This window comes from Planktothrix tepida PCC 9214, assembly GCF_900009145.1.
Lineage (GTDB): Bacteria > Cyanobacteriota > Cyanobacteriia > Cyanobacteriales > Microcoleaceae > Planktothrix > Planktothrix tepida.
This window is the reverse complement of the sequence record NZ_LN889813.1, coordinates 749731-865073: the sequence shown is the minus strand read 5'-3', so window position 1 is coordinate 865073 and position 115343 is coordinate 749731. Positions and strand designations below refer to the sequence as shown.

Here is a 115343-nt window from a genome sequence, read left to right as displayed (position 1 = left end):
TAAAACTTGCCCCGGATGGCGCAAGAAAGTTTCTAACAGTTGAAATTCCTTGGCAGAAAGAGTAATGGGTGTTTCTCCTAAACAAACTTGACGGGCATATAAATCGAGTGTCACTTGACCCACCTTTAAGGCTTTATCTTCTTTATTCCCGGATGTAGGATGATGTCGTAAGCGGGCACGAACACGGGCTAAAAGTTCTGCAAACCGGAAAGGTTTGGTCACATAGTCATCCGCACCGCCTTCTAACCCTGCTACTTTATCAGTAACATCATCACGAGCGGTCAAGATAATAATGGGAATTTGCTCTCCTTGTCCGCGCAATTGTTCCAAAACTTGAAAACCATCTTGATCAGGAAGCCCTAAATCAAGGATCAACAAATCAAACTCATGGGCGAGGGCTTTTTCTACCGCTTCTCGTCCATCACACGCTAGGGAGGTTGTGAACCCATTCGCTCGCAGTCCCTTTTCCAGAAAGGCAGCTATGCGGGGTTCATCTTCAGCAATAAGAATTCGACTCACTCGATAACACCTATGAATGAGAGGATCTGTTCACCCGCAAGAAATAAGAACTTGATTGAGATCCTGTACAAAGTTGGAATTCAGTTTTCCACAATCGTTAAAATCAGTAAAGATGCCGTGTGACAGTTGATCATCCTGACCTTGCACCCCTATCCTTAGTGCCAATGTGTGATAGAACAGCAAGGACTGTCAATTATTCTTGCCGGGTTTTGATGTTTAATTGTAATGAATTGTGGCTCCCGTGACAAGTCATCACGGAAGTTAAGGGGACAAACTTAAGAAATTATTGCATTTCTCAAGTCACTCAGAATTACCCTTATGATCACAATAGCAAGAGGTTAGATTCTCCTCTGCTCTCCTGTTACCCTGCCTTTGATCCTAGATGGGGTGGATCACTCCCTCTGTCCCATCTAGCAAGGCTTCCTAACCCGCTTTTTCTCAATAAAAAACTTTGATTTTTAAGCTGTACAATCTTCTCAAAAGATGATTGTTTATGATTGTTTTTGCTCAACTCCAAACCCCACTAATAAGACCGTATTTAACGGTTCATGATTCAGGGGTCGTTGATAATTAATAATCCGACGAATTCTTAACTCTGGATTAATTAAAGTAATAGAATCAACGGACACAACCCGTGTGTAGGTTGTTTTCATCAATAATTCACGGGTTTCGGTATCATAGCGAAAGTGCGCGACCATCGGTTTCGCTTCTTCATAAGCTTTATCCCGTAAATAATCTCCCTCAATAATTGGGAAATCTAATTTTTGGGGTACAAACAGAATATTCAAGGCTTGGGAAACTTCATCCCCTTTTTCCGAAACCGTTTGGAAGGCCAGTCGATATCCAGGGAGAGTTTCTAATTCTAAGTTTGTTGATAAACGTTGATTATCTTCTAAGACTTTGGCTTTAGCGTCATTGTCCAGAGGATGAATCACAAATTCAGTATGCGATCGCTCAACCTCCTGATGACTCAAGTAATGGTAAGTGCGTTCCGTTGTCCATTCACCCACGCAATGATCAAAAAATTCTTGGAATTGTGCAATCGACATCGTGAATATCACTCCTCTTAACTCATTTATGCAACAGTTTTTAACATTTTTTAGGAAAACTCCCCCATAATTCTAAAATCTATACTAATTATCCTGTTGATGAACTCCTGTGATTGACCTGGAATGTTTGCCCTATAGCGTTGGCCATGCAGAGGAAGGTTTATGTCTGCTGGTGCGGATGGGATCTCATCGCATTTTACTCGATTGTGGGATTCAGGACATTTCACCCCTATTAGCTTCCTCAGATCAACCTCCGGCTGACTTCGTTCTCTGTTCCCATGCTCATGCAGATCATGCTCAAGGTTTACTCGCTTTCCATCAGGCATTTCCTCAAATTCCGATTTATGGAAGTGAAGTAACAACCCAACTGTTACCCCTTAACTGGCCTGACTGGGAACCGGATGTTAATCATCCCCTCTGTCAGCCTTTACCTTGGCATTCTGCCCGGGAACTCAAGCCGGGACTCAGTGTTACCTTATTTCCCGCAGGTCACTTACCCGGAGCTTCGGTAATGCTGATTAATTATGTGACAACCGAACGCAGTTATAAACTGATTTACACCGGAGATTTTTTTCTTTCAAATTCTCGCCTGGTGGAAGGCTTACCTTTAGGGGAGTTGCGAGGGCTCAAGCCCGATGTTTTAATCTTAGAAGGCAGTTATGGCACCGCACGTCATCCCCATCGCCGTCAACTGGAAAACCAACTTGCAGAACGGTTATATCGGGCGATAGAAGCTGAATATTGCCTGCTCTTACCAACACCGAGTTTAGGCTTAGGCCAAGAACTGCTGATGTTGCTTCGCAGTCACCATTATTTTACAGGTCGGGATCTCGATATTTGGGTTGATGGAACCGTTGCGACCGGATGCGATGTTTATTTACAACTCCTGTCCCAGTTTCCCTCCAGTGTCCAGAATTTTGCTCAACATCAGCCTTTATTTTGGGATGAGCGCATTCGTCCGAGGGTGCGACGACTGACTCCACAATACCGCTCTCAACTCAGTCAGTCTCCCTGTATTATTCTCACCGATGAGTATGCCGATTGGAATTCCTATTGGGCAAACTCCACCCTGCCTTGGATGTTATTTTTGCCTCAAAAACCCGGTAGACCCTTAGAGATTCTCCCCATTCCTGAATTTGTAGAGACGCGCTCAGGACAATCTGCACCCCAGGTTGAAACCTATTTTATCTCAGAGCATTGTGATGGCCCTGGTACAACCCAACTCATCCATAACCTTCGACCCCAACACATTATTTTTGTGCATGGTTCTCCCACCTATTTGGCTGATCTGACCAATTTAGAAGAACTGCGAAACCGCTATCAACTCCATACCCCAGATGCCGGAACCCTGGTAGAGTTGCCCATCGGGGAAACGTTCTTACAACCCCCCTTAACGGAAACCCAATATGAAGGGGAAATTACAGAATTTGAAACTCAAATTCATATTACCTTACCCCCAACTTTAACCACCGACCCCCGGTGGCCAGCCTTTGCGGATACCGGGTTAGTAGAAGCGCGATGGCAAGGTGAGGAATTAGTGCTGCGTGGCATTTCTCAACGGGAGTTTCTCAGCCAAGGGAGTGATCGGCCCATTCCTGTCGATCTCGATTGTTGTGGCAATTGCCAATACTATCGAGGACAACGGTGTTGGAATCAAACTTCCGCTCTCTTCGGCTTTAAAGTTACTCCAGATGGATATTGCCCAATGTTTGAATTGATTGAGCGTCTCGTTGAATAAAGCGTGAACAATTCTCTTATTCTGGGCTAGACTCAGAGGTAGGTTTGTGAATTTGTTCTGCTTCCGGGCAGTCATCCGAAATAGGAAGATCAAAATCACACTTGGGAACGGAGGCTAACTTTTGGCTAATGGCTCCGATACTTTCGATGCGGATCATTTCTTCCCAAGAACATAATTCATCCTCTTCATCGGTCTCATAGCGCAGCGTGACTAGATCTCCTTCAATATCTGTAATTCGAGCTTTCTCAATCCAACGTTGTTGATCCCGTAAGAAGATCGAGACTTCCCGACTGTCACAACAAAGCTGATAAATCTTGCGATGTAGCATTTTTTACTTTTCCTGAGAAGTTCGCTGGCTCGTGTGAATGTCCCTAGTTAACCGAGTATTGACAGTTGAGCAGGATGCCGAAGCCCCTTGAGTTGTACTCGATTCCTAGAACATCCATTTTGACTAAACAATTGTCCTCTATTTTAACCCCAAGGTTAAATTTAGCCTAAAAAATTTAGTTTGTACTTATGCCTTGAGAGTGAGGACATTTTCAGTATACAGCCTAAATCTAGGTTGAGTTGGCTCAAGGAGGGAATTTCAGCAACTTTTCTTTAGATAACGCTTCAGCAAATGCCGAACTCAACTTCGGTGATCGCCAGCGCTGAAAAGCTTATAATAAACCTGGTAAACTTTTCTGAGAAAAGTTATAGCGTTATGTTGAAATCGTGCACTGCAATCATTGAGTATTTAACGAACTGTCCGCTACGATACAAGGTCAAGAGTATTGTTATTGATTAAACTAAACAGCAATCTAAATTTTTAAAGAAAGGAGAGGACAGCATTCTCATGGTTTATGCAGAGTATTTAAATCAACCTTCTATTTTTGAATTAGCTCGTTCTGGAGATTTAAGGGCAATCAGCTATTTAATTAATACCTATCTTAAGCCGGAAGGTATCTCGGCAAGAGTAGCCCCCCCCGATCGCAAAGGCTGTTTACCCGTCTTGGTTGAATTTCAACAAGAACCGATAGCCGACAGCATTGTTAAGTTTATCTGTCACTTGCTGTGGAAACTCAACGCTCCCAACTTAGAAGGAGTGAAAATTGCGGCTCGCTATCAAGGGGATGGGGAAATTCTCTGGAAACAATCGGTGCGGCTGGTTACCCCAGCTAATCGAGTTCATCGAGAACAAACTCGGTGGTTGAACCTTGATGGCATTAAATTTAAAACCCTACGGTTAATGTTTCTGGTGGGTTCAGCCGTTTCTTCCTTTGTATTAGGCTGTTGGGTGAGTTACTACGAAGTTACCGCCGAAAGGCTACCCCTGAATAATCCGGCTCAAGAAAATGTGGTGATGGTGGCACCGCCTTCTAAACGTTCTGATAGTGTCCAAGCTGCTTTAGAAGTGGTTCCTGTGGTTCAACACCAACAGGTACAAAATCCCCAAGACCCAACAGTTACTTTAGTGTTTGGGGGGGATGTTACCCTGAGTGATCATTTTGAAACTATTATTGGCACAAATTATTCCTTACCCTTTGCCCAACTTCCCGAATATCGGGATGCAGATTTAGCGATGGTGAATTTAGAAAATCCCCTCACCCGTTCTACCCTTCGCCGTCCAAATAAACAGTTTAATTTCAAAGCTGATCCGCAAGCGGTTAAGGTATTAACAGAAGGTGGCATTGATATTGTTAATCTAGCCAATAATCACACCATGGACTATGAGGAATCCGGGCTAGTGGAAACCCTGGAAACGTTAGACCGGGCGGGTATTCAGGCAGTGGGAGCCGGTCGAGATCTTAAAGAAGCTCGTCGCCCTACTATTATCGAAGTCAAGGGTCAACGAATTGCCTATTTAGGCTATTATGATGCTGATTTTCATGCAGCAGCTGAGGGTGTGGCGGGAACGAATCCACGTTATGATGATCGGGTGGCAGCCGATATTAAAGCCATTCGAGATCAGGTGGATTGGGTCGTGGTTAACTACCATTGGGGGGTAGAACTGAATGATTATCCAGGGGACTGGCAAATTGATTTAGCTCGATTCACCATTGATCAAGGGGCGGATGTCGTTATTGGTCATCATCCCCATGTTTTGCAGGGTGCAGAAATTTATAAAGGTCGGCCGATTGTTTACTCCTTGGGTAATTTTATTTTTGGGGGAAATAGTCGGACAGACTATGAAACGGCTGTTTTAAGAGTTGCTTTAAATGATCATCGTAAAATGAAGGTAGAATTTTTACCCGTAGAGGTGACTCAATATCAAGCTAAGGTGATATCGGGAGAAAAAGGGGAGGATATTATCAAGCGGGTGGAACGACTTTCGCAAATTTTTGATCAACCGATGCAGTCCGTTGTTGTTTTGGACGCGCCCCCGCGTGATATTAAATCGGTCAATGCTCCCTTAACACCAACAGAGGAACCGACTTTACCATTAGTGACGGAATCTCCAGCCCCCGATTCCTCTCCGGTGACGGCAGTACCCACTCCTGAATCGGTTCAGAATCAGGACTCTCAACCGTCCGCGATCAAAACACTCCAGGAGCCTTTATCGGATGAGTCAGTTTCTGTCTCAGAAGAGAAAAGCCCCTTACCCCCTAAGTTGGAGGTGAAAACGGAGAGTCAAGATGACCTCAAACCTTATATTGAGGAACCTTTTATTAAAGATCCTTTTATTTCTCTGCCTTCGTTTCCCCAAGCTCCTGCTCCAAGCTCTCAAAGTTACAAGAGTCCCAATTCTCCGATTTCGTTTCAGATTACGATTCCTCATCGGAATTCTGAACCGACTTTGCTGGAATCAACCCAGTCTCCCGTTGCGGTATTACCGAAAGCCAAGGAATCTCATGCTGAGATTAAACTGCCTTTGCAGTCTGAGCCCTATCGAGCCATCGGGTAATATTTGGGCTGCCATCGGTTAAGTTTATGTATCACTTATTAATTTTTAACTATCACTGTGTTTGCGATCGCACTGAAGTCCCATCAACAATATAAAACCTACGTCCTCTCGGATCAGGCTACCCAGTCTAGCCTAGAAGTTGTCCCAGAACGAGGAGGAATTATTACCCGTTGGCAAGTCGGGGGTCAGGATTTACTGTATTTAGATACGGAACGATTTGCTAATCCTGATTTAACGGTACGGGGGGGAATTCCGATTTTATTCCCCATTTGTGGCAATTTACCCGATGATACCTACACCTATCAAGGTCAACGGTATACCCTCAAACAACATGGCTTTGCTCGGAATTTGCCGTGGACGGTGGTACAACAAGCAACGGATGGCGGTGCGTCAATCACGTTGGTATTAAAAAGTAATGCTCAAACTCGGTCGGTTTATCCTTTTGATTTTGAAGTGGAGTTTACCTACACCCTCAAAGGGAATTCTTTACAGATTTTCCAACGCTATACCAACCTTTGCGGAACAATAGATAGTTTACCTCCGCAAACTATGCCCTTTTCCACGGGGTTACATCCTTATTTTTTAGCGTTGGATAAGGAGAAATTAGCTTTTGAAATTCCGGCGATGCAGTATCGAGATCAACAAACTGAAAAAACTCAGGTGTTTACAGGGCGGTTTGATGCGGAAGCGGAGGAAATTGATGTGTTGTTTAGTCCCTTAACGGGGTTAGCGACAACGACGATTGATCATGCTCAGAAGTCGAAAATTATCCTTAGCTATAGTTCGGCTTATTCCAGTGTGGTGTATTGGACACTCAAGGGCAAGGATTACTATTGTTTGGAACCTTGGACAGCCCCCCGTAATGCCCTGAATACGGGAAAATTATTGACCTATCTCAAGCCGGGAGCTAGTTGTGAGATGCTCGTTCACCTCAGCGCAACTTTTTTTTGAATCCCCCCTTGTCAACCCAAAAATGTTGTGCTACTATTAGAAACTGTGCGTGAGAAAAGAAAAAACACGCGGGTCGCTAACTCAACGGTAGAGTACTCGGCTTTTAACCGATTAGTTCCGGGTTCGAATCCCGGGCGACCCATATCATTAATCAATGCAGTTCTAAGCAGTGAAGATTAGGATTTTCTAAAAGCTCTTGTATTGCTTCTTGTCCAGAACGGAGCAGACTTTCGACTTGACGGGTTGGTGTATTTCCACATCTTAACCAAACCACTTTCGGGGGAGAACCATACAGTCGGCTTCTTTCCGCAAAATCTGCATCCTGAGTTACAATGCAGAACTCATTCAATTTAGCAAAATCCCAAATTTCTGTATCTGTCTTCTCTGCGAGTTCAAAAAACTGTACATGACTAGCATCAGGGAAAATATCAGCCAAGCGAGTCACTAATTTTCGGCTTAGGTTTTGATCAAAGAGTAGTTTCAAGTATTACTGACCAAAGCAACTAAACGATGATCCCGATCAGCGGCAAATTCTAAACAGGCTCTAATATCAGTTTCTGTTAGTTCTGGGAAATCATCAATAATCTCAGCCACCGACATTCCAGCAGCTAACCATCCTAGAACATCATAAACCGTAATCCGCATCCGACGAATACAAGGCTTACCACCCCGCTTATCTGGCTCAAGGGTGATGAGATCGTGATAACTCATAGATAATAACTGATGTTCAACCTTCGCAGTATATCATTTTTTAATGTTCTCGTTGTAAATTACATTGACGATGTACTAAACGAGCATTATCTGGAATCGTCTTACCGCCTCGCCAGTAATGTTTTTCATGATCGAGAGCAGCATCATTAATTAAAGTAATGCGCTGATTACAAATTTGGCAAGTTGGGTCTTGTTGATAAATTTCTTGTTTCAACTGGCGGGAAAATACTCGTTGCGAGTCATTAGGATCTGTAACCTTCATCACTTCAGCTAATCGTTGTTTCCACGTTGAAAATGAGTAATCAATTCTTTGAATCTCTCCGGTTGAAGCTTTAACACTATCAACCCATTTTTCATCTGTACTAATTAAATCTAAATATTCTTCATAAATTAGATCAGAAGCACGGGTTAAAGCACCTAAATCATAATCCGCGAATGAAACAGTAAGAACTTGAAAAATAGAAGCATTAAGCTGTGTTGACCAACTTCCTTTTTCTGTTCTTAATCGAAAAGCTTGATTTCCGAAAATAGTATAAGCTGCTTTCATAGATTTTTTAAAAGTATCTCTAAATTCGTTAAGTTTGTCTACGCCTGGATTTCGATAAGCTTGTAGAAACTCATTTAAAAAATTCTTCATTCCTTTTCGAGCATTTCTATAATTCATTTGTAAGAAAGCCAAGTATCGTAAAACTAAACCTCGGTCTTTCATGCGTTTATCCAAATTTTTTTGATTAACACAAGCTAAAAATTCATCTAATTGAGCGAGTTCTCGGATTAAGTTATTTAATTGACCTCGATAAAGACAGTTCCTAATTTCCATATCATTCAAAACAATGCCACCCGTATTCAAACGTTCAAAAATTAAAAATTTTAGGTTTTTGTCTGTATCATTGGGCAGTTCAAAGGCTCTCATGGTACAATCTTCTAAATGGTTTTGATATGCTTGAGGAAGTTGGTTAAACTTATGCCCATTAAATTGCCGTAATATTTCTAATCCTCGAAGCTCGTATTCATTATCAAAAAAATTAAAAATAGATGTTAACCGTTGTAACCCATCAATAACTTCACGGGCTCCTTCTTCATTAAATGCTAAATAAATAACTGGTACAGGTAAACCAATTAAAAATGATTCAATTAATCGAGACGCTTTTTTAAAATCCCAAACATATTGACGTTGCCATTCAGGATCAACAATTAACCGTCCTTTTTTATACCATTTATGATATTCTGACAAACTGCGATCGCTTTTATCTAAAGATACACTTTGAGGTTCTACAACAATATCTCCTTCCTCATTGCCCTCAACATCAACTTCTTCAGATTGACGAGATGGTATTATAGATTCAATCCCATTAATTAATTGTTTCACTCTTTCCCATTGACCAAGCGTAACTGCATAGTTTGTTGATTGAGGTTGGCGAATCACCATCAATTCTTTTAAAATATCGTCTTCTTTAACTTGGTTTCTGAGAATCGGATTATTAACCAATTTATTTGTAAACTGAATAATTGCAAAGGTTAGGTTTTTATCTTTAATTCTTCTTTCCTGATCAATCCAGTAATCTTCATCAGGAAAATTATTAATCGCTTGAGGGAGTTCAAGGATTTTTGCTATAGCATAAATTCCTGAATCTTGGCCTGATATCCAAATTAATACACCATCACCAACAGACATTTGATTAGCAAATCGATTGACTAACCAAGGCATTTGTTCTAAATCTTGGATAGCATCAAGGATTCTGTAATACTTAGGGTTACTTTGAAATAGCCAATAAGCCATTGACTGCTCCTCTTATTTTTTATATTTTTATATTTTATATTAATCGGAGTCAGCCGTTTAGGGCTTAATATGATGATGAGCGATCGCAGAATTCCCATCAACCCCTAAAATTAAGAGGCATTACTTGACAAAATTCAAATTTTGTGCATAGCCAATGCAATTGAACAAGATTAATAGTTGTGAGCTTTTCGGGGCTTAACTGAGAGTGATTTTGAAGTTCCTGACCTGTAGCCATGAGATTGAAGCCCTGAAGGGCTTACTACAATTTTGTTCATAAAATTTGATAAATTTCTGATCCGATCCACCGGAAATGACCAAATTGTCTTAAGATTATTTTAATTAAGACGGTCTCGGAATAAATTTAGACAACGACTTAGGAGGAGATTTTATGGCGCTCGTACCCATGCGGCTTTTGCTGGATCATGCGGCTGAAAACGATTATGGACTTCCTGCATACAATGTGAATAACATGGAGCAGATCCAAGCAATTATGCAGGCAGCTGAAGAAACCAATAGCCCTGTGATTCTGCAAGCTTCTCGCGGTGCTCGTCAATATGCAGGTGAAAGCTTCCTGCGTCACCTGATTTTAGCAGCAGTGGAAACCTATCCCCACATCCCCATTGCCATGCACCAAGATCACGGCAACTCTCCCGCCACCTGCTATTCTGCGATGCGTCATGGCTTCACTAGCGTCATGATGGATGGTTCTCTCGAAGCTGATGGCAAAACCCCTGCCAGCTTTGAATATAACGTGGCTGTCACCTCGGAAGTGGTGAAAGTGGCTCACTCCATTGGTGTTAGCGTTGAAGGTGAACTGGGTTGTTTAGGTTCCCTGGAAACCATGCAAGGTGACAAAGAAGATGGTCACGGTGCAGAAGGTAAGTTAACGATGGAACAACTGTTAACTGACCCTGACCAAGCTGTTGAGTTCGTGGAAGCCACCCAAGTTGATGCTTTAGCGATCGCTATCGGAACCAGTCACGGTGCTTACAAGTTTACTCGTAAACCCACGGGTGAAATTCTGGCTATTAGCCGCATTGAAGAAATTCACCGTCGCTTACCCAATACTCACTTAGTGATGCACGGGTCTTCTTCTGTTCCTGAAGATCTCTTAGCGATGATCAATGAATACGGTGGTAAAATCCCTGAAACCTATGGGGTTCCTGTAGAAGAAATCCAAAAAGGAATTAAGAGCGGTGTCCGTAAAGTTAATATTGATACCGACAACCGTTTAGCCATTACCGCCGCCTTCCGTGAAGCTGCATTCAAAGATCCTTCTAACTTTGATCCTCGTCACTTCCTCAAACCTTCTATCAAATACATGAAGAAAGTTTGTGCGGATCGTTATAACCAATTCGGTTCTGCGGGTAATGCAGATAAAATCAAAGTTCAAACTTTAGATGAATTTGCAGCTAAATACGCCAAAGGTGAATTGAGTGCTTCTACTAAAGCGGCTGTTGCTGTTTAATTAAACTCTCAAGTTTAGCGTTAAATCGTCTAAGTTGATTAATTGAAAGCCTGGTTTCTTAAATTAAGAAGCCAGGTTTTTATCGTAGTAAGCCCTTCNAGTGATGTTATTACCTTATTATATTGCTTCGATGAATATTGAGCATCAATATTTTGAAGCAACGGGAGGTTATAAAGCTTTTGAGGGTATTTGTTTAGTCGATACCTTTTCTGATCAACAGGTGCAACAGTTATCTTTATTTACGCCTGAAAATACCGCTAGGGTTCAACGTCAGAGAAGTTCACCGATTTTTGTGATTATTGGAAATCCTCCTTATAATGCGTCTCAAGTAAATGAAAATGATAATAATAAAAATCGAAGATATACGAATAAAGATAAAACCGGAATTGATGATCGAGTTGCTGCAACTTATTCTAAAGATTCAAAAGCAACGAATAAAAATGCGCTTTCTGATCCTTATGTTAAAGCATTTCGTTGGGCATCTGATAGAATTGGAGATGAGGGAATTATTGCTTTAGTTACAAATAATAGTTTTATTAATGAAATTGCTTTTGATGGGATGCGATGTAATTTAGAAAAAGATTTTGATGTAATTTATATTTTAGATTTAGGAGGAAATGTCAGAAAAAACAGTAAATTATCAGGCACAACGCATAATGTTTTTGGAATTCAAGTTGGAGTGAGTATTAATTTATTAATTAGAAAAAAAGAAAAGCGATCACAATCTACCCAAATTTATTATGCAAGAGTTGATGAGTTTTGGCGCAAAGAAGAAAAGTATAACTATTTAAACCAATGTCAGAAATGGGATGGTGTACAATGGAATCTTATGGAGCCTGATAAAAAATATACCTGGTTAACTGAAAGCTTGAACTATGATTTTGATGATTTTATATCAATTGGTAATAAAGAAAGTAAATTATCAAAAACGCAAGAAATTCATGCTATCTTTAAACTTTATAGTAGAGGAGTAGCTACTTGTCGAGATTGCTGGGTATATAATTTTGATGCGATTAATCTTGGAGAGAATGTTAAACGCACTATATTAACTTATAATGAACAAATGTTCAGTTGGACACAGAGTATTGAGCATTCTCTAAAAATAGACGATTTTGTAACTAAGGATGAAACTAAAATTAGTTGGTCTGAAGGATTAAAAATTTACTTAAAGAGAGGATTTAAAATAGAGTATAAACCTGATTATATTAATCAATCACTTTACCGACCATTTACTAAAAATTATCTATATTTTGATAAAACCTTAAACGAGCGTCGTTATCAATTTCCTTATCTACTTCCAACGCCTGAAACAGAAAATCTAATTATTTCTATTGCTGGAGTTGGAAATAGAAAAGAATTTGGTTGTTTTATTAGTAAATTTATTATTGCTTTAGACTTGGCTTTTGAAAAAGCTCAATGTTTCCCCTTCTACACCTATGACGAAGACGGAACAAACCGAAAAGAAAATATCACCGACTGGTCACTTGAACAATTTAGAAATTATTACCAAGTTCAGACGATTACAAAATGGGATATCTTCTATTATACTTATGGATTATTGCATCATCCCACCTATCGAGAACGCTACGCTGCCAACCTCAAACGAGAACTTCCTCGCATTCCCTACGCGCCAGATTTTCGCGGTTTTGTTGATGCTGGACAACAATTAGCAGACCTCCATCTCAACTATGAACAACAACCCGAATATAGCCTTAAATTCATTGAAAATGATCAAGTTCCGTTAAATTGGCGAGTTGAAAAAATGAAACTCAGTAAAGATAAAACCCAAATTATTTATAATGAGTTTCTGACATTAAGCGGTATTCCTCCTGAAGTGTTTGAATATCGGTTAGGAAATCGTTCGGCGTTAGATTGGATTATTGATCAATATCAAGTTAAAATTTATAAACGCAGTGGAATTGTTAATGATCCGAACCGTTTAGACGATGAACAATATATTATTAGGTTAATTGGTCAAGTGATAACGGTTAGTTTGGAAACTGTTAAAATTGTTAATCATTTGCCCGATTTGGGATTATCCTAAGAGAAGAAGCCATGAAGGGCTTACTACGATACTGCGTTCTTGGGAACAGTTGGCAGTTACCCAGTCCCAGAAATCGTTGGGTCTTTTGATCGCTTCGGATACTATCTTGATATGTTGTCTCACAATTGTTTGTAGATTGGACTTCCTAAGAATAGTAGACAGATGTTAAGGTAACGAAACCCAAGATTATTTTTATTGTTTTTAATCCCATAATCTCTGAATAGGATAAGCATCAAACTTGATATCTCTGCTAATTAAAATTAGGGATCTATTGATGGCTTGAGCGATTAACATTCGATCAAAAGGATCTCGATGATGTAAGGGTAGATTACAAATTTGTAACGTATCAATAAACATAATAGGGAGCAAAAGAATATCTGAATTTTCAAGCTTATCTTCAATGGTTTTATAACTTTGTTGTAATGACAATTTACCCAAATTTAACTTAATCGCAATTTCCCAAAGACTGGCAATACTCAGATAAACATGATCCGCTATATCAATCATCTCTCTTAGGCTATCAGGTAAATTAGGATCATTTTCCGATAACCAAATAAAAGTATGAGTATCTAACAGAAAAGAATTCATTCCATATATTCCTTAAAATCTTCTAAAGGTTCATCAAAATCATCAGATAGAGGTAAAACAAAAGTCCCTTGTAATATTCCTGAGCGACGTTTTTTAACAGGGGGCTGCTCTGAGGGAGTCTTTTGGGAGTAGTTTTCCATAAGATAGTTAGCATAATGTAGAAGCTCTTGTTTTAGAGATTCTGGCATTATCCCAACCATTTGTAGGATTTCCGTATCAATATTCATAATAGCTGTTGTGATTTATTCCCATCGTTTTTTAGACTAACCAACTAGACTAGACAAAAATTTATATATCCCCCTATTATAACTTATAGCGGAAGCCCTGAAGGGCTGACTACGACACCGAACTTAACGTATAATCAAAAACTTAAGTGCAATGCTCAGGGATTAAGATTTTACACCATGAATATCCTGCAACTCAATGTACGCGAAACGGTGATTGTGGCGATTTTAGTTCTGTATCTGGGGAAATATTTAACCGAAAAGATTAAATTCCTTCGAGATTTTAATATCCCCGATGCGGTTTCGGGAGGTGTCCTCGCCTCCTTATTTTTTGGTCTTTGTTTTGCGGTTTTCCAGCATCAAATAGAATTCGATCTCAATGTCCGTGATGGTTTATTGATTGTTTTTTTTACAACTATTGGGCTTTCGGCCAAACTCAAAACCCTGGTAAAAGGGGGGAAATCGCTATTAATTTTGTTAGTCATGGCGATCAGTTATCTAATTGTACAAAATATCACGGGGGTTGCGATCGCAGCCTTAACGGGGTTAAAATTGCCCATTGGTTTGCTGGCGGGGTCGATTTCTCTGAGTGGAGGACATGGGACGGTGATCGCCTGGTCGCCTCTATTTAAGGATAGTTATGGAATTGCTAATGCTACGGAAATAGGCATTGCCAGTGCGACCTTTGGTTTAGTCTTTGGAGGAATTGTTGGTGGGCCCATCGCCAAATTTTTAATTAACAAAAACCAACTCCAAACCAATAACCCAAATCAAGATCTGAGCATCGGTATTAAGAACGATCAGAAGAATGTTATAATTGATTACAATACTATGCTCAATTCTATATTAGTCATTAATCTTGCTATTGGTTTGGGACTAGAAATCAATGCGATCGCTACCGCTATCGGTTTAAAATTACCTTTGTTTGTGGGTTGTTTATTAGCTGGAATTATTTTAACTAATACTGTGCCTTTGGTCTTTAAAGGCTTTACTTGGCCGTCTGATACTCCTTCTCTGGCTTTAATTTCTGATGTGAGTGTGGGGTTATTTTTAGCGATGTCTTTAATGAGTTTACAGTTGTGGACATTGGTAGACTTAGCTGGGCCAATCGCTTTATTATTGTTCGTACAGTTATTCATAATTACGGTTTACACGGTCTTTTTAGTGTTTCCTGTTATGGGTAAAAGCTATGATGCGGCGGTGATTTCGGCAGGATATTCGGGACTCGCATTAGGGGCGACTCCAACCGCAATGGCTAATATGACCGCCGTAACTGAACATTTTGGAGCTTCACCTCAAGCCTTTATTATTGTTCCCTTAGTCGGAGCTTTTTTTATGGATATTGCGAATGCTCTTGTGATTCCAAATTTCCTCAATTTTTTATAGTTTTATCAATAATCGGTATTCCATTCTTCACCTCTAGGTAACTGAATTACGAATTACGAATATTGAATATCCGTCTCCCTTGAGTTTTCAAGAATAATAAAACCGGAAATTGATAAGCTTCTGCCATTAACCAAAGTAGAATAAACAGATGAACGAGAAAAGCTAAAATTGTCCAGATTAGCGGAAACCAACTCCAAGCATTACCCGAAACGGGAGGAAAAATTAAAGCAGATAAACCAATTAAACTTGGAGGAAATAAAACAAAACTAAGAGCAATAATCCAATAAATCCAACTGAGTTCGAGATTGCCTAAATGTTCACCTTTCCAGGTTTTTCCTGTCCAACGCCAGGTTAAAGCTGGTTCTCGATCTGCGAGTTTTAAACTTTGTGTTTCTAGGTTAATCGTAAAGATATGATGGCAGACATCACACCCTAAAGCTTCCATCAAGGTGAGATTAGAAATCTGACCACAACGACAAATTGGACAAGTATAAGTTCCTTCATAACTTAACGAGATTTTTCGGCTGTGACTGTTGAACATTGATCCCTGTGGCATAAAATTACAAAACTTTGCAAAAATCTTAACTATCTTTTTAGATTAAAATGAGATAATTGTTTAATAATAAGAACAGGTCTATTTTATAGAATGTTCCCCAAAGAATACAAGATGTCTTCAGGAAGAGTTAAAAGGAAACTTGGGGTTTGATGCCAATTCCAGCCTAATTCCTCGATCCCTGTTTCAGATCAAGTTCAAGGGTTTGGAGATTTGTATCAGAAGCTACAGTTAAGTAGTCTCTCAAACTTTTATATCTCAATTATATTGTAATCAATTAGGATAAAAGCCAGTGCGATTTCAATCCTACGATCCAGGTGAATTCTACGATGAACTTTTTGTAGCTAAAGGACAACCTCGTCCCTACGCAGCAGCGTTAATTGATCGGATTAATTCTCTATCCCCTGGAGATTTAGAAATCCGACAGGAAGCGGCTAAAACTGCGATGATGAAATTAGGGGCGACATTTAATGTCTATAGTGATAGTCAAGGGACAGAACGTATTTTACCCTTTGACTTAATTCCCCGTATTGTTTCCGCTTCAGAATGGGCTTGGTTAGAACAGGGATTAAAGCAACGAATTCATGCGCTGAACTTATTTATAGATGATATTTATGGAGAACAGAAAATTATCAAAGACGGGTTTATCCCTGAAGAGTTAATCTATTCTTCTAAGGGATTCCTGAAACCTTGTATGGGTTTGAAAGTACCTAAAGGAATTTGGTGTCATATTACCGGAACGGATTTAGTTAGGGATAAAGAGGGAAAATGGTACGTTCTCGAAGATAATTTACGCTGTCCTTCTGGGGTTTCTTATGTCTTAGAAAATCGTCGGGTGATGAAAACCACATTCCCACAAGTTTTTGCTAAATTAGGAATTCAACCCGTTGATGAATATCCCAGTCATTTATTAGATGCTTTGTTGAATTTAGTGGGGACTCATATTAGCAATCCCACCGTTGTTGTCTTAACGCCGGGGATGTATAATTCTGCCTACTTTGAACACTCTTTTCTCGCCCAACAAATGGGGGTAGAATTAGTGGAAGGACGGGATTTAGTGGTGAGTGATGGTTATGTGCAAATGCGAACCACAAAAGGATTACAACGGGTGGATGTGATTTATCGTAGAATTGACGATACGTTTATTGATCCGTTAGCTTTTAATCCTGAATCCATGTTAGGGGTTCCAGGGTTAACGGAAGTGTATCGAAATGGTCGAGTTGCGCTGGCGAATGCGTTAGGAACGGGGATTGCTGATGATAAAGTGATTTATGCTTATGTTCCCCAAATGATTCAATATTATTTAGGAGAAGAACAAATTTTATCGAATGTTCCGACATATTTATGTTGGGAACCCAAACAACTTGAATATGTTTTAGAAAACCTCGATCAATTAGTTGTTAAAGCCGCAAATGAAGCGGGAGGTTATGGGATGTTAGTGGGAACCCAATCAACGGAAGCAGAACGCCTAGAATTTGGAGAAAAAATTAAAGCAAATCCTCGAAATTATATCGCTCAACCGACGTTATCTTTATCACGAGTTCCGACTTTATTAGGAGATACTTTTGAAGGGTGTCACGTTGATTTAAGACCCTATGTTTTATATGGTGAAGATATCTATGTTCATCCAGGGGGATTAACCCGTGTGGCGATGAAAAAAGGGTCATTAGTTGTTAATTCTTCTCAAGGAGGGGGGAGTAAGGATACTTGGGTTTTGTGTGAATAAAAATAGTCAGTAGAGACGCGCCAATAGCCTATCGGCATGGCTCCGCCCAGGCACGTCTGTACACAGTCAACCGTCAACCGTCAACCGTCAAGAATTTTAAATATGTTAAGCCGTGTTGCAGATTCTATTTATTGGTTAAATCGTTATGTAGAACGGGCGGAAAATATTGCTCGTTTTATTGATGTGAATCAAAATTTGTTATTAGATTCTCCCTCTGGTGTTCAACAACAGTGGAAACCGATTGTTGTGACAACGGGGGATTTAGAACTGTTTAAAGAACGCTATGGAGAAGCGACAGAAGAAAATGTCATCCGATTTTTAACTTTTGATAGTAATTACCCGAATTCTATTTTATCTTGTTTACGGGCGGCTCGTGAAAATGCTCGTTCTGTTCGGGAAATTATCTCCTCAGAAATGTGGGAACAAGTTAACGAATTTTATCTGATGGTTCGAGATGCGGCGATGGGAGAAAGTTACTATCAACTCTCGGATTTCTTCTATCAAGTTAAAATGCGCGGACATCAATTTGCAGGGGTTATGGATGCTACCATGTCTCATAATGAAGGCTGGCATTTTGGCAATATGGGTAGACTATTAGAACGGGCGGATAAAACCTCTCGAATTTTGGATGTGAAGTATTATATTTTATTACCTTCAGTTAATGATGTCGGAACAACCATTGATGAAATTCAGTGGATTTCTTTGTTAAAATCTGCCAGTGCTTATGAAATGTATCGCAAACGCAAACAACACCGGATTACACCGTCTAGGGTTGTGGAATTTCTGATTTTAGATCGAGAATTTCCGCGATCAATTGAATATTGTTTATTACAGGCAGAGCGATCGCTACAATGTATTACAGGAACTAGCCCTGGCACTTGGCAAAACCCCGCAGAACGAGAGTTAGGAAGGCTACGTTCTGAGCTTGATTATATCACAATTGAAGAAATTATGCAAGAGGGAATTCATGAATTTTTAGATGATTTACAAGATCGAATGAATCGCGTCGGCGAACGAATTTTTGAAGCCTTTTTTGCGCTTAAACCGGTTGCAAGTCCCCTGATATTGAGTCAAACTCAAGCGAGTTCATGATCTATAATATTACTCACCTTACCCATTACACTTACAGTCAACCTGTTACTTTAGATCCCCATCTGATTCAGTTACGCCCTCGTTCTGATGCGTTTCAAACGGTACAAGAATTTTCTGTAGACATTTTTCCTCAACCTCAAGGGATATCACATTGCTTGGAATTAGATGGAAATAATGTCATTAAGATTTGGTTTTCTCAACCCACTCAAGAATTAAAAATTAAGGTTAACTCCCAAGTGGAAACCCACTGTACTAACCCCTTTCATTATTTATTAGAACCTTGGGCACTGGAGTTGCCTATTGTAGATTATCCGGCTCCTATATTGAGTCATTTACAACCCTATTTACAACAACTTCCTGATCCTATTATTACCCAACTTGCTCAAGAAATTTGGCATAAAACCCAAGGACAAACCCTCACTTTTTTAAGTGAATTAAATCAAAAAATTCATGAGACTTGTCAACATATTATTCGCCCCAAAGGTCGTCCCTTACCACCTGGGATCACTTGGACACAACAGTTTGGTTCCTGTCGAGATTTAACGGTTGTGTTTATGGAAGCGTGTCGGATGATGAATTTAGCGACTCGTTTTGTTAGTGGGTATCAAGAAGGGAATTTAAACCGAGAAAAACGGGATTTACACGCTTGGGCTGAAGTTTATTTACCCGGTGCGGGATGGCGAGGCTATGATCCGACTCAAGGATTAGCCATTAGCGATCGCCATATTCCCTTAGTCGCCACAGCCATTCCCCGCCACGCCGCCCCCATTAAAGGGACATTTCGAGGAATTGGTGCCACCTCCCAGATGGAATTTCACGTTTCAATTGCCAAAATTGACAGTTAAAAGCAATCTTCCCCTTGTCCCCTTGTCCCCCTCTCCCCTGCTCCCCCTGCTCTCCTCTCCCCCCCTACTCTATAAAATTCGTAAGTTGCCATCACCGAGCATGGTAAAATACCTTAAAATTCGCCCACATAATTTTTAGAGAGGTATATTAATTCATGGAAGCAGCACTGCTTTTAGCAAAGCTACCCGAAGCTTACTCCATTTTTAGCCCTGTCGTTGACATTCTGCCTGTTATCCCCGTCTTTTTCCTGTTGTTGGCTTTTGTTTGGCAAGCCTCTGTGGGATTCAAATAAAAAAAACAGTTTAAGCTATCAGCGTTAAGCTGGAAAATTGCGGAGGTTTACTCAATCGAGGGTTTAACTTCCCCGTCTTTCTAACTCAACGTTGATAGCCATCTTAGGTAAATATTACTTCCTGCTACCAATGGTTTTTTGAAATGCAGGTCTTTCCGTTAACCGTTTAATGTATTCTAAAACAGCCGGATAGGGGCTTAAATCCAACTTCAACATAATCGGAATATAAGCCAAAATCGAACCCACTGCAATATCGGCGACATTCAATTCATTCCCCATTAAAAAGGGTTGTTTCGACAGAATTTCATTCAAAGGATTGAGTAAACGGGGGGTTTCTTTTTCCCGATTTGCTTCTATAAAAATTCCCGTTCCTAAAGTTGCATTTCCAAATAATACCCATTGATAAATTTCGGCTCTTTCTTCGGGAGAATGAGGCAGTTTACCGTGTTTTTCGGCTAAATATAATAAAATTGCTCCCGACTCCCACAGTTTAAAATCGTCCTCAACAATTGCGGGAACTTTACCAATGGGATTGATCGCCATGAATTCCGGTTGCAGATGTTCTCCGGCTTGCATATCTAATAGAATAAATTCGTAGGGAACCCCGATTTCTTCTAAATACCATTGCACAATTGAAGCCCGACTACGAGCACCACCATAGAGTTTTAACATTGATGTTTATCCTTTTTTAAGATGAGAAGTCTTTTAAAAAGTTTATCATTAAATTATCAAGATGAGGGAAGGAAAAGGAAGCGTGTTTGATAATATCTGCAAATTTATCGCGGAGAATTTTTCTGAGGATTTAGCCAGTTGGTTATTGGGTTCTCCCATTCAGTTAACACAACTGAGTCCAACGGAGTTATCCTTAGAACCGATTCGTGCAGATTCTTTAATTTTACTACAATCCGATGAGTTAGTTTTACATACAGAATTTCAAACTTAACCGGATACCATAATGCCCTTTCGGATGTTAGATTATCGAGTAAGGGTCTATCGACGGTTTCCCCAAAAGCTAATGCGTCAGGTGGTGATTTATTTACAACGAACTAATTCCCCCTTAGTTCAACAAAATACCTTTAAACTCGAAAAAACCTCCCATGAATTTGAGGTAATTCGTCTCTGGGAACAGCCCACAGAGGAATTTTTAAGAGTTTCTGGGTTATTACCCTTTGCGGTATTAAGTCAAACTAATGATCCCGCCCAGGTATTAACTCAAGTCTCTCAAATTGCTGAACAAATTGCAGATCGGCGCGTTCAAAGTAATCTGATCGCCGCATCTTCAATTCTCGCCGGATTAGTGTTAGAAACCAATGTCATTCAACGGATTATTAGGAGTGATATTATGCAAGAATCAACGATGTATCAAGAAATTTTACGACAAGGTAAAGAACAAGGTCGGGCTGAAGGTCGGGCTGAAGGGCTTACCGAAGGTCGGGCTGAAGGGCTTACCGAAGGTCGGGCTGAAGCACTACGACAAGTTGCGATTTTATTACTGAGAATGGGGATGAGTTTAGAACAAATTTCTCAAACAACAGAGTTAACGGTTGAACAAATTCAAGCGTTACAACAGAGTCAACAACAGGACAATCAAAATAATTAAAGATTGAGGTGATATCCTTTACCCTTGGCTAGTGTTAAAGGATATCACCCTAACTTAAATCTCAACAAACTAAAGAACTTGGTGAGTATAAGCGTGTTGTTTTACATTATCTTCAGTGCGAATAATACGCTCAGAATTTAACACCCGTTTCCGTTCTAAGGAGTAATTAAATTCTTTAAAATTTGCTCCTAAAGGAATATGAAGTTTAGCTTGAGGGCGATTTTTATAGGTGCGAGTTGCAGCGATCGCGCGATCGTTAAAATTTTCACAAAAATGGGCATCTGTTCCCAATTCTGCGGGAATTTTAGCTTCTCCATTACTTAAAATAGAACCCAATGTTACAGCATAAGCAATTGAATAGGATGTAGGAACTCCTTTCAAAATAGCTTCCAAAGCCGCTGAGGGAATGGGTTCAACGACTTGAACTTGATGAACTTCCCCATCTTCTTTAATAAAACAGGTTGCTAAACCAATGACGACATAATCATCAGTGGAGATATCAGGGGCGTTAGGATATGCTGTTGCAGTTGTCATAGAAATTAAAGGGTTCAGAATTCCAAAACTAATTTAATTCGCTGGTTGCATTGTACCAAGTTTCTATAAAAGCCCTAGGGGACAAGAATTAGATGGTTAAAGTGTCTAAACCCTTACGGGACTTAAACAACAGAGAGATTGTAAAAGTCCGAGAGCTTCATATTTTGCTAAAACTTTTAACTAAACTTTATATTGGAGAGCAGGAGTCACTAGAGACAAGCAATGGTGTGTCTTTGCTGGAGTGAGGATCAAAGCAATCATTAATGTCCTAGCGACCCGGTGCAACTGCTATAGATTAGAGCTATTTTATTTAAGGGAGAATTTGAAAATCGTTACTGCTGAGACTATTAGCAGAAACATTAATTAAGGTTGCTAAAAGTTGGTTAGTGTTAGTGACCCGAATTAGGGTATTATTCGGATCAGAAACTAAAGTTAATTGTGCAAAAGTTAATCCTCCCATTAACCCAATCAAATCTTCACCTTTGGTAAAATCATTAATCGTATCACTCCCTAAATTGTTGGCGAGGATAAAGCGATCGCGTCCTGTTCCTCCAATTAAGGTATCATCTCCTTTATCTCCATATAACCAGTCATCTCCATCATTTCCCCGCAGAATATCGGTTCCTTGACCGCCAAATAAAGTATCAGTTCCGATATCTCCCGTGAGGTCATCATTATCCAAATTTCCATATAACAAATCATCACCACTCCGACCATCTAAAACATCATTATTTTGTCCGCCATAAAGGCTATCATTGCCTTCATTTCCCACAACCGCATCATTACCCAAATTTCCATTTAACCAATCATTTCCTAAATTTCCCGATAGAAAATCATTACCGGAAAGTCCTAAAATTAAGTCATCTCCTGCATCTCCTAATATTGTATCACTTTCTTCTGTTCCTAATAACAACTGAAAGGTATTATTATTCAAAGTAACCGTTGTGTTTGCCATATTAATTTAGGGGTTAAAGTTAATAAATCCTTAAGCGTTGTTTCCGGCGATAGGTTTATGATACTCATGCCAATGTTGAGCAATATCAATCCGACGACAGATCCAAACCCGGTCATGATTTTGAATATAATCTAAAAAGCGAGCTAATGCTGCTGCCCGTCCAGGTCTACCCACTAAACGACAATGTAATCCAATACTCATCATTTTAGGTGCGGTTTCTCCTTCAGCATATAACAAATCAAAGGCATCTTTTAAATAGGTAAAAAATTGTTCCCCACTGTTAAAGCCTTGATTTGTAGCAAACCGCATATCATTATTATCCAGGGTATAAGGAATGACTAAATGGGGTTTTCCATAGTCATAAACCCAATAAGGTAAATCATCGGCATAACTATCAGCATCATACAAAAATCCGCCTTCCTCTACGACTAATTTTCGAGTATGGGAACTGGTGCGTCCGGTATACCAACCGAGGGGTCGAGTTCCCGTAACTTCGGTATGAATGGCGATCGCTTTTTGTAAATGTTCCCGTTCCATTTCTTCATTAAAATATTTATAATCAATCCAGCGATACCCATGACTAGCAATTTCCCAGTTTGCTTCTAACATCGCTGCAACAACTTCTCGGTTGCGTTCTAAAGCCATTGCCACCCCATAAACGGTCAGGGGGATATGACGTTGGGTAAACAGCCGATACAGTCGCCAAAATCCGGATCTACTGCCATATTCATAGATAGATTCCATGTTCAAATGGCGCAATCCTTGAAAGGGTTCAGCCCCAATAATTTCTGATAAAAAAGCTTCTGAAGCTTGATCTCCGTGTAGAATACAATTCTCGCCGCCTTCTTCATAATTAATCACAAATTGTACAGCAATTCGGGCTTGATTCGGCCATTTTGGATCGGGGGTATGGCGACCATAACCGATCATATTTCTTGGATAGTGTTTAGACATATTAATATTAATACAAAAAATATTGTTAATTTTATATAGGTCGTAAAATCTTTTCGATCTGAGTTTTTAATTTAGGTAAATTTGGTTCAATAACAGACCAAAAATATTCTTTAATTTTTCAAAATTATTTCTCATAAAGAAATTGCCTCTGTATTTAAAAATAGTATAATTTATTTTATCATAAATTTGATAAATTTTCAAGTCATTTTACTGTTTTAAATAAGAGCGATCGCAAATACAACAAATCTGCTTACTCAAGCTGCCGGGGATCTTCTGAGGGAGGATGCCAGCCAGCCTGAGCCCATAGCGTCCGGGCTTCTTGGATAGAACGTTCTCCTCTATAGCGTTCGTCGTTGAGGTCAAGACGCTCACAAGTGGCTCGACCGATGGGAGTTGTGCCGACAATCTCCGTACCCTCCGCATTCCAGATGAAGTGGTCAGGCCAGTGCTGTTGACGGGGATTAAATAAAGGCAGAATTGCTGAGGTTTCCACATCCCGACCCACAATGAAGTTATAACGACGCTGGTTACAACGGCTACAAGCTAAAGCCAGGTTATCAGAATTGTCAGAGCCACCTAGAGAGCGCGGCTGGATGTGATCGATGGTGAAACGAGAGGTGCTGATTTTCTCAGGAGAGTGACAATATTCGCACAGGTAGCCTGCACGTTTCCGCACGAGTTGCCTTGTCAATTCATTAATAGTCATTGCTCGGCAACTAAGAGGGAATTGAGGTAGGTAAAGATACGGTCAAGTTCCCCGATGGCGTTGAGTTCTGCCTCTTCTTCTAGGGTTAGTGAACCTGTCTTGTTTTTTTCTAGCAAATCTTCGAGGTTAGATTGTAACTCGTCGGTAAATTTGAAGAGTCGAAGGCTATCAACCTTCTCAACTTTAATGCCTGTTTCCAGTAAGGACTGTGGGCTAATCATTACTTGGATCATAATTTTGCTGCTCCAGTACAAAGCACTAGCTTAACTCTAGCAAATTCTGATAATCCGCGATCGCAAATACAATAATATTAAAACAATTAATTGATAGATGTTGGGGTGTAGCGAGAGAGAACGCTCGCACTGCTTTAAGTGATAAAATCATAACTGCTATATTTTACTCTTTATTGTTAAAAAGGTAAGTATTGAACTTGGTTCACTAAATCTTCTGGTTCACTGGCTTTGGCAATTATTTCTAAGTCCCGCACACATTCTCCAACGGTGACAGACTGTTGATGTGCGTAAATAACCCCACTAAACTTTAGCCCCTCTTGCTGGCGACGGTTAGCTATTACTAAAAAATCATCATCTTGGGTAAAGATAACGCGATCAAGTTCTGTGGCGCGTTCGCGTAGCGTCCCGTAGGGAATCAAGTAAAATTGGGTCAGGCGTGCCAGTTCGTCCATCTTCTTGTACTGTGAGAACGTCTATACCGCGCAATTTTAAACCGTTAGTAATTGCTCGACGAATGTGTTCATCCATGTAAAGGGCTAAGGTCATTTAATGAGTCCCTGGGTGCGAAGTTTTTTAACTAAAGCCGATTCACCTGCTTGTTGACGTAACGTTTCAACATTCTCAAATCGTCGCTGTATATCAGCATCTAATTCTTCTTTATTATCCCAATAGTAAGCTAAGGTAGAATAAATTTGACTCATGCTTAAATAGGGATGTTGAAATTTAATTTCTTCGGGACTCCAGCCAAAAGCCAGATGACCGGAAACTAATTCAATTACTTTCATCGTTGTTCCAGCAATGTAGGGAACGTCGTTTTCATTCAGTTCTATATACTTGTGTTGTGTCGTAGTCAATTTCATAAAGTTTGCCTCGTTACTGAATTTAATTATAGCATATTTTCGGCAATTTCTTTTGGAGTGCGATCGCGCTCAATAATTGATATTAATATAAAAATGGGCGATCGCAAATACAATCATATTAAAACAATTAATTGGTAGATGTTGGCTTGTCAATTCATTAATAGTCAGAGGCTCGTTCTTTAGGTAATGTAATCCCTAAGCGTTTTTGTAACGCCTCGATGACTTCTTCAGTAGACTGCTGACCAAGGTGTTTAATTTTTAAGAGGTCTTCTTGAGTATAATCTAGTAAGTCCCTTACTGAGTTGATTTGAGCACGTTTGAGGCAGTTGTAAGACCGAACTGATAACTGTAATTCTTCAATCGGGATTTGACTGGTTGGATCGATATCATCATTTTGATCGCTTTTAATCGATTCCGGGGTGATATTTTTTGACGTAGCTGACTTAGAGGCTCGTTCTTGAGGCAATGTAATCCCTAAGCGTTTTTGTAACGCCTCGATGACTTCTTCCGCAGACTGCTGACCAAAGTTTTTAATTTCTAAGAGGTCTTCTTGAGTATAATCTCGTAAGTCTGCCACTGAACTGATTTGAGCGCGTTTGAGACAGTTGTAAGCCCGAACGGATAACCCTAATTCTTCAATCGAGATTTGATCGATATCATCATTTTGATCGCTTTTAATCGATTCCAGTGTGATATCTTTTAACGGTATAAACAAATCTAATAAAATTGTCGCAGCTTGGCTCAAGGCTTCTTGGGGGGTGTAACTCCCATTTGTCCAAATTTCCAGAATCAGGCGATCTTTTTCTTCATTCCCACCAAACCGCGCTTCCTCAACGATATAATTCACTTTTCGCACAGGCATAAACACCGCATCGATTTGCAGAAAATCTACAGCCGTTGCATCATGACTGCTTTCAATCGCGCGATATCCGGTTCCCTTCTCAACTTGGAATTCCCTTTCCAAGGTTGCCCCAGGAGCCAGGGTAGCGATATATTGGTTTTTGTCTACGACCTCAACCTTTGAAGGTAACTCAAAGTGACCTGCCGTTACCGTCGCTGGGCCTTGAATTTCTAAGCGACCGATTTGTTTTTGGTGGGTATAGCTTTTGAGTACAACTTCTTTCAAGTTTAGGAGAATTTCTAAAACATCTTCCCGAACCCCTTGAATCGTTGCAAACTCATGATTAACACCAGCAACCCGTACTGATGTAATGGCTGCTCCTTCTAAGTTAGAGAGTAAAACCCGTTTAAGAGCATTACCAACTGTCGTCCCTTGACCCCGTTCTAAAGGCTCTAAGACGAATTTTCCGTACTGAGTCCGGTGTGCATCAGTGTTCGATTCAATACACTCAATCTTAAATCCTGCCACCGATGGACTTGGAGTCGGACTTGGAGTCGGACTCGGAGTCGGAGTTGGGCTTGGAGTCGGACTCGGTGTTGGAGTTGGGCTTGGAGTTGGGGTTGGACTTGGTGTTGGACTTGGTGTTGGACTTGGTGTTGGACTTGGTGTTGGACTCGGTGTTGGACTTGGTGTTGCACGTGGAGTCGGACTCGGTGTTGGACGTGATATTTGTTCGGGGTTAGGATGATTTTTGGAATTATCCAATATTTCTCTAACATCTTCTATTGTTTCATCTATTGTTTCACTGACCGTTTTAATCACTTCACCGATGAAAGAGGGTTGACCCGAATTTCTATCACTAAAATCTGGTAGTGGAATATAAACATCTGGCTTTTGAGTCACCCGAACAATTTTAATTTCAGCTAAATCGCTAATATTCTCTGGGATAGCTGTAGCATAAATTTCATAACTTCCATCAGAGGATGCTGAAGGAACAAAATCACCATTCTGATTAATTGTTCCCCCTGTTGCATCCCATTCAATATAATTAGGTTCGATAAAATCTCCCTGCTGATCAAATCCAGTAACTTCAAATTGAAAATGTTGATCAGATTTAATTTCCACTTGTTCTGGCTGAATTCTTAACCTTCTTAAAACAGGAATAACCTGGATATTAACAGAATCACTAATTTGAGCAAAATTAATACAAGAGTTCCCCACCCAATCTAATAAACGAATAGTTCTTTTAATCGCTTGTTTAATCAACCAAGCTTGCACAGCCATTTCAAAATTAAAGAGTTCTGAAGACGAATTTTGCTCAGAAGCGGGTGAGATATTATCAGTTGTTTCAGATTGATCTTCAATCTCTGTTTCCGCAGAATTAGACGATAATACACTTTGAATGTTATCACTCAGAGAAAATAACCGTTCTGCCCAGTAAATACTCCGAGATATTAATTTTGTATAAATGCCAAAGGCTAATATTTTTGAGCGAATATCATACGGAGATAATGGAGAAACTTTAGCTTTTACTTGATATGAGCCTTTATCGTTATTCTTGGCTGTAAATTTCCCATTCTGATCAATTCTTCCCCCTTTTTCTTCCCAAACAATATTTCCGGTTTCAATCTCATTTCCATATTGATCAAACCCAACGACATTAAAAGTTATACTTTCATTAGGTTTAAGAGAAATATTCCGATTAGGATTAATCTGAATTCGTCTTAAAACAGGTAATATATGAACAGTTGCACTAACTTGAAGTAACCCTACTTTGGCGGTTACAGTAACTAGATCTTTTTCATAACCTCCTTTAAAAATTCCCTCTGGGTTAATTCGACCTCCGGCGGTACATTTCCATTCAATATTATTCACCCACATCCAATTTCCAATCTGATCTAAACCCATGACTTGAAACGTGATCGGTTCATTCGGTTCAGCAGAAATAGTCTGCGGTGAAATAATCAGATCAGTTAAAATAGAAGGAACAATAATTTTAGCTGTTGCGCTAATTGTTTGACCGGGTATTGAAGCGGTAACAGTGAATTGTCCTTTACTATTATTCCCAACGGTATAATTTCCATTGTCCTTAATTTTGCCTCCTGTAGCAGTCCAATTGACTCTTTCAATTGAAATAGGATTTCCTCTTTGATCTAAACCCTCAACTGTAAATTTATGGCTTTGACCAGGACACATTTCTATCAATGATGGAGAAATGATCAAAGAGGTTAATCTTGGATGTTCAATAACTTCTACTTGGACAGATCGACTAATGGTTTCAACTTTTGCGGTAATAGTAACTGTTGTTTCAAAGCGACTCGCAATAAATATTCCATTATTAGGAAGTTGTATATTATCAGCCGTCCAAGTAACTTGTCCAATGGAAAAAGGTTGATTATATTGATCAAAGCCTTCCGCACTAAATTGTTGAGTATCACCACAATATAAAGTTGTGATTGAAGGATTAATTGTTAACAATTTTAGTTTAGGTCGTTCACGAATTGTAATTAAAACTTCACAACTAACTGAGTTAACCTGTGCTTTAATTTTAAAGTTAGAACCTGATAGATTTCCAGCTTGGAATAGTCCATTTTTAATTGTTCCTCCTGTAGCAGTCCAACGGACTTGTGCGATGGAAAAAGGTTGATTATATTGATCAAAACCTTTAACATTAAATTGCTGAGATTTACCACAATATAAAGTTGTTGTTGAAGGATTAATTTTTAAGGATGTTAGTTTAGGTCGTTCACGAATTGTAACTGACGCTTGACAACTAACGGTGTTAACTTTCGCTTGAACTGTAAAGTTAGAAGCTGATAAATTTCCAGCCGTAAATAATCCGTTTTTAATGGTTCCTCCTGTAGCAGTCCAATTAATTTGATCAAGTTTAATGGGTTGATTATATTGATCAAAACCTTCAACTTTAAATTGTTGAGATTTACCACAATATAAAGTTGTTGTTGTAGGATTAATGGTTAATGATGTTAGTTTAGGTCGTTCACGAATTGTAACTGACGCTTGACAACTAACCGTGTTAACTTTAGCTTGAACTGTAAAGTTAGAATTTGATGTATTTCCGGCTTGGAATAGTCCATCTTCGACCTCTCCCCCTGTAGCAGTCCAAGTTATGTTTTCAATTTTAATCGGTTTATTATATTGATCAAAGCCTTGAATAGTAAACTCTTGATAGTCACCACAATATAACGTTATTTTTGAAGGATTAATTGTTAACGATCTGAGTTTAGGAGACTCACCTTCTAAAACCTCTAAAACTTTTCCTATTTGCAAATCCAAAAGTTTGATCCAATCCCGACTTCCACTAACAAATAATTTGCCATTAGAACTAACAGCAATAGAACCAATAAATCCAGCATGACCTGTAATTTTACGAGATTGATTGGGGTATTGATTAGGGCTTTGAATATAAATAATTCCATTATGGGTTCCTATCACTTGAATATTACCATTAGGAGTAATATCAAAATCCGTCAGGGTTTGAAATTTTCCCGTAATAGTCTTAACACATTTTAAAGTATTGACGGGGAATTGAGATTGAGATTCATTATTACTCTTTCCAAAAAAGAAACTCAAAACATCGGTTACAAAAGGAATATTAAAATTTTCATTTTTACCTTGAGTTTTGGGATCTTTTTGCCAAATTTTAAGAGTTCCATCTCGACTCCCTGTAACTAAAGATCGATCATCAGAACTAATGGCGACATTTTGAATCCAATCTGAATGTCCTTCAAGAGTTCTTAATAATTGTTTTTGGGTCAAATCCCATACTTTTATCGTTTTATCGGTGCTTCCACTGATTAAAACTTGACTATCGGAACTGATTGCTAAAGAAGATATCCATCCGGTATGACCGTTAAAAGTATGGACGAGTTCTCTTTTTTCTAAATTCCAGACTTTAATGGTTTTATCTGCACTTCCACTAATTAACCGTTGATTATCTGGGGTAATTTTAACGACATTAACCCAACTTGTATGACCTGTAAAAATATGCAAAAGAGTTTTAGTTTTTAAACTCCATAACTTAACGATTTTGTCAATACTACTACTGACTAAATATTGACCATCAGAACTAATCGCAAGGGATAAAACCCAATGGGAATGAGCATCAAGGGTATCAATTAATTTTCCTGTTTCTAAATTCCAAATTCTGATAGTTTTCCAACCACCACCGATGATAATTTTATGTTCTGAACTAATTGCTACAGAGGAAATTGTATCTTCAGGTACAATATTAGGCGATCTCAAATAAACATTTTCAGTTAAATAAGGATTATCACCATACAACACCCAATAAGCGGATTGTTTAACCTGTTCTGAAGGGTCGGTTAATGCTTGTTGCGCTAGTAAATCCAAGCCTGGATCAAATTTCAGACAGTCTGAAAGTGCTTTAAGTCGTTGTTGAACGTCTGGACTGGTGAATTGACGCTGGAGATTCTGGATAGCCTGCTGTTGAGAGGGTTCAGTCATGGTGCTACCTATTACAGGTTATAGATTCATTTTAAATCCATAACTGCATCAAATAACAGAGGTTTTAGTCCAAACCTGCCAAAAAAGTCCTCCCATTCCCTTGTTCCAAGGCTCTGCCTTGGGACACCATTAGGGATGGCTCCGCCTCCGGTATTCTGGTGGCAAAAGCTGAGGCTAATGCTGAAGCTATGTAAGCTAGTATTCAAGAAGTTAAAATAAATTGGAACTTACTATGATGAATCAACCTAAAATTCCTAATGCTGAAGTCAGATTGCATTCTGCTACTAAAATGCGAGATTTATGCAAACGGATTGATACAAATCTTTTAGATTTAGATGAACTCATCTCACAGTTAGAAACGGATATTCGCAAAAGTTCTTTAACCGCTTATCGTTTAGGAAAGTCACAGAAAACTATTAAATAATCAGGACTATTAGTAAAAATACATCACCTAAGTTTGACCCTTTAGCTTTACTCACAACTTTAAACTTTAGGCTTAGATGGTGGTGTAATCTTAAATTTATTTAATAGATCATCAATTTCTAATAATAATTCAAAATCTTCTTGAGGTAATAAATCGTTATTATTATGTTGTTCTAAAAAACTAAACGCCTGTCGAAATTGTTTCGATGTTGCTAGAATAGGAGAATCAAAATGACAAGGAATAATCCGGTTAAAATCCCATTCAGACACTTGATTTGCCCAGATTAACGTTTCTTCGGGGGCACGATTTAAAATTAAAGTTTGTAAAATGGGGGCGACAAATAACCGTCCATTTCCTCTCAATGCTTCAAAAGATTGTTGCCAATTCGGTTTCCATTTAAACGGATAAATCCCAAAATAAGCTTTTTTAGAACGGTCGGGTGCTTGCCAAGATTCTCGAAACGCATCCCCTAATTCTACCGTATCTAATACACTGGGACGAAAATAAAAGGAAAATAACGAGATTCTGTGCCATCCTCGGCGACGGGTGATTTCATTATTTTCTACTTTATGAAAGGTATCATCTTTAGCATGAAAGAGTAACGGATAGGGATCAAGTTGTACAATAGCGGGAGGGGTATCAGGAATGGAAACAATGGTATCGGTTACTAATAGGGTATGGGAACGTTTATGGAAAAAAGCTACTTCTGCAAACCGCCCAACTCCTAATGCTAACGGCCCTAAAATACGATAGTCAAATTCATCGGAAAAGGGTGTTTTTTGGCTATCTAAAGGTAGAATATGAGTCCGTTTTAACGGTAAACCTAACCAACTTAGAGGTAAATTAATCGGAAAACTCCACTGTCCGGGGGCTACAAAAACTTGAGCTTGGGGAAATTTTCGAGCAAAGGGGCCAACAAAAACTTTATGTTCAATTCCTGAAATTGTGGGCAGAATAATATATTTTATATCCCCATGTTCTATGATTAATTGTCTCATTAAACAGAGGCATTCTGGGGTCGGAGCAACGGGAGCATAAACCAACAAACCCCCCTGGTCAAGTTTCACCACCGTCATCCGAATGGGAACCACCACATACAGAATTCCCTGTACCTGTTCAAATGTCCAAATAGTATTGGGAACAACTTCCGTGCGGAGGGTTCGCCGTTGACCGTAGGGATAAATGGGGACAACGGGCCAAAAGGGCCATGAAAACTCCCGAAACGAAAGATTTTGAACAGGTTCTTCTTGGGTTTTCCGACTGTACTCCACTGTTTTCCTAACTCCTGTTTTTTGTAGAGAGCCTTTAAAGATAGACAAAGATAGACAAAGATAGACAAAGATAGACAAAGATAGACGCGCCGTGGCTCGTCTCTACTTTAGGATATCGGAATTTGTTCTAAACTTTCATATTCATCTAAAATCCCGTTTGGGGGTTCCTCTCGATGCACTAAAATTCCGCGTATTCCTAGAGCTTTTGCGCCTTGATAATCAGCTTTTAAACTATCACCAATATGCCAAGCTTCTTCCGGTGAACAGTCATGTTTATTTAAAGCAATTTGGAAGATTTGAGAACTGGGTTTTGCGGCTCCTGCTTCGGTTGAAATGGTCACAGATTTAAAAAAATCAGCTAAATTTAAGGCTTCTAAAACGGGATATAATCGGGAATCAAAGTTGGATAATACCCCTAATTCTATTCCTTGTTCTTGCCAATATTTTAATTGAGGGGGAACATCAGCATAAACAAACCAAGGTTTTTCCGTTTCAAAATAACTGTATAAGGCTTGAAAAAATACAGAAAAGTCTGTAAAATTATCATAGAGTCCAACGGTTTTAAAGGTTTGTTCAGCGATCGCTTTCCACCACTCAAATTCTAATTGCGGAATTTCACCGGGCTCTGCTCCTGGAAACGCCATACTCGGAGAAGCTAAAAAACATTGAAAAAAGACTTGATCTAAAATTTCGGCTTCAGCTTTTACCCCAAATTCATCAGCAATGATTCGGTACGCTTCCCCCACACTATGACGCACTCCGAACAATGTACCAACAGCATCTAAAAAAATAACACGGGGTTTTTCGGGTGCAGAATGTTCCAGGTTAATCATGGTCAACTTTCTAATGATTTAACGGTTAAATCAGAAACCGGGTTACTACAAAATAGATTTTAACAGAAAAACCCGGTTTCTCAATTTTTATTCCCCCGTTCCTATTTTTTGATCCATTGAGATTAATAAATCCTGCAACGGGCGCGTGATCCAATTAACCGCAACTCGAATCTGATGATCTAAGGTCGGGAAACGATATAAATAAATTAATCGTCGGGCTAAATGGGCAAATTGACCTTCTAATTGAATCCCTAAACCTGTTAAGGTGGCGTTATCTGTTCCTAATGTCATCATTTCCCCTAAGCCAGTATAACGGAAGGGTAATAAAGGTCTTTGTGTTAATAACGCCCAAAGATTCCACCCGGTATAATCTGCTTGTTGAAAAGCGGCTTGGGCTGTGGTTGGAATTGTTTGACCGTCCGCATCTTTACAATCTGCTAAATCTCCTAATGCAAAAATTTCAGGATGATCAATCACTTGTAAGGTTGAGGTTGTAACAATTTGACCCCGTTGGTTTTGTTTTAAAGGAAGCTCTCGGACGACAGGAGAAACTTTTGTTCCCACTGTCCACAATACAATATCAACCGGAATCTCATCAATTTGACCTCGATATTCTAGGGAAATTCTATCTGCTTCAATGGCGGCGACAGTGGTTTCTAAATCGATCCAAACTTGCCGTTCTGATAAAGCATTTCTAGCGGCTTCTCGATTAAATTCGGGGGAGGTTTTTAAGATTTCCTCTGATTGTTCAATAATTCTAATCCGGGCTTTTGTTCCTAAGCGATCAGCCAATTTACAAGCTAATTCTACGCCACTATAACCTCCGCCAACAATTGCCACCCGAATTTTATCTTGATTTGAGGTTTCTAGCCGTCGCAACTGTTCTTCTAAACGGTAAGCATCCGCAATGGTTCGGAAAGGAATCGCATAATCTTTGACACCCGCCACTAAATCTAAAGGCGTTTCGCTTCCCATTGCCAATACTAAATAATCATAAGGAATTGAAGTGTTGTTTTCCAGTTTAACTTGTTTATCGTCAATGTCAATTTTGCTAACAACTCCCTGACAAAACCGCACATTTGTATCTTTTAACAGATCTTCAAAAGCAGGGGAAATTTCCCAGGCTTGTAGTTCATTCGTCAGCAGTTCATACAGCAGAGGTAAAAATAAGAAATGGTCATTCTGATCCACCAGAACAATTTCCGGTTCCTGGGATTTTTCCCAAGGAAGTTGACTCAAACGTAAGGCGGTGTAGAGTCCACCAAAGCCTCCACCAAGGATACAGATGCGGGTTTGCTGTTCAGTCATATTAGAATCTATGGTTTCTCGGAGTCGGGCCGTTTCTTTAAACTAGGATAGCAATTTTAATCAGAAAATGTTAAGTATTGCTACAAGGACGAAAATGAATTCCCTTTGTTTGGTAAAACATCTTAGCTATAACGATTAATTTCCATTGGCTACAGTTTAAAAAACTTTAGGAGATGATTCCATGATGCTTTTAGCCGCCGCTACTAACACTCCCGTTACTCACGCTTGGAGTCCCACCATCGCGATTGTAATGATTTTGTCCAATATTGTAGCGATCGCCATTGGTAAATTCTCAATTCAGCACCCCAATGCTGGCCCTCAATTACCCTCTTCTAATCTGTTTGGTGGGTTTGGCTTACCTGCGGTTTTAGCAACTACAAGTTTTGGTCATATTTTAGGGGCGGGTGTGATTTTAGGATTATCCAGTTTGGGAGTCATTTAACCCATTTTAGATGTAGGGTGCATCCCCATGCACCTGATAAATTCTACTTTTAATGATAACAGAAATACTCCTCCCCAGCCCCGCTATTTTCTAGGGGCTATTTTATTATGATTGATGATAATCCTGTCCTGACCCATATTGCCAAGCTTCCAACCAACGATAATAATAATATTGAGAAGCCGGAGGTAATTTTTGGAACAGAGGTTCTAGGGTTTTGGCAACTGGATATAAACCCGTATAAAGCCCTAAATTCCAGTAGTGAATTGTCCAATTAATTAAAGAGGTTAACCCCACTTGTGGAATAATTTTAAAAATCAAACCGGGATGATTAATCGCCGTTTTAGATAAGGTTTTAGTTAACGCTAAAAACTGTACCACATCTTGCAAAAAGGGTTTTAAAATTGGTTCTCCCAATTCTTCCATTTCTTGGAATACCGTTGCTAATAACTGATTAATTTGTTCTGGGTTAAGGGTTTGTTTAACCCCCACACTCATCGACCGTTGAAATAACCAAGTAACGGATAAACTAGGTTGATAGGGTTGTAATAAAGATAAGGCATTTTGGCTTAATTGATCAGTTGTTAACGCTTGATCAATACCATTCGTTAACCGTTGTAAATGACGTACCATCGCCCCAAAGCCTCCAAAACTTAACGGAGATTGATTTCCGCTACTATCTCCAATGGCAAAAACACGATTCAAAGGCATTTTTAACGGGCTATTTTTATAACAAGGAAAAAACCCAAATAACGCTCGTTTAAAGGTTAATTGATGAAGTTCAATCTGTTGATATTCAGGTAAGAGTTTAAAATAATCTTCAAACAAAGATTCTAAACTGAATCGTTGGGGGTCAGCATCTAAATAGGTAAATAAATAAGTCGTTCTTCCGTCTCTCGCGGGAAACGCTTCCCAGAAATATTGACATTGATTTTGTAAAGGAGTAAAAGAGGCAAAAATATCACCTGTTTCATTATTAGGATAACCCGTTGCACAGGTTCCCACCACTAAACAAACTGCATCAGGTTTTTGTCCTTGTCTGGCTTGTCGAACTAAAGGGGAAAAATTACCCATTGCATCAATTAATAAACGGGTTTTTAGAATGATTGACCTCTCCCCTAACCCCTCTCCTGCAAGGCGAGGGGAATGAATTTCGGTTACATTTACCGCCACGCCATCAGGATGAATAATAGCCGATTCATAAGCCGTATTTTCTAATAAGATTCCTCCGGCTTCTAAAAACCGATTTTTGAGAGTTTCTAATAAATAAACTGGATCAACTCCAATATTAAGAACATCTTTCACCCAAATCTCAATATTATTCGGAAAGCTTAAACGGGCTGGGTTATATTCTGTTGCGATCGCTGTTTTTAATTCTACCTCAGACAGTAAATTTAAGTCAATAAAAACCTCTAATTCCTTGCGAGAAATATTCCATTCTTGTTCCCGTCCTTGCAATTTTCCACGTTCTAATACCGCTACTCGCCACCCTTTCATCGCTAAGGTTGTACCGATTAAAATTCCCAGAGTCCCCCCACCAATAACAACATCATAATCCACCGTTTCCAAGCGTTGAGATTCCTCTTTAACGGTATTAGGAAGGGGAAGACTATTATTTTTTAAACCCGTCCATAGTTCATCTGCTTTCCGTAAACCGTTCAAAGGGTTTCCAGGGATTTGAGATAAAATTTCTTCAGTGAGAGACATAGCAGTTAGAATAAACTATTCTTAATAGGATAATCGATTTTACATTTTGATCAACTCTCAGTAACGAAAAGACGTAAAAAATCTTTGATCTCATCCAGAACAGGGTGATTAAAATTCCAGATATCTTGTTTATTTTCCATAATATAGTTAAAATTTGTCATGCTGCATTTTCGTTCTGCTTGATATCGATCTCGACGGGAACAAGTATCAAATCTAAGATAAAGACTAATCCAAAATTTATCATAGTCTTTATCACTAATCGATTTATTATTACTTTTTAAACAAGTTCGCCAACTGTCTAAACAATCTGCATAAAGAGATTCTTGGGTTTTAATCAGTTTTAAAACAGTTTCTAACTCTCCTTGACCTTCTACATTAGTAAAATAGCAAGCGATTTTAATAGAATCATAGTCAGGAATATTGACCGTTATAAATTGTGATATATCAGAAAATTCATGATTTAAAGGAAAAACCTGCCCTAAACATTGATTAATAAATTGTAAACGGTCTTGCTTAGAATAGTGATCAATATCGATCACAATTCCAATTTTACTAATTTGTCTTTTCTGGATATCAGCTAACAAGGACTTTAAAGCCTCTACTAGCCTTTTTTCACTTAATCCTTCTAAACACTCATAGTCATCAATACAAATAGGAGCATCAATCTCAATATCATAATTTAGCTTTTTAATTAGAGCTTGAAGAAAAAATTTATCATTTTTACTTTCCACAATTAAAAGATTACTCACCTCTAACTCCTTTTCCATGTTCTAAAGCATATTTTAGAGTTTCTACATCCCTTTTAATCCCTATAATATTGTTGGTTTTAGGATGTCTGGCTAGTTCAAAATAAGCACTCATTTCCTCATCTGTTTCTAAGCCTACATCTCCAAAAGCTTGAATCATTTCTAAACTGTGGGTAGTGGCAAAAATTTGAGTATCTAGTGCTTGTGATAGCCGAAATAAGGTTCTCCAGAATTCTCGTTGATTAGTATAATGTATCCCATTTTCTATTTCATCAATTAATAAAATTTTATGATTATTATTAATTAATTTTAAAATCATAGTTGTAGCCCGAATAATAGCATCTCCATAAAGTGAAATCGGTAAACGACGTTTATTGATGCTTCTTAAATATAAAGTAGGTTCACCAATCAAAAAACTATCGACTTCTTGAATTGATGAATCAAGAATTTGTAATAATTTTAAAACTTCACCATCTTTTTCATCTAAACGAGCTTTATCATAAGCTTCAGCTAACTCTTGATTCGACATTCTTAAACCAGAGGGGATAATGGGTATATCAATGGAGTCTGAACCATTCACTGAAATTATTCCGTTAGAGCTTGAAATTACCGAAGATTCAGATATTTTCTCTTGATTTTGAATGACTTTAATATTAAGTGATGTTACTGATTCATTTTGAGAAATAAAGTCAATCAATTTTTTTATATCTTGTTGATCTTCAGAGTTAATTGTATCCGAAATAGAAAGCTCTATCGTTTTCAAATTTTCTGAATCTCCACCACTAATTTTTATTTGCCCTTGATGGCTTTGATCTAAAAAAAAATTATCCCAAGTCCGTTCAGGTCTTGATTTTGAAATCTCTGAAGATTCTCTCCTAATTTTCTTCAGTTCAATTATACTTTTAGGGCGAGGAAAGTTATGCAGCAGTAAAGCTTCTAAAAAAGCTGTTTTTCCTGCGTTATTTTTACCTCCAATTAAATTCACTCGTTTAAACCCTAAAATTTTAGTATCTTCAAAACATCTAAAATTTTGAATTTCTATATGTTCAAGCATATTAATCAAATTGTGCTGTAAAAATAGCCCTAATCTACTTTAACTTTAGCACATTGAGTCTAGAAGTTGTCTAGCTCGTTTTACTATTTAGCACGACTAGCAGCTAAACGCGCATAATCCAGATTTTTTTGATACTGAATAACCCGTTGTTGTGCTTTCCCATAATTAACATCAGAAGTCGAAACCGCTTTCATATTTTCAATGGCTTTTTCCCATTGACTAGCTACAAATTCCCATTCATCTTTTGATTTAGAAGTTTGTGTTAATAACGCTGCGGTATTCGCTTCATTTAACCCTTGTTGAAAATAAGTTTCTGGTGGTTTTAAGGATGGAGTTAGAGGTTGGTAATTAGACTCTAAACGACTTTGATCTTGTTGAATTTGTTCTTGAGCAATTCCATCACGGTTTAAATAAGCCTCAGTTTGGGTTGCGCTATTTTTATTAACAATATTTTCAGTTTTTCTCCCTTCAGGAAGATAAGAAACAACCCAAGAACGTACCGTTTTAATATTTTCTATGTTTTTAGAATACAGAGGAATGGATACCGCCGCAATTAAACCAATACATCCCATTAAAATCACATTTTTTTTCAATTGAGGATTATGGCGAATCAGATATTCAATTTGATAGAGATACAAAATGCAAATAATCTGTAATAATCCTGCTGATTCTACCCATTGCTGATGCTCTCGAAAACGACACGCTTGAACTTGAAAGTTGTCTATAATGTAAGAATAGCAATTCTCAATTGGATAAAAGGGAATTAAAATGCCTAAAACAATGAGTATAGATAACAAGAAGACAATTAAAGCATAAATTCCTTCCCATAAACTTCTATAATGGGGTGTCCAAGGGGAAAAATACCGCAATGATCGATTAAAAATCCAGTGGTGCGCGTAGGAATAAATGACTCCAGAGATTAAAAATGCGATTCCCAATGATTGTAAAAATGGTCGAGGATCAATTTCAATATCTGAAGTTAATCCCCCTATCAATGCTCCCCAAAATAGGGTAATTTTAGCAACAGAGATAATCCAAACGATTAGCAGAATGGTTCTCAACCAAGAATTGGGATAGGGAAACCAAACTGGCCATTTTAACCCCTGAAAAAAAGTGAAGGTGGATTTTTTTTGATGGGGTTTAGTTTTTTGCTCTAAACTAATACATTCAGTCCAAATCGGTTCCTCTAGTGCTAGTTCTTTACCTTGAATAACAACTGATTTAATATAAGGACAGTTTAATTTTTGCATGATCCTCTCAACAACTGCAACAGATTCTTGTTGTGGAGAAACAGGGGTAGATTCTAAGCTAATTTCCAGATAATCTTGCTTGAATTCTGCAAAAGCAATAATTTCTTGTTCTGTCATTAAATAAGTGATTAGTCTAGCAATCTCTTGCGGATCACCTTGTTTGGCTAGGTCAAATGATGGTTTATTTGTCATAATTTGTGTTTGAGGTAGATGGAAAGCAGCAGAGAGGGGGGGTGATGTGGAGAATGGAAGCGGGTAGAAATATTGATCAAGGGTTCAGCAGAAGCGATCGCTCAAAGTTCCCAATATCAGAATAGAGGATAAAATCATAAAAATAAACCGTAAATTTACTGAATTTTATCTGTAATATGTAGGGTGCGTAAGCTGCATCGCACGCACCCTATATTAATTCAATACAACAGGCCATTGTAACCTTTAGTCATCGCAGCACACGCACCATCTATTGATTCAATACAATAATAATCATCCTGCTTAAAACATACCCTACAAGGATATTATTAAAATGAAACGCACATTAACCATTCTTAAACATTATTTACAAACAAAATATTTTAGACAATTCAACAGCCGAGAACAATTATTAACTTGGCAAAATCAACAGGTTCAGAAGTTTTTCAATAAGGTTTTGCCAAAATCTCCCTTTTATCAACAGTATTATCAAGGTTTAGAAATTTCTGATTGGCAAAATTTTCCGATGATTGATAAAGCAAAAATGATGGAAAACTTTGATCAACTTAATACCGTTGGAATTTCAGCCTCAGAAGCCTTTGAAATAGCGTTAAAAGCTGAACAAACACGGGATTTTAACTCTAATTTATACGGCTATACCGTTGGATTATCAACGGGAACCAGTGGAAATCGAGGATTATTTTTAGTTAGTTCTCAGGAACAATGGATTTGGGCTGGAACCATTTTAGCTAAATTATTACCCAATTTTATTTTATACCCTGAAAAAATTGCATTTTTTCTGAGGGCAAATAGTCGATTATATGAAACGGTAAAAAGTCGGCATTTGCAGTTCCAATTCTTTGATTTATTAGACCCAATTACCAACCATATTCAACGATTAAATCATTATCAACCCACACTTTTAGTTGCACCTGCTTCTTTATTAAGATTATTAGCGGAATCTCAAGCACAAGGCTGTTTAAAAATATCACCAAAAAAAATAGTTTCTGTTGCAGAAGTGCTTGATCCTTTAGATGCTGATTATATGAGCGGTGTTTTTAATCAAATGATTCATCAAGTTTATCAATGTACAGAAGGATTTTTAGGTTATACCTGTGATTATGGAACTTTACATCTCAATGAGGATATTGTTGCTATTCAGAAAGACTATTTAGATGATAATCAATCTCGATTTATGCCGATTATAACCGATTTTAGACGCAAAACGCAACCGATAATCCGTTATAAACTGAATGATATTTTAGTCGAACGTAAAACACCCTGTCAATGTGGATCAATATTAATGGCAATTGAACGAATTGAAGGACGACAGGATGATATTTTTTATCTACCTCATCAGTCTACAAATGAATGGGTAAGAATTTTTCCTGATTTTATTCGGAGGACAATTATTATGGTTTCTGCGGATATTGAAGATTATCAAGTCATGCAGTTAAGTTTTAATCGGATAGAAGTTGCTTTGAAAGTTAGAAATCGAGAAAAAGATGTGATTCAAGAAGAGGTTAAGAAATCGTTAAAATCACTTTTTGAACGTCTGCACTGTGAGATGCCTGAAATTGTATTTCTTGATGAATTTCCGGCTATTCCAATAGGTCAAAAACGCCGAAGAGTTTGGCAACTTCAGAAACCGGGTTTCTAAAACTTTAATTTATCTGCTAATTCCCTTAAATACTGTTGTCGCCATTGAGCATCTTTTTTGCGATTTGTTGGGATTTCTAAGATTCTAATTCCTGTTTCGGGAAGCGGATTTAAACGTTGTTGTAGTTGTTCCCAAGATTTAATTTGTTCATACTCAACATTATAAGTAGTGGCTAATTGAGCAAAATTAATATTTTGAGGGGTGGCAAAATAATCTTCAAAGGGAGGATTAAATTGAGAAATGGGTAACATTTCAAAAATCCCACCGCCATTATTATTAATTAAAATAATCGTTAAATGACCGATGAATTTGTTGCTGATTAAAAATCCATTGGTGTCATGGAGTAAAGCTAAATCTCCGGTTAATAAAATACTACTTTGCTGATGATGGGCTATTCCTAACGCAGTGGATAAAGTCCCATCAATCCCATTTGCACCCCGATTAAAAAAGGGTTGAATATTTAAAGAATTAGGAGCCCAAAAGAATTCTACATCTCGGACTGGCATACTATTAGCAATAAAAATGGGGGTGTTTTGAGGTAGAATTTGAGGCAGCAACCAAGCAACTTTAGGTTCTATTAATAAGTTAATAGGTTCTAATTGTTGATCAATGGTAGTTCTCGCTTGAGCTTCTAACTCACACCAAAGATGACAATAGAATTGAGATTCAGTCAAATTTAAGGTGTCTGGAGCTTCCCGGCGATAAATTTGTTCTGATAACTGTTCAATTGATATTCTTAAATGGGTTGTTTTTCCATGCAACCCATCTAAATTCTGATAGCTAGGGTCAAGGATAAAATAATCGGGTTGTTGTTGTTCTAACCAGTTTCTCAGGGTTTTACTGGTGGGTAAATCTCCAATTTGAATCACAACTTGAGGCGCAAGTTTTTCGGCTAAGGTAGAATTTCTTAAGATTAAATCATAGGTTGAAATTAAATAGGGATTTAGGTTAGAATAATTCCTAACGGGAGATAATCCTTCGGCTAATACGGGGTAGTTTAACTGTTGAGAAAGGTGGGTGATAGCTTGACAATAAACTTCTGAATTTTGAGGTTGTGCCACCCCAGCAATAATAATTCCTTGGGAATAATTATACCAGAGTTTAAAATAATCAGAAGCATGAAAACTCGATAAAACAGGAGCTTTGATCAGATTAATTTTGGTAAAAAAATCATCAGGAAATACACTTTTTAAAGCTGTGGCTTCCGCTTGAGAAACGGGATGTAACGGGTCACGAAAAGGTATATTCAGATGGACAACGCCAGGGATGGGAAGTTGCGATCGCTCCCAAGCATAAATTAAGGTTTGTCGCAAATAACGTAACAATCCTAAATCTAAACTCGGAACCGTTAATTCTGTTTGAAAGTTAGGATAATTCCCATATAATTTAACTTGATCAATAGTTTGACCTGCATGACAATCTCGTAATTCCGGGGGACGATCTGCTGTTAGAATTAATAAAGGTACTCGGCTTTCTTTTGCTTCGATAATAGCCGGATAAAAATTAGCACTGGCGGTTCCTGACGTACACACTAAAACCGTCGGTAAACCCGATCTTTTTGCAATTCCTAACGCAAAAAAACAGGCAGACCGTTCATCTAAAATCGGAATCGTTTCTATGCTAGAATGTTGAGCAAAAGCAAGGGTTAAAGGAGTAGAACGGGAACCGGGACAAAGAATGGCTGTTTTTAATCCTAATTGAGCGAGGGTTTCCACTAATATGGATGCCCAAACTGTGTTAATATTACGAAAGTCAATCATTTTATCTCAAGTATTTTTAAGTTTAATTTAATAAAGGAACTCAACCATGTCTTTTGTCGGTTTACATATTCATAGTGATTATAGTTTACTAGATGGTGCATCTCAATTACCTCAATTAATTGATCGAGCATTAGAGTTAGGAATGCCTGCGATCGCTGTCACCGATCATGGTGTCATGTATGGGGCAATTGAGTTAATTAAAATTTGTCGAAATAAGAATATTAAACCCATTATTGGCAATGAGATGTATGTAGTTAATGGGGATGTTAATATTCAAGATTCTCGACGGAAAAAATATCATCAAGTCGTCTTGGCAAAAAATACCCAAGGGTATAAAAATTTAGTTAAATTAACAACCATTTCACACCTGCAAGGATTTCAAGGAAAAGGCATTTTTGCACGTCCCTGTATTAATAAAGAGCTATTAGAACAATATCATGAAGGGTTAATTGTTACCAGTGCTTGTTTAGGCGGAGAAATTCCCCAGGCAATTTTACAAGGACGGTATGATGTGGCGCGAAAAGTTGCTCAATGGTATAAAGATGTATTTGGAGAGGATTTTTATTTGGAAATTCAAGATCATGGCTCTCCAGAAGATCGGATGGTTAATGTTGAGATTGTTAATATTAGTCAAGAATTAAATATTAAAATTGTGGCTACAAATGATTCCCATTTTATCTCCTGTAACGATGTGGAAGCCCATGATGCCTTACTTTGTATTAATACCCAGAAGTTAATTAATGAAGATAAACGAATGCGCTATAGCGGTACAGAATATTTAAAATCTGCTGAAGAAATGGCGCAACTATTTCGAGATCATTTATCCGATGACATTATTCAAGAAGCGATTAATAATACCGTAGAAGTTGCCAATAAAGTTGAACCCTATAAGGGTATTTTAGGCGAACCTCGTATTCCTGACTATCCCATTCCTGCCGATCATACAGCCGATACATACTTAGAAGAAGTGACTTGGAAAGGGTTATTAGAACGGATGAATGCTAAAACTCGAAGCGAGATTAAACCTATTTATAAAGAGCGCTTAGAATATGAACTTAAAATGATGCAACAGATGGGGTTTTCGACTTACTTTTTAGTCGTTTGGGATTATATTAAATTTGCCAGAGATAACAATATTCCCGTAGGGCCAGGACGAGGTTCAGCCGCCGGATCATTAGTAGCTTATGCCTTAAAAATTACCAATATTGATCCGGTCTTTCACGGTTTATTATTTGAACGATTTTTGAATCCTGAACGAAAATCGATGCCTGATATTGATACGGATTTCTGTATTGAACGGCGAGACGAAATGATTAAATATGTGACTGATAAATATGGCGAAGATAAGGTGGCTCAAATTATTACCTTTAACCGCATGACCTCTAAAGCCGTGTTAAAAGATGTCGCCAGGGTGTTAGGAATTTCTTATAAAAAATCGGATCAAATGGCAAAATTAATTCCGGTTTCGCGGGGAAAACCGACCCGTTTAAAAGTTATGATTTCCGATCAAAGTCCCGCTCCAGAATTCAAAGAAGCTTATGATAATGAAGATGTTGCCATTCATAATGATGCAGGCGATGAAGTCGGAAGTATTAAAGTTAAACAATGGCTAGATATGGCAATTCGTATCGAAGGAACCAACAAAACCTTCGGAGTTCATGCGGCGGGTGTGGTGATTTCTAAACAACCTTTAGACGAAATTGTTCCCCTCCAACGTAATAATGATGGGGCGGTCATTACTCAATATTATATGGAGGATTTAGAAGCGGTTGGATTATTAAAAATGGATTTTTTGGGTTTAAAAAATTTAACCATGATTCAAAAAGCCGTTGATTATATTGAAGAAAAATATCAGCATAAAATTGATCCTGAAAAACTACCTTCTGATGTAGAAAAGAGAGCGCAAGATGCTTATAAAACCCATAAAAAGTTACCCGAAGATGTATTGAAAACTTATAAATTATTAGAAAAAGGGGATTTAGATGGAATTTTTCAGTTAGAATCTTCTGGGATGATGGATATTGTTAAAAAACTCAAACCTTCCTGTTTAGATGATATTTCTTCTATTTTAGCCCTCTATCGTCCGGGGCCATTAGATGCAGGTTTAATTCCCCAATTTATTGATCGTAAACATGGACGGGATGAAATTCGCTATGATCACCCGATGTTAGAACCGATTTTAAAAGAAACCTATGGAATTTTATGCTTTCAAGAACAAATCATGAAATTAGCTCAAGATTTAGCGGGCTATTCTTTAGGTCAAGCGGACTTATTACGCCGCGCGATGGGGAAGAAAAAAGCGGAAGAAATGCAGAAGCAACGGGAAACCTTTATTGATGGGGCAACGAAAAATGGAGTTCGCCAAGAAATTGCCGAAAAATTGTTTGAACAGATGCTTCAATTCGCTGAATATTGTTTGAGTTATGATACAGAAATTTTAACTGTTGAATATGGGTTAATGCCCATCGGTAAAATTGTTGAGGAAAAAATAGAATGCACCGTTTATACTGTTAATAATCAGGGTTATATCTATACTCAACCTATCGCCCAATGGCACCATCGAGGAGAACAAGAAGTTTTTGAATATTGCCTAGAAGATGGTTCAGTTATTCGAGCAACAAAAGATCATAAATTTATGACCACTCATGGTCAAATGTTACCCATTGATGAAATTTTTGAAAAAGATTTAGAATTAAAACAGATTAACTTAAATTAAAATGAATATAAAAATTTTAAACTATAGCAAGTCTAAATGGATTGTACCCTCATAATCATGGCTGATTATTAATCCTAAGAAATGAACGCAAATCCCTGTGTAGGGGCGAGGCACGTCCCATTGGTGTCAACTTAAGGAAAAGATAGGAGGCGATCACAACGGTTAATGCTAGATGTTATTAGTTATTTAACCTCACAATCGTAATCCTGCTTTTATACAATTCCTTTATACTTGCTATATAATAAATTAAGCCAACCTCAAATGAGGAGAAGTAAGAATGTCAATTACCGCAGAACAACTAGAGGCTTTAATGCCCGATGGAACTCAGGTTGAAAGTGAATATATAGAAATGGAAAGTACCTTACATTATCTCCAGTTGGCATTATTAGTATCTTGCTTAGATTGGTTGTGGAGAGACACAACAAATTATTTTATCGGGGCAAATTTAACGATTTATTTTAGTCGTCAACAACTAAGAAATCGAGACTTTCGAGGGCCGGATTTTTTCTTGGTGAGAAATACTGATAAACGTCCGAGGAAATCTTGGGTGGTTTGGGAAGAAGAAGGGAAATATCCCGATTTAATTATTGAACTGCTTTCCGACTCAACGGCAGAAACCGATAAAACTACTAAAAAAAATTTATATCAAGATCGCTTTAGAACCCAGGAATATTTTTGGTTTTCTCCCGATGATTTAGAATTAGCAGGGTTTAAATTAGTCGGACAGGAATATGAAGAAATTATTCCGAATGCTACCGGATTATTGGAAAGTGAAGTGTTAGGATTATGTCTGGGAATTTATCAAGAAAAACTTCGATATTTTACCCCAGAAGGTGATGTTATTCCGACTCCTGAAGAAGCTGCATTAAAAGCTCAAAATCGGGCTGAATGTTTAGCCGAACAATTACGATCTTTAGGCGTCGAACCTATGGAATAAAAGCATTTTCAAAAGTCTTGTCGAGACGCGCCATGACACGTCTCTACGGGGATTGAAAAATTCTCAAAAAATGGTTAACCCTTGAGTAATGACCCCCTAACCTGCTATGGTAATTATTTGTAACCTTAATTTTCTTAGCAACATCCCTTATAAAATTTCCTATGGTTAGTTTTTTACTCGAAGTGGGTACAGAAGAATTACCAGCAACCTTTGTGGAAACCGCCATTCAACAATGGCAACAAAAAATTTCCGTCAGTCTCAAAGAACAGTTTTTAACCTTTGAGTCCGTTCATGTCTGGGGAACACCACGACGGTTAGCTGTATTAATTGAAGGACTTCCTAGCCACCAACCTGACCGGGAAGAAGAAATTAAAGGCCCCCCAGCATCGACCGCTTTCAAAGACGGCAAACCGACTCCGGCGGCGGAAGGATTCATTAAAAAACAGGGTGTGACTTTAGAAGATCTAGAGATTCGTCCCACTTCTAAAGGGGATTTTGTCTTTGTTTTAAAAAAAATTCCGGGTCGATTAACAGCAGATATTTTAGCAAAATTAACCCTAGAATGGATTAGCAAATTAGAAGGAAAACGATTTATGCGTTGGGGGGATGGAGATTTAAAATTTCCCCGTCCGATTCGCTGGTTAATTACGTTATTGGATGACCAGATTTTACCCGTTACATTAGTTAGTGGTTCCGAAGAAATTAAAAGCGATCGCATTTCCCAAGGACATCGAGTTTTACATCCAGAACCGATTACCATTTCTGAGGCTAAAACCTATGCTGAATCTATTAGGAAAGGGTTTATTGAAGTTGACCCCCAAGAACGGATTCAGACGATTCAAAAAGAAGTTAAAATAGCAGCGAATAGTGTGGGAGGACAGGCAGAAATTACCGAAGATTTATTAGCAGAAGTTGTTAATTTAGTGGAATGGCCGACGGCTGTTGTCGGAACATTTGATCAGGAATTTTTGAATTTACCTGCTGAAGTCATTAAAACGGTCATGGTAACCCATCAACGGTATTTTCCGGTATTAACAACAGAAACTCAAAATTCATTGCTGTTAAAACCCTATTTTATCACGATTTCTAATGGTGATCCCGCTAAATCAGATTTAATTGCAGCCGGAAATGAACGGGTCATTCGGGCGAGGTTAGCGGATGGTCAATTTTTCTATAAGTCGGATTTAAAAACGCCCTTAGAAAGCTATTTACCTGCCTTAGAAGCAGTGACATTTCAAGAGAATTTAGGTTCAGTTCGAGATAAAGTTAATCGCATTGGTAAAATTGCTAACTGGATTGCAGATCAACTGAATGTGAATGAATCAGATCGCAATTTAATTCAACGGGCAGCATTATTATGTAAAGCGGATTTAGTCACCCAAATGGTGTATGAGTTCCCCGAATTGCAAGGGGTAATGGGAGAAAAATATGCGCGTGAAGGGGGAGAACCGGAAGCGGTAGCAACGGCGATTTTTGAACATTATTTACCTCGCAGTGCGACTGATAATTTACCCCAAACTTTAGTCGGTCGAGTGGTGGGTTTAGCGGACAAACTTGATACCTTAGTTAGTATTTTTGGTTTGGGAATGTTACCCACAGGTTCCTCTGATCCTTTTGCCTTACGTCGTGCGGCAAATGCGGTAATTAATATTATTTGGTCGGCAGATTTATCGTTGAATTTATATCAACTTTTGAAACAAATTTCAGCCGATTTTGTCAATACATTTCCTAATGCCATGCTAGGATTAACTCATCAATTAGATGATTTTTTCCTGCAACGGATTAGAACCTTATTACAGGATGAAAAAGCCATTGATTATGATTTAGTCAATGCGGTTTTAGGAGACAATGATCTCGAATATAAAGAACGGGCGTTACAGGATTTATTGGATGTCCGAGATCGAGCGTTATTCCTACAAACTATCCGTAATGATGGCACATTAGATCAAATTTATGAAACCGTTAATCGTTCCACTCGGTTAGCCAAACACGGAGATTTAGGCACCCTAGAATTGCAACCGGACAAAAAGGTTAAACCTGATCTTTTCCAAAAATCTTCTGAACAGGAATTTTATCAAGCATTAGTGCAGTTAGTTCCCAAAACCCAAGCGTCTCAAACAACGCGAAATTATCGTCAATTGGTCGAAGCATTAGCAGAAATTACCCCGAAGGTTAGTAGCTTTTTTGATGGCTCAGAAAGTGTTTTAGTGATGGATGATGATCCAAATATTCAACGTAATCGTTTGAATTTATTGGGATTATTAAGAAATCATGCCCGTGTTTTAGCTGATTTTGGAGCAATTGTCAAAAGTTAAAAATAGGGGTAGGTTGTGAATCTAAACCTGCCCTCTTTATCAAGTACAATCAACGAATTTATACAGGGTATCATTACATTGTCTATGCTCAAAGCTCATGTTATTGGTTTAGGAAAATCTGGAAATGCCGCAGCACGGTTGTTAAAATTGCAAGGGTGGGATGTTAGTTTAAGCGATCGCAACAATTCCTCTCAATTAGAACCCCAAAAACAACAATTAGAAAGCGAAGGAATTGTAGTTAATTTAGGAGAGAATTTTCAACCGGATGAGTCCTTAGATTTAGTGGTGGTTAGTCCTGGGGTTCCTTGGGATATTCCGGGGTTAAAAACCGCCCGAAATTTAGGCATAGAAACCATTGGAGAAATGGAATTAGCTTGGCGAAATCTGCGAGATGTGCCTTGGGTTTGTATTACAGGAACGAATGGAAAAACCACAACAACAGCCCTGACTGCTGCGATATTTCAAGTCGCAGGTTTAAACGCTCCAGCCTGTGGAAATATTGGGTATGCAGCCTGTGAATTAGCCTTACAAGAATACGAAGGAAGCGCTCAACCGTTAGATTGGATTATTGCGGAAGTGAGTAGTTATCAAATCGAATCTTCATCCACTTTAAATCCTAGAATTGCGGTTTGGACAACGTTTACACCGGATCATTTGAATCGTCATTACACCTTAGAACGCTATTATGATATTAAAGCTAAATTATTATATCAATCCCAACAACAAGTAATTAATGGGGATGATCCTTATTTAAGAGAAACGGCTCATCAACGTTGGCTTTCTGCCTGTTGGACAAGTGTTTTAGGACAAGAAAAATTAGTGGCTAATTCTGAACTCGGATTTTATATTGAGAATAATTGGGTGATGCAAAATGGAGAACCCATTGTTCAAGCCGATGCTTTAAAAATGGTGGGAAGTCATAACCAACAAAATCTATTAATGGCTGTTGCTACAGCTAGATTAGCCGGAATTGAAACAGAAGCTATTTGTCATGCTATTTCTAATTTTCCTGGGGTTGCCCATCGTTTAGAACAGATTATGACTTGGCAAGGAATTGATTGGATTAATGATAGTAAAGCCACCAATTATGATGCAGCAGAAGTGGGATTAGCGGCGGTTGATTCTCCGGTGATTTTAATTGCTGGGGGAGAGGCTAAAAAAGGAGATGATACGGCTTGGATTTATAGAATTAAAGAAAAAGTAGCCTCAGTGTTATTAATTGGAGATGCAGCCGAGGCATTTTCTCAACGGTTAAAAGCAGAAAATTACTTTAATTTTGAAATTGTTGAAACCCTGGAAAAAGCTATTCAAAAAGCCTCTGAAATTGCCCCTAAATTAGGAGCAAAAGTTGTGTTATTATCTCCAGCTTGTGCTAGTTTTGATCAATATCAAAGTTTTGAACATCGAGGAGAACATTTCCGTCAGTTGTGTTTAGAATTAAAGGGTTAATATTAATTCAATGTTAATGTAGGGATGTTTCATGAAACGTCTCTACAAGCATGGGATTAAAACCATTAAAAATCAACTGAGAGATAGATAACTTAATCTTTGATGGGGAATAAAATATAAAAAATGCCTCAAACATCAGTTTTATATGCCTAATTTATCAATCAATGATGCCCTTAAAAACGCGGTTCACTCTCTAATCCAAGATTGGATTAATGCTCATCCTTTTATCTCTTGGTTAATTAGCCATCCTGGGATGGGTTTCATTCTCTTTGTATTTTTAATTAGCTTATTTTCGGGATTTTTACAAGCGATTAGTAGTTTATTTAAACAAGGATGGCTATTCATTTTAACCAGTCCTTTTCAACTATTTCAATATAGCTTAATTTGGATTTCTCAATGGATTTTAAACCCTGGCAGACCCTTGAATTCCGAACTTCGTCAAAGTCGCTTATCACAGTTTTTATCAACCCACCCTCAACAACGGATAGAATCACTGAGTTTAGAACAGCAAGAACGGCTGATTATTTTACTACAACACTTAGAGAATATTCATCAAGAACAAAATCAACTCTTGCAAGAAGTCAGCACAATTTTAAACTTAAATCGACGATGAGAAAATCAGTAATCTTTATTGCGGTTCAATTCAAGCCAATTTATTAACCCCATGCTTTTCTAAATCTTCTCAATTGAGTAGCGATGAATTATTATAACAGCAAATCATAGAAAATTAGCTCAAAATCTGTTATAGTTCCCTTTAATTCATAAAAAAATATTCATGAATCAATTTAACGATCCTCCTAATTCCACCTCTAATTTCCCAGAAAAACCCAATTCATCCCCGAATCAAATCTCATTATTAACGGCTATTTGTATTGTCGTTGCGAATATGATTGGAACGGGTGTATTTACCAGTTTGGGGTTCCAAGTCATCGATATTAAATCTGGTTTTGCCATTTTGTTTTTGTGGTTAATTGGCGGTATTTTTGCCCTTTCTGGTGCCCTTTGTTATGGGGAATTAGGAGCAGCAATGCCCCGTTCTGGGGGAGAATATCATTATCTATCTAAAATTTATCATCCTCTGTTGGGGTTTCTCTCTGGATGGGTTTCTGTCACCGTTGGTTTTGCCGCTCCCATTGCCGCCGCAGCGATGGCATTTGGTAAGTATATATCCAGCGTATTTCCTAGTTTAAAGTATCCAATAGTGATCGCTTTAATAGCCGTTATCTTAGTTTCTTTGATTCATAGCCAAACCTTAAAAATTGGCAGTTTATTTCAACAAGGCTTTACGGTTTTAAAAGTGATTCTCATCCTAGTTTTTATTCTATCGGGATTCATCCTAGCCGACCCACAACCGATTCAATTTTTACCTAATATTAATGATTTTAAAGTGATTTTTAGTTCCTCTTTTGCCATTTCTTTAGTCTATGTGACCTATTCCTATTCCGGTTGGAACGCAGCCGTTTATTTAGCGAGTGAACTCCAAGAACCTGAAAAAAACTTACCAAGATCGCTTTTAATTGGCACCTTAATTGTGACAATTTTATATCTACTTCTAAATTTTATTTTTCTCTATACCACACCCATCAACCAATTAGCCGGACAATTAGAAATTGGTTATATTGCAGCCCAACAAATTTTCGGCAACTTCGGGGCAAAATTAATGGGATTATTAATTGGATTTGGGTTAATTTCTTCTATCAGTTCAATGGTATTAGCAGGGCCAAGAGTTACCCAAGTCATCGGAGAAGATATTCCTTTGTTTAAAATTTTATCTCGAAAAAATCTACATGGAATTCCCTATTATGCGATCTGTTTCCAACTTGCAATTGTGATGATTTTAATCATTACAGCCAGCTTTGAAGCCGTAATAACCTATTTAGGATTTACCTTAACCCTATGTTCGGCGATCACCGTTTTAGGGGTTTTTGTTTATCGATTTCGCTATCCTGGTGCGCCCCGTCCCTATCAAACTTGGGGATATCCTATTACCCCAATTATTTTTTTAGGAATTAGCCTTTGGATGCTAATATTTATTTTTCAGGATAAACCTTTAGAATCCTTAGCTGGATTAGGAACAATAGCCTTAGGTTTACCCTTCTATTTTATCGGTGTTCACAAAAAATTAGTATAGTCTATGAAAATCAAAGCCTTATTAGCCCTTATTTTAACGGTTACTGGATTGCAATCTTGTTCTCAAACTCAACCTCAACAAGATATTGAAACACCTCAACCTGAAGTCAGTCAAACGAAAACAACACCACCAATTCCCCCTAAACCTGTTGACTCTTTAGCTAGTTATGACCCAAAAAAAGCTGATAATTTAACCGATACAGCTAAATTGATGGCTGGAATGAAAGTAGATGCCAAAAGCAAACTTTATTCCTTAGAAAAATCAAATTTTTGGATGAATTATCATAATTTTATTGATTCGGCTTGGTCAAAACTCGAAAAACAACAACTGGCGAAAGTCAGTCAATGGTCAGAACAAGAATTAGCGACGATTAATCAATCCAATCCTGAGATTTTTTATCCCTTTAGTGGCCCTGATTTTTTATATGCTTATTTATTTTTTCCCACATCTAAAAAATATGTTCTTACTGCTTTAGAACCCGTTGGAACTCTTCCTGATTTTAATCAATTATCGGAAACTCAACGTAATCAAAAGTTAGCGGATGTTAAAAACTCTCTTTATTCTTTACTTCAGTTTAGCTTTTTTCAAACCAAAGAAATGAAATCTGATTTATCGAATCAAGGCGTTTTACCGTTAATTGTATTCTTTATGGCAAGAACCAATAATAGAATTTTAGATCTACAATATATTGGATTAGATCAAGATGCTAAAATTCAAAAGTTTGAAAAAGGAATGATTCCAGGGGTAAAAATTGATTTTGTTCCTAAAGGGGAAAAACAACCGCGAACATTATATTATTTTTCCGCAGATATTTCCGATGACGGCTTGAAAAAAACACCCCAATACAGCCAATTTGTTAAACAAATTAATCAACCCGTGACCTATCTTAAAGCTGCATCCTATTTAATGCACAGACCCACTTTTTCAGCAATTCGAGAATTAATTCTCGATCAAAGTCAAGCCATTTTACAAGATGATTCTGGGATACCGCTTAAATCCTTTGCAGAAAAACAATGGAATTTAGATTTTTTTGGAACCTATACCGCCCCCATTTCCTTATTTAGTGTTCGTTATCAATCGGATTTAAGGAAAGTTTATCAAACTAATTCTTCTATAAAACCGCTTAATTTTGGAGTCGGTTATAAGTTTGGGGTGAACCAATCCAATATGATGTTAGCGACGAAAAAGGAAAAACCTTAAGGCTAATTGTATCTTAAATACCTGAATAAGAAGGATAAAATTATTAAGAGAAAATGAAAATTTAATTTTAATGTTTCTGAGTTTGTTCAGAAATCCAGTTTAAATAATCCCCCGAACCTTTAATAATCGGTAACGCAATAATTTCAGGGACTTCGTAAGAGTGAAGTTGTTTGATTTTTGTTTCTAACTGCTCAAACTGTCTGAGATCGGTTTTGATCATTAATTGCCATTCATCCTCCTGACATAATTCTGATTTCCAGGTATAAATCGAATGAATAGGCATTAAGCTAACACAAGCCGCCAGTTTTTTTTCAACTAAAGCTTGAGCAATTTTTTCCGCTTCTAACCTAGAACTTGCCGTAACAAGCACTACCGCATAATCTGTTCCCATTGATGTCTGATTAACTCTTTATAATCATGATCTTAACTCAATCGCACACTTTTGAGTATGAGCTTGATATAAATTAGAACAAGTAATCGCTAAATCCAGATAAAGTTTTAAAGATTGAGGTAATTTTGCGCCTTGAAATTGAGTTCCTTCAAGGGTTGCTCCCAATAAAGACGCATCTCTTAAATCGGCATTCCTTAAGTCAGCTTGAGGTAATTTTGCCCAGTTTAAATTAGCCCACATCAGACTCGCTCGTTCTAAATTAGCCCCGGTTAAATCTGCGTTTGTTAACCGAATTCCTCGCATTTGAGCTTTACTAAAGTTAGTATTAATTAAGGTGGCATCTTCTAAATCTGCACCATTAAGCCTAGCTTCACTTAGATTTACACCCTCAAGATTAACTCGACTTAATTTAAGACCATTCATATAAGCTTTTTGCAGATTAGCTCCGTTTAATTCTGCTCCGAATAGGTTGGCTCCACTGAGTTTTGCCGCGATTAAATTCGCCCATTTTAAGTTAACTCCCGTTAAATTTGCTTCTCTTAAATTGGTTAATTGTAAATTTGCCGAGCATAAATTAGCATTAGGGAGTGTGGCGCGTCTTAAATTAGCTCCCGTCAAAATAGCACCGCTCAAATTAGCATTAGGAAGTTTAGCTTTGACTAAAAAAGCACCACTCAAATTGGCTTTACTCAGGTTAGCATCCCCTAATTTTGCTTCGTTCATTTTGGCATAACTGAGATTAGCACGATGCAAACAGGCCCCATTCAATTTGACCCGACTCAGGAAGGCTCGACTAAGGTTGGCTCCCGTCAGGTTCGCTCTGGAAAGGTTAACGCCAATCAAAATCGTACCCGATAGGTCTGCACCTTGGAGGTCTACCTCTGTAAAATTGGTTTCCCCTTCTTCGTACTGCCTCAAGAGTTGGCTGACTAGCATAGATGTATGGCTCCAGTTTCCTTGGCTTGTATTTTCAATATACCCGGAAATCTTAAGAAAGTTTTTATATTTTTGTGTTTAACATTTTTTAATAATTGTCAAAACGAAATTGGGTTTTTCCCCTTGTATTTTGTGGCTATCCCCGTATATGCACTGAATTTTAGGTAATAATTGAATAGATTGTAGAAATTTAACTCCGGGAGAATACTTAATTAATTAAAATTAAATAAACTTTGACTGATAAGAATGCTGTAGCTTACCTGTTAATCAACGAGTGTAAACTTCAGAAAACCCGCTCAATTTAAGTTTAATATTGATACAGGAATCCAACTTGATGAACCAGAAGTTCGCCTTAACACGTTATTAATTTTATCCACCTACTATTTTATGCAGTTCACTGCTAAAATGCTAAAGTCTCAATTGCTTCTATAATAGTGTTTTGATTCACCCAGAGCCAGATTTGAGATGACTCATTCTCCTAATCCTAATTCTGAACCAATTTTACATCCCCGACAACGGTTAAGGCGCATCCTGGTTTGGGGGGGTGTCGGATGCGGAATCACCCTCTTAACAGTGGGAACAACAGCCGCCTGGTTTATTCGATATCGGTTAGCACCCATTATTGGCAGTACCTTAGAAACTATTATACAACGGCCTGTTAATGTCGGCCCCGTTGAAGGATTTACCCTTAATAGTATTCGTTTTGGTCACTCATCTATTCCCCCTACCGCAACAGATACTGATAAAGCTGTAGCGGAAGCCGTAGAAGTTAATTTTTCCCTTTTATCCTTATATAAACCCAAAGTTCAACTGGATATTACATTAGTTAAACCTAATATTTATATCGAAGAAGACGCATCAGGAAATTGGCTAAATACAAAGCTAAATTTAGATCCGAATCCTGCCATTACTTTAGTTTTTAGAACCATTGGCATTGAAAAGGCTCAAATTAATTTAATGCCTTATGAGATTTTGAAAGCTAATTCCCAAGGAACTAAAACGCAAAAACCAATTAAAATTGGGGTTGATCAAGTTAGAGCTAACTTAAGCGAAGATAATGCTCGAATTCAAGCAGATTTAGCTGGAACAATTGGGGATACGGGAACCTTTGCAATTAAGGGAGATGCCTTACTAGAACCAGGCAGAGTAAATGCCCAAATTCAAGCCAATCGTATAGATTTACCCTTAATCGCCTGGTTTGTTTCTACTCCGGGTGTGTCCGTCAAACAAGGGAAATTAAATACAAATTTAAGCGTTAAATTAGAGAATTATAAACCCCTAGATGTTCGAGGAACGTTAAATTTAGATCAAATTAAAGTTGGGGTTGAAAATCTTCCCGATACGGTTAATTTAAGTCAAGCTAAATTGCGATTTGCGGGAACTCAACTGATTATTGATCAGTTTAATACAACAATGGGGGATTTAGCTCTCAATCTGAAGGGATCTGTTTTAACAAATCCTAATTTAGAATTGGCTAAAACTCAAGTTAATTTAGCAGCTAATTTAAAACCTGTTCAAATTTCAACGCTGTTAAAAACTGTAGAAAGAATTCAAGGAGAACCTCTGAAATTACCGTTTCCGATTACGGGAGAATTAAAAGCTGATGTCAACTTAAAAGGCTATTTACAAACCCCTCAAATTTCAGGAACGATTGCTACTACTCAAAAAACGTTAGTTGATCGAATTTATTTTGATACAATTCAAACCGATTTTAATCTATTAGCCAAATTTGATCCCAATTTTAAAATTTTAGCCGATCCGGTTATTGGTATTCAAAATTTATTAATTCAACCATCCGTTGGCGGTTCCGTTAAGGGAAATGGAGAAGTTCAATTAAACGGATTAACGGCATTATTAGGAACCCAACCGGAACTGCTTAAACCCGGTGATAAAGTCATTATCCGTCAACAAAAACCCACTCCGAATCAATCGCTCCCAACCTTACCTCCAAAGCCTGAAATTACAACCCGAAAAGTCGAATTTAATCCGACGGTTAAGTTAGATTTTACTGTAGATAATATTCCAGGGGATGCGATCGCTCAATCCTATGGACTTTTACCAAGTTTTAGAATTGGTAATTTATCCGCAAATGCTCAAGTTTCTGGAAATTTAGACAACTTAAAAGGTGAGGCTAAATTTAGCTTACCCTCGGTGACCTATCCGATGTTGGGTCAAGCTCAATTTGCAGGAACAACGGCGAAAGTACAAGTTGAAATTGCTAACGGTAATCTGAATCTGATTGCTCAAAAAAATAATAATGATATTTGGAACGCTGAAATTTTAGGGAATCAAATTGCAATCACGCCTTTAGTAGATTTAGGCTTATTATTTGCCTCCCTACCCAATGCGACAAAACAACAAATTCAATCGGTTGATTTAACTGATGGTCGTTTGAATCTCGCTGCAAAATTATCAGGAAATTTAAAGGGATTTTCTTTAAATACTTTAATTGCAGATAGTCAAATTCAACTTAATTTTCGGGATAGCACGATTAATGCGATCGCTCAACTGCAAAACGGACTATTTAAAACGGAATTTTCCAGCGATAATTTAGCCTTACCTCGATTAATTAATATTGGATTACCCTTAGCAAATTTACCCCAGACCACAACCGCACAACTGCAAAACTTAGATTTCAGCCAAGGAACTTTACAAATTGCAGGTTCTCTCAACGGAAATATAGAAAATTTTACCCCGAATAGCCTCACGGGAAACGCAAAAACAATAATTAATTTAGGAAATTTAGGGGGAATCATTACCGCCAATAGCCAAATCAATCAAGGACAGTTTAAAGGCGAATTTAACGCCAGAGATATTCAATTAAATCCTTGGATTAATTTAGGCTTACCCCTTGCTAATTTACCCAATAATGTTAAAACTCAAATTCAAACAATTGACCTGCGGAATAGTCGTTTAACTGGGGGGGGAAATATTACCGGAAATTTAGATAACTTAAACCTAAATACGCTAATTGCTAACGCATCAGGACAAGTTAATTTAGGTAATTTTGGCGGTACGATTAATGCAGAAGGACAATTACAAAATAATCAGTTAATAGCTCAAGTCATTACCAATCAAATTCCTCTACAACCTTTAATTAATTTAGGATTACCCTTAGCCAATTTACAACCCAGTTTAGTCGCTGAAATTAACGCTTTAAATTTACAAGGAGGATTTCTCCAAGGTTCAGCTAACTTTCGCGGAAATTTAACCAATTTTTCACCCAATAACTTAATAGCAAGTCTGGATGGACAAGTTAATTTAGGTCAAGGAGGAGGCTTCGTTTTAGCAACTGGAGAAACCCAACAAGGACAATGGAAAGCAGGTTTTAAAGGAGATGAAATTGCCCTTAGTCGGTTCTCTCGGTTAGTCGAATCTCAAATCCCGGAACTCATGGCTAATTTACGTCAAAATGGACTGCTAGACCAAGCAGAAAATATGCCTTTATTACGAGGATTATTAAATACTGAAATCTTGGGACAAGGAAATCTAGCCTCTATTAATCCTAAAACGATCCAAGCTTTAGGCCAATTACAACTAACAGAATTACCGATTATTAAACAACCCTTTGATGCCATTGCGAGTTGGAATGGTCAACAAATTAATATTCAAAAAGCAGAAACCCCAGGATTTTCAACCGATGGGTTTGTTGGGGTTGAATTTCAAGGAAATGGTATTCTCCAACTCTCAAATTTAAACTTAAATGTTCGGGTCAATAATTTTGATTTACAATCTCCCTTAGCTCAAAATATTTTAGCAATTTTACCCCCAGAAGTTACAACCGGAGATAGCCCTTTAGTGGCGGGAATTGTTAATTTTAATGGGAAGTTAACCGGAACCCTTTCCGCCTTAAATTTAAACGGAGATTTAAGATTAAATAATTTTGCCCTGCGGGATGTCACTTTTGATCCCCTTTTAGCAGGAACCGTTAATATTAGTCCCGGTCAGCAGGTAAATGTTGCTTTAGCAGGAGAACAGGATAAAATAGAACTGGTTTTAGATGATAAATACTTACCGATTTCATTCTTAGTTCAACGGGATAAAAGCTTATTAGTCGGACAATCCCAAGGCAATAATTTAAACATTAGTTTAGAACAATTTCCCCTACAAACTTTAAGTTTTTCTCCTTTAGCCCAATTCGATATTGGACTGTTAAAAGGGATAGCATCGGGACAAGTTACAGTTTCTAATTTAGCCAGTTTTAACCTGAATCAAATTGCTGCAACGGGAAATATTATTGTTCAAGAACCCGCTTTAGGATATATTCAAGCGGATTCCTTTAAAGGAAATTTTAATTATCAAAATGGAATTGTAACCTTAACGGATGCTGAACTGAAGAAGGGAATCACTCAAGTTTTAATTAATACTAAAGCCCAGGTTTCTGAAATTTTAGCCAGTCTTTCCGCACCCAATACCCAAAATTTATCAACTGTATCCAATCAATTTGAAGGAACCATTAAAATCCCCCAAGGTAGTTTACAAGATGTCTTAACCGCCTTAAAAATCTTTAATTTAGAAGATTTAGCCAGAGGATTAAAACCCCCTGACTATGCAACAGCTACAGAAGTCGCCCCAGTACCCGTCGGTTTACCAGGAAATCCCACATTATTGCAACAATTACGACGATTTGCAGAAATTCAAGCCATCTTACAACAATCAATTGAAGAAGCCGCGAAGGAACCTTTACCTCCCTTACAAGATTTACAAGGAAAATTTACCGGAGAAATTGCTTTTCAAGGTTCAATTCAATCAGGAATTCAAGCGACTGCAACGGTTAAAGGTGAAGATTGGAACTATGGAAAATATAGGGCTGATCAGTTTCTATTAGACGCTAATTTCGCTGATAATGTTTTACGAGTTGAACCTATACAACTGCGTTCGGGTGCAACATTATATGATTTTCGCGGACAATTAAATTTAGCCAATCAACAACCCTCTGGTCAATTACGAGTTAAAAATATCCGCTTAGAAGAAATTGAAAAAATTGTCGATTTACCGAATGTTGATTTAACCGGACAATTAAATGTGCGGGCGAGTGTTGGGGGAACTTTAGATAATCCCCAAGCATCGGGAGAATTAACTTTATTAGAAGCAACAGTCAATGGTGATCCGGTTCAAGAAGCTCAAAGCAGTTTTAGTTATAATAATGCTCGCTTAAGATTTGGAGGTAGCTTATTAGTTACTGAAGTTGATCCTATTGCTTTTAAAGGAACTCTCCCCTTTAAATTACCCTTTGCTAAAGTCACTCCAGAAAGCGATTTAGTGGATGTGCGAGTGGATATTAAAGATGAAGGGTTAGCGGTGATTAATTTACTGAATCCTGAGTTAAATTGGCAAGAAGGAAAGGGGTTAGTCCAATTAAGAATTAGTGGCAGTTTGCAACAACCAGAAACAGGAGGAATTAAACTCAATCTCAAACCGGAAGGGTTATTTAAAATTCAAGATGCAGTCTTAACCGCCCGCAGTTTAGAACAGTCTATTGTAGGATTAAGTGGAACGGCTTTATTTACAGGCGATCGCATTCAGGTTAAAGAAATTAAAGGGGAATTACAAGGAGATAAAGGAACAGGAAATATCCTCTTAAGTGGCGTTTTACCCGTGTCTTCTCCCTTGGCTGAAACTGATCCCGATCTGCAAACTCCTCTACAATTAAGCTTAGATCAATTAACCCTAAATTTACCCGATCTCTATAAAGGAAATGCTTCCGGTGCTATCACAATTACAGGAACAGCTTTAAAACCCAAATTAGGCGGAGAAGTCGTATTAAGTAAGGGAAGAGTGATTTTACCGTCTCAAGAAACCGCCACCTTACCAACCGATACCCCAGAAACAAATTCTCAATCACCGGTGAATGTCAGTTTAAATGGATTAAAACTTACATTAGCCGATAATATTCAAGTCATGACGCCCCCAATTTTAGATGCTCCTTTAATTAATTTTACTGCCAAAGGAACAATTCAATTGAATGGAAGTTTAGCGAGTATTAATGATATTCGTCCTCAAGGAACCATTGACTTAACGGGAGGACAAGTGAATCTTTATACCAGTCAATTACGATTAGATCGAGGCTATCCTCAACAAGCCATCTTTGTTCCTTCTGAGGGACTCGACCCCATTTTAAACGTTCGCTTAGTCACCCGTGTTCCTGAAGCGGTGCGGTTTGTTTCTCCTCCCTCTGCATTCCCGGCTGAACAAACGGAAGCCTTAAGTCCGTCTCGGTTTGGAACTGTGCGAACGATTCGTATTGTTGCCCTTGTGCGCGGCCCGGCATCGGAAATTAATGATATTATTAAGTTACAAAGTTCTCCGCCTCGTTCTCAAAATGAATTAGTCGCTTTATTGGGTGGAAGTGTGATTCAAGGCATTCAAGATGATAGTACATTAGTATTAGCAAATATTGCCAGCGCGGGATTATTTGGTAAGCTACAGCAGGATATTATTAATGCAACGGGATTAACGGAATTTAGAATTTATCCCTCACGGGTTGCTGAACGAGGTTCGAGTGGAAGAGCTTCAGCATTAGGGGTGGGAATTGAAGTGGGTTTAGATGTAACCAATAATACCTATGTGTCTTTAAGTCGTGTCTTAGCGGCTCATCAACCTTTTCTATTTAATATTAATTATCGTCTGAATGATAATTTATTGTTACGCGGAGCTACAAATTTCGGTAATGAAAGTGAAATTCGGTTTGAGTATGAAACGCGATTTTAAGTTAATTGTTGACTGTTAATAGTTAGTGATTAGTAGAATTTTTAAATCGAGATATCCAGGTTTTACAGGATAAATGGTAATAAATCCTTCTGATAAAGTGGGAGGAAAATTGGCGATCGCTTTTCCCATTTCTTCAATAACAGATTCAGGAACGTGGCGCTGGCGATTTTGATTCCATTGTTTGCAAATTTCTATCGGGGTTTCTAATACCCAAGCCACCCAAGACCGAGAGATTTCAGGAGAAATTAAAGCAATTTTTTCTAATAGTTCGAGTCGCCACTGAGGATAAGCATTAGTCGCATCATAAATAATCGGTTGAGAAGAAGTGATTGCTGCTTCCATTTGTTTTAAAACTTCTGCTTCGATTTCTGACCAATTTCCCTGAATAATTTCCTCCCCATAAAGCTGTTCTCGAATTCGATCTGTAGAAATAATCACACCCTGCGTAATTTCCGCAAGTTGTTGAGCAATCGTTGACTTTCCTGAACCCGGAACCCCAATCATAAAATGACATATCATATTCCATTCAATTAAAAGATTTGGCTGTTTAGGAGATAGAATAGGAAACCGCTATATAGCAAGTCTAAATCAATTTTATAAAATAGTCAGCCTAATTATTAATCCCCAAAAATACTGTGATTTCTAGGTAGGGGCTTGTGTCCTACCTCGCCCCTACGATAATTTTGGAATCAAAACAGTTGTACAATTGATTTAAACTTATATGAAATCTTTAAATACTTGCTACGCATCCGTATTGTGTAGAGACGCGCCATGGCGCGTCTCTACGGGGTATTTAGAGATCATCTATAGATTCATTTAGATTTACGCGATAAAATAGCGATCGCCCCTCTTTAAATCAAGAAGCGATCGCTCAAAAAAATTTATTGTTGGGCTAAAGCCTTGAATTCAAACAACTTACATACTAATAGCAGCACCCGTAGAAGGTGTCGCAGGTTCAGGAGATTTTGACCCTAACATGGTTTGATAAAGTTCGACTAATTGTTGTTCTTGTTCAGCTAAATGTTGTTCAATTTCAGTAAATAATGCCGTTGAAACCGGGTCAGTGGTTTGAACCCGTAAATTAAAAACATCAACAACCCCTGTTTGAATATCCCCTAATGCTCGTTTTGTAACCGCTATATCATCACTAGACTGTAACCAGCTTTTTAACTTCGCATAGGGTTCAGCCATTGCTGACGGTAAACTCGGTTTTTCTCCTAACTCTTGCAAACGAGTTTCTAATTGATCAATATGTCGCCGTTTAAGGGAAATAAAATCCTTCAACATTAACTTTAATTTCAGATAATCTGCTTTTTCGGCATACTGTTCTAAGGCTTCTAAAGAATAGTGTTCCCCCGCTAAAGCTGTATTTAAGGCTTTAGCAATTTCTCCTTTGGTTGAACCTCCCCAAGCATCGGCTAATTTCCACCATTCTGCTAAAGTATTATTTTCATCAGGAAGACCTGCCTGTTTTCCTAAGCCTAATCGGTTTAAAATAGCAGTGGTAAAAATAGCCAAATCTCCCGGTTGACGGGAGGTAATTAAATTTCCATCAACAACTAAAGGCTTATTCAAATAAATCGCCCCAGAATTCATCATATCTTTGCGAATAGATACAAACCCCGTTGCATTTTTTCCGCGTAATAAATCTCCTTCAATTAATACCTGGGGCCCATGACAAACCGCAGCGACCCATTTTCCTTGCTCCATCATCGCCTGCACAAATTTAACTGTATTGGGGTTACAGCGCATTTTATCGGGTGCCATTCCCCCCGGAATAATCACAGCATCAAAGTCTTCTGGACGCGCTTCTGTGGTCGTCCCATCAGCGAAATGAGTCATTTTTCCTTGTTTTCCTTTGTATTTTTCATTCATCCGAGAACCGAGAACAACGGTTTCTGCCTCGGACATTTTAAAGGCATTATAAGGAATTAGAAACTCTGCATCTTCGACTCCATTTTCAATTAAAATTGCAACTCGTTTTTTAGATAAATCGTTATAGTTTAATGCCATGCTATTCTCCTAATGATGATGAATTGACTATTAAAGTTTGAATGAACAATCTGAGCTTTAAAATTGTTTGTTTTGGGGCTGTATAAACTCAATTTATTCATTGAACATTTTGTTAGTTTAAAGAGTTTTAACTCTAAAATTCATCTGTCAAAGGTTGGAGAAATGATGAGACTAGAGTGCGTTGGCTAAATTCCATCAATGATTACCTAGTTCGTGGAAGTTAGCTTACACACCCTACTATTCAGATAAGGCTAATAATTCAGGAACCGTGACAAACCGATAGCCTCGTTTTTGTAATTCAGGAATGATAATCTTTAAGGATTGTATTGTTTGAAACCGATTTCCACCGCCATCGTGCATTAAAACAATATCCCCTGGACGCGCTTGATTTAAAACCCGATCTGCTAAAATTTCAGCCGAAGCTTGTTGATAGTCTTTCGTATCAATTGACCACATAATAATCGCATAGTTTTTACTGCGAGCATACTCCGCCGTTCCATTATCTAAAATGCCTCCAGGAGGACGAAATAACCGGGTTTTTAACCCTGTCATTAACTGTAATTTGGCTGATGTATTTTCAATTTCTGATTTTGCCCGCAAAGGTTCCATTTTGGGATAAGAATGTGTCCAAGTATGATTCCCAACCGCATGACCCGCTTGAACCACTTGTTGCATAATTTCAGGGTATAATAGTAAATTGCGACCTAAAATAAAAAATGTGGCTTTAATATCAAACTGTTGTAAAACCGCTAAAACTTTTAAGGTTTCTAACCAAGGGCCATCATCAAAGGTTAAGGCAATTACTTTTTCTTGATTTCGAGGAGAAACTTGATAAATCGTTTTGCCTTTATAGCGGTCTGGAATTAAAGAATAATAAGGTTTTTCAGGCTTTTTTAAATTGGGAGGGGGGAAAGGTTGTCTGGGGATAAAGGGGTCTGGTTCTCCTAAAGGGGGAATAGGGGGTTTTTCGATGTCATCTTCAGAAGAATTAATCTCGGTTGGAAGAACCTGATTTTGAGTTGACAACGCAACAGGGGGCAAGGATACAGCAACTTGCCCAAAATAAAAGCTAAGAATAAACATTCCACTCACACCACCCAGTAGAATCTGTGGAAACCGTTTAAAATTTGGGGAACCCATGATCAATTTTCAGCGTCAAAATAATCTGACTCTAGTTTAGGAGACTTTTCCTCTAACTCCTGCAAACTCTCCTAAAGTTTGATTAAATATGAGAATGTTCCTGATCAGAAACGATCTCCGGTTTGTTGGGTGTTAATGCGATCGCAAATAAAAACGAAACTAACGGCCCTACAATAAAAATAGCCAATTCTAACCCTGTCATAATGTCTCCCTATGGGTTGTGGGTTTCAGTCAGCCCTATTTCCCTCAGATGCAGTGTTAATTATTAGTTCGGTTGGGAACTGATCTCGGTTGAAAAACCGTTTTTGCATCAGAAAATATGCGAATAATACCCCTGATATTCATCAATATACTATAATCACCCTCATCCAGTTTCCCTCTATACTCTGATAGGTCTTAGTTTCACTCAATCTTTAAATCCAGAGCATAAAGCTTTACCTCAGCTAAATTTTATTAATAAATCTTTACGTTTTGAGCAACTTAACCCCCCGTTAATAAACCAGGGCTGTTTCATGGGTCGGAGGAAAAAAAGCAAAGAAATAGCGATGGCCACCTGATAAAATCAAGAGCGCTCACTTATTCTTTACAAAAATCAAGATACTAACAACTGTAATCACGAGTTCTCGGTAATAATAATTTCCCCTTTCATTCCGGCTTCAGTATGTCCGGGGATAGAACAGCGTAAACTATAAGTTCCGGTTCTGATGGGAACGAATACCCAGGTTGCTTCCCCACCCGGTTTTAATTCTAAATCGTGAATTGCACCTTTAACTTCTAATTTTCCAGACTCAACTTTTTGTGTCCAACTCATATCCGCAAAATCTTTAGCGGTGAAATAATGTTTACCGGGACTCGGATTTTTTAAGATTAATTTATAGGGTTTTCCAGCTTCAAATTGGAAGTGATCCGGGAAAAATTTTAATTCTCCTGATTCATTACTTAAACTAACGGTAACTTCCGTTGCCGGTTGACGGGATAAATCAACCGCAGCGAAAGCAGGTTGAATCTCAATAGAATTCAATTCCAAAATTAGGATCAATAATAAACCTAAACCAACAAAAATTTGTTTAAATAATAATTTAAAATCAAAATTAAATTTTATCATGTTTTTACCCTTTTATTTAAAAAAAAACAGAAATTCTCTAGGTTTCAAAGTTTTGATCTAAACTTTTGGGAGAATTATATCAAGTTTGGAAACTTTGAATTCTATATTTTTATGAACAACATTCTTAGGAAATGGGTGGAAATTGCTTAGACAGCCGACAAAATGCGGATAAATTCTAAGGGTAAACCGTCTGTGTCCGCAATAAACATGACTTCATACACCCGATCTCCGATCATTTGTTGCATAGGTTCTAATAGAATTTTTAACGGTTGAAATAAATTGGGCTGTTCTGTAACTCCTTGATTAAACTGATGTTGAAGATGATTCAACCAACTGGCTAAATCAGAAACTTGATCCGTTAAATCAAACGAAAGATGATAATAGCCGACATAATGCTCATCCGAGAACGCATCGGGGGCGGGTTTCGGTTGGGGAATTTCAATTAATTCAATTCGTCCGTTTAACCCTTCCATCCAACACGCTAAGGTATATCCCGTTGTAAACCGTTCACAAACCGTAAATCCCAGGGTTTCATAAAAAGCGATCGCTCGATGAATATTAGCCGTCCGAATTGACGCATGGTGCATGAATTTCCCCCTATTCAAATAATCGAAAATAGGGATAACGGACGGGTACTCCCTGTTCTTTATCTAAATCAAAATTAATCACATCCCAGCACGGTTCATCCTTCGCATCGGGGCTAAATTCCACAGGTAAACCGTATAGTCTCGGTTGTGTGGTATCTGTCCCATTCCGCCAAGGGGCACTGCGTTCTAAATAGGCACTGATTAATTCTTGATAGCGTTTAGCGATAATCACACGGGTAGCCCGATAACCTTGGGTGTAGAGTCGGTCTAACGCTTCATGAATTTCAAATCGAATTCCATCGGGATGGGTATGTTGTCGATACCATTCTCCCTGCCATTCTCGCCAATGACGACCTGATTGCAAATGAACCAACTCACCTGTATTCGGGTCAGCTTCAAAAGCACCATGACGAGGACACAAATAGGTATCCGTCAGCGTAAGAGCCGGAATTTGCTGACGGCAATGGGGACAACTAATCTCTGGGCCAAAAATTGGGTACTGCAAGGCAGAATTCATCATTAAATGGTTTTACACCAGGGCTGTCGTTTATTATAGCTATGGGAATTTTACCCTTTCTTCTCTATTCTAGTTTGTTCGTTTTTCACGGAATGTTACACCCATGTCTGATCAACCTTTGTTGACTCCCCCAACCTATTGGCCTACTGTAGATCTCTCCCAAGCTGCCTTTGTCGCTGCAAATGCGGTGGTAGTGGGTTTTGTGGAAGTTGGGGCTGGGGCGAGTATTTGGTATGGTGCTGTTGTTCGGGGGGATGTGGAACGGATTGTGATTGGAGAAAAAACCAATATTCAGGATGGTGCTATTTTACATGGTGATCCGGGAAAAGTGACACATTTAGAAGATTGTGTTACCGTTGGCCATCGGGCGGTGATTCATGCGGCTCATATTGAACGAGGAAGTTTAATCGGCATTGGGGCGGTTATATTGGACGGGGTGCGAGTGGGAACGGGAAGTATTATTGGGGCGGGCTCAATTGTTACCAAAGATGTTCCTCCGTTTTCTTTAGTTGTTGGTGTTCCCGCAAAACGAATACGGGAAATTTCTCCAGAGGAAGCAGCAGATTTAATTGAACACGCTAAACGGTATGAAAAATTAGCCTTAGTTCATGGGGGGAAAGGAACCGAAACCGGGTTTAGTTAATGCTCTTTTTGACTAATGAGTAGGATTGAAAATGGGGGAAGAACTTGTTTCTAGGGGATAGGAAGGTTGAGAAATAAATTTTTGATTTTGATCAACAGAATAATTTGTAGCAGAATCCATCAATTTCTCTATAGTTTTATTGGGTTGTGGTGTTTCAGTGTCAAAAGTTGAAGTTTGATTGAGTGTGGAGAGTGTAACTTGAGTTTTTTCCACTGCTTCTGCTAAGGGTTCTAATTGTTCAGACATGGATTTCTGACGTTCTAACCGTTGAGTTGAACCAAACAATCGACTCAAACCATTAATTAAATTTTTGAGGTTATTTTGCAACTGTTCATCCCCGGTTAATTGATTCACATCTTCACTAATTTTTTGCAGGGTTTGTAATGTATTGCGGGTAGAATTTAAAGTTTCTTGAATTAGCATTAAGTTTTCGGGATCACTGACGGCTTTTGAGAGAATTCTTAAGTTAGCTGAAGCGGCTTCGGCATTGGCTGAGGTGGCTTCTAAATTTTCAACAATTTTGGCTTGTTCTAACTGACTCATAATCGGTGTGAGGGTTGTTACTAAAACACTTAATTCTTTTGTGGTTTGATTAATATTTTCTAAGGTAGAAATTAACGTAACACGATTATTGGCTAATAACCCATTAAATTGATTACTCAAAGACGTAATTTGATCCGCCGCACGACCCACTGAGTTTGCAGACTCAACAGCAGCTTTAGACACTTCTCTGGTATCTTGTTGAACACTGGTCGAAAGATTACTAATTTCTGAGGTAAAAGAGGTAACACCTTGATTAACCGATTGATTTAAACCGCCAATTCCTGTATCAAGGGACTCATTTAAGTCTTTCATTTCAGATTGTGCTACTACCAAAAAATCCGATAGTTTTCCTGTCAATTTTGTGGCTTCCTGCGCCGCCGTTGTGGTGGTTTTTGCGGTCGTATTCAAATTAACATATAACTCAGGATTTCCATAGATTTCTGCAAACTGATATAAACTGGAAATCAGTTTCATAATATCAATGCCTGTTTCCGCAGGAATCCGAGTATTATTACAAAGAATTGTGTCAGGACAATCAGGACTTAAGGGATCTGCATCGGCGATTTTTTGAGAGGTATTTCCTTTGGGAATAATATCTACATATCCTTCATTTAATAAACCAATTTGGTTAGATTGAATGATGATATTACGAGGAATAATAAAACTACTGGGTGTAATTTCTAAGATGGCATCGACAGAATTTAAGTTAGCTTCCAGTCGGGTGACTCGACCAATTTTAACTCCTCGATATCGCACGGGAGTTCCGATTTGTAATGCAGACGCATCAGGAAATTCTGCAATTAAAGTATAGCTGCGAGTTCCTAAACTAATATTTTTGAGCCATAAAATTACGGCTCCCAGCAAACCTAATCCTAACAGAATTAACAAACCAACGGAACCTTCTCGAACGGCGCGCGATCGCATATTTTCCCCCTCTTAAAATCAGGATGAACTGAAAACCTGATTGATGGCACATTTAACTTAACTGTACAACAACTTGATTCTCTAATAGTATTTTATTTGTTAATAAATCTTCGACGGTTATGCGTAAAAAACGTTTGTCATCCACTTGAAATAAAACTTTAATGCGATCGCTTCCGGGGTTCCCTGGGGGAGTTAATTGAGCAATTGTTCGACCTCCTGGGTTATCATTTAATGATTGTACAATTTGACGCTGATCTAAGCGACGGGTAATTAAGCGATCGCCATCAAAATAAACCTCGGTTCCCCCAGTTTCATCTCCCAATTCCCCTAAAATTAATTCGATACTTGGTTGATTTTCTAAAGAGGCACCCAAGACTAATTCTACAGGAGTTGTCATCGGGTAAGGTTGACCTGATTTGATAATCGGATGCCAATTGTGGCAATTATCTCGACGGTTCCAATAGCGCACCCCATAACTATGATATAAAAAATCTTCGATTTTGGTGCCTTGACTTAGTTGTAAAGCACCGTGAGAAATAGCCTCAAAGGGTTTTTCACAGCGAATTTTACTGAATTCAAAATATTGTTGAATCCAAGTTTGTACCGCCGGAATTTGAGCACTTCCTCCCACGAGCAAAACCCCATTAATATCCGCAACTTCGATTCCTTGGCGACGAGCTTGTTGAAAGACTTTTCCAATCGCATCATCTAAAGTTTCAAAAAATTGAGCTTTGCTCAGAATTGTTTCAAACTGATTTCTCGTTAAGGTTAATTCATAGCTATCTAAGGTTTCATCATCAAAATACACTTCTGTTGCTTGGGTTTGTAAAGACAATTGTATTTTTAAGCGTTCTGCTAAACGAGTAGTTAACGCAGTTTTGGGTAAACCTTGGGTTTGGGTAAAATAATCTACTAGCCAATTATCAATATCTGAACCCCCTAAGTTTTTTCCAGCTTTGGCTAAAACTCTGGCTGTTTTTACCCGTTGTCCTGATGATTCTGCAAAGGATTTTTGACCCCATTTTAAAATAAATCCCAAGGGTTTTTGATTGCTATTTCCATCTAACCGAACTAAGGAAAGATCTAAGGTTCCTCCACCTAAATCAATCACCAATAAAAGCTCCTGATCTGCCAATCCATATCCTAATGCTGCCGCTGTCGGCTCATCTAAGAGTTGTACCTGTTCCACATCGAGAGATTGAGAGACTTTTCCTAACCAATGGCGATAGGATTCAAAACTATCAACGGGAACGGTAAAGACTAAAGAATCAGTCGCCATCGGTAGTTGACGAATCCTATTAACAATTCCCGTTAAAAATAATTCTCCCACTTGTTCAAAACTAATCGTTTGACCATCAATTTCAGGTAAAAATCCTTGAATATTGCTACCAATTCCCCGTTTAAAATTCCTAAAAAAGCGAGAATCATTGCTAATATCATATCCCCCATCCCGTACTTGTTGACCGAATAAACAGTCTCCTTGACGGGCATCTTTTAAATAAACTAAACTGGGAATTAGGGGGGGATTTTGACTAGAAATTAAGGATAAATTCGGTAATTTTAAAGTTTCCGCTTGTTGTGTGGCGGGATTCCAACGGGAAATAACAGTATTACTGGTTCCAAAATCAATAGCAATGGTCATTTTTCTAAATACTTTATTAGTGAAAGAATTAAGGGTTTGCTTCTTTTTCTAAGGTTAACGTAACAGGGCCATCATTTTCAATGAACACTTGCATTAAAGCTCCAAATTTGCCAGTTTTGACGTTTAACCCACTCAAACGCAATTTTTCTACAAACAGTTCATAAAGTTTTTCAGCTTTTTCTGGCGGTGCGGAACGGTCAAAATATGGACGCCGACCTTTTCGACAATCTCCATAAAGGGTAAATTGACTTACAACTAATAATTCACCTCCGATTTCTTGAACAGATTTTTCCCATTTTCCCGTATTGGTTTCCGGGTCAGGAAATAATCTTAATTCTAAACATTTTCGCGCCATCCAGTTTAGTTCAATTTCGGTATCTGTCTCTGCAATTCCCACTAATAGGTTGAGTCCTCTTCCAATTTTACCTATAATTTCCCCATCAACAGTAACTTGAGAATGATTAACTCGCTGAATAATTACCCGCATAACAGTTATCAGTTATCAAGTATCCGCATCATCAGTTATCAGTTTAGAGGAGCGGAGTTAACTTAATCGATGTCAACTTAATTCGTTGATTTTTCTCTAGTTCTAGCCCCCCCTAACCTGGCTTTAAAAGGGGGGAATTAGAGTCCACAGTCCCCCTTATTAAGAGAAGGATTAGGCTTCAAAGTCCCCCTTTTTTAAGGGGGATTTAGGGGGATCTAATCTTGGCTATAATCAGAGGTCTTCGGCTGAAGTTGACACAATAGATAATCCCACCCCTACCCGTCAACAGTCAATCTATTTCCCAAACCCTTTACCCCGGTTTGTAGAGGGGAGACATAAACAATTATTGAGTTGAGTTTGGAGGGTTTCATGATCTAATCCTTGACCAATTAAAACTAATTGGGTTTTAGGTTCCCCTTTCCACTCATCATCATCAATGGAAAAGCGTTTTCCACTCAGGTGAAAAATATGACGTTTGGGACTTTCATCAAACCATAAAATTCCTTTAGCGCGGAATACACTCCCAGGAAGTTGGTTATCTAAAAAGTATTGAAATTTTCTTAAAGATAGGGGTTGATCGCTTTGGAAAGAAAGGGAGGTAAACCCATCATTTTCTAAGTGGTTAGAATGATGATGGTGATGGTGTTTATGGTCGTGATCATGATGGTGATGATGGTGATGTTCATGGTCGTGATCATGATCGCAATGTTCATCACAAACATGATCAGCAGGGTCATCGTGATGGTCATGGTCATGGTCATGATCATCAGATTCAGGATTAAAATATTTATCGGATTCAAATAATCCCACACTCAGAATTAAAGGAAGAGGAACTTGAGAATTATGAGTGCGTAAAATTCGGGCATCTTTTTTCATATCCCGAATTCTAATTTCTAATAAATCGACATCGGCTTCATCCACCAGATCGGTTTTATTCAAAACAATAATATCCCCATAGACAATCTGGCTATTAGCCGCTTGGCTATTAAATAAATCTAAACTAAAATTAGCACAATCTACCAATGTTACAATGGAATCTAAACGGGTCATATCCCGTAATTCGGTGCTTAAAAATGTTAGAGCAACGGGAAGCGGATCAGCAAGTCCAGTGGTTTCTACCACCATATAATCCACTTTTTCAGACCGTTCTAAAACCTTATAAACCGCATTCACTAAATCTTCGTTAATGGTACAACAAACGCAACCATTACTTAACTCAACCATTGTATTATCTTCATCGGTATTGATAATCAATTCATTATCAATCCCAATTTCACCAAACTCATTCACCAGGACGGCGGTTTTGATTCCCTGTTGATTCGATAAAATATGATTCAGGAGGGTGGTTTTCCCACTGCCTAAGAACCCTGTAATAATGGTGACAGGCATCCCTCGCTTTGGATTATCCATTGTTAATTCTGTGTTAGGTGTTACGGCCGATTGCATAGAGGTACTACCAAAAACGTCAAGAATTTAAACTGGTAATTGTTAGTGTATCGTATTCTTCCCAGAATGACTAGATAAAGTCCGTTTCAACAAAAACAGTCAGAACATCTCAATCTTAAAACTGAGAATAAATTTCTCGGTTAAAAATCATCTGTTTGGGGATTAATTTTAAAATTAAAGGTTGTGAAATAAAACCTTTAATAACTGCTCAACAATAATTTTCCAGGTAAAGTTTTGTTCGACAAAATTCGGCCCCATTTTTTGTAAGGTTTGATAAAGATTTACGTTTTCAATCACCTTTTCCATTAAGGCAAATAAATGTTCTTGATCTGGTTCTAAAAAGAATCGAGTTTCACCGCTTGGTAAGGTAATTTTATCAAAGGTACTTTTGATTTTATACACTAATGTTTCATTAGTAAAATCATCCGTTGGCCCCCCATCGGTACAGATGACCGGAACGCCACAGGCGATCGCTTCTAAGACAGGAAGATTAAACCCTTCGGCGGAATAGGGAGACACATAAGCATCAGCAGCTTGATATAATTGCGCCATTTCTAGGGAGGATAAATTGTTACCAATATAGCGCATTCGAGTAGAAACTCGTTGTATTTCTTCATCATTTAAGCTGTCTTTTGTTGCTTGTTTGAGATAATCTTTTGAGGGAAAAATTGCATCTCTGCCTTTTAATAATAATCGAGCTTCTGGGTATTTTTCAGTAATTCGAGCAAAGGCTTTTAAAATCCGATCAATCCCTTGACGTTCATTCCACATTACTCCAATATTTAAGAAGATAAAACTATCATTCCATCCCAATTGTTGGCGAAGTTCCTGTCGTTTCTCTTCGGGTAAAGGATGATAAATCTGGGTATCCACTCCTAACGGAATTACCACCACTCGTTCAGGAACCGCACCACTGCGAATAAATCCTTCTCGTGACCAATGGGAAGACGTAATAATTAAGGTATCCCAATGGCGATGTGCTTCTCTAAAACAGTCAATTTTCATCCCGTTTAAAATAGAACGGGGTACAATTCCCCATTCTGTACAACCAAAAATAGCAGTTCTTTTACTCGGAGAAGCTGTTAAATTAAACGGACAATAAACCCGGAGAGTAACATCTGCCTTTTGGTCAGTTTCAGGAGCAGGAATCCGATCTAAAATATCCTCAGCTTCCCGACTTAATAACTGTTTACTCGGCTTCCATTCAGAGGTGACATAGGGGATATCTTTATGAAAAACTTTTAAAGCTGGATATTTGACCATTTCTAACAGTTGGTAACTGTTAATAAAGGAATAGGAATGGGGAAGATCTCGCCATCCTTCCACAATAATACTGTGAGGAGACGATAAAGAAACGGGAAGGTTACGATGGGGAGCCCCCCAGGCGATGGGAGTTTCTTGTTGAGCAATTTCCAACAGTTGATCAATGGTATGTTTCCAGGTATAACGTTCTGCTATCCATTGAGGAGCGATTTTTTTAGCTTGTTCTCGCCATTCCGAATGGTCTATAATTTCTTGCATTAATTCTGCCAAATGTTCCCAACTGGGATGTAGGAAAAACCGACTTTGGTTGTGAATAATTTGATTCTTAAAGGAGCTTTTAATTTTCCAGGTAAACTGCTCATCAGTAATGTCTTCTGTCGCGCCTCCAGCACTACAAATAATTGGTAATCCCGATGCAGCAGCTTCCAATACCGATAAATTAAAAGCGGTTGCAACATCTGTAGCTAAATAGGCATCAGAAACTTGATATAATTGGGCTAGGGCGGTACAAGATAAAGGTTGATTCAAATAGGCAATTTTAGGCTGAATTTTAGTAACTTGTTCCTCAGTTAATACATTTTTAAAGGCACTCTCTAACCAGTGGTCAGAGTCGTGAAATAAAGTTGATCCTTTTAAGACTAATCTTGCTTGTGGATAATCCTCTACAATTTGAGAAAATGCCTTTAAAATTGGTTTAATTCCATCTTGATCTTGTAAACTACCGACATGAAGAAAAATGAAATAATCATCCCATCCCCATTGTTGTCTTAAAGCGGTTCGTTCCGTTTGATTCAGGGGATAATAGATCGTTGGGTCAACCCCCCAAGGAACAACCTTTACCTGTTGAGGATTTAAACCACTTCTGATGAATCCTTCCCGTGACCATTGAGAAGGTGTAATAATAGTAATATCAGGATTAAAAATCTGATTTTTTAAGTGAAATAAAGGTTTCAGGGGGGAGGATGAATCAATTAAAATTCCCCAAGGTGCAGTGGCATAAATCAGGGTTTTTCGACTGAGAGAAGATTGAAAATTAAACGGTTGATGAATTCTGAGGGTGACATCAGCAACGGGGTTAATAGCGGGAGGAATTTGTTGTAAACAAGTTTCTAATTCTGGATTGAATAATCCGGTAAAAGGTTGCCATTGGGGTTTTAAACTAGGAATCTCTTCATGGGTTAATTGTAAGGGCGATCGCTGTAGCATTTCCAAGAGTTGAAATTGATTGGTAATGCTATAAGAATGGGGCATAAAACGCCAGCCTTCAACATGAATTCGCATAGAGAACCTTCTACCCAGATACAAACCGTTAAGATAGTTTTAACTATCGTATTTATAAATTATAAAATAAATCAGAACTTCAGAAAGAGTTAATAACCAATGAATCAAGAATTCCTCTTGACCAATGTTCCAGTAATGATTAAACTAAAAAAGCAGGTGGATAGAATTAAACGGGGTCTTTGATAGGTCTCCATCCCTTAGACTAACTCACAGCCAACCCATGAAATCTGAACGACGTATCTCATTTTCTCTCTCTAGTCTGCTTTTGATTGTAGCATCGGTTTTCCTGCTTGTCCTGCTTTGGCAACTGCGAGGTTTAATCGTTCTATTAATGATTTCTGTTGTTTTGGCTGCTTCTATTGTCCCCCTTGTCAATTGGGCAGAAAAAAAACAGGTTCCTCGATGGTTAGCGGTTGTTATCGTCTATTTAACCTTAATCGCAGGATTAATGGGATTTGGCTTAGTCATTGGGCCTGCGGTTGTGGATCAAATTACCTTATTAGTCCGTCAATCTCCCGTTTTTGCAGAACAAATTATTAGAATTGCAACGGATTTAGCCGGTCGATTAGGATCAGAGACTTCCACCTTTATTGAACAACTCATTGATCCTCAATCTTTAACCAGTTGGGTGATTCGTTCCAGCCAACAATTAATTTTACGTTCCTACGGAATTACGAGGGGAATTTTAGGGGGAGTTGCCAGTTTAATTTTAGCTTTATTTATTTCCGGCTATATGGTAGCGGATAGTAAAACCTTAATTCATAGTTTTATTCAATTTTTTCCCTATCCTTGGAATGAACGATTAGCCGCCCAAGTTGATCCCATTAGCCAACGGATGGGGGGTTATATTCGAGGGCGAATTCTCGTCTCTGGAATTTTAGGGGTAGCCACAACAACGGGATTAGGATTTTTAGGCTTAAAAGACTTTGCTATTGGCTTAGGAGCTATTGCCGGAGTTACCAATTTAATTCCCTTTTTAGGGCCGATTTTAGGAGCAATTCCTGCCTTAATTGTTGCCTTAGCCAAAGGGGGATTTTTAGTGGTTTGGGTATTATTATTATATGGAATTATTCAAAATGTTGAAACCTACGTTCTCGATCCCTTATTAGTGGGTTCATCGGTGGGAATTCACCCCTTATATCAGCTTTTATCCGTACTCGGTGGTGTACAAGTTCTCGGAATTATGGGGGCATTAATTGTTCCCCCTTGGTTTGCCGGAGTCGCGGCATTAGTTGAAAATCTCTATCTTCAACCTAAACTCAAAGCCGAACAACAAGAGGAACGTTTAACTCCCCCCGAAGTATCTTCCTCTACTCAATTTCCCTGATTTTTTCCTTTTCTTTTGTACCCAGTTCATCATGAAATTAGAAACTTTTTTCTGGAAGAAACCCACGGGCTGGTCAGTCAAAACATTGCCCTCCCTGGACTCAAATCAAACTTTAGTGATTGTCTTTGGTGGGGTTCAGTTTCAAGACGATCTCGAACCTTTACAAGACTTAAAAGAAGCTTATCCTCAATCTCATTTTATTGGGTGTTCAACCGCCGGAGAAATTTGGGGTTCAACCTTGATGAAGGATAGTTTAATCGTCAGTGTTTTGCAATTTCATAATACCTCATTAAAAACAGCATTTTGTCACCTTTCTGAAGAAACAAATTCATCAAATCCGCTTCAAAGACAAGATTATTCTTATCAAGCAGGTCGTTCTATTGCTCAACAATTGGCTGATCCTCAGTTAAAAGCTGTCTTTATTTTAGGAGATGGATTACAACTCAATGGCAGTGAATTTTTACGAGGTGTGAATTCAATTTTATATCAAAGTTCTGTTTTTAATTCTTCAGATCCTATCTTAATTGTTGGAGGATTAGCCGCCGATAATCATCAATTTAAACGTACTTGGATTTTACAAAATCGTTTACCCATTTCTGGTGCTGTTTCCGCCGTTGGATTTTATGGAAATGATATTGCAATTAGCTATGGTTCCCAAGGGGGTTGGACAATCTTTGGCCCTGAACGACAAGTCACTCGTTCCCACCACAATATTTTGTATGAATTAGATCACAAACCGGTTTTACAACTCTATCAAGAATATTTAGGCAAATACGCCCGAAATTTGCCCACCAGTGGCTTATTTTTTCCTTTAGCATTGGGAACTCCCTTAGCTCGTAAACGCACGGTGAGAACCCTAATCGGCATTAATGAAGAGACAAAATCCCTAACTTTTACAGGTGATATTCCTGTCGGTTCTGTTGCTCAACTTATGCGAGGAAATTATGAGCGTTTAGTGGATGGAGCATTAGCAGCAGCACTCATTACTCGCAATAGTAATCAACGCAAAACGGGAGAATGGGAACAGCAGAAATTGAACCAGAATCAGGCAATAATGTTAGAACCCACTTTAGCGATCGCGATGAGTGGTTCCGGTCGTCGATTAGTTCTAGGAGAGCGTACTGAAGAAGAATTAGAAGCTACACTAGATGAATTACCCCAAGGAACCCAACAAATGGGTTTTTACTCCTACGGGGAACTAGCTCCTACGGGTGTCGCCTCTCTCTGCGAACTGCACAATCAAACCATGACCTTAATTACCATTCGAGAAAATAGTAGCTAATCCTAGCTTTATCCCTATTGTCTCTGATGAATGGCTGCATCCTGACTTCTTCACTCTTAAGATTCTATGCACTATGCGCTCCAACGCCAACTCAGACGCCTGGGTCTTGATCCACAGACTCCTCCGGTGGATATCGCTACATGGGAAGAATTTCTGGAGCGTGTCAGCCGCAGCTACAAGGAAGCCGATCAAGAACGCTATTTGATGGAGCGTTCCCTTACCCTGTCCTCCAGAGAATTGTTAGAGTTGTATAACCAGCAAAGTCAGGAGTCGGAAGCCCGTTTACAAGCGGAACGGGATCGACTGCGCTCGGTGATTAGTTCCCTAGGTGCTGGATTGTGTATCTTAGATCCCCAGGGCTGTTTATTATCCATGAATCCCGAAGCGGAAAGACTATTGGGATGGTCAGAAGCCGAATTAGTCGGAAACTCCATTTTAGACCGCATTGGAGCCCGTTCTCGATTATCTCTGAATACGTTTCAACGGCTGGCTGCTGCTTCCGCTACAGGGTTAGCGTCCCTTCTGGAACCGATCGCATCCAGTGATGATCAATTTATCTGTGCCGATGGCAATATTTTACCCGTTTCCTATGTATTAACACCGATTTTAGAACAAAACACGTTTGTCGGAGCCGCCTTAGTTTTTTTAGATATTACCGAACGCAAACAAGCTCAATTAGAGGCGGAACGATCTATCTCTTTATTACAAGCTACTTTTGATTCAACAGATGCAGGAATTTTAGCAGTTGATCGCACGGGAAAAGTCTTAAATTTTAATCAAAAATTCGTGGAAATGTGGCAAGTTCCTCCTGGATTATTAAAGCCCCCCCATGATCAATCGGTCTTAGCCTTTGTGTTAAGACAATTAAAAGATCCGCCTCGATTTCTCAAAACCGTGATGCAGTTATCTTCGGAACCCCATACCCCGACTTATGATGTGGTGGAGTTCAAAGATGGGCGAATTTTTGAGTTATATTCCCATCCCTCCCAAATGGGAGAAAAATTAGTGGGAAGAGTCTGGAGTTTTCGGGATATTACCCAACGCAAACGAGTCGAAAAAGCTTTGCAATATCGCGTTGAATTTGAACAACTGATTACTAATTTATCGACCCATTTTATTAGTTTAACAACGGATGAAATTGAAAATGGGATTCAACAAGCGTTACAACGAATTAGTACCTTTATTGGAGTAGAACAAAGCTATTTATATTTATTTTCCGAGCAAGAAATACAGATGAATTCGATTTATCAATGGTTGGCAATAAAAACTCCACATCAGCGTTCTCAACAGCTTTCCAAATTGACAGATTTAATCAAAAAAATTTCCGGTTCTAAACTTTATGGGGCTGATATTCCTTGGTTAGAACGACAACTCAATCGCTATGAAAATATTTATCTTGCTGTTCAGGATTTACCCCCAGAAGCCCTAAAGGATTTAAAGTATTTGCAGCAGTTTCATCCCGTTTCAGATGTATCGTCTTATTCAGAAACCGATACTTTACCTCAAATTCAATCCATTATTTTAGTTCCCTTAGTCTGTCGTCGGTCTATTGTTGGATTTTTGCGGTTTGATTCCATTCATTCAAGTTATACCTGGTCATCGGATAGTATTGCATTGTTGAAAATGGTCGGAGAAATGTTTTCTAATGCCATTGAACGCAAACAAACGGAAGAATTTCTGCGACAAACAGAAGCCAAATATCGGAGTATTTTTGAAAATGCAGCCGAAGGTATTTGTCAAACGACCCTAGAAGGACGATATATTAGTGCTAACCCAGCCTTAGCGAGAATTTTAGGTTATAATTCTCCCGAAGATTTATTAGAAACTATTACGGATATTAATCATCAATTATATGTAAATCCTAACCGTCGAGCCGAATTTATCGCAGAAATTCAAGCCAATCATTCTGTATCCGGCTTTGAATCCCAAGTCTATCGTCAAGATGGAACCATGATTTGGATCTCAGAAAACGCCCGTGCGGTTCGGGATCAAACCGGACAATTACTATGTTTTGAAGGTACAATTGAAGATATTACTGAGAGTAAACGCGCCGCCGAAGCCTTAAAACAAGCGAAAGAAGAAGCTGTTGCTGCTAACCGAGCTAAAAGTACCTTTTTAGCTAATATGAGCCATGAACTTCGCACCCCACTCAACGCTATTATTGGCTATAGTGAGATTTTAGCAGAGGAAGCAGGAGACTCCGGTTATGGCGATATTGTCCCCGATTTAGATCGGATTCGCACCGCCGGACGCAACTTATTAGCGTTGATTAACGATATTTTAGATATTTCTAAAATTGAAGCCGGACGCATGGATTTGTATTTGGAAACCTTTCAAATTTCCATGTTAATTGAGAGCATTGTCACAACAGCTAAACCTCTAGTCGATCAAAATAAAAATAGTTTAAATATTTACTATGCCCCTGATGCGCCTGACACCATGCACGCTGATTTAACAAAAGTTCGACAGGTGTTGTTGAACCTACTCAGTAATGCGGCTAAATTCACCTCGGAAGGTGAAATTACCCTGAATATTAGTCGTGCCCAAAGCCTTCCCTTTGAGTGGGTTCGGGACAATGATTTATCCCTTGATCCGCCATCGGATGATGCCAATTATATTCAGTTTCAAGTGCGAGATACCGGAATTGGAATTACTCCCGAACAACAAAAACAATTGTTTCAACCCTTTACCCAAGGGGATGCGTCTACTACTCGCCGCTATGGGGGAACCGGGTTAGGGCTTACCATTAGTCAACGCTTTTGTCAAATGATGCAAGGCCATATCGCCATTGACAGTGCATTAGGCAAAGGTTCCACCTTTACCATTTATTTACCTTTGTTGGTTCAATCTCAATTCAAAGGCTCAGAATATCCGAATTTAGAAGCTACTGTCGAAGACATCGACGCTCTAGGGGAAACGGATATCATTCTGGATGACCCTTCCGAACACGTGAATGAGCCATCGATTACCGTGTTAGTGATTGATGATGATCCCAATACACGGGATTTAATTGAGCGATCACTTATTCGGGAAGGACTGGAGGTAGAAACGGCAGCAACGGGGGAAGAAGGGCTCGCTCGTGCCCAGCAGCAGCGTCCCGATGCCATTATATTAGATATAATTTTGCCGAAAATGGACGGTTGGACGGTATTATCGACATTAAAGGCTGATCCAGATCTCGCTGATATTCCTGTGATTGTGCTATCGTTCATCAGCAACAAAAATCGAGGTTTTGCTCTTGGTGCATCGGACTATTTGACCAAACCGTTTGATGGTAAGCGCCTAAGTGCTTTGTTGAGTAAGTATCACCCGGATCGGAAACGGGATATGCTTCCTGTGGCTGATCATATTTTAGTGGTCGAAGATGATCTCGCTACCCGACAACTATTACGGGGGTTATTACAGCGACAGGGCTGGATTGTCCAAGAAGCCGGAAATGGTCAGGAGGCTTTGCAACTGATTCAACAGTCAGCCCCCAAACTGATTTTGCTCGATTTAGTCCTCCCGGAAAAAAGTGGTTTTGAGTTAATTCATGACCTTCACAGAACAGATCAGTGGGCAAATATCCCGATTATCGTCCTAACGGCGGCTGAATTAACCCCCACAGAATGGGTACTATTGCGGGGCTATGTGGAGCAGATTCTTCAGAAAGGCAGTTATAGCTGTGAAGATCTTTTACGAGAAATTCATATCTTGTTAAATGCCAGCCTGAAACAGTCCCCCTTAAGTTCTAAATCGTGAGAATTCTAACGCTAAACTATCAACGTTGAGATTGGATCATGGTAAAGATTTTGTTAGTTGAAGATAATGAAATGAATCGGGATATGCTACAACGGCGACTATCCCGAAAAGGATATGAGGTATCTATTGCCGTAGATGGGGCAAAGGGTGTGGAATTAGCTCATTCCCTGATGCCCGATTTAATCCTGATGGATATGAGTTTACCGGTGATGGATGGTTGGGAAGCCACTCGACAAATTAAAGCCGATGCCAAAACTGGGGGAATTCCTGTAATTGCACTCACGGCCCATGCTATGGCAGGCGATCGCGAAAAATGTTTAAAAGCTGGATGTGATGATTATGATACTAAACCAGTGGAATTTCCCCGTCTGTTGGAAAAAATAGAACTCTGCTTAAACAAAGCTCCTGCACCCTGAGCTTAAATTTCATCGGGTTAACGCTCGGATTTTATCCCGTCCTGTGCTGTTTATCCCCATCTAGCTAGTCAATTAGTGAGTGTGTTATTATTTGTGCGCGATATGAACCGATTTGATCACGGGCTCAGATCTAGCCCTGATGGGGGATCATACCCAAGGAACACCCCCACGTCTACTGTCATCTACGTTGTCGGATACAACCGTTAATTATCTCTGTTGATAATATGAAAACCCTAGTTGGAGGCGTGGCACTCGTTGTTACTATCCCAAAACGAGCGTAGGAGCCACGAATAGAGATGGACGCTGAACCGGATCGTGTACTAATTGTTGATGATAATGAAGTGAACCGTGATCTGCTGGCCAAACGACTCCAGCGTCAAGGTTATGGGGTGACAGTGGCTTCTAATGGTTTTGAAGCGTTGGAACTGATGGGTTCAATGTCCCTGGATTTGGTGTTGTTGGATATTATGATGCCTCAGATGAATGGCTATCAGGTGTTAGAAACCTTGAAAGCTGATCCGGCTTTGCGTCATATTCCGGTGGTGATGATTTCGGCGGTTAATGATATTGATAGTATTGTGCGTTGTATTGAATTAGGGGCAGAAGATTATTTATCAAAACCTTTTAATCCGGTTTTATTAAAAGCTCGAATTAATGCTTGTTTAGAAAAGAAACGATTAAGGGATCAAGAACAAGCCTATTTAAAAAAATTAGCGGAAGAACAGGAAAAATCGGAACGATTATTATTAAATATTTTGCCCGAAGCGATCGCTCAACGATTAAAACGGGGTGAAAGCACAATTGCGGATAGTTTCGCAGATGTGACGGTTTTATTTGCAGATATTGTTAATTTTACAAAATTATCGGCTAATTTATCCCCGGCTCAATTAGTCGAAATTCTGAATGAAATTTTTTCCGCGTTTGATGAATTAGCAGAAAAATATGAATTAGAGAAAATTAAAACTATTGGGGATGCTTATATGGTGGTTGGGGGATTACCCACGCCACGGGATGATCATGCTGAAGCGATCGCTAATATGGCTTTAGATATGCAAAATATTATCGGTCAATTTCATCTGCAAGGAAATGAACCTGTACAAATGCGAACCGGAATTAATACAGGCGCAGTGGAAGCGGGAGTCATTGGCACAAAAAAGTTTACTTATGATTTATGGGGAGATACTGTTAATACAGCAAATCGTATGGAATCCCATGGAATCGCAGGAAAAATTCAAGTTACCGTCGCTACCTATGAACGTTTAAAAGATAAATATATATTTGAAGAACGAGGGTTAATTGATATTAAAGGAAAAGGCGAAATGTTGACGTATTTCCTCACCGCCCGAAAATATTAAATCAGTCAACACCTCAATTTTCAATTAATGACTCATATTCCGAGGTTCCTGATAGAGGGGAACAGTAAAGGTTACAGTTGATCCTAACCCTTCACCCAGACTATAAAACTTAACCGTTCCTCCCATAGTTTGGATTAATTTCTGTGAAATCACTAACCCTAAACCCGTTCCTCCATATTGGCGGGTATAGCCTCCATCGACTTGAGAAAAAGCTTTAAATAATCGATCTTGTTTTTCGATGGGAACCCCAATTCCCGTATCCGCCACCCGAAATTCTACAACTCCTGGAAACTCTCGATTTTGAAACACAACGGTTTGTTTAAGAATTCCCAAACTAATATTAATTCCCCCCTCATGGGTAAATTTAATTGCATTTCCGACTAAATTTAACATCACTTGTAATAACCGTTGATAATTTCCATAGATAATAACTTCATCTTCATAAGCCGCTTTTTGGACGGTAAAGGTTAATCCTTTTTCTTGCACTTGCGCCCGTGTAAAATGTTCAATTTCTTCTAAAAGTTCATTGACTTTAATTAAAGCCAAGTCAATATCCATTCTCCCCGCTTCAATTTTAGCAATATCTAAAACATCATTAATTAAATTTAATAAATGTAAAGCGGCTCGGTGAGCTTCTTGAATAAATTCTTCTTCTTCTTTGGGATCATCAACCATCCCATCTAAAACCAACTTTAAAAACCCAATAATTCCATTTAGAGGCGTGCGTAATTCATGGGAGGTATTCGCTAAAAATTCACTTTTTAATCGGGAAAGAGCGACTGCTTCCATCCGAGCTTCTTCTAGCTCTTGATAGAGAGTGGCGTGAGCAATTGCGGTTCCTACATGAGTCGCTAATTCTCTGATAAATTCCACTTCCGCCGATGTCCATTGTCGAAAGCGATCGCACTGTTGTAAACTAATAATTCCATTCGGTTGATCTTGATAAGAAGTCGCCACCACTAAAATCGAATGCCTTTGATAAGGATCATGGTCAGGAGAGGTACGTTCGACCACAACAGGTTCTAAGGTCGCTAAAGCTTGTGTCCACCCTAATTCCTTGGCAATTTCCAGATCTAAACCCAACATCATCGGAAATTCTTCGAGGCGATATTCAGCCACCACTTGAGTTTCTTGCAAGTTCCAATGATCTTCTTTTCCGCCTCGATAGGGACATAAAATACAACGACTGACCCCTAAAACTTGCCCTAAACTATTAACGGTTTGTTGCCAAATTTGTTTTAAATCTAAGGTGCGACGAATTTTTTGAGCAATTTGACTTAATAAGGTTTGATAAATATGAGAACTAGGAGAAACCGTCCGACACATCGTTCCTGCAATTTGAATCAACATTTTTTGAGAAATATCCAAATTTGACGGTAAGGAACGATAAGCAACAATCTCCGCCATATTCACATCAATATTCTCTTCAGGTTGTTCCAGAAGACATCCCATCACTAAGACCCGATTAGGTATCCCATTCGACACTAAAATGGGACTCATAATTAATTCTAAGGGAATATATTGTTCTTCGTAGGAAAAAGAATAAACAAATCGTTCTGGAATTAAACTACTTAAAACGCGGCGAATTCGATCTTCATAGGGAGCAATTACAACAGGTTTAAACAACTCCCCCATGGATGAACCGATAATTTGATCCGTCGCTAACGGATAGCGATCCTGTCGTTGCCAATAAAACGATAAATACTGACCCTCGGCATCTTGAATAAAAACCAGATCAGTACCCAACTCTTGCCAAATCGGGTCAGCCGAAGTTGAACTTGCAAACTGAGAGTTCCTGTCTAAGTCCATTGGCATCCGCGACTACTGTGTTAACTGAACCATCCAACATCGAAGCGTTTAGCCGCGCCTCCTACTCAACTATATACAGCGATTGCCCTAAATCTCCTATTGAGAATTTAAGACACCCCAATCAACAAAATCCTGATTGATCAGGGATTTTATTTTAATCGTTCCATTCCCCTCGCGGTGGAATCGGGGGATTTCGCTGGAGTGTCAAGGCAAGTTCATCCTCTGGACGCTCTCCTCTAAGCCATTGACGCAGGGCTGTTTCAATCACCTTACTCGGATCATTGGTCAGATGTTTAATTTGATTGAGTAACTCCGAGTCAATGTGGATTGAAACTTCCACTTTCTGAGTGGTATTGGGCGAAGAAAATGTATTCTTTTCCATAACAAATTAGATCCTAACGCATAAAAACTTTTAATCTTTGGGAATAGCTAATGAGCGTTATTTCCCACAGACCCATCACTCCAATTGCCTAGGGAAAACGTTTTAGCTTATTCCCACAGAAACAGATACCCACTTCTTAAGCAGGGGGTGTTGCTTTTATTGTACTCTTCTCACGGGAAAAATTGTTTCCCTCTCTGGGTTTACTAGAAGCTGAACTGGATTCTGAATTAAGGTTTGCTATAAGCGGAAGCCGGTTTAAAAGAAGTGGCTGGTTTCCCATCTAATGCTTGTAACATAAAGTCACGCCAAATCGGAGCCACAATAGTTCCTCCCGTTGCCCCATAGGTTAGGGGAGTATAGTCATCATTACCCACCCAAACAGCCGTTGCTAAATCGGGAGTATACCCAACAAACCAAATATCCCGTTCAGAAGAGGTTGTTCCAGTTTTTCCCGCCGCCGGACGTCCGATTTGGGCACGAGTCGCTGTCCCGCTATTAATCACCCCTTGTAACACGCTATTGAGAGACGCCACAGCCCATTGATCCAAGACTAATCGGGGTTTTGGGGTATTATCCAATAAAATATTGCCTTGACTATCGGTAACTTGGACAATAAACGTCGGGTCAGAGTGCCAGCCATCATTGGCAAAGGTGGCATAAGCTCCAGCCATTTCCATCGGCGTTAAATCCACCGACCCCAACGGTAGAGAAACAACAGGTTCAATCGGGCTCTTAATTCCCAGGACTCGACACACTTCAATCACTTGATTGAGTCCCACCTCTTGACCCAGTTTTACCGCCGGAACATTCAAGGAGTGTTCTAAGGCTGTACGAATACTCACCGCCCCAGAGAAACCTCCACCGTAGTTTTGGGGGGAATAATAGCCATAGCCATCGGGATAACTTACGGGCGTATCATAAACCGTTGAATCCGGCCCGTATTTGCCACTAGCAAAAGCCGCATAATAAACAAAGGGTTTAAAGGCAGATCCTGGTTGACGTAGGGCTTGAATGGCTCGATTATACTGACTGGTTTTATAATCGGCTCCCCCGACCATCGCCTTAACAAAATGGGTACGAGGGTCAATAGAAACCAGGGCAATTTGGCCATTTTGTAAACTGTTATAAACCCCTTGATAGTATAAATTTTCATGCCATTCACTGATGGTTTTTTCCGCCATCCGTTGGAAATTCATATCAATGGTGGTTTGAATTCGCATTCCCCCTTTAAGAACCGCCTCCCGACCAAAGCGTTCAGAAAGTTCCTCAACCACAGCTTCCGTCACATAGGGAAGACGGCTACTGCTAAAGGAGGTAATTTTGCCGACGAGTAAGGTTTGTTTCTTGGCTTGGGCTTCTTCTTGGGGGGTAATCCACTGAAGTTCCCGCATCCGCTTCAAAACGGTTAACTGCCTTTGTTTGGCTTTTTTGTAATCCACAAACGGACTATAATCTTCCGGGGCAGGAATTAAACCCGCCATCATCGCTGCTTCCGCTAAGGTTAAATCCGCCGCTGATTTATTAAAATAACTCTGGGCTGCGGTTTCCGCCCCATAAAGGTTATGACCCCAATAAACTTGATTGAGATAGAGTTCTAAAATCTCATCCTTGGATAAAATTTGTTCTAAACGAATCGCCATCACCGATTCTGCGGCTTTACGGCTAATGGTACGATTCGGGGATAAAAATAGGTTTTTCACCAACTGCATGGTCAGGGTCGAACCCCCTTCCACCGTGGAACCCGTTTCTAAGTTAGCCAGAAACGCCCGGACAATCCCCGTCGGGTTAATTCCCTTGTGATAGTAAAAATTGCTGTCTTCAATCGCTATAACAGCCCGTTTCAGATGGGGAGAAATCTGATTGAGAGAGACGACTTCCCGGTTAGCTTCATCGTGAAGACTGGCCAGAGGAACCCCTTTAATATCATAGATGTGGGTGGTTTCTGTAGGAACATAGTTCTGCAATACCCGCACATCCGGCAAATTGCGGAAACTGACTGCCAAGCCGACCAGCCCACCGGCGACGACAGAACTGGTTAACATCGTAACGCCGAGTAAGGTTCCGGCAGTTACTTTGCTAACAGACTGAACAAAGTCAAACAACGTTGATGAGTTGTTGACCTGAACCTCCTGTGGGATTGTGTTAGTTGACGACACGTTTAATTTACTCCCTCAATGAAAACAGGGCTACATAACATTTATGGCTTGCAGATAGAAATATTAACTTTTTTTGAGCTTCCAGTGATAGCATATAACATTGGCATTGTGCAGTTAAACCCTAGAAACAGATTTCTTTAGGCTTGGGTTGAACAGATCTCCTCCTAGTTGGGCGGGAAATGATAGAATCCCGAAGGTACGGATCAAATTTTTATTCCGGGATCAAGGTTAACGGATTTTACCCTAAATTGGCAAAAGAATTTTAAGATCATGGCTGTGAGTCAACCTTCTGTAGAATTGGAATCGGCGGTATCTCTACAAGATTTTCCCCCCCTTCGCCGAGGGATTACTGAGATTTTTCCTGAAATTATAAGCTCTGAGAACCCCGATGAGAATTTGGGTCAACGATTATTGACAACAAATCGACCTCTACGGGTTAAATTTGGCATTGATCCCACTGCATCGGATATTCATTTAGGACATAGTATCCCCATTCGCAAGTTACGCGCTTTTCAAGATGCGGGTCATATCGCTGTGTTAATTATTGGGGATTTTACGGCTAGAATTGGTGACCCGACGGGGAAATCCGAAGTCCGTCGTCAATTAACCCCGGAAGATGTGCAGAAAAATGCTCAAACCTATTTAGAACAACTGCGTCCGATTTTGGATTTTGACACCCCTGGACGGTTGGAAATTCGCTATAATTCGGAATGGTTATCGCAATTAGATTTAGCTAAAATTCTGGAATTGTTAGGAACAATGACCGTCGGGCAAATGTTAGCCAAAGAAGGTTTTGCGCTGCGGTTTGAAAAGGAAAGTCCAATTTATTTACATGAATTTCTCTATCCGTTAATGCAAGGTTATGATTCCGTTGCGGTGGAAGCGGATATTGAAATCGGGGGTACGGATCAAAAGTTTAATTTAGCAGTGGGACGGGATTTACAACGGCATTTTGGACAAAAACCTCAATTTGGTTTATTAATGCCAATTTTAATTGGGACGGATGGCGTTCAAAAAATGTCAAAATCCCTGGGAAATTATGTGGCGTTATCGGAAGATCCGTTAACGATGTATTCTAAATTAGAGAAGGTTCAAGATAATTTATTAAACCAATATTTTGAACTATTAACGAATCTTCCCCTTGATCAATTACCCGAAAATCCTAGGGATAAGCAAAAGTTATTAGGATTAGAAATAGCGTCTCAATTCCATGGGAAAGAAGCGGCGTTAGAAGCTCAAAAAGCGTCTTTAACCTTAGTTCAAGGGGATGCAAAAACAGCAGAAGCGGTTCCTGAGTTTTCCTTAGCTGAGATTCAATTTCCTGCAAAGTTATTTTATATTCTCAGTGCGAGTAAGTTATGTAAAAGCAGCAGTGAAGCGCGGCGAGAAATTCAAGGGGGCTCTGTTAAGTTAGATGGCGATCGCATTTCTGAAGTTGATTTAACGTTTAATACTATTGATGAATTAAAGGGTAAAGTTCTCCAAGTTGGCAAAAAGAAATTTATCCGTTTAATTGATTAATTCCTCGTTCCAATGCTCTGCATTGGAATGCCAATTTGAGGCTCTGCCTCTAATCTTAATTATAACAGGAGATCTAATCTTAATTATAACAGGAGATCTAATCTTAATTATAACAGGAGATCTAATCTTAATTATAACAGGAGGCAGAGCCTCCTTTTTTCATTTCTAGGTGGAACCTAGAAACGAGGGGGGAACCGGTCTAAAAAGGATTTAAAATTTGTTCAACGGTTAATTTTAATTCAGGAAAAGTTATAGAATTTATAGGATATTTTTGGCTCATTTCTATAACTTCATATAAACCAGAAACTAAGGTTAAAATTGATATTTTTAATTCTTGGGGGTCAATAATCCAATATTCAGGAATGCCTAATGCTGCATATTCTGAACGTTTATAACGATAATCATCATCGGGGTTATTGGGACTAACAATTTCAACCACTAATAAAGGCGGGTCTTCGAGAATAGCTGAGGGTAATGTCCTCAAAAGTTGACGTTGAGTTTCCGTCATGATTAATAAATCAGGAATACGAGATTTTGTGATTCCGGTTCTCACTCCTACAGTTCCAGGTCGCACAACCCAATCTAATTGTAATCGTTGAATTTCTGCTTTTAAGATATCATAGATTAAACGTAAAATTTCAGCGTGTAAACCACTACCAAGGGGAATCTGAATTAATTCTCCATTAAAAAGTTCATATTTAAGATCGGTATCATCTTTATAATTGAGATAGTCTTCAAAGCTATAGGTTTTAGTAACGGTTTGCACCATCATGAGTTGATAACCTCCAATGGGTGTGTGATTTTATTCTAGCAAAAATTACCGAACCTCAATTTTGGGATTAAACTTCAACATATTCGGATATCGCTACAGGTTCAGGAATTGGTAAACCTTCAATTTCTAACCCTTCCAGATGAAAAATAATCGCTTCTCTGATTTGTGTTTCGGTTTCTTCTAGGGTGTAACCCGTCGCAATACACCCCGGTAAATCGGGAACATAAGCGCAATAGTTTCCTTCTGCTTTTTCAATGACAATGGCGTAACGTTTCATGGGTCAATTTTTCCTAAGATTTAAAGATTAATTTGAGCTTGTTTAATAATACTATTTAATGTTCCTGGTGCTAAATCATCTGATGGTTTACCAGGAACAGTAACAAGACCAGACTTTAAAGTGTGCTTAAATTGCCGATGACTTCCTTGAGTCCTTGCTAAATACCAACCATCTTGTTCTAATCGTTTAATGATATCTTTTACTTTCATCCTCAATTATATAAATCAGTTTCTAATTCTTCTAAATCATAACTGCGTTCAATGTTTTCTTGACTTAGTAACTCATGAAATTCCCATTTACTTACTTCGGCTAATTGTCGTGCTTTACCGAAAGATAAAATTCCTCTCTGATAAAGTCTGATCGCTAGTTCTCTTTTAACTCTTGAAAGTCTTTCCGATGGTGGCAAATGTAAAGTTTCTGCTAAATCTTCAGGAATTTCTAAGATCAGTTTGCTCATAGTTTTTTTAATGTGATTGAATTAATCAACTTGTTTATTGAGATTAATTATTTTCTTATCCCCACCAGCACCTCCAAGAAACCCGGTTTCTGCCTTAACCTTTGCTACTAACAAAAAGCTCAATTAAGAAACTGGGTTTCTGACCCTATCGGAAACCTGCAACCCGCTTGACTTCAAGGAAAATGTTGATGTCATAAATTTACGAAAATCTGTAAGCCTTATATGTTACAGTCTACAAGTCTCGATGCGAGAGAAGAGAAACACCCACCCCACCCCACCCACCACCTAAACCCCCAAACCCGAAACCCAAAACCGGGAGATAGCCAATTTCTGCTGTCTGATTGAATTTTAGATCTTTGTAGTACAACCAGCTACCTCCTACACGCCAACCCACCTGATCACCAAACGCTTCCCAGACTTTACTATCATAACTCCGGGTTCCTTCCAGACTTTTATAGATGCGCTTCTGTACCGAAAAGCCGAAGCATCCATTGCTATATTTGACCCAAAGTTGGTCAATCGTTCGTAAATCCTCACAGGGAAAATTATCAATATCTTCAACCCTTAAATATCCCTCCTTTGTTCTTCCGGCGACTTCTAACATTTTTTTAGCCGTTTCTTGGTCTGCTTCTTTCCACTTTCTGGCTTTCAAAAGTTGTTCTAATTGATGATAATTAACTCCTCTAGCTGGCTTTAATTCTATATGGGTTTGGGGTGTTGGTGGCGGTGTTGGTTGGGATGTTGGTGGCGGTGTTGGTTGGGGTGTTGGTTGGGGTGTCGGTGGTGATATCGGTTTTTGGGTTAATTGTAATGCTTCTAAGACTTCTTGAGCCGTTTGAAAACGTTTTCTAGTTCCCGGTTGTAAGAGTTTATCTAAGACTTGACCCAAAGTATTATTAACTTTAACTGTTAAATAATCTCGCCACACCCAATCCCCTTCACCACTATCAAATAAATCAAACGGTTCAATATTCGTTAATAAATGAATACAAGTTACCCCTAAACTATATAAATCACTCGCAAAAGTTGGTTTTCCAATCGCTTGTTCGGGTGCAGTATATTGGGCAGAACCAATAACTGTTCCTGTGACTGCTAACGCCGTTATAGTAGCTGCTTTAGCTGCTCCAAAATCTACTAAAACTAATTTATTATCGCTCTTTCTTCTAATAATATTTTCCGGTTTAATATCTCGATGAATTACTTGTTGTTGATGAATAAACGCTAAAACAGGCAATAAATCTCCTAAAAAATTAATAATTTTAACTTCGGGAAATGCCCCAATTTCTGTTAATTCTTGAGCTAAATTTTGTCCCTCAATATATTCTTGGACTAAATATTGACGATGATCTTGGATTAAATAGGCGAATAATTCAGGAATTTGTTGATGTTTGCCTAACTGTTCTAATTGTATCGCTTCTTGTTTAAACAGTTCCTCGGCTTTTTGTTGATTATTTGTGCCTTGAGCTTGCGGTAAAAATTGTTTAATTACACAATAGGGTTGAGACGGTTTATGCTCATCAACTGCTAGAAATGTTCGACCAAATCCTCCTTGACCTAATATTTTTAAAGCTCGATATCGATCTGTTAACAGTAATTTCGAGCCACATTTTTGACAAAAAATTGTTGTTTGAGAGTTGAGTTGGAGGCAATCTGGGTTAAGGCATTGACTCATGGTTAAGGACTGGGGTGAGGATGGCACGATGCAATAAATTCAATATTATCATAAAATAGAGGAATTCTAAATAGCGATCGCTTTTTCTCACTCGTAGTGAGTCCTTCAGGACTCAATATAAATTATTGAATAATTTGTTAATAATATAGGATTACGAGAGACGAGACATAGCACGTCTCTACAGTATTAACTTGCCATTTGCTGCGTTTTTAAATTCAAAAGATGTAAAGCTTTTTAAATTTAATTCAACGCACCAAATTTCTACTGACTAAACGGTAAATCCTGATTAATATAATCAATCTCCTGTTGTTCCATATCGTTAATTCTGCCAATATAAGATTGCAAAATTTTAGACAACCGTTGATCATAAAATCGATGTAAACTATAATTCGGTGTAGCTGGAAAACCTCGACGTTTTTTATGACGACCTCCAGCACCCGGATCAAAAATTGAAATTCCGTTATTAATTGCCCATTCTATGGGAGAATAATAACAAGCATCAAAATGTAAACAATCAATATCTTGAACACTTCCCCAATAACGACCATATAAGCGATCACTTTTCGTTAAACAAAAGGACATTCCCACAGGTTGATGTTGATTCGTGTCATCAAACGCTGCAACAAATACCACTCGATGGCGATAATTATGATGTAATTCTTCAAAAAATTTGCGAGTTAAATATTTACTTCCCCACCAACCGAATTTATCACAGGTACTGGCATAAAAGTGATACATTTGAGAGAAATAAGCTTTAGGAATTTCATCCCCTGTCAGGGTTTGGAGTTGTAATCCGGCTTGATTAACTGCTTTACGTTCCCGTTTAATATTGCGACGCTGATTGGCATTAAAACCTTTTAAATAATCATCAAAGGTTTGATATTCTTGGTTCTGCCAAATATAACTATGGTGCAACCAAGAAGCAAAACCTAACTTTTCTAACATCGGTTTCCACTCTGGATCAACATAGAGAAAATTACAGCCAGAAATTTTATTTCCAATGCAAAATTGATCAATAGAATGCACCATTAACTCTGTAATTTCTTCTTCATTTTCTCCCGGTGCAATCAGAAATCGATAGCCTTCTGCCGGAGTAAAAGGCGACATTCCTAATAGTTTGGGATAATATTCAATTCCTAATTGATGGGCAACATCCGCCCATTGATTATCAAACACAAATTCCCCTCGACTATGCCCTTTAACATATAAAGGTGCAATTCCAACTAATTGTTGATCTCGCCATACTGTTAAATGATGGGGTAGCCAACCTGTGCGTCCAGTGGCGCTTCCTGATGATTCAATATTATGCAACCAATCCCACTCAAAAAAGGGCGTGATTAAGGATTGGGCAAGGGCATCCCAAGCCGTTTGAGGGACTTCGGCAACCGTATTAATCCAACGGGTAGAATAAGAGGATGTTAAGGGTTTTACCATGTTGTCTCAAGAATGATTAGGGACGCATTATTCCTGTAAGGTAGTGTAACTCACTTGATAATGTAAAAACACTTCCTGACCAAGGGTTTTAACCTCTAATAATTGCAAACGGGGAGCAACAGAGGATAAAAATCCATCTCCATCGGCGGGAGTGGGTGAATTTTTCCCCGCTAAAATTAACGGACAAATCGTTAACCAGAATTCATCAATTAAATTCTGTTTTAATAAAGTAAAAATAAGTTGACCTCCGCCTAATATTCCTAATCGTTTTAATCCTAATTTTTGGAATTGTTCAAACGCTATTATCCAGTCAATTTCATTAAAATTATTGTCAGCAATGATAATTTTGTCAAACCCTGCTGTTGTCTGCCATAATTCTTGACCTCTTGTTGTTGTTAATAACCAATGAGGAACAGGTTGTTGAAAAAAACGAAAATTGGGATTAATCTCTCCTGAACCAGACACCACAATTTGAATCGGTTGAGAAGGTTTTCCTTGTTGTTTTCGGGTTTCTAATAATTCAGGATCGGTAATTCTGATTGTAGTTTGATAAGCATTTAAAGTTCCAGCACCGAATAAAACCCCATCCATTTGTGCAACTTGTTGTTCTAAATGTCGTTTATCTTGTTCAGAACCAAATCGAGCAGGCGATCGCCCTTCATCTGAAATTTTACCATCAGCACTCATCGCTAAAATAACGGTTGTATGGGGTCGGTTGATCAGGGGTTGAAAATTCATAGACTATCTCAATGCAGAAACTGAGTTTTTTACAGTTGTATAATCTATTCTTGGGAGGATGACAAAACAGATTAACTCTGCTTTAAAATTAAACCATCTGTTTAATTTCCTGGGAAAGCAAAAATATGTCAAAAATTGCTGTTGTAACGGGTGCAAATCGAGGAATCGGATTTGAAACCTGTCGCCAACTGGCTCAACATTCGATTAAAATTATTTTAACCAGTCGTGATCCCGAAAAGGGAAAAATAGCGGCGGAAGAACTTAAATCTCAGGGATTAGATGTGATTTCTGCTCCTCTAACCGTGACAGAAAAACAAAGTAGTCAACAGTTAGCAGAATGGGTTCGTCAAGAATTTGGTCGTCTTGATATTCTTGTTAATAATGCTGGAATTTATCCTGACCCTCCCCAAAACAATATTTTAAGTACCGATTTAGAAACAGTTCGGTTAGCAATGGAAACCAATGTTTATGGAGTTTTACTTGTTTGTCAAGCCTTCATTCCTTTGATGCAAATTCACAACACAGGACGAATTATTAATGTGTCTTCGGGAATGGGTCAACTCAGCACCATGGGAAGTGATGCAGTCGCCTATCGCCTGTCTAAAGTTGCCTTAAATGGCTTAACCACCATTTTAGCGGCTCAACTCCAAGGTAGTGGGATTACAGTGAATTCTATTTGTCCAGGGTGGGTCAAAACCGATATGGGTGGCCCGAATGCACCCCGTACTCCTGAACAAGGGGCGGATACGGTTGTTTGGTTAGCTACACGCACTGATGATACACCGACTGGAGGATTTTGGCGCGATCGCCAACCGATTCCTTGGTAATTTCACGGTTGTTGTGATGTTAATCACCGAGTAATCCGATCCTAGCCTTATTTTAACTTTGATCTAATACAGTGGTTTTACGGATCAAATTCACGAAGGATTGAGATTGTTACCACAGAATTCCAGAACTTACACAGACATGATTGAGGGGAATAGCCACTGTATTAAATCTATGCAATCTCAATCCCAGCCACTCTCTTGTATTCCTGTTTCCCAAACTCTGCAACCCTGTTTCCATCGTCGTTCAACTCAATGGGGTTGTCCCGCACTTGAACGCCAAAGATTTGATCTATTGGAAGTTCATTTTGGCATTTTGAAAACTATAATTTTAACAGGGGAAACTTTACCCACTAATTCTTTAAATCCGGCTCGATTTAAAGCCCGATTAAGTCACTTACATCTAATTTAATGAAAGTTAGACTCTTTCAGGTACTCTTTCCCTAACGGTTGTTATGATTTGTGATAATAATGTTTAACTTTATCCCTAGCCCTCTCCTCATTCAGGGGAGGGTTAGGAAGCTCAACTAATAGCAGGATTTTTGGCAGTTCTGAGTTCTTTTTGAATAGAAATTGCTTTTCCTAATGATGAAATAGCTTCAGGATATTGTTTTAATTTAGATAATAAAGATCCGCGATAACGCCAGGTTTCTGCATCATCAGACTGACAGGAAAGGGCTGCATCATAGGAAGCCAAAGCTTCAGAATATTGTTCTAATTTTTCTAAACACATTCCTTTAGAACGCCAGGATGCTGCGGAATCAGGTTTTAAATTAATGGCTTGTTCATACAGAGTAATCGCTTCTGCATAGTGTTTTAATTTTACTAAATTTTCTCCATACTGGAAACAAGTTTCATAACTATCAGGTTTAATCTGTATTGCTTTTTGATAGGCATCTAAAGCTTCTGAATTTCGATTTAATTTCCCTAAAAGATTACCTTGAGTTTTCAACAGTTCAAAATGATTTGGTTTTAAATCTAAAGCTTTTTCTAATGCTTCTAATGCTTCTTCATAACGTTCTAAAGCTGATAAAGCATTAGCTTGATTTGACCATAATTCCCACTTGTTAGGATTGAGTTTGATGGCTTGTTGATAAGAAGCGATCGCTTCTTCATAGCGTTGTAACTTTGCTAAAACGTTACCTCGATTGTGCAGGATTTCATATTTATCAGGAGAAATTTCTAAAGCTTTATTGTAAGATTCTAAAGCTTCATCAAATCGTTTAAATTTTTTCAAAATTGCCCCTCGATTATGCCATGATTCATAATCATTTGGTTTGATTTTAATCGCTTTATCATAAGATTCAATAGCTTCGTTATACCGTTGTAAGCGGACTAAAATATTACCTCGATTATACCAACCTTCATATTTATCCGGGTATAAATTTAGATATTTCTCATAAGCAATCAAAGCTTCATTATACCGTTGTAATCGACCTAAAATTGTTGCTTTTTTAAACCAAGCTTCCCCTAACTGGGAATTGGCTTTAATTGCTTGTCCTAAACAATTTAAAGCCTGATTAAACTGGCCTTCAAGTAAGAAAGCTTCCCCTTTTTTTAAATAATCATCCGCAATCATAGATTCAGAAGATTGAGAAGGTTTCGTTGTCTGTACAATACTAGAATTAATGGATTGTTTAGGTAAAGATTCTGTTGAAGGGGAAGAGGGAGATAAACCATTCAACGAAACGGATGTTTCAGGAAGGATAGATTGTTTTGTTTCTCTGGTTTTTTCTTCTAATTCTTTTAATGCTTGCTCTTTGAGGTCTTGAACCTCAGAAATCATTCCTTGTAAACGTAAAATAAATTGAGATTTGAGGGTTTCTACCTGTTCAATAGAAGATTTAGAAACCTTCGCTTCCCGATTTAAAAAATTAATTGATTCCTGGGTCGTTGTAATTTGAAACTCTAATTCTTTAATTAACTGTTGATAGCGTTGTTTAGACGCTTTTAATTGGGCTTCTAAATTATCAATATGATTTAATTTTTTCTGGGCTTGAGCCACAATTTCTTTAACAATCAAACGACGGACTAACCAAAAGAATAAAATTGTTATACTGGGAACTAAGGTGGCAACAATTAATAAAGTATTCAGTAAAGTAATGGTTTGACTAAACTCATAATTTAACGCGGAACTCGGACTCAGTTGTGCAACAGAAATCGGGCTTTTTATCTGGCTTTGGTGTTCCCCATTACCGATTTTAACCAATTCCGCTAACCAAGTTTGATCAAGTACATTTGTGATAGATACAGAGGTAAGATCTTTTGGAGAAAATTCCGTTGAGGAAAAGGATGGACTTTCCATCATTTCGGGAATACTAACTGCTAAACTAGGAGTTAATGCCATCATCTCGACCGGATTAGCAGCTTGACTCGACTCGGAAGCATGAGGTAAAGCATTTGTCGCCTGATTAGGAATAGGACTCGCCTCAGTTGAGGAGTCTTGAGCAACAAAAGCCGCTAAGGTTAAAAGGGTAACTGTCGATAACCGCATAGGTGTCAACTCGTGTGGGATAAAAGTTTTGCCAACCCTTTATAAAACTCAACAACAGGAAAGGGATGTGGAATTTGGGTGTGCTAGTCTATATTACGAATTGACAGAGCTTTGTCAGGATTTTAGGACTGATACAGAAACCGGGTTTCTTGACCAAAACTCCTGATTTTTCCAAGAGATGATGACTAGAAACCCGGTTGCTTGAGTTTTCAACCCCCTAATTAAACCTTTGCTAATACAGGTTGTTTTACTTGAAGTGTTTTAGGCTCAGATTCTGTATTTGTACAATAGACTTCACAGGAATTATTCGGACTTTCAATCAATTTAACTTTATGCAATTTTGCCCTTAATTCTTGAATGGGATTTTGCAATAAATCTCGAATATGAACCGCAATATTTTCAGCCGTTGGCACAACTTTAGCGAAATGGGGAATATCTTTATTTAAAAAAGTATGATCAAAGGGTTCTACCACATAATCATCAATCACTTTTTGTAAACTTTCTAATTTTACAATCATCCCTGTACGAGGATCAATTTCTCCTTTCACCGTGACTTCTAAATGATAATTATGACCATGACCGTTAGGGCGGGCACATTTGCCATAAATTTCGCAATTGTCCTCAAAACTGAGGTCGGGATGAGCCAGCCGATGGGCGGCGCTAAAATGTGTACTAAGTGTTAGATAAGCTTCCATGCCGTTTCCTTGATAGTCTGCCCAGAGTTCAGGATGTTCAAATAGTTGAATATTCGTTAGGGGAAGATGGGGGGCTAACCGATGCCAAATTGCCCGTGCTAGAGCTTCCGTAGTGGGTAGGGTTTGCTGAAATTCCGGCCAAACATCATTAAGATGGGCGAAGTCTAAATGGTCGGTAACTTCCTGTTTTAGGGTGTGTTTGACATCCGATAGGTTCAGCACCATACCATATTCATCGAGTTCTCCCACCATTGACACATACAAAACATAGTTATGTCCGTGTCCAGGGGCGCGGGATGTGAGGCCAAACCGCTCAATGTTCTCGGCGGCGCTCAATTCGGGCAACCAATACCGATGACTAGCGGAAAATTGCGCCCGACGAGTGATCACGCATTCCATAAAAATGCAAGCCAGATTGCTGTTGTTAAGTTATGTAAATTTATTCTAAGCTTTTTTTAGAAAAAACTCAACTTTCATAAAAAAATCTTGTTTCAGTTGCTCAAGAACGGTCAAAAATTCGATTTCTTAAACTAAAAGAAACTAAGCTTAGGATATAATCAATAGAATTCTACCCCACCATGGTTCTCCTGTACCTATGGTGATAAGTAAATCTTATAAAGAAAGACAAGCTAGTAGCTTTTCACGCATCATCTCAAAATTTTTGAAGCCATAGCTTTGACGAAGAATTAATTTGATCCGGTTATTTAATCCCTCCATAACTCCACTGGTTGTTCGATTAATAAAATAATGGCAAATATCGGGAAGATGGTGTTTAAGAGTTTGGGCGGTTTTTCCAAAAACAATAAGAGCCGAATTGAGCCATTTCTTTAATCTTCTCATTCCCATAAGAACCGTTGTACTGCTTTCATAAATATCTCGGAGTTCCTCTTTTAATTCATAAGCGATACTCAAACAGGGGGAGGCCTTTAACAACAGTTTCAGATCACTTCTCTCTTCGGGGGTTAAATCGACATAATTTTTGAGCAGTAAGCACCGATTTTTTAAGCCTTTTAGTTCTAATTTAAGTCGAAGTTGATTCAGAGAACTGTTGACTAACTTCATCACATGAAATCGGTCAATGACAATTAAAGCATTAGGAAAAACTTCCCGAATCACTTTTTTAAATCCTCCCCACATATCCACAGAAACCTCTTTGACCTTGGCTCTCATTGATTCGGGTTGCTGCTTTAACACTTCGATAATCTCTGAACTTTTATGAGAATCAATAACTTCTAATAACGAACCATTCGATAGATCACTTACTACAGTAACAAAGTTTCTTTTTCCTTTTTGACGGCTGAATTCATCTAAGCTTAATTTTTCCGGCTCTCCCCAGCTTTTTTTTCTGAAGGGCGATTCTTTGAAAGATACTTCCCACTTGATGAGGGCTTAATTGTTCGTTCTGGCTGACTTGCTCTACAGTTAATTCTTTAACTCTTTCATAGATATATTCTTCATAACGAATGGTGTAATTCCTCCTTTTCTCTACAAATTCTAAGGGTTCTGTTGGATATTTTTTACATCCAGCACAATAAAATTGGCGACGGGGAAGATGCAAATAAACTCCCTGCCCACAAATAGATAGATCTCGAATTAACATTGAGCGAGTTTGATGAATATGATCGGTATAACTTTGACAATGTGGACAAGTAATTCCCTCGTTTAATAATTCTAACTTAAGAACAACAAAACCTTCTTGTTCTTGGCAACTGAACACCGTAATATTCGGGAGGTTGAGCAAGCGTTCTAATTGAAAGTCCATATTCAGTCGGAGTGTAAAACGTAGCTTACGCTACATTTTACACTATTTATTCAGGAGAGCCAGTCATGGGAAAACGTACTCACGATGTTCGCCTTATTGCCGTCATGCTTGCCAATAATATTACACATATTCTAACCTTTAATCCTAGTGATTTTGCACTCACATCAAGAATTACTGTAATCTGTCCGCAGCAATTAGTAACTGTTAAAAATTCAGATCTACAACTTGATTTTTGAATTTCCTAACTAATTAGTATTTCTATATTTTAACCGATATTCCAAATTTCTTGCAAATCTAATACAAACCCCGGAAGCACATCTTGTTGGTGACATAATAATTAATTCTCCTGTTGCTGATCGCTAGATAGGTTAAACTATAACACCTTTATATATTAGCAAATTTTTTTCATTTCTTCCTGGGCTTCTCGACGTAAACGAGAGGCAATCCTAAAGAATTCTTGACCTGTGTGTAGAGAAGAATCATCATAATTGAGGGTAAATGTTTCTAATTCATTGAGTCCGTCATCTAAGTGATTGAGGGTATAATAAATATGGGCTGCAACTCCAGCGACAGGGGAGGGATTTTTTTGAGAACGGAATAATTGTTGAGCTTTATTGAGAGCGTTTCTACACAATTCTATATAAGCTTGAAAAGCTTCCATTAATTCATCATCAAAGGGATCGGCAGATAATTTATTGACTTCCGATTTTAGAGGCTTTAAAATTTGATTAATCGAACGATTAATGGGTTTATAAACTTTATTAATCCAACCGTTTAATTCTGCATCAGCTTCCGTAGCTTTTTGTTGTTGTTTTTTAGAAATCGAGGGTTCAAAACCGTTAGAATACGGATTAACTTCTAAACCCAGTTGTCGATCATAGGATTGGCGTTTTTGTGGATCACTTAATACTTCATAAGCTGCATTAATCTGAATAATTCGGTCATGATCTGCTGATTGAGTTTGGCTATCAGGATGAAAGATTTTTGCTAATCGACGATAGGCTTGTTTGATTTCTGAGGCTGTCGATGTGGGGTTAACTTGTAACATACTATAGTAATTTTTGAGCGTAGTCATACCGATTGATCTAAGATGAATTACAAATTCCTATAAGATGGATTTTAAACCGTCTTGATTGTAGCACTATTATCCTATGATGGCTACTGTTTTTCTCGATTTTATAAAATTTTACTTTTTTTCACAAAATCTTTAAATAACGAAAAATGATCTATAATATTTTGGGCTAAAAAATCAGGTTTGAGTTTAATAACCTAAACCTAAACCAAAATAGATTAAAAAGTAATGTAAGTATTTTAACCCAAGGATTCCCATGAATAATATTATTATGGCTTTATTGATTAATTTAAAAATTTTTTCTACAAAAAACCAATCCACAGATCTAGTTCAATTAAATATTTTACAAATTTTTAATCTAGGATTCGCTGCTGTATTAACATTAACTGGATGTCAAATTCTGTTTAACCCACCCACAGCCTCAGATATTCATCTGAAACTGGGCAACCCTAGTCAAGCAACGGCTGATCCTCAAAATTCCACTAATTTTTTGATCGAAAAACCCGAATTTGTTTTATCTTATAATAGCAAAACTGGAACAGCTAATTGGGTGAGTTGGCACTTGAATCAATCTTGGTTAGGAACGGTTAAACGTCAAAATAATTTTAGACCCGATGAAAATTTACCTCCCGGATGGTATCAAGTTCAATCCAATGATTATCGGGGAACAGGTTATGATCGAGGTCATTTAGTTCCCTCTGGCGATCGCACCAATACCTCTGAACATAATAGTGCTACATTTATTCTCACTAATATTATTCCCCAAGCCCCACAATTAAATCGAGGCATTTGGAGTGATTTAGAACAACACTGCCGAGATCTAGCTCAAGAAGGAAAAGAATTATATATTATTGCCGGGGGTTCTGGCAAACTTAGAACTATTGCCAAAGGAAATATAACTGTTCCTGAATGGAATTGGAAAGTCATTGTTATTTTAGATCAAGCTAATCAAAAAATTACGGAAAATACCCGTGTGATTGCTGTCAAAATTCCCAACTCAAATTCCTTAAAAAAGAATTGGAAATCTTATCAAGTTTCTGTGGATGATATTGAAGCCAATACGGGTTTAGATTTATTAAGCAATATTCCTAAAAATATTCAAGATAAACTAGAGCGTCAAGTTGATCATTTGTAACTCATTAACCCAAATACAGACGCGCTATTGAACCTCAAATACAGACGCGCCATGCAAATACAGACGCGCCAATAGCCTTACGGCATGGCTTCGCCCAGGCGCGTCTCTACAGAGATCATCCCGAATTTGAGGATAATTGAGCGAAATCGAGGAACAGCTAGGGTAGAAACAACTTCTACATAAGAAGCTACTATCCTGATGGTTATACCCCTTTCGCACTTGAGAGAACGTCCACAATGTCCTTCAATCAATCTTCTTGTTCGATTAATCCTTGGAGCCTGATTACAGCATTATCCTTAAGTTTAGGATTAGTTAGCATCCCCTTCATTGCTCCTGTTTTTGCCCAAGAACAACGGGTTAGAACCCTAACCGTCAGTGGGGAAGGTGTAGTCATGATCCCAACGACCCAAACCCAAGTTCAGTTAGGGGTTGAAGTCTTGGGGAAAACCGCCGAAGAAGTGCAAACAGAAGCCGCCAGACGAACGAATGCGGTGATAGAATTACTGCGATCGCGCAATGTTGAGAAACTGGAAACCACCGGAATTCGCCTCAACCCCACCTACAGTTATACTAACGATCAACAACGCTTAACCGGGTATTCTGCCACCAATACCGTCAGTTTTAAGTTGAAAACCGAAAAAGTCGGCAGTTTATTAGATGATGCCGTTAAAGCCGGGGCGACCCGTATTGATGGGGTGAGTTTCGTCGCGTCTGAAGCTGAAATTAACGCCGCCCAACAACAAGCTTTAAAACTCGCCACCCAAGAAGCAGAACGTCAAGCCAATGCGGTTTTAGGTGCATTAAATTTAACCCGCCGAGAAATTATCGGTATTCAAGTCAATAATGCCAGTGTCCCAGTTCCCATGCCTGTTATGTATAAAGCAGATGCGATGGCACCAGCAGCCCCACCGACTCCCGTTGTCGGAGGAGAACAACAAGTCAGAGCCTCCGTCACCCTGCAAATTAGTTATTAGGAAGCCGAATATTAAAGAAGTTAAAGAATGGTCAAAGAAGTTCAATGTCCCTCTGTTACCTATTGCCTATATTGCCTGTTCCCTGTTCCCTGTTCCCTGTTCCCTTTTCTCTAAAGTCAGGTAATGACAACACAGGACAAGATCTATGTGTCAGTTCAGAGAATGTCTGGAATAATATTGAGGTGATTTCAGATTAAAGGTAGACCAAATCCAATGTCCCTGACCTCTGCACAACCTGCTTTACTTGTCCTGGCTGATGGAACCACCTATACAGGCTGGTCATTCGGCGCTCCAGGAACCGTCATTGGGGAAGTTGTCTTTAATACGGGTATGACCGGATATCAAGAAGTCTTGACTGATCCCAGCTATTGTGGACAAATTGTCACCTTTACCTATCCAGAGTTGGGCAATACTGGGGTTAACCCCGACGATGAAGAATCCGCGTTTCCCCATGTTCGAGGGGCTATCGCCCGTAATATTTGTCACCGTCCGAGTAATTGGCGTTCCACTCAGTCCTTACCGGACTATTTAAAACAGCACAATATTCCCGGTATTTACGGAATTGATACCCGCGCCCTGACTCGGAAAATCCGTACTGTTGGAGCGATGAATGGGGCGATTTCTACGGAAATTTTAGATCCGGGGGAACTGCGAAATTTAGTCGAACAAGCTCCTAGTATGGCTGGGTTGAACTTAGTGAAAGAAGTTACAACCCAAGAAGCTTATGAATGGTTGGAACCTACAGAAACCGCTTGGGAGTTTAGTGAATCTGTTGGGGGAAATCAACAACCGCGTTATACAGTTGTCGCCTTAGACTTTGGGGTAAAACGCAATATTCTGCGACGGTTAGCGAGTTATGGCTGTCGAGTGATTGTCGTTCCAGCCCATACCCCCCCGGAAGAAATTCTCAAATACAATCCCGATGGGATTTTCCTGTCTAATGGCCCTGGTGATCCATCCGCCGTTACCGAAGGGATTAACACAACAAAAGCCCTAGTTAAGTCTGACAAACCCGTGTTTGGGATTTGTATGGGTCATCAAATTTTAGGGTTATCCTTGGGAGCAGAAACGTTTAAATTAAAATTTGGTCATCGAGGCTTAAATCAACCGGCTGGTTTAGCACAACAACAAGTTGAAATTACTAGCCAAAATCATGGGTTTGCTATTGATCCTGATACCATTGCTGAGGATGTACAAATTACTCACCTCAATTTGAATGATCGTACTGTTGCGGGATTAAAACACAAAACTTTACCTTTGTTTTCGGTTCAATATCACCCGGAAGCCAGTCCTGGCCCCCATGATGCTGATTATTTGTTTGAACGTTTTGTTCAAGCGATGCAACACCAGAAAGAACAAAATTAAACGGCTCTGTCCCTCCTAATTCAGTAGACATTTTATTAAAAAGCCCTTATACTAGATCGGCGATGTCAAGTTCTATGTAGTTAGGAGGGTATCATTCCTGAGCAACTGAATTTAACCGTGAGCCTTCGGGGTACACGGGATACTAAAGACAACTATCAACTCTTTCGCCTCACTGGATTGATGGATGCTTTCTCAGAAGGCACCTTTCGTAAAGTGGTGGGTAAATATATTGAAAAGGGCCCCAAGCACATTATATTGGATCTCTCTCAGATAGATTTTGTAGACAGTTCGGGATTAGGGGCGCTCGTGCAGCTTGTGAAAAAAGCGCAAAGTAGCGGCGGAACTTTACAGATTGTTTCCAATCCTCGTGTAACTCAAACTGTTAAATTGGTTCGCTTGGAAAAGTTTCTCTCTTTACAGCCATCTGTAGACGATGCGATCGAGAACGTGAAAAATGCCTAGGTGTGAGAGTCGATGGGGTAGTATCTATACCCCGATCAGGTGAGGATACCGAGTCAATGGGATAAGGTAAGGGTGAAACAATTTTTACGACTATTTTTTAACGACTAGCTAGTTCCCTCTGGTTAGTCTCTACCTCTGGATCAAATGCTTCATCAAAGCCTATCACCAGAACAAGTTCAACGGATTTCTCCAGCATCTTGGGCCTATTTAGGAGATGCCGTTTATGAACTGTATATTCGTAGTTTTTATCTGATGCCCCCAAAGCGATCGCATCTGTATCATCAGTTAGTGGTGTCTCAAGTTCGTGCAGAAAGCCAAGCTCGTCACTTGCGATCGCTAGAACCTCACCTCACTGAACCTGAATTAGAAATTTTGAACCGGGGTCGAAATGCAGCTTTTGGACGTCCCAAAAGACTCGATCCCAAAACTTACCAACAAGCCACTAGCTTAGAAGCCTTATTTGGGTATTTGTATTTAACGAATCCGCAACGTTTAGAGGAATTGTTTAATTATCTTGAGCTTGATTCTAAAGAAGGAGAATGACTCATAAGCTGTTACTCTAACAACTGATTGTTAAGATCGGGTCTGGGGAATCAAGCACCATTGAATTGAATGAGAGAGTCGTTTATTGAATCAGGTTCAGAACAGATATTCAGCTTAAACTAAAGCTTAGTTGAGGAAACTATTAATTGGGATCAACAACCGTATTCTTCAATCAGAAACCCAGTTAGTTCGTAAATTTCTTGTTATCTAATCTACGATTTTTTATCAGAAATTGGGTTACTTTGAAGTTGTCCTATTGTAATAGAGTTCAAATTTTATTAAGAGGTTCTCATCAGAACATACACGCTCATTTTCTCTTCTAGTATTGATTTCAATTAGCAACGTTTCTCAAATAATCTCACAAGGAATTATGCCAAAATTTAGTCGTTCTAACTCTCCATCAAGATCTTCTAAAAAACCATCCAATCGGTCTAAATCGGGAGAACGAGACAACAATAAATCTTCTCGATTCTCAGATGATAGAAAGCCTTCTCGATTCTCAGATGACAGAAAACCTTCTCGATTTTCAGATGATAGAAAGTCTTCTCGATTCTCAGATGACAGAAAACCTTCTCGATTTTCAGATGACAGAAAACCTTCTCGATTTTCAGATGACAGAAAACCTTCTCGATTCTCAGATGACAGAAAACCTTCTCGATTTTCAGATGACAGAAAGCCTTCTCGATTTTCAGATGACAGAAAACCTTCCCGATTCTCAGATGACAGAAACTCTTCTCGGTTCTCCGATGATAGAAAACCTTCTCGATTCTCAGATGATAGAAACTCTTCTCGATTTTCAGATGATAGAAACTCTTCTCGATTTTCAGATGATAGAAAGCCTTCCCGGTTCTCTGATGATAGAAAACCTTCTCGATTTTCAGATGACAGAAAGCCTTCTCGATTTTCAGATGACAGAAAGCCTTCTCGATTTTCAGATGATAGAAAGTCTTCCCGATTCTCCGATGATAGAAAATCCTACCGTTTTTCAGATGAACAATCTGACAACTATCGGAAATCTGCTCAAGACAGAAAGGAATCTTTTGCTAGTTCCCAACCAGAACAACTAACACGAGAAAAACCGAGTAAGTTCTTAGATGAACGTCAACCTCAGACACACAGACATTCTTTACATTCTCCTCATAAAAGTCAACGATTTATTGAAGAGAGCAAACCAGAATTTACAGATGAATCTGTAGAGTCCTTTGATGTTGAAAATGAGTTAATTTATGGACGACGTACCGTTCAATCGGCTTTAGAAAATGAGCGATCGCTGAGTCGAATTTGGGTCGTTTCTCAACTCAAATCCGATCCCCGATTTTTCGGATTATTGCAAACCGCAAAAGCCAACGGTGCAATTCTCAATGAAGTCACCTATCAACGCTTAGATCAAGTTACCCAAGGTGCTAATCATCAAGGCATAGCGGCTCAAATTTCCCCCTATAGCTATAAAGACCTGAATGAGTTAATCGAAACGGCTAAAGCTACAAGTTCTCAACCTGTTGTGATCGTTGCTGATGGAATTCAAGATCCCCACAATTTAGGGGCAATTATTCGTACAGCAGAAGCCATTGGTGCTCAAGGTTTAATTGTGCCTCAACGCCGTGCGGTTGGTGTCACCTCAACGGTGATGAAAGTTGCAGCAGGTTCATTAGAAACCTTTCCCGTCACGAGAGTTATTAATCTCAGCCGTGCTTTAGAAGACTTAAAAGCAGCCGGATTTTGGATTTATGGCACTTCCGCCACGGCTACAGAAACCTTACCAACGGTAAAATTTAATGGGGCGATCGCTTTAGTTGTCGGTAATGAAGGAGAAGGATTAAGCCATTTAATTGAACAGAAGTGTGATGTTTTAGTGTCGATCCCTTTGTCAGGAGAGACCGCCAGTTTAAATGTTTCCGTCGCAACCGGAATGGCACTGTACGAAATTTATCGTCAAAGGAATTTCCAAGCTTCCGATTTTAGTTGAAAAAAGGTATAAACGGATGCTCTAGGGTTATCATTGTTCAAATAAACTATTCAATGATAACCCCGTTTATTCTTGATTTCATACCTATAGAGTTTTCAGGTCTGTTTCCCAACAATTGTTCTGTTTCCTTCTCCGAATAAATTTGACCTGAAACGCCCACTTGGAAACTCTTGATCCGATGTTCTGATTGATTAAAAGATTGGTTTAAGGCTAAAATTTCTGGAATCAGGGTTGATTTCCACAGATAGAGATTCTGCTCAGTTGATTGAAAAAATAAAGACAACAGAGTATAACAAAATGTGAAGGTTTTTTAAGACTTAGGTTGAAGTTTATACCTAGTCCGTAAATTCTAACAAATGAGTTAGAATTCCTTCCCAGAATTTTATTGATACAACTTCAGAATCTACAGCATTGATCATGAATATGAAAGAACTTCTAACTAGCTTGCTTAACGCTTTTGGGTTCGCGTTTTGGGTGGAAATTTTGACAGAAACCCCAAACTGCACCTACTATTTCGGGCCATTTATGACCCAACAAGAAGCTCAAACGTCTCAATTTGGTTATCTTGAAGATCTCGAAGCCGAAGGTGCACAAGGGATTAAAGTTAGAATTAAACGGTGTAAACCGAATACCCTAACTATTGCAGAAGATTTGGGAAACAGAGTTGAACCATGGATTCTTCCGGCTCTCTCTGGACAGCCTTAATCTACTGCTCTACCGATTATTAAGGGTTTAATTAATGATCAGTTGTCTTCTATAAACCCAATTTTGGCTCATGCGTAAGCTGCGCTTCAGTACACTTCAAGAACTTCCATTACAGCTTGTTCTGATTATTCCATTCGTTGTACAAATCTTTGGAACAGTCAGTTTAGTGGGATATTTATCCTTCAAAAACGGACAGAAAGCGGTGGACGACCTGGCGAACCAGTTAATGCAACGAACCAGTAGCATTGTCAATCACCATTTAGATTCCTATTTATCAATTCCCCATAAGGTGAGTCAGATGAATGCGGATGGGATTCGGATGGGATTGCTGAATGTGCGCGATCGCAAAACCCTAGGTCGATATTTCTGGTATCAAATGCAAGCGTATGACCTCACCTACATTGGTATCGCACTGACGACGGGGGAAGGCTTGGGAGCAGCGCGTTATGATGGTAAAACGATAACTATTGACGATTGGACGGCTCAACTACCCAACAATTGCATTAACTACGCCACCGATAATCAGGGTAATCGCACCAAAGTTAATAACATCTATAATTACAATAACTTTGAACAAAGTTGGTATTTAGAACCTGTAAAAGCAGGTAAACCGATTTGGTCAGGAATTTATACTTGGAATTCTCCCTTTGGCCCCTACATCACAGCAGCTACAGGTCGCCCAATCTATGATCAAAATAATCGTTTATTGGGGATGGTAGGTGCGGATATCCATCTCTCGAAACTCAGCAATTTTTTACAGGGTTTAGAAGTTAGTCACTCAGGAAAAGTTTTTATCCTAGAACGAAATGGGATGTTAATTGCTAATTCGGGTAAAAACCAGCCCTTTATCCTCGTAAATGATAAAGTACAGCGTTTAAAAGCGGTAAATAGTCCCGATCCCATTGTACAGGGAATTGCCAAACAACTTCAGCAACGCTTCAAAAGTTTCGATACTATTACTGAAACAAAAGAACTTGAATTTGACTTTCAAAACAAGCCCTATTATGTTCATATTACTCCTTGGCGTGACCAATATGGATTGGATTGGTTAGTGGTGGTGAGTGTTCCGCAAAGTGCATTTATGGGACAAATCAACGCCAATACTCAAACAACAATTTGGTTATGTTTTGCCGCCTTGGTTGTGGCATCTATGATGGGTATTTTCACTTCCCGTTGGATCTCACGTCCCATTTTTCGACTGAATCAAGCCAGTGAATTGATGGCATTAGGAAATTTAGACCAAATTGTCAAAGGAAGTCGGATTAAAGAACTTAATAAACTCACTGATTCTTTTAATTATATGGCGGGGAAACTGCGTCAATCTTTTACGGCTTTAGAAAAGAGTAATGAAGCACTGGAAGAGCGAGTAGAAGAACGGACAATGGAACTCAAAAATGCCTTAAGTGAATTGCAGCATACCCAAGCGCAAGTGGTTCAAAATGAAAAAATGTCCAGTTTAGGGCAATTAGTCGCAGGAGTCGCCCACGAAATTAATAATCCGGTTAATTTTATTCATGGGAATCTCGTTCACCTCAATGAATATATTCAAGATTTACTCAATTTAATTCAGTTGTATGAACAACATTCTAATCCTAATAATCCAGAAATTCAAAACTTTATTGAGGAGATTGATCTCGATTTTTTAATTGCGGATTTGCCTAAAACGTTATCATCGATGAAAGTGGGTGCAAGTCGAATTCGGGAAATTGTTCTGACTCTGCGGAATTTCTCACGTCTTGATGAAGCAGAAATGAAACCGGTCAATATTCATGAAGGAATTGATAGCACCTTACTAATTTTGCAACACCGGATTAAATCTCGTCCAGAACAACCAGAAATTGAGGTAATCAAAGACTACGGAAATTTACCCTTAGTGGAATGTTACGCGGGACAACTCAATCAAGTGTTTATGAATATTCTCACGAATGCGATCGATGCTTTAGAAGAAAAATCTCGTACAGAAAATGATTTCCTAGAAGAAAATCAGATCCCGCTAACTGATAAAATCCATAATCAAATTAAAATTTCAACCTCTATGCTAGATTCCGAGTGGGTGCAAATTTCGCTCAGTGATAATGGAATTGGAATTCCTCAGAATATTCAGCAACAAATTTTCAATCCCTTTTTTACAACGAAACCCATCGGAAAAGGAACTGGACTGGGAATGTCTATCAGTTATCAAATCATTGTAGAAAAACATGGGGGAAAATTGAAGTGTATTTCAATCCCTAATCAGGGAACTGAATTTGTGATCCAGATTCCTATTCATCAGAAAATTGATTAATATAGGAGGGAACAGGGAACAGGGAACAGAAGGGAAAAGAAAATAGGAAATAGGAGGTGAGAAAAAGTGATTAGCCATCCGATCAATGATTTTTAGCCCACATTTAAGGACTTCATATAAGAATTTAATTTGTATTAACGATATTAACATATTGGGCGAGCCAATTATCAATATCAGTGAGTATCGTTTCAGGTATTTCCCAAGGGAATAGATGAGCAGTATTCGGATAAGAATAAAACTGAGAATTAGGTAAATATTCTGCGGTTTCTTGACTAGATTTAGCTGTGATATGGCGATCGCATTCTCCAGCTAAAACTAAACAAGGACAGTTTATCTGTTGTAAATGTTCTAAACGATTATAGCTTAATCTTAAGGCTTGATTTAAGGCTTGAGTCGCTAACCCAGAGGTTTGTAGAAAAGCTGGAACTGCTTCTTGTGCTAAATAGTGGTAAGCAATAGAATGATGTTGTTGAATTAAATAACGAAATAGCGATCGCCTTCCAAACAGTTCAATATTCCATCGCCAACTCGGAAATACCCAATTAATAAGTCCGGCTAAACCGGTATAAACATAATCTAACCGAGAAATCGGAGGATGATTTCCTCTAGGTCTGGCGGCGGACGCAATTAAAATTAAACCCTTAACGTTTTCGGGAAATTTTAATGCTAATTCTAAGGCTAAAATTCCTCCTAATGACCATCCTAAAATCACACATTGATCCAGATCAAAGTTTTGAAAAAGTGCTTCTAAATCTTGTAAATGATCTTCCATCTCAAACGGCTGACGGGTGCGACTTTTTCCATACCCTCTTAAGTCTGGTGCTAGAGTGAGATATTGTTGTGAAAGATGGTTTGTAAACACAGACATACATTGACTAGAACCGGGATGTCCATGTAAACAAATAATCGGGAACCCTTGACCTTTAATTTGGATATTTAACCGCAACTCTTAACCTCCTTCATAGGTTTCCTATACATTAACATTAAGTTAATCCATGAGAGGGACAGCTTGAGATGATAACTTATTAATCTTGAAACACTCAGAATTTTAATCCGTAATAATACTGATAAAATCTATCTTTTTTATTGAAAAGTTAAATTTTAAGAAAAATTATCAGTATTTTCTCTTGATTTTAGATTTTTAGATATAGCAATCCCAAATAGACTGTAATAATTTAAAACTGATATGAAACAGCCAGAAGTATTATCCCTGTTCCCTGTTCCCTGTTCCCTGTTCCCCGTTCCCTGTTACCTTTTGAACCGAAATTTTGGATACAACTCAAATAGGATTGCTATATAGCAGGAAACAGACACGAAAAGACAGGCGCAAATCAAGCTTTCAGCATCACTCTTTGTACTAATAGGTCTGGGGAATACTATAATTTATGTAAGGGAATAAAAGTAAAAAAATTGATACAGCTAGAATTTTATTATTTTTACAAAGAGTTTACAAATTTTGGTGTTTTCAACATCAAACCTTTAACAACAATTTACTATAGTGTATTTATCGAAAAGAAAAAAGCGCAATCCCTAATCACCCAGGAGTTAACGTATGAAAACTTCTACACTGAAAAAATTAATCGGAACGACAGTAGCCAGTCTTTGTTTTGTATCTGTAAACGGTCTTCCGGCTGTTGCTGGACAACTCCATAATGGATGGAACTACGGAATTGATTCCTTTATCGATGGATCTGGCGGTGAATCCTTTAATATTAGAGGAATTGCAATTAAAGAAACCAGCGATAGTGTCTTTGTTGCTCTCACAGGTGGAACTCCTCTGAAGGGTGTTGCTAATTCAGGAGCGGCTGATGGAAATATTGGTTGGGGCGATTTATTCTTAAACTTCACTAACAAAAACTTTACAACTGCCAGCAGCCAAAAGAGCTTATTTGGAGTTCGTTTTGCGGGAACGAATGACTCCCAAGTTGCCACAACCGGGCTTTATGGTAACGTAAAAGGTGTCAGCGTTACAAATGTAAATCATGGCTACAACAGCTTACTACAGTATTACAATGCTGGATTTGATAAAGCCAACACCCAAGGGACTGACCTTGCTACAAAAGCATCTGTTTACAGTTATTTTGGTAACGGGACAATTCTAAATGTGATTGACTCCGGTGCGAAGAAATTAGGTGATATTGGAAGTTTGTCTGCTACAGCCTTACAAAATCAAGGACTTGACTTTGGATTCTTCAAAGCTAGTGGAACACAAACTATGGGTTTTAGCCTCAATAAATCCGATTTAGGGCTCGCCGATGGCAACTATGACTATATTGCTAGTATTTTCCTAGAATGTGGCAATGATGGTGTTGCTCTCAAGGGTAAAGTTGATGTTCCTGAACCCGGTAGTCTTGCTGGTTTAGCGTTGGTTAGTTTAACTGTACTCGGTAGCCGACTGAGCAAACGTCAATCTTAATCAACCAGAACGGAGGCTGAATTAAGATTAGGTGAATGAGAGTGCAGTTTTGATGCTTTTAATTGATATGACTAAAAAACACTTAAGGGGCTATTCTGAATTAGGAATAGTCCCTTAAATTTTAATAGGGGATAATTTTTAAAGCCCTCATTGACATTCCCCAGCCTGAAGGTGTGGGGATTCTAGGTTCAGCGAAACCCCTTAATTAAAGTACCTTAGAGGAACGAAAACAAACTAAACTCCAAGAAACCGGGTTTGGTGCAACAATCTTTTTATCCTAACCCAGATTTAACGGAGAAACCCGGTTTCTGATTCTCCAAGTCAAAATACAATCAATTAACCTATTATGGAAAAAGCCAATTTTAATCAAGTTTGAGAAATAGCAGAGTCTCTAAAAATCCAAAATCAAGCTGCATTGATAGGAGGTATGACCCATGAAAAGTATTGATATTAACCAAGCCTTACCACAAATTTTGGAACTAATAGATATGGCTTTTGCTGGAGAAGAAATTCTGATTACTAAAAATAATCATCAAACGATTAAAATTACTCCATTTTCTCCTGCTAACCAACGCCCGCTTTTATTTGGTTGTGATCAAGATCGGATTTCCATGTCTGATGATTTTGATCAACCTTTAGATGATTTTCAGGACTATCTGTAATAAGGCTATTATCCCACCTTCCATTTTATCATAAAGATCCTTTTGATCGACTGTTAATTGTTCAATCTATCGAAGAGAATATCCCGATTTTGAGTAAAGATATTGCTTTCGATGCTTATCCAATTCAAAGAATTTGGGACTAAAGATAAATAACTAACCCAAATTTAATGGAGAAACCCGGTTTCTGATTTCCCTGTTGAGCTAGAATTGAATCAGATTAGCATCAGTCAAAATAAAATCAATTAACCTATAAGGAAAAAAATCATGAAAGGGATTCAATTTGTTGTGAATGATGCTGGGGAAAAGCAGGCGGTATTAATTGATTTAACAGAGTGGGGTGAGTTGTGGGAAGACTTCTATGATTTGTTGGTGGCTCATGCGCGTCAGGATGAGGAGGAGGTGTCTTGGGAAGAGTTAAAGCAGGAAATTGAGGCTGAAGTTAATGTCAAATGAAGGTTATGCTGTCCGTTTTAAAAAGTCAGCAGCTAAAGAGCTACGAGGGTTAGATCTTGATCTTCAGTTACGCATTAGCGAGGCGATTGATTGTTTGAGTTTAGAACCTCGTCCAGAAGGGGTAGTAAAGTTGAAGGGAAGCGATAATTTCTATC

97 protein-coding genes, 1 tRNA gene and 4 pseudogenes (2 of these 102 only partly in view) are annotated in these 115343 nt (G+C 38.6%); 46 read left to right on the top strand and 56 right to left on the bottom strand.

What is annotated here, in order from left to right; genetic code table 11:
- Positions 1 to 519, bottom strand: the 5' portion of a protein-coding gene (locus tag PL9214_RS26425; RefSeq protein WP_072722251.1) for a response regulator transcription factor. Its footprint begins 150 nt before the window's first position; only the first 519 of its 669 coding nucleotides appear in the window; it begins with the start codon at positions 517 to 519; its stop codon lies off the left edge, out of view.
- A gap of 491 nt (positions 520 to 1010) precedes the next feature.
- Positions 1011 to 1568 (bottom strand): phycobiliprotein lyase, encoded by a 558-nt coding sequence (locus PL9214_RS26420; protein WP_072722250.1) that lies wholly within the window; start codon positions 1566 to 1568, stop codon positions 1011 to 1013.
- A gap of 109 nt (positions 1569 to 1677) precedes the next feature.
- Here PL9214_RS26420 and PL9214_RS26415 point away from each other — a divergent pair, with 109 nt between their 5' ends.
- Entirely contained in the window at positions 1678 to 3306 is a 1629-nt protein-coding gene (locus tag PL9214_RS26415; RefSeq protein ID WP_367400293.1) for an MBL fold metallo-hydrolase, read from the top strand.
- Between the two features lie 16 nt (positions 3307 to 3322).
- Here PL9214_RS26415 and PL9214_RS26410 read toward each other — a convergent pair whose 3' ends face one another.
- Positions 3323 to 3634 (bottom strand): DUF6679 family protein, encoded by a 312-nt coding sequence (locus tag PL9214_RS26410; RefSeq protein WP_072722249.1) that lies wholly within the window; start codon positions 3632 to 3634, stop codon positions 3323 to 3325.
- Between the two features lie 507 nt (positions 3635 to 4141).
- Here PL9214_RS26410 and PL9214_RS26405 point away from each other — a divergent pair.
- The 3 genes from PL9214_RS26405 (at position 4142) to PL9214_RS26395 (ending at position 7283) form a co-directional block, all read left to right on the top strand.
- Positions 4142 to 6190: a CapA family protein gene (locus PL9214_RS26405; protein ID WP_072722248.1), complete on the top strand. Its 2049-nt coding sequence runs from the start codon at positions 4142 to 4144 to the stop codon at positions 6188 to 6190.
- A 57-nt stretch (positions 6191 to 6247) separates the two neighbouring features.
- Entirely contained in the window at positions 6248 to 7141 is an 894-nt protein-coding gene (locus PL9214_RS26400; protein ID WP_072722247.1) for an aldose epimerase family protein, read from the top strand.
- 70 nt (positions 7142 to 7211) lie between these two features.
- Positions 7212 to 7283: transfer RNA gene (locus tag PL9214_RS26395), tRNA-Lys, on the top strand.
- A gap of 9 nt (positions 7284 to 7292) precedes the next feature.
- Here the strand turns inward: PL9214_RS26395 and PL9214_RS26390 are convergent.
- Genes PL9214_RS26390 through PL9214_RS31615 form a run of 3 tightly spaced genes read right to left on the bottom strand, consistent with a single transcriptional unit; the run spans position 7293 to position 9632 of the window.
- Positions 7293 to 7625, bottom strand: a complete 333-nt coding sequence (locus PL9214_RS26390; protein WP_072722246.1) for a DUF5615 family PIN-like protein — start codon at positions 7623 to 7625, stop codon at positions 7293 to 7295.
- The gene (locus tag PL9214_RS26385) at positions 7622 to 7852 is read right to left on the bottom strand and encodes a DUF433 domain-containing protein (protein ID WP_072722245.1); all 231 of its coding nucleotides are present in this window, start codon (positions 7850 to 7852) and stop codon (positions 7622 to 7624) included. Before PL9214_RS26385 ends, PL9214_RS26390 begins: the two co-directional genes overlap by 4 nt.
- Before the next feature lie 40 nt (positions 7853 to 7892).
- The gene (locus PL9214_RS31615; protein WP_072722244.1) at positions 7893 to 9632 is read right to left on the bottom strand and encodes a GmrSD restriction endonuclease domain-containing protein; all 1740 of its coding nucleotides are present in this window, start codon (positions 9630 to 9632) and stop codon (positions 7893 to 7895) included.
- A 388-nt stretch (positions 9633 to 10020) separates the two neighbouring features.
- Here PL9214_RS31615 and fba point away from each other — a divergent pair, with 388 nt between their 5' ends.
- Both fba and PL9214_RS26370 read left to right on the top strand, forming a co-directional pair.
- Positions 10021 to 11100 (top strand): class II fructose-bisphosphate aldolase, encoded by a 1080-nt coding sequence (gene fba / locus PL9214_RS26375; protein WP_072722243.1) that lies wholly within the window; start codon positions 10021 to 10023, stop codon positions 11098 to 11100.
- A 103-nt stretch (positions 11101 to 11203) separates the two neighbouring features.
- Complete coding sequence (locus PL9214_RS26370) at positions 11204 to 13144, top strand: type ISP restriction/modification enzyme (RefSeq protein WP_186440461.1); 1941 nt, start codon at positions 11204 to 11206, stop codon at positions 13142 to 13144.
- A 201-nt stretch (positions 13145 to 13345) separates the two neighbouring features.
- Here the strand turns inward: PL9214_RS26370 and PL9214_RS26365 are convergent, their stop codons facing one another.
- Both PL9214_RS26365 and vapB read right to left on the bottom strand, forming a co-directional pair.
- Entirely contained in the window at positions 13346 to 13732 is a 387-nt protein-coding gene (locus PL9214_RS26365; RefSeq protein ID WP_072722242.1) for a type II toxin-antitoxin system VapC family toxin, read from the bottom strand.
- Positions 13729 to 13959: a type II toxin-antitoxin system VapB family antitoxin gene (gene vapB / locus PL9214_RS26360; protein WP_072722241.1), complete on the bottom strand. Its 231-nt coding sequence runs from the start codon at positions 13957 to 13959 to the stop codon at positions 13729 to 13731. Before vapB ends, PL9214_RS26365 begins: the two co-directional genes overlap by 4 nt.
- 177 nt (positions 13960 to 14136) lie before the next feature.
- On the opposite strand from vapB, the gene gltS reads away from it, so the two are divergent.
- The gene (gltS, locus tag PL9214_RS26355) at positions 14137 to 15342 is read left to right on the top strand and encodes a sodium/glutamate symporter (RefSeq protein WP_072722240.1); all 1206 of its coding nucleotides are present in this window, start codon (positions 14137 to 14139) and stop codon (positions 15340 to 15342) included.
- 46 nt (positions 15343 to 15388) lie between these two features.
- On the opposite strand, the gene PL9214_RS26350 is transcribed toward gltS, so the two are convergent.
- On the bottom strand, positions 15389 to 15883 hold the full coding sequence (locus PL9214_RS26350) for a hypothetical protein (protein WP_072722239.1): 495 nt from the start codon (positions 15881 to 15883) through the stop codon (positions 15389 to 15391).
- A gap of 304 nt (positions 15884 to 16187) precedes the next feature.
- On the opposite strand from PL9214_RS26350, the gene PL9214_RS26345 reads away from it, so the two are divergent.
- The 4 genes from PL9214_RS26345 to PL9214_RS26330 all read left to right on the top strand — a co-directional run bounded on the left by PL9214_RS26345 (position 16188) and on the right by PL9214_RS26330 (position 19851).
- On the top strand, positions 16188 to 17621 hold the full coding sequence (locus PL9214_RS26345; RefSeq protein ID WP_072722238.1) for a circularly permuted type 2 ATP-grasp protein: 1434 nt from the start codon (positions 16188 to 16190) through the stop codon (positions 17619 to 17621).
- 102 nt (positions 17622 to 17723) lie between these two features.
- Positions 17724 to 18713: an alpha-E domain-containing protein gene (locus tag PL9214_RS26340; RefSeq protein ID WP_072722237.1), complete on the top strand. Its 990-nt coding sequence runs from the start codon at positions 17724 to 17726 to the stop codon at positions 18711 to 18713.
- Positions 18710 to 19558, top strand: coding sequence for a transglutaminase family protein (locus PL9214_RS26335; RefSeq protein WP_072722236.1), 849 nt, complete (start codon positions 18710 to 18712; stop codon positions 19556 to 19558). The genes PL9214_RS26340 and PL9214_RS26335 overlap by 4 nt, the downstream gene beginning before the upstream one ends.
- Before the next feature lie 155 nt (positions 19559 to 19713).
- A complete protein-coding gene (locus tag PL9214_RS26330) occupies positions 19714 to 19851 on the top strand; it encodes a photosystem II reaction center protein K (RefSeq protein ID WP_072722235.1) in 138 nt (45 codons plus the stop codon).
- Positions 19852 to 19965: 114 nt separating this feature from the next.
- On the opposite strand, the gene PL9214_RS26325 is transcribed toward PL9214_RS26330, so the two are convergent.
- Complete coding sequence (locus PL9214_RS26325; RefSeq protein ID WP_072722234.1) at positions 19966 to 20523, bottom strand: glutathione S-transferase family protein; 558 nt, start codon at positions 20521 to 20523, stop codon at positions 19966 to 19968.
- A gap of 61 nt (positions 20524 to 20584) precedes the next feature.
- Here PL9214_RS26325 and PL9214_RS32950 point away from each other — a divergent pair, with 61 nt between their 5' ends.
- The gene (locus tag PL9214_RS32950) at positions 20585 to 20794 is read left to right on the top strand and encodes a hypothetical protein (RefSeq protein ID WP_306341373.1); all 210 of its coding nucleotides are present in this window, start codon (positions 20585 to 20587) and stop codon (positions 20792 to 20794) included.
- Positions 20795 to 20806: 12 nt separating this feature from the next.
- A complete protein-coding gene (locus PL9214_RS26320) occupies positions 20807 to 21451 on the top strand; it encodes an Rpn family recombination-promoting nuclease/putative transposase (RefSeq protein ID WP_306341372.1) in 645 nt (214 codons plus the stop codon).
- Positions 21452 to 21520: 69 nt separating this feature from the next.
- Here the strand turns inward: PL9214_RS26320 and PL9214_RS26315 are convergent, their stop codons facing one another.
- The 10 genes and pseudogenes from PL9214_RS26315 to PL9214_RS32495 all read right to left on the bottom strand — a co-directional run.
- Positions 21521 to 21985, bottom strand: coding sequence for a hypothetical protein (locus PL9214_RS26315; RefSeq protein ID WP_072722233.1), 465 nt, complete (start codon positions 21983 to 21985; stop codon positions 21521 to 21523).
- A gap of 310 nt (positions 21986 to 22295) precedes the next feature.
- Complete coding sequence (locus tag PL9214_RS26310) at positions 22296 to 22940, bottom strand: calcium-binding protein (RefSeq protein WP_072722232.1); 645 nt, start codon at positions 22938 to 22940, stop codon at positions 22296 to 22298.
- Between the two features lie 30 nt (positions 22941 to 22970).
- Entirely contained in the window at positions 22971 to 23894 is a 924-nt protein-coding gene (gene puuE / locus PL9214_RS26305; protein WP_072722231.1) for an allantoinase PuuE, read from the bottom strand.
- Positions 23895 to 24144: 250 nt separating this feature from the next.
- Complete coding sequence (locus tag PL9214_RS26300) at positions 24145 to 24570, bottom strand: HNH endonuclease (RefSeq protein WP_245824372.1); 426 nt, start codon at positions 24568 to 24570, stop codon at positions 24145 to 24147.
- Positions 24571 to 24596: 26 nt separating this feature from the next.
- Positions 24597 to 24833: a hypothetical protein gene (locus PL9214_RS26295; protein ID WP_072722229.1), complete on the bottom strand. Its 237-nt coding sequence runs from the start codon at positions 24831 to 24833 to the stop codon at positions 24597 to 24599.
- A gap of 176 nt (positions 24834 to 25009) precedes the next feature.
- Positions 25010 to 25285 (bottom strand): hypothetical protein, encoded by a 276-nt coding sequence (locus tag PL9214_RS32945; protein ID WP_306341371.1) that lies wholly within the window; start codon positions 25283 to 25285, stop codon positions 25010 to 25012.
- 90 nt (positions 25286 to 25375) lie between these two features.
- Positions 25376 to 25693 carry a DUF433 domain-containing protein gene (locus PL9214_RS26285; protein WP_072722228.1) on the bottom strand — a complete coding sequence of 106 codons (318 nt, stop codon included), beginning with the start codon at positions 25691 to 25693 and terminating at the stop codon, positions 25376 to 25378.
- 157 nt (positions 25694 to 25850) lie between these two features.
- Positions 25851 to 26078 (bottom strand): annotated as a pseudogene (locus tag PL9214_RS30865) (DNA-directed RNA polymerase subunit alpha C-terminal domain-containing protein); the annotation flags it as partial.
- Positions 26079 to 26132: 54 nt separating this feature from the next.
- A pseudogene (locus PL9214_RS26275) lies at positions 26133 to 27062 on the bottom strand (DNA-directed RNA polymerase subunit alpha); the annotation flags it as partial.
- Between the two features lie 2790 nt (positions 27063 to 29852).
- Positions 29853 to 31019, bottom strand: a pseudogene (locus tag PL9214_RS32495) (WD40 repeat domain-containing protein); the annotation flags it as partial.
- Positions 31020 to 31251: 232 nt separating this feature from the next.
- On the opposite strand from PL9214_RS32495, the gene PL9214_RS26245 reads away from it, so the two are divergent.
- The gene (locus PL9214_RS26245; protein ID WP_072722227.1) at positions 31252 to 31443 is read left to right on the top strand and encodes a hypothetical protein; all 192 of its coding nucleotides are present in this window, start codon (positions 31252 to 31254) and stop codon (positions 31441 to 31443) included.
- A 59-nt stretch (positions 31444 to 31502) separates the two neighbouring features.
- On the opposite strand, the gene PL9214_RS26240 is transcribed toward PL9214_RS26245, so the two are convergent.
- From PL9214_RS26240 to PL9214_RS26230, 3 genes are all read right to left on the bottom strand, one after another.
- Positions 31503 to 32714 (bottom strand): DUF4336 domain-containing protein, encoded by a 1212-nt coding sequence (locus PL9214_RS26240; protein WP_072722226.1) that lies wholly within the window; start codon positions 32712 to 32714, stop codon positions 31503 to 31505.
- A 107-nt stretch (positions 32715 to 32821) separates the two neighbouring features.
- Entirely contained in the window at positions 32822 to 33547 is a 726-nt protein-coding gene (locus tag PL9214_RS26235) for an HAD-IA family hydrolase (RefSeq protein ID WP_072722225.1), read from the bottom strand.
- Between the two features lie 87 nt (positions 33548 to 33634).
- Positions 33635 to 34855, bottom strand: a complete 1221-nt coding sequence (locus tag PL9214_RS26230; RefSeq protein WP_072722224.1) for an NAD(P)/FAD-dependent oxidoreductase — start codon at positions 34853 to 34855, stop codon at positions 33635 to 33637.
- Between the two features lie 181 nt (positions 34856 to 35036).
- Here PL9214_RS26230 and psaK point away from each other — a divergent pair, with 181 nt between their 5' ends.
- Positions 35037 to 35297, top strand: coding sequence for a photosystem I reaction center subunit PsaK (gene psaK, locus PL9214_RS26225; RefSeq protein ID WP_072722223.1), 261 nt, complete (start codon positions 35037 to 35039; stop codon positions 35295 to 35297).
- Between the two features lie 105 nt (positions 35298 to 35402).
- Here psaK and PL9214_RS26220 read toward each other — a convergent pair whose 3' ends face one another.
- The 4 genes from PL9214_RS26220 to PL9214_RS26205 all read right to left on the bottom strand — a co-directional run bounded on the left by PL9214_RS26220 (position 35403) and on the right by PL9214_RS26205 (position 40243).
- The gene (locus tag PL9214_RS26220; RefSeq protein ID WP_072722222.1) at positions 35403 to 37001 is read right to left on the bottom strand and encodes an NAD(P)/FAD-dependent oxidoreductase; all 1599 of its coding nucleotides are present in this window, start codon (positions 36999 to 37001) and stop codon (positions 35403 to 35405) included.
- Positions 37002 to 37051: 50 nt separating this feature from the next.
- The gene (locus tag PL9214_RS26215) at positions 37052 to 37750 is read right to left on the bottom strand and encodes a DUF3226 domain-containing protein (RefSeq protein ID WP_072722354.1); all 699 of its coding nucleotides are present in this window, start codon (positions 37748 to 37750) and stop codon (positions 37052 to 37054) included.
- The gene (locus tag PL9214_RS26210) at positions 37743 to 38801 is read right to left on the bottom strand and encodes an AAA family ATPase (protein WP_072722221.1); all 1059 of its coding nucleotides are present in this window, start codon (positions 38799 to 38801) and stop codon (positions 37743 to 37745) included. The genes PL9214_RS26215 and PL9214_RS26210 overlap by 8 nt, the downstream gene beginning before the upstream one ends.
- A gap of 83 nt (positions 38802 to 38884) precedes the next feature.
- Positions 38885 to 40243: a hypothetical protein gene (locus tag PL9214_RS26205; protein WP_072722220.1), complete on the bottom strand. Its 1359-nt coding sequence runs from the start codon at positions 40241 to 40243 to the stop codon at positions 38885 to 38887.
- Positions 40244 to 40574: 331 nt separating this feature from the next.
- Here PL9214_RS26205 and PL9214_RS26200 point away from each other — a divergent pair, with 331 nt between their 5' ends.
- Entirely contained in the window at positions 40575 to 41900 is a 1326-nt protein-coding gene (locus PL9214_RS26200; RefSeq protein WP_072722219.1) for a F390 synthetase-related protein, read from the top strand.
- On the opposite strand, the gene menD is transcribed toward PL9214_RS26200, so the two are convergent.
- Entirely contained in the window at positions 41897 to 43660 is a 1764-nt protein-coding gene (menD, locus tag PL9214_RS26195) for a 2-succinyl-5-enolpyruvyl-6-hydroxy-3-cyclohexene-1-carboxylic-acid synthase (protein WP_072722218.1), read from the bottom strand. The two genes, PL9214_RS26200 and menD, sit on opposite strands and share 4 nt — an antisense overlap.
- A gap of 46 nt (positions 43661 to 43706) precedes the next feature.
- Here menD and PL9214_RS26190 point away from each other — a divergent pair, with 46 nt between their 5' ends.
- From PL9214_RS26190 to PL9214_RS26160, 7 genes are all read left to right on the top strand, one after another.
- Positions 43707 to 46376 carry a DNA polymerase III subunit alpha gene (locus PL9214_RS26190; protein ID WP_072722217.1) on the top strand — a complete coding sequence of 890 codons (2670 nt, stop codon included), beginning with the start codon at positions 43707 to 43709 and terminating at the stop codon, positions 46374 to 46376.
- A 277-nt stretch (positions 46377 to 46653) separates the two neighbouring features.
- On the top strand, positions 46654 to 47313 hold the full coding sequence (locus tag PL9214_RS26185; protein ID WP_072722216.1) for a Uma2 family endonuclease: 660 nt from the start codon (positions 46654 to 46656) through the stop codon (positions 47311 to 47313).
- Between the two features lie 161 nt (positions 47314 to 47474).
- Complete coding sequence (gene glyS / locus PL9214_RS26180) at positions 47475 to 49628, top strand: glycine--tRNA ligase subunit beta (protein WP_072722215.1); 2154 nt, start codon at positions 47475 to 47477, stop codon at positions 49626 to 49628.
- An 84-nt stretch (positions 49629 to 49712) separates the two neighbouring features.
- Positions 49713 to 51077 (top strand): UDP-N-acetylmuramoyl-L-alanine--D-glutamate ligase, encoded by a 1365-nt coding sequence (murD, locus tag PL9214_RS26175; RefSeq protein WP_072722214.1) that lies wholly within the window; start codon positions 49713 to 49715, stop codon positions 51075 to 51077.
- Between the two features lie 145 nt (positions 51078 to 51222).
- Positions 51223 to 51690 carry a hypothetical protein gene (locus tag PL9214_RS26170; protein WP_072722213.1) on the top strand — a complete coding sequence of 156 codons (468 nt, stop codon included), beginning with the start codon at positions 51223 to 51225 and terminating at the stop codon, positions 51688 to 51690.
- 162 nt (positions 51691 to 51852) lie between these two features.
- Positions 51853 to 53208: an APC family permease gene (locus PL9214_RS26165; protein ID WP_072722212.1), complete on the top strand. Its 1356-nt coding sequence runs from the start codon at positions 51853 to 51855 to the stop codon at positions 53206 to 53208.
- Positions 53209 to 53211: 3 nt separating this feature from the next.
- Positions 53212 to 54408, top strand: a complete 1197-nt coding sequence (locus PL9214_RS26160; protein WP_072722211.1) for a hypothetical protein — start codon at positions 53212 to 53214, stop codon at positions 54406 to 54408.
- A gap of 67 nt (positions 54409 to 54475) precedes the next feature.
- Here PL9214_RS26160 and cutA read toward each other — a convergent pair whose 3' ends face one another.
- Positions 54476 to 54799 (bottom strand): divalent-cation tolerance protein CutA, encoded by a 324-nt coding sequence (gene cutA, locus PL9214_RS26155; protein WP_072722210.1) that lies wholly within the window; start codon positions 54797 to 54799, stop codon positions 54476 to 54478.
- 24 nt (positions 54800 to 54823) lie between these two features.
- Entirely contained in the window at positions 54824 to 55735 is a 912-nt protein-coding gene (locus PL9214_RS26150) for a pentapeptide repeat-containing protein (RefSeq protein WP_072722209.1), read from the bottom strand.
- Positions 55736 to 56200: 465 nt separating this feature from the next.
- Here PL9214_RS26150 and PL9214_RS26145 point away from each other — a divergent pair, with 465 nt between their 5' ends.
- Entirely contained in the window at positions 56201 to 62446 is a 6246-nt protein-coding gene (locus tag PL9214_RS26145) for a translocation/assembly module TamB domain-containing protein (RefSeq protein ID WP_072722208.1), read from the top strand.
- 15 nt (positions 62447 to 62461) lie between these two features.
- On the opposite strand, the gene PL9214_RS26140 is transcribed toward PL9214_RS26145, so the two are convergent.
- From PL9214_RS26140 to PL9214_RS26115, 6 genes are all read right to left on the bottom strand, one after another.
- A complete protein-coding gene (locus PL9214_RS26140) occupies positions 62462 to 62965 on the bottom strand; it encodes an ATP-binding protein (protein WP_083580193.1) in 504 nt (167 codons plus the stop codon).
- Between the two features lie 396 nt (positions 62966 to 63361).
- Positions 63362 to 64459 carry a DJ-1/PfpI/YhbO family deglycase/protease gene (locus PL9214_RS26135; RefSeq protein WP_072722206.1) on the bottom strand — a complete coding sequence of 366 codons (1098 nt, stop codon included), beginning with the start codon at positions 64457 to 64459 and terminating at the stop codon, positions 63362 to 63364.
- A 237-nt stretch (positions 64460 to 64696) separates the two neighbouring features.
- Positions 64697 to 65599: a polysaccharide deacetylase family protein gene (locus PL9214_RS26130; RefSeq protein ID WP_083580192.1), complete on the bottom strand. Its 903-nt coding sequence runs from the start codon at positions 65597 to 65599 to the stop codon at positions 64697 to 64699.
- 613 nt (positions 65600 to 66212) lie between these two features.
- The gene (locus PL9214_RS26125; RefSeq protein WP_072722205.1) at positions 66213 to 66704 is read right to left on the bottom strand and encodes a plastocyanin/azurin family copper-binding protein; all 492 of its coding nucleotides are present in this window, start codon (positions 66702 to 66704) and stop codon (positions 66213 to 66215) included.
- Positions 66705 to 66850: 146 nt separating this feature from the next.
- Positions 66851 to 67291 carry a VOC family protein gene (locus PL9214_RS26120; protein ID WP_072722204.1) on the bottom strand — a complete coding sequence of 147 codons (441 nt, stop codon included), beginning with the start codon at positions 67289 to 67291 and terminating at the stop codon, positions 66851 to 66853.
- Positions 67292 to 67301: 10 nt separating this feature from the next.
- Positions 67302 to 67811 (bottom strand): TIGR02652 family protein, encoded by a 510-nt coding sequence (locus PL9214_RS26115; RefSeq protein ID WP_072722203.1) that lies wholly within the window; start codon positions 67809 to 67811, stop codon positions 67302 to 67304.
- A 100-nt stretch (positions 67812 to 67911) separates the two neighbouring features.
- On the opposite strand from PL9214_RS26115, the gene PL9214_RS26110 reads away from it, so the two are divergent.
- Positions 67912 to 68451 carry a gamma carbonic anhydrase family protein gene (locus PL9214_RS26110; RefSeq protein ID WP_072722202.1) on the top strand — a complete coding sequence of 180 codons (540 nt, stop codon included), beginning with the start codon at positions 67912 to 67914 and terminating at the stop codon, positions 68449 to 68451.
- Between the two features lie 12 nt (positions 68452 to 68463).
- Here the strand turns inward: PL9214_RS26110 and PL9214_RS26105 are convergent, their stop codons facing one another.
- The 5 genes from PL9214_RS26105 to PL9214_RS26085 all read right to left on the bottom strand — a co-directional run bounded on the left by PL9214_RS26105 (position 68464) and on the right by PL9214_RS26085 (position 76037).
- The gene (locus tag PL9214_RS26105; RefSeq protein ID WP_072722201.1) at positions 68464 to 69918 is read right to left on the bottom strand and encodes an MlaD family protein; all 1455 of its coding nucleotides are present in this window, start codon (positions 69916 to 69918) and stop codon (positions 68464 to 68466) included.
- A gap of 52 nt (positions 69919 to 69970) precedes the next feature.
- Positions 69971 to 71560, bottom strand: a complete 1590-nt coding sequence (locus PL9214_RS26100) for an Hsp70 family protein (protein WP_072722200.1) — start codon at positions 71558 to 71560, stop codon at positions 69971 to 69973.
- Between the two features lie 28 nt (positions 71561 to 71588).
- The gene (dtd, locus tag PL9214_RS26095) at positions 71589 to 72047 is read right to left on the bottom strand and encodes a D-aminoacyl-tRNA deacylase (RefSeq protein WP_072722199.1); all 459 of its coding nucleotides are present in this window, start codon (positions 72045 to 72047) and stop codon (positions 71589 to 71591) included.
- Positions 72048 to 72341: 294 nt separating this feature from the next.
- A complete protein-coding gene (locus PL9214_RS26090) occupies positions 72342 to 73493 on the bottom strand; it encodes a CobW family GTP-binding protein (protein WP_072722198.1) in 1152 nt (383 codons plus the stop codon).
- Between the two features lie 174 nt (positions 73494 to 73667).
- Entirely contained in the window at positions 73668 to 76037 is a 2370-nt protein-coding gene (locus PL9214_RS26085; protein WP_072722197.1) for a glycosyltransferase family 4 protein, read from the bottom strand.
- A 220-nt stretch (positions 76038 to 76257) separates the two neighbouring features.
- Here PL9214_RS26085 and PL9214_RS26080 point away from each other — a divergent pair, with 220 nt between their 5' ends.
- The 5 genes from PL9214_RS26080 (at position 76258) to PL9214_RS26060 (ending at position 84158) form a co-directional block, all read left to right on the top strand.
- Positions 76258 to 77364, top strand: coding sequence for an AI-2E family transporter (locus PL9214_RS26080; RefSeq protein WP_072722196.1), 1107 nt, complete (start codon positions 76258 to 76260; stop codon positions 77362 to 77364).
- Positions 77365 to 77395: 31 nt separating this feature from the next.
- Positions 77396 to 78646 (top strand): FIST signal transduction protein, encoded by a 1251-nt coding sequence (locus PL9214_RS26075; protein WP_072722195.1) that lies wholly within the window; start codon positions 77396 to 77398, stop codon positions 78644 to 78646.
- 66 nt (positions 78647 to 78712) lie between these two features.
- Positions 78713 to 82387, top strand: coding sequence for a PAS domain S-box protein (locus PL9214_RS26070; RefSeq protein ID WP_072722194.1), 3675 nt, complete (start codon positions 78713 to 78715; stop codon positions 82385 to 82387).
- A gap of 38 nt (positions 82388 to 82425) precedes the next feature.
- A complete protein-coding gene (locus PL9214_RS26065; RefSeq protein WP_072722193.1) occupies positions 82426 to 82803 on the top strand; it encodes a response regulator in 378 nt (125 codons plus the stop codon).
- Between the two features lie 296 nt (positions 82804 to 83099).
- On the top strand, positions 83100 to 84158 hold the full coding sequence (locus PL9214_RS26060) for an adenylate/guanylate cyclase domain-containing protein (RefSeq protein WP_072722192.1): 1059 nt from the start codon (positions 83100 to 83102) through the stop codon (positions 84156 to 84158).
- A gap of 24 nt (positions 84159 to 84182) precedes the next feature.
- Here the strand turns inward: PL9214_RS26060 and PL9214_RS26055 are convergent, their stop codons facing one another.
- From PL9214_RS26055 to PL9214_RS26045, 3 genes are all read right to left on the bottom strand, one after another.
- The gene (locus tag PL9214_RS26055) at positions 84183 to 85967 is read right to left on the bottom strand and encodes an ATP-binding protein (protein WP_072722191.1); all 1785 of its coding nucleotides are present in this window, start codon (positions 85965 to 85967) and stop codon (positions 84183 to 84185) included.
- 154 nt (positions 85968 to 86121) lie between these two features.
- The gene (locus tag PL9214_RS26050; RefSeq protein WP_072722190.1) at positions 86122 to 86349 is read right to left on the bottom strand and encodes a type II toxin-antitoxin system CcdA family antitoxin; all 228 of its coding nucleotides are present in this window, start codon (positions 86347 to 86349) and stop codon (positions 86122 to 86124) included.
- Between the two features lie 227 nt (positions 86350 to 86576).
- Positions 86577 to 88391 carry a transglycosylase domain-containing protein gene (locus tag PL9214_RS26045; RefSeq protein WP_186440473.1) on the bottom strand — a complete coding sequence of 605 codons (1815 nt, stop codon included), beginning with the start codon at positions 88389 to 88391 and terminating at the stop codon, positions 86577 to 86579.
- A gap of 384 nt (positions 88392 to 88775) precedes the next feature.
- On the opposite strand from PL9214_RS26045, the gene tyrS reads away from it, so the two are divergent.
- Entirely contained in the window at positions 88776 to 90026 is a 1251-nt protein-coding gene (gene tyrS / locus PL9214_RS26040; protein WP_072722188.1) for a tyrosine--tRNA ligase, read from the top strand.
- A 199-nt stretch (positions 90027 to 90225) separates the two neighbouring features.
- Here the strand turns inward: tyrS and PL9214_RS26035 are convergent, their stop codons facing one another.
- From PL9214_RS26035 to PL9214_RS26005, 7 genes are all read right to left on the bottom strand, one after another.
- Positions 90226 to 90798, bottom strand: coding sequence for a Uma2 family endonuclease (locus PL9214_RS26035; RefSeq protein ID WP_245824371.1), 573 nt, complete (start codon positions 90796 to 90798; stop codon positions 90226 to 90228).
- 67 nt (positions 90799 to 90865) lie between these two features.
- Positions 90866 to 91075 carry a type II toxin-antitoxin system HicB family antitoxin gene (locus PL9214_RS26030; protein WP_072722187.1) on the bottom strand — a complete coding sequence of 70 codons (210 nt, stop codon included), beginning with the start codon at positions 91073 to 91075 and terminating at the stop codon, positions 90866 to 90868.
- A gap of 20 nt (positions 91076 to 91095) precedes the next feature.
- Positions 91096 to 91284, bottom strand: coding sequence for a type II toxin-antitoxin system HicA family toxin (locus PL9214_RS26025; protein ID WP_072722186.1), 189 nt, complete (start codon positions 91282 to 91284; stop codon positions 91096 to 91098).
- A 2-nt stretch (positions 91285 to 91286) separates the two neighbouring features.
- Positions 91287 to 91532, bottom strand: a complete 246-nt coding sequence (locus PL9214_RS26020; protein ID WP_072722185.1) for a UPF0175 family protein — start codon at positions 91530 to 91532, stop codon at positions 91287 to 91289.
- Positions 91533 to 91764: 232 nt separating this feature from the next.
- Complete coding sequence (locus PL9214_RS26015) at positions 91765 to 93204, bottom strand: serine/threonine-protein kinase (RefSeq protein ID WP_222425284.1); 1440 nt, start codon at positions 93202 to 93204, stop codon at positions 91765 to 91767.
- A gap of 261 nt (positions 93205 to 93465) precedes the next feature.
- Complete coding sequence (locus tag PL9214_RS26010; RefSeq protein WP_072722184.1) at positions 93466 to 94638, bottom strand: GNAT family N-acetyltransferase; 1173 nt, start codon at positions 94636 to 94638, stop codon at positions 93466 to 93468.
- A 27-nt stretch (positions 94639 to 94665) separates the two neighbouring features.
- Entirely contained in the window at positions 94666 to 95376 is a 711-nt protein-coding gene (locus PL9214_RS26005; protein WP_072722183.1) for a RibD family protein, read from the bottom strand.
- 125 nt (positions 95377 to 95501) lie between these two features.
- Between PL9214_RS26005 and PL9214_RS26000 the strand changes: the two genes are divergently transcribed.
- Positions 95502 to 96203 (top strand): SDR family oxidoreductase, encoded by a 702-nt coding sequence (locus tag PL9214_RS26000; RefSeq protein WP_072722182.1) that lies wholly within the window; start codon positions 95502 to 95504, stop codon positions 96201 to 96203.
- A 172-nt stretch (positions 96204 to 96375) separates the two neighbouring features.
- Positions 96376 to 96612 (top strand): hypothetical protein, encoded by a 237-nt coding sequence (locus tag PL9214_RS25995; protein ID WP_139295160.1) that lies wholly within the window; start codon positions 96376 to 96378, stop codon positions 96610 to 96612.
- Positions 96613 to 96723: 111 nt separating this feature from the next.
- Here the strand turns inward: PL9214_RS25995 and PL9214_RS25990 are convergent, their stop codons facing one another.
- The 3 genes and pseudogenes from PL9214_RS25990 to PL9214_RS25980 all read right to left on the bottom strand — a co-directional run bounded on the left by PL9214_RS25990 (position 96724) and on the right by PL9214_RS25980 (position 101151).
- The gene (locus PL9214_RS25990; RefSeq protein WP_072722180.1) at positions 96724 to 98694 is read right to left on the bottom strand and encodes a tetratricopeptide repeat protein; all 1971 of its coding nucleotides are present in this window, start codon (positions 98692 to 98694) and stop codon (positions 96724 to 96726) included.
- A gap of 221 nt (positions 98695 to 98915) precedes the next feature.
- Positions 98916 to 99788, bottom strand: a complete 873-nt coding sequence (locus tag PL9214_RS25985; RefSeq protein ID WP_072722179.1) for a 6-carboxytetrahydropterin synthase — start codon at positions 99786 to 99788, stop codon at positions 98916 to 98918.
- A 213-nt stretch (positions 99789 to 100001) separates the two neighbouring features.
- Positions 100002 to 101151: pseudogene (locus PL9214_RS25980) on the bottom strand (ISL3 family transposase).
- 65 nt (positions 101152 to 101216) lie between these two features.
- Between PL9214_RS25980 and PL9214_RS31610 the strand changes: the two are divergent.
- Positions 101217 to 101387: a hypothetical protein gene (locus PL9214_RS31610; protein WP_186440460.1), complete on the top strand. Its 171-nt coding sequence runs from the start codon at positions 101217 to 101219 to the stop codon at positions 101385 to 101387.
- A 155-nt stretch (positions 101388 to 101542) separates the two neighbouring features.
- On the opposite strand, the gene PL9214_RS25975 is transcribed toward PL9214_RS31610, so the two are convergent.
- Entirely contained in the window at positions 101543 to 102226 is a 684-nt protein-coding gene (locus PL9214_RS25975; protein WP_072722178.1) for a J domain-containing protein, read from the bottom strand.
- A 253-nt stretch (positions 102227 to 102479) separates the two neighbouring features.
- On the opposite strand from PL9214_RS25975, the gene PL9214_RS25970 reads away from it, so the two are divergent.
- From PL9214_RS25970 to PL9214_RS25930, 8 genes are all read left to right on the top strand, one after another.
- Complete coding sequence (locus PL9214_RS25970; protein WP_245824370.1) at positions 102480 to 103358, top strand: DNA/RNA non-specific endonuclease; 879 nt, start codon at positions 102480 to 102482, stop codon at positions 103356 to 103358.
- A gap of 236 nt (positions 103359 to 103594) precedes the next feature.
- Positions 103595 to 104332, top strand: a complete 738-nt coding sequence (locus PL9214_RS25965; RefSeq protein WP_072722177.1) for an SIMPL domain-containing protein — start codon at positions 103595 to 103597, stop codon at positions 104330 to 104332.
- 213 nt (positions 104333 to 104545) lie between these two features.
- Entirely contained in the window at positions 104546 to 105697 is a 1152-nt protein-coding gene (gene carA, locus PL9214_RS25960; protein WP_072722176.1) for a glutamine-hydrolyzing carbamoyl-phosphate synthase small subunit, read from the top strand.
- Between the two features lie 105 nt (positions 105698 to 105802).
- Positions 105803 to 106159 (top strand): STAS domain-containing protein, encoded by a 357-nt coding sequence (locus tag PL9214_RS25955; protein WP_072722175.1) that lies wholly within the window; start codon positions 105803 to 105805, stop codon positions 106157 to 106159.
- Between the two features lie 144 nt (positions 106160 to 106303).
- Positions 106304 to 106702: a Mini-ribonuclease 3 gene (locus PL9214_RS25950; RefSeq protein WP_072722174.1), complete on the top strand. Its 399-nt coding sequence runs from the start codon at positions 106304 to 106306 to the stop codon at positions 106700 to 106702.
- 370 nt (positions 106703 to 107072) lie between these two features.
- On the top strand, positions 107073 to 108668 hold the full coding sequence (gene rlmB / locus PL9214_RS30235; RefSeq protein ID WP_083580191.1) for a 23S rRNA (guanosine(2251)-2'-O)-methyltransferase RlmB: 1596 nt from the start codon (positions 107073 to 107075) through the stop codon (positions 108666 to 108668).
- Between the two features lie 423 nt (positions 108669 to 109091).
- Complete coding sequence (locus PL9214_RS25935; protein WP_222425283.1) at positions 109092 to 109373, top strand: DUF1816 domain-containing protein; 282 nt, start codon at positions 109092 to 109094, stop codon at positions 109371 to 109373.
- 70 nt (positions 109374 to 109443) lie between these two features.
- On the top strand, positions 109444 to 111657 hold the full coding sequence (locus PL9214_RS25930; protein ID WP_072722171.1) for an ATP-binding protein: 2214 nt from the start codon (positions 109444 to 109446) through the stop codon (positions 111655 to 111657).
- Between the two features lie 124 nt (positions 111658 to 111781).
- Here the strand turns inward: PL9214_RS25930 and PL9214_RS25925 are convergent, their stop codons facing one another.
- Positions 111782 to 112603: an alpha/beta fold hydrolase gene (locus PL9214_RS25925; RefSeq protein ID WP_072722170.1), complete on the bottom strand. Its 822-nt coding sequence runs from the start codon at positions 112601 to 112603 to the stop codon at positions 111782 to 111784.
- Between the two features lie 606 nt (positions 112604 to 113209).
- On the opposite strand from PL9214_RS25925, the gene PL9214_RS25920 reads away from it, so the two are divergent.
- The 4 genes from PL9214_RS25920 to PL9214_RS25905 all read left to right on the top strand — a co-directional run.
- Entirely contained in the window at positions 113210 to 114073 is an 864-nt protein-coding gene (locus tag PL9214_RS25920) for an XDD3 family exosortase-dependent surface protein (RefSeq protein WP_072722169.1), read from the top strand.
- Positions 114074 to 114507: 434 nt separating this feature from the next.
- Positions 114508 to 114735 (top strand): type II toxin-antitoxin system Phd/YefM family antitoxin, encoded by a 228-nt coding sequence (locus PL9214_RS25915; RefSeq protein WP_072722168.1) that lies wholly within the window; start codon positions 114508 to 114510, stop codon positions 114733 to 114735.
- Between the two features lie 264 nt (positions 114736 to 114999).
- Complete coding sequence (locus PL9214_RS25910) at positions 115000 to 115188, top strand: hypothetical protein (RefSeq protein ID WP_072722167.1); 189 nt, start codon at positions 115000 to 115002, stop codon at positions 115186 to 115188.
- Positions 115178 to 115343: the 5' portion of a type II toxin-antitoxin system RelE family toxin gene (locus PL9214_RS25905; protein ID WP_072722166.1), read on the top strand. Its footprint extends 104 nt past the window's final position; only the first 166 of its 270 coding nucleotides appear in the window; the start codon lies at positions 115178 to 115180; the stop codon falls past the right edge of the window. Before PL9214_RS25910 ends, PL9214_RS25905 begins: the two co-directional genes overlap by 11 nt.

Bases quoted from the DNA above. Each gene is read 5' to 3' on its own strand.
- PL9214_RS26420 (WP_072722250.1), bottom strand. From the start codon at position 1,568: ATGTCGATTGCACAATTCCAAGAATTTTTTGATCATTGCGTGGGTGAA.
- PL9214_RS26410 (WP_072722249.1), bottom strand. From the start codon at position 3,634: ATGCTACATCGCAAGATTTATCAGCTTTGTTGTGACAGTCGGGAAGTC.
- PL9214_RS26405 (WP_072722248.1), top strand. From the start codon at position 4,142: ATGGTTTATGCAGAGTATTTAAATCAACCTTCTATTTTTGAATTAGCT.
- PL9214_RS26385 (WP_072722245.1), bottom strand. From the start codon at position 7,852: ATGAGTTATCACGATCTCATCACCCTTGAGCCAGATAAGCGGGGTGGT.
- PL9214_RS31615 (WP_072722244.1), bottom strand. From the start codon at position 9,632: ATGGCTTATTGGCTATTTCAAAGTAACCCTAAGTATTACAGAATCCTT.
- fba (WP_072722243.1), top strand. From the start codon at position 10,021: ATGGCGCTCGTACCCATGCGGCTTTTGCTGGATCATGCGGCTGAAAAC.
- PL9214_RS26370 (WP_186440461.1), top strand. From the start codon at position 11,204: ATGTTATTACCTTATTATATTGCTTCGATGAATATTGAGCATCAATAT.
- PL9214_RS26365 (WP_072722242.1), bottom strand. From the start codon at position 13,732: ATGAATTCTTTTCTGTTAGATACTCATACTTTTATTTGGTTATCGGAA.
- vapB (WP_072722241.1), bottom strand. From the start codon at position 13,959: ATGAATATTGATACGGAAATCCTACAAATGGTTGGGATAATGCCAGAA.
- gltS (WP_072722240.1), top strand. From the start codon at position 14,137: ATGAATATCCTGCAACTCAATGTACGCGAAACGGTGATTGTGGCGATT.
- PL9214_RS26350 (WP_072722239.1), bottom strand. From the start codon at position 15,883: ATGTTCAACAGTCACAGCCGAAAAATCTCGTTAAGTTATGAAGGAACT.
- PL9214_RS26340 (WP_072722237.1), top strand. From the start codon at position 17,724: ATGTTAAGCCGTGTTGCAGATTCTATTTATTGGTTAAATCGTTATGTA.
- PL9214_RS26335 (WP_072722236.1), top strand. From the start codon at position 18,710: ATGATCTATAATATTACTCACCTTACCCATTACACTTACAGTCAACCT.
- PL9214_RS26330 (WP_072722235.1), top strand. From the start codon at position 19,714: ATGGAAGCAGCACTGCTTTTAGCAAAGCTACCCGAAGCTTACTCCATT.
- PL9214_RS26325 (WP_072722234.1), bottom strand. From the start codon at position 20,523: ATGTTAAAACTCTATGGTGGTGCTCGTAGTCGGGCTTCAATTGTGCAA.
- PL9214_RS32950 (WP_306341373.1), top strand. From the start codon at position 20,585: ATGAGGGAAGGAAAAGGAAGCGTGTTTGATAATATCTGCAAATTTATC.
- PL9214_RS26320 (WP_306341372.1), top strand. From the start codon at position 20,807: ATGCCCTTTCGGATGTTAGATTATCGAGTAAGGGTCTATCGACGGTTT.
- PL9214_RS26315 (WP_072722233.1), bottom strand. From the start codon at position 21,985: ATGACAACTGCAACAGCATATCCTAACGCCCCTGATATCTCCACTGAT.
- PL9214_RS26310 (WP_072722232.1), bottom strand. From the start codon at position 22,940: ATGGCAAACACAACGGTTACTTTGAATAATAATACCTTTCAGTTGTTA.
- puuE (WP_072722231.1), bottom strand. From the start codon at position 23,894: ATGTCTAAACACTATCCAAGAAATATGATCGGTTATGGTCGCCATACC.
- PL9214_RS26295 (WP_072722229.1), bottom strand. From the start codon at position 24,833: ATGATCCAAGTAATGATTAGCCCACAGTCCTTACTGGAAACAGGCATT.
- PL9214_RS32945 (WP_306341371.1), bottom strand. From the start codon at position 25,285: ATGGACGAACTGGCACGCCTGACCCAATTTTACTTGATTCCCTACGGG.
- PL9214_RS26285 (WP_072722228.1), bottom strand. From the start codon at position 25,693: ATGAAATTGACTACGACACAACACAAGTATATAGAACTGAATGAAAAC.
- PL9214_RS26245 (WP_072722227.1), top strand. From the start codon at position 31,252: ATGATGAATCAACCTAAAATTCCTAATGCTGAAGTCAGATTGCATTCT.
- PL9214_RS26235 (WP_072722225.1), bottom strand. From the start codon at position 33,547: ATGATTAACCTGGAACATTCTGCACCCGAAAAACCCCGTGTTATTTTT.
- PL9214_RS26230 (WP_072722224.1), bottom strand. From the start codon at position 34,855: ATGACTGAACAGCAAACCCGCATCTGTATCCTTGGTGGAGGCTTTGGT.
- psaK (WP_072722223.1), top strand. From the start codon at position 35,037: ATGATGCTTTTAGCCGCCGCTACTAACACTCCCGTTACTCACGCTTGG.
- PL9214_RS26220 (WP_072722222.1), bottom strand. From the start codon at position 37,001: ATGTCTCTCACTGAAGAAATTTTATCTCAAATCCCTGGAAACCCTTTG.
- PL9214_RS26210 (WP_072722221.1), bottom strand. From the start codon at position 38,801: ATGCTTGAACATATAGAAATTCAAAATTTTAGATGTTTTGAAGATACT.
- PL9214_RS26205 (WP_072722220.1), bottom strand. From the start codon at position 40,243: ATGACAAATAAACCATCATTTGACCTAGCCAAACAAGGTGATCCGCAA.
- PL9214_RS26200 (WP_072722219.1), top strand. From the start codon at position 40,575: ATGAAACGCACATTAACCATTCTTAAACATTATTTACAAACAAAATAT.
- menD (WP_072722218.1), bottom strand. From the start codon at position 43,660: ATGATTGACTTTCGTAATATTAACACAGTTTGGGCATCCATATTAGTG.
- PL9214_RS26190 (WP_072722217.1), top strand. From the start codon at position 43,707: ATGTCTTTTGTCGGTTTACATATTCATAGTGATTATAGTTTACTAGAT.
- PL9214_RS26185 (WP_072722216.1), top strand. From the start codon at position 46,654: ATGTCAATTACCGCAGAACAACTAGAGGCTTTAATGCCCGATGGAACT.
- glyS (WP_072722215.1), top strand. From the start codon at position 47,475: ATGGTTAGTTTTTTACTCGAAGTGGGTACAGAAGAATTACCAGCAACC.
- murD (WP_072722214.1), top strand. From the start codon at position 49,713: ATGCTCAAAGCTCATGTTATTGGTTTAGGAAAATCTGGAAATGCCGCA.
- PL9214_RS26170 (WP_072722213.1), top strand. From the start codon at position 51,223: ATGCCTAATTTATCAATCAATGATGCCCTTAAAAACGCGGTTCACTCT.
- PL9214_RS26165 (WP_072722212.1), top strand. From the start codon at position 51,853: ATGAATCAATTTAACGATCCTCCTAATTCCACCTCTAATTTCCCAGAA.
- PL9214_RS26160 (WP_072722211.1), top strand. From the start codon at position 53,212: ATGAAAATCAAAGCCTTATTAGCCCTTATTTTAACGGTTACTGGATTG.
- cutA (WP_072722210.1), bottom strand. From the start codon at position 54,799: ATGGGAACAGATTATGCGGTAGTGCTTGTTACGGCAAGTTCTAGGTTA.
- PL9214_RS26150 (WP_072722209.1), bottom strand. From the start codon at position 55,735: ATGCTAGTCAGCCAACTCTTGAGGCAGTACGAAGAAGGGGAAACCAAT.
- PL9214_RS26145 (WP_072722208.1), top strand. From the start codon at position 56,201: ATGACTCATTCTCCTAATCCTAATTCTGAACCAATTTTACATCCCCGA.
- PL9214_RS26140 (WP_083580193.1), bottom strand. From the start codon at position 62,965: ATGATATGTCATTTTATGATTGGGGTTCCGGGTTCAGGAAAGTCAACG.
- PL9214_RS26135 (WP_072722206.1), bottom strand. From the start codon at position 64,459: ATGGCATTAAACTATAACGATTTATCTAAAAAACGAGTTGCAATTTTA.
- PL9214_RS26130 (WP_083580192.1), bottom strand. From the start codon at position 65,599: ATGGGTTCCCCAAATTTTAAACGGTTTCCACAGATTCTACTGGGTGGT.
- PL9214_RS26125 (WP_072722205.1), bottom strand. From the start codon at position 66,704: ATGATAAAATTTAATTTTGATTTTAAATTATTATTTAAACAAATTTTT.
- PL9214_RS26120 (WP_072722204.1), bottom strand. From the start codon at position 67,291: ATGCACCATGCGTCAATTCGGACGGCTAATATTCATCGAGCGATCGCT.
- PL9214_RS26115 (WP_072722203.1), bottom strand. From the start codon at position 67,811: ATGATGAATTCTGCCTTGCAGTACCCAATTTTTGGCCCAGAGATTAGT.
- PL9214_RS26110 (WP_072722202.1), top strand. From the start codon at position 67,912: ATGTCTGATCAACCTTTGTTGACTCCCCCAACCTATTGGCCTACTGTA.
- PL9214_RS26105 (WP_072722201.1), bottom strand. From the start codon at position 69,918: ATGCGATCGCGCGCCGTTCGAGAAGGTTCCGTTGGTTTGTTAATTCTG.
- PL9214_RS26100 (WP_072722200.1), bottom strand. From the start codon at position 71,560: ATGACCATTGCTATTGATTTTGGAACCAGTAATACTGTTATTTCCCGT.
- dtd (WP_072722199.1), bottom strand. From the start codon at position 72,047: ATGCGGGTAATTATTCAGCGAGTTAATCATTCTCAAGTTACTGTTGAT.
- PL9214_RS26090 (WP_072722198.1), bottom strand. From the start codon at position 73,493: ATGCAATCGGCCGTAACACCTAACACAGAATTAACAATGGATAATCCA.
- PL9214_RS26085 (WP_072722197.1), bottom strand. From the start codon at position 76,037: ATGCGAATTCATGTTGAAGGCTGGCGTTTTATGCCCCATTCTTATAGC.
- PL9214_RS26080 (WP_072722196.1), top strand. From the start codon at position 76,258: ATGAAATCTGAACGACGTATCTCATTTTCTCTCTCTAGTCTGCTTTTG.
- PL9214_RS26075 (WP_072722195.1), top strand. From the start codon at position 77,396: ATGAAATTAGAAACTTTTTTCTGGAAGAAACCCACGGGCTGGTCAGTC.
- PL9214_RS26070 (WP_072722194.1), top strand. From the start codon at position 78,713: ATGCACTATGCGCTCCAACGCCAACTCAGACGCCTGGGTCTTGATCCA.
- PL9214_RS26065 (WP_072722193.1), top strand. From the start codon at position 82,426: ATGGTAAAGATTTTGTTAGTTGAAGATAATGAAATGAATCGGGATATG.
- PL9214_RS26060 (WP_072722192.1), top strand. From the start codon at position 83,100: ATGGACGCTGAACCGGATCGTGTACTAATTGTTGATGATAATGAAGTG.
- PL9214_RS26055 (WP_072722191.1), bottom strand. From the start codon at position 85,967: ATGGACTTAGACAGGAACTCTCAGTTTGCAAGTTCAACTTCGGCTGAC.
- PL9214_RS26050 (WP_072722190.1), bottom strand. From the start codon at position 86,349: ATGGAAAAGAATACATTTTCTTCGCCCAATACCACTCAGAAAGTGGAA.
- PL9214_RS26045 (WP_186440473.1), bottom strand. From the start codon at position 88,391: ATGTTAACCAGTTCTGTCGTCGCCGGTGGGCTGGTCGGCTTGGCAGTC.
- tyrS (WP_072722188.1), top strand. From the start codon at position 88,776: ATGGCTGTGAGTCAACCTTCTGTAGAATTGGAATCGGCGGTATCTCTA.
- PL9214_RS26035 (WP_245824371.1), bottom strand. From the start codon at position 90,798: ATGATGGTGCAAACCGTTACTAAAACCTATAGCTTTGAAGACTATCTC.
- PL9214_RS26030 (WP_072722187.1), bottom strand. From the start codon at position 91,075: ATGAAACGTTACGCCATTGTCATTGAAAAAGCAGAAGGAAACTATTGC.
- PL9214_RS26025 (WP_072722186.1), bottom strand. From the start codon at position 91,284: ATGAAAGTAAAAGATATCATTAAACGATTAGAACAAGATGGTTGGTAT.
- PL9214_RS26020 (WP_072722185.1), bottom strand. From the start codon at position 91,532: ATGAGCAAACTGATCTTAGAAATTCCTGAAGATTTAGCAGAAACTTTA.
- PL9214_RS26015 (WP_222425284.1), bottom strand. From the start codon at position 93,204: ATGAGTCAATGCCTTAACCCAGATTGCCTCCAACTCAACTCTCAAACA.
- PL9214_RS26010 (WP_072722184.1), bottom strand. From the start codon at position 94,638: ATGGTAAAACCCTTAACATCCTCTTATTCTACCCGTTGGATTAATACG.
- PL9214_RS26005 (WP_072722183.1), bottom strand. From the start codon at position 95,376: ATGAATTTTCAACCCCTGATCAACCGACCCCATACAACCGTTATTTTA.
- PL9214_RS26000 (WP_072722182.1), top strand. From the start codon at position 95,502: ATGTCAAAAATTGCTGTTGTAACGGGTGCAAATCGAGGAATCGGATTT.
- PL9214_RS25995 (WP_139295160.1), top strand. From the start codon at position 96,376: ATGCAATCTCAATCCCAGCCACTCTCTTGTATTCCTGTTTCCCAAACT.
- PL9214_RS25990 (WP_072722180.1), bottom strand. From the start codon at position 98,694: ATGCGGTTATCGACAGTTACCCTTTTAACCTTAGCGGCTTTTGTTGCT.
- PL9214_RS25985 (WP_072722179.1), bottom strand. From the start codon at position 99,788: ATGGAATGCGTGATCACTCGTCGGGCGCAATTTTCCGCTAGTCATCGG.
- PL9214_RS31610 (WP_186440460.1), top strand. From the start codon at position 101,217: ATGGGAAAACGTACTCACGATGTTCGCCTTATTGCCGTCATGCTTGCC.
- PL9214_RS25975 (WP_072722178.1), bottom strand. From the start codon at position 102,226: ATGACTACGCTCAAAAATTACTATAGTATGTTACAAGTTAACCCCACA.
- PL9214_RS25970 (WP_245824370.1), top strand. From the start codon at position 102,480: ATGAATAATATTATTATGGCTTTATTGATTAATTTAAAAATTTTTTCT.
- PL9214_RS25965 (WP_072722177.1), top strand. From the start codon at position 103,595: ATGTCCTTCAATCAATCTTCTTGTTCGATTAATCCTTGGAGCCTGATT.
- carA (WP_072722176.1), top strand. From the start codon at position 104,546: ATGTCCCTGACCTCTGCACAACCTGCTTTACTTGTCCTGGCTGATGGA.
- PL9214_RS25950 (WP_072722174.1), top strand. From the start codon at position 106,304: ATGCTTCATCAAAGCCTATCACCAGAACAAGTTCAACGGATTTCTCCA.
- rlmB (WP_083580191.1), top strand. From the start codon at position 107,073: ATGCCAAAATTTAGTCGTTCTAACTCTCCATCAAGATCTTCTAAAAAA.
- PL9214_RS25935 (WP_222425283.1), top strand. From the start codon at position 109,092: ATGAAAGAACTTCTAACTAGCTTGCTTAACGCTTTTGGGTTCGCGTTT.
- PL9214_RS25930 (WP_072722171.1), top strand. From the start codon at position 109,444: ATGCGTAAGCTGCGCTTCAGTACACTTCAAGAACTTCCATTACAGCTT.
- PL9214_RS25920 (WP_072722169.1), top strand. From the start codon at position 113,210: ATGAAAACTTCTACACTGAAAAAATTAATCGGAACGACAGTAGCCAGT.
- PL9214_RS25915 (WP_072722168.1), top strand. From the start codon at position 114,508: ATGAAAAGTATTGATATTAACCAAGCCTTACCACAAATTTTGGAACTA.
- PL9214_RS25910 (WP_072722167.1), top strand. From the start codon at position 115,000: ATGAAAGGGATTCAATTTGTTGTGAATGATGCTGGGGAAAAGCAGGCG.